This window comes from Stenotrophomonas maltophilia, assembly GCF_047782825.1.
Taxonomy (GTDB): Bacteria; Pseudomonadota; Gammaproteobacteria; order Xanthomonadales; family Xanthomonadaceae; genus Stenotrophomonas.
Genome location: NZ_CP180589.1, coordinates 3,716,006 through 3,830,586 on the forward strand (window position 1 = coordinate 3,716,006; position 114,581 = coordinate 3,830,586).

The 114,581-nt window shown below is 67.4% G+C and carries 98 protein-coding genes and 2 pseudogenes (2 of these 100 running past the window's edge); 51 read left to right on the forward strand and 49 right to left on the reverse strand.

Going from position 1 to position 114,581, the window contains the following annotated elements; all coding sequences use genetic code 11:
- A protein-coding gene (gene bfr / locus ACM2ZB_RS17220; protein ID WP_005414691.1) for a bacterioferritin crosses the window boundary here: on the forward strand, positions 1–110 show its end. The gene continues 361 nt to the left of window position 1, outside the view; the window shows 110 of its 471 coding nt (coding positions 362–471); its start codon lies off the left edge, out of view; its stop codon occupies positions 108–110.
- A gap of 53 nt (positions 111–163) precedes the next feature.
- On the opposite strand, the gene ACM2ZB_RS17225 is transcribed toward bfr, so the two are convergent.
- Genes ACM2ZB_RS17225 through ACM2ZB_RS17235 form a run of 3 tightly spaced genes read right to left on the reverse strand, consistent with a single transcriptional unit; the run spans position 164 to position 4,905 of the window.
- A complete protein-coding gene (locus tag ACM2ZB_RS17225) occupies positions 164–2,362 on the reverse strand; it encodes an ATP-binding protein (protein ID WP_416056346.1) in 2,199 nt (732 codons plus the stop codon).
- Entirely contained in the window at positions 2,363–4,243 is a 1,881-nt protein-coding gene (locus tag ACM2ZB_RS17230; protein WP_416056347.1) for an EAL domain-containing protein, read from the reverse strand.
- Positions 4,244–4,287: 44 nt separating this feature from the next.
- A complete protein-coding gene (locus tag ACM2ZB_RS17235) occupies positions 4,288–4,905 on the reverse strand; it encodes a DUF4126 domain-containing protein (RefSeq protein ID WP_313440894.1) in 618 nt (205 codons plus the stop codon).
- Between the two features lie 178 nt (positions 4,906–5,083).
- On the opposite strand from ACM2ZB_RS17235, the gene ACM2ZB_RS17240 reads away from it, so the two are divergent.
- The 5 genes from ACM2ZB_RS17240 (at position 5,084) to ampE (ending at position 9,117) form a co-directional block, all read left to right on the forward strand.
- Positions 5,084–5,827 carry a DUF6776 family protein gene (locus ACM2ZB_RS17240; RefSeq protein WP_313440892.1) on the forward strand — a complete coding sequence of 248 codons (744 nt, stop codon included), beginning with the start codon at positions 5,084–5,086 and terminating at the stop codon, positions 5,825–5,827.
- 4 nt (positions 5,828–5,831) lie between these two features.
- The gene (locus ACM2ZB_RS17245; protein WP_313440890.1) at positions 5,832–6,302 is read left to right on the forward strand and encodes a polymer-forming cytoskeletal protein; all 471 of its coding nucleotides are present in this window, start codon (positions 5,832–5,834) and stop codon (positions 6,300–6,302) included.
- A 31-nt stretch (positions 6,303–6,333) separates the two neighbouring features.
- Positions 6,334–6,726, forward strand: coding sequence for an iron-sulfur cluster insertion protein ErpA (erpA, locus tag ACM2ZB_RS17250; RefSeq protein WP_079223859.1), 393 nt, complete (start codon positions 6,334–6,336; stop codon positions 6,724–6,726).
- 452 nt (positions 6,727–7,178) lie between these two features.
- Positions 7,179–8,084, forward strand: coding sequence for an NAD(+) diphosphatase (gene nudC, locus ACM2ZB_RS17255; RefSeq protein ID WP_416056348.1), 906 nt, complete (start codon positions 7,179–7,181; stop codon positions 8,082–8,084).
- Between the two features lie 145 nt (positions 8,085–8,229).
- Positions 8,230–9,117 carry a regulatory signaling modulator protein AmpE gene (ampE, locus tag ACM2ZB_RS17260; protein ID WP_416056349.1) on the forward strand — a complete coding sequence of 296 codons (888 nt, stop codon included), beginning with the start codon at positions 8,230–8,232 and terminating at the stop codon, positions 9,115–9,117.
- Between the two features lie 334 nt (positions 9,118–9,451).
- Here ampE and ACM2ZB_RS17265 read toward each other — a convergent pair whose 3' ends face one another.
- From ACM2ZB_RS17265 to ACM2ZB_RS17315, 11 genes are all read right to left on the reverse strand, one after another.
- Positions 9,452–9,847 (reverse strand): hypothetical protein, encoded by a 396-nt coding sequence (locus ACM2ZB_RS17265; RefSeq protein WP_416056350.1) that lies wholly within the window; start codon positions 9,845–9,847, stop codon positions 9,452–9,454.
- Between the two features lie 394 nt (positions 9,848–10,241).
- Positions 10,242–10,667, reverse strand: coding sequence for a DUF2752 domain-containing protein (locus ACM2ZB_RS17270; protein WP_416056351.1), 426 nt, complete (start codon positions 10,665–10,667; stop codon positions 10,242–10,244).
- Between the two features lie 46 nt (positions 10,668–10,713).
- The gene (locus ACM2ZB_RS17275) at positions 10,714–10,998 is read right to left on the reverse strand and encodes a CD225/dispanin family protein (protein WP_313440880.1); all 285 of its coding nucleotides are present in this window, start codon (positions 10,996–10,998) and stop codon (positions 10,714–10,716) included.
- A gap of 33 nt (positions 10,999–11,031) precedes the next feature.
- A complete protein-coding gene (locus ACM2ZB_RS17280) occupies positions 11,032–11,319 on the reverse strand; it encodes a CD225/dispanin family protein (protein ID WP_313440878.1) in 288 nt (95 codons plus the stop codon).
- Positions 11,320–11,501: 182 nt separating this feature from the next.
- A complete protein-coding gene (locus ACM2ZB_RS17285; protein WP_416056352.1) occupies positions 11,502–13,391 on the reverse strand; it encodes an MFS transporter in 1,890 nt (629 codons plus the stop codon).
- A gap of 110 nt (positions 13,392–13,501) precedes the next feature.
- A complete protein-coding gene (locus ACM2ZB_RS17290; protein WP_416056353.1) occupies positions 13,502–14,296 on the reverse strand; it encodes an SDR family NAD(P)-dependent oxidoreductase in 795 nt (264 codons plus the stop codon).
- Positions 14,297–14,419: 123 nt separating this feature from the next.
- Positions 14,420–16,600: a YccS family putative transporter gene (gene yccS / locus ACM2ZB_RS17295; protein WP_416056354.1), complete on the reverse strand. Its 2,181-nt coding sequence runs from the start codon at positions 16,598–16,600 to the stop codon at positions 14,420–14,422.
- 153 nt (positions 16,601–16,753) lie between these two features.
- Complete coding sequence (locus tag ACM2ZB_RS17300) at positions 16,754–18,811, reverse strand: TonB-dependent siderophore receptor (RefSeq protein WP_416056355.1); 2,058 nt, start codon at positions 18,809–18,811, stop codon at positions 16,754–16,756.
- A 271-nt stretch (positions 18,812–19,082) separates the two neighbouring features.
- Positions 19,083–22,205: an efflux RND transporter permease subunit gene (locus ACM2ZB_RS17305; protein ID WP_416056356.1), complete on the reverse strand. Its 3,123-nt coding sequence runs from the start codon at positions 22,203–22,205 to the stop codon at positions 19,083–19,085.
- A 31-nt stretch (positions 22,206–22,236) separates the two neighbouring features.
- A complete protein-coding gene (locus tag ACM2ZB_RS17310) occupies positions 22,237–25,470 on the reverse strand; it encodes an efflux RND transporter permease subunit (RefSeq protein WP_416056357.1) in 3,234 nt (1,077 codons plus the stop codon).
- Positions 25,471–25,544: 74 nt separating this feature from the next.
- The gene (locus tag ACM2ZB_RS17315; protein ID WP_313440864.1) at positions 25,545–26,789 is read right to left on the reverse strand and encodes an efflux RND transporter periplasmic adaptor subunit; all 1,245 of its coding nucleotides are present in this window, start codon (positions 26,787–26,789) and stop codon (positions 25,545–25,547) included.
- 187 nt (positions 26,790–26,976) lie between these two features.
- Between ACM2ZB_RS17315 and ACM2ZB_RS17320 the strand changes: the two genes are divergently transcribed.
- From ACM2ZB_RS17320 to ACM2ZB_RS17370, 11 genes are all read left to right on the forward strand, one after another.
- Entirely contained in the window at positions 26,977–28,284 is a 1,308-nt protein-coding gene (locus ACM2ZB_RS17320) for a M20 family metallopeptidase (RefSeq protein WP_416056358.1), read from the forward strand.
- Positions 28,285–28,869: 585 nt separating this feature from the next.
- Positions 28,870–29,688: an NADPH-dependent 7-cyano-7-deazaguanine reductase QueF gene (queF, locus tag ACM2ZB_RS17325; protein WP_416056359.1), complete on the forward strand. Its 819-nt coding sequence runs from the start codon at positions 28,870–28,872 to the stop codon at positions 29,686–29,688.
- A 208-nt stretch (positions 29,689–29,896) separates the two neighbouring features.
- Entirely contained in the window at positions 29,897–30,190 is a 294-nt protein-coding gene (locus ACM2ZB_RS17330) for a LysM peptidoglycan-binding domain-containing protein (protein ID WP_108757357.1), read from the forward strand.
- 57 nt (positions 30,191–30,247) lie between these two features.
- Positions 30,248–30,757 (forward strand): hypothetical protein, encoded by a 510-nt coding sequence (locus ACM2ZB_RS17335; protein WP_416056360.1) that lies wholly within the window; start codon positions 30,248–30,250, stop codon positions 30,755–30,757.
- Between the two features lie 385 nt (positions 30,758–31,142).
- Entirely contained in the window at positions 31,143–33,365 is a 2,223-nt protein-coding gene (locus ACM2ZB_RS17340) for an NADP-dependent isocitrate dehydrogenase (RefSeq protein ID WP_416056361.1), read from the forward strand.
- Between the two features lie 298 nt (positions 33,366–33,663).
- On the forward strand, positions 33,664–34,608 hold the full coding sequence (locus tag ACM2ZB_RS17345; RefSeq protein WP_416056362.1) for a hypothetical protein: 945 nt from the start codon (positions 33,664–33,666) through the stop codon (positions 34,606–34,608).
- Entirely contained in the window at positions 34,601–35,149 is a 549-nt protein-coding gene (locus ACM2ZB_RS17350) for a GTP-binding protein (RefSeq protein ID WP_313440851.1), read from the forward strand. The genes ACM2ZB_RS17345 and ACM2ZB_RS17350 overlap by 8 nt, the downstream gene beginning before the upstream one ends.
- Entirely contained in the window at positions 35,142–35,558 is a 417-nt protein-coding gene (locus ACM2ZB_RS17355; protein WP_313440849.1) for a roadblock/LC7 domain-containing protein, read from the forward strand. Before ACM2ZB_RS17350 ends, ACM2ZB_RS17355 begins: the two co-directional genes overlap by 8 nt.
- A 53-nt stretch (positions 35,559–35,611) precedes the next feature.
- Positions 35,612–35,971 carry a hypothetical protein gene (locus tag ACM2ZB_RS17360; RefSeq protein ID WP_416056363.1) on the forward strand — a complete coding sequence of 120 codons (360 nt, stop codon included), beginning with the start codon at positions 35,612–35,614 and terminating at the stop codon, positions 35,969–35,971.
- A 132-nt stretch (positions 35,972–36,103) separates the two neighbouring features.
- A complete protein-coding gene (gene aceK, locus ACM2ZB_RS17365; RefSeq protein WP_416056364.1) occupies positions 36,104–37,834 on the forward strand; it encodes a bifunctional isocitrate dehydrogenase kinase/phosphatase in 1,731 nt (576 codons plus the stop codon).
- 89 nt (positions 37,835–37,923) lie between these two features.
- On the forward strand, positions 37,924–38,796 hold the full coding sequence (locus ACM2ZB_RS17370; RefSeq protein WP_416056365.1) for an energy transducer TonB: 873 nt from the start codon (positions 37,924–37,926) through the stop codon (positions 38,794–38,796).
- Between the two features lie 51 nt (positions 38,797–38,847).
- Here the strand turns inward: ACM2ZB_RS17370 and ACM2ZB_RS17375 are convergent, their stop codons facing one another.
- From ACM2ZB_RS17375 to ACM2ZB_RS17385, 3 genes are all read right to left on the reverse strand, one after another.
- Positions 38,848–40,422, reverse strand: a complete 1,575-nt coding sequence (locus ACM2ZB_RS17375) for a diguanylate cyclase (RefSeq protein WP_416056366.1) — start codon at positions 40,420–40,422, stop codon at positions 38,848–38,850.
- A 99-nt stretch (positions 40,423–40,521) separates the two neighbouring features.
- On the reverse strand, positions 40,522–41,538 hold the full coding sequence (locus ACM2ZB_RS17380) for a cupin-like domain-containing protein (protein WP_416056367.1): 1,017 nt from the start codon (positions 41,536–41,538) through the stop codon (positions 40,522–40,524).
- 86 nt (positions 41,539–41,624) lie between these two features.
- Positions 41,625–44,618, reverse strand: coding sequence for a TonB-dependent receptor (locus ACM2ZB_RS17385; protein WP_416056368.1), 2,994 nt, complete (start codon positions 44,616–44,618; stop codon positions 41,625–41,627).
- A 492-nt stretch (positions 44,619–45,110) separates the two neighbouring features.
- Here ACM2ZB_RS17385 and ACM2ZB_RS17390 point away from each other — a divergent pair, with 492 nt between their 5' ends.
- Positions 45,111–46,304, forward strand: a complete 1,194-nt coding sequence (locus tag ACM2ZB_RS17390; protein ID WP_416058573.1) for a sugar MFS transporter — start codon at positions 45,111–45,113, stop codon at positions 46,302–46,304.
- A 17-nt stretch (positions 46,305–46,321) separates the two neighbouring features.
- Here the strand turns inward: ACM2ZB_RS17390 and ACM2ZB_RS17395 are convergent, their stop codons facing one another.
- A complete protein-coding gene (locus ACM2ZB_RS17395) occupies positions 46,322–47,329 on the reverse strand; it encodes a LacI family DNA-binding transcriptional regulator (protein WP_416056369.1) in 1,008 nt (335 codons plus the stop codon).
- 341 nt (positions 47,330–47,670) lie between these two features.
- Here ACM2ZB_RS17395 and ACM2ZB_RS17400 point away from each other — a divergent pair, with 341 nt between their 5' ends.
- Complete coding sequence (locus ACM2ZB_RS17400) at positions 47,671–50,202, forward strand: glycoside hydrolase family 3 N-terminal domain-containing protein (RefSeq protein ID WP_416056370.1); 2,532 nt, start codon at positions 47,671–47,673, stop codon at positions 50,200–50,202.
- Between the two features lie 162 nt (positions 50,203–50,364).
- On the opposite strand, the gene rho is transcribed toward ACM2ZB_RS17400, so the two are convergent.
- Both rho and trxA read right to left on the reverse strand, forming a co-directional pair.
- Positions 50,365–52,116: a transcription termination factor Rho gene (rho, locus tag ACM2ZB_RS17405; protein WP_416056371.1), complete on the reverse strand. Its 1,752-nt coding sequence runs from the start codon at positions 52,114–52,116 to the stop codon at positions 50,365–50,367.
- Positions 52,117–52,343: 227 nt separating this feature from the next.
- Positions 52,344–52,673, reverse strand: a complete 330-nt coding sequence (trxA, locus tag ACM2ZB_RS17410; protein ID WP_025878607.1) for a thioredoxin — start codon at positions 52,671–52,673, stop codon at positions 52,344–52,346.
- Positions 52,674–53,197: 524 nt separating this feature from the next.
- Here trxA and rhlB point away from each other — a divergent pair.
- The 8 genes from rhlB (at position 53,198) to ACM2ZB_RS17450 (ending at position 61,211) form a co-directional block, all read left to right on the forward strand.
- Positions 53,198–54,910 (forward strand): ATP-dependent RNA helicase RhlB, encoded by a 1,713-nt coding sequence (rhlB, locus tag ACM2ZB_RS17415; RefSeq protein WP_416056372.1) that lies wholly within the window; start codon positions 53,198–53,200, stop codon positions 54,908–54,910.
- Positions 54,911–55,035: 125 nt separating this feature from the next.
- Complete coding sequence (gene ftsE / locus ACM2ZB_RS17420; RefSeq protein ID WP_079223801.1) at positions 55,036–55,722, forward strand: cell division ATP-binding protein FtsE; 687 nt, start codon at positions 55,036–55,038, stop codon at positions 55,720–55,722.
- 3 nt (positions 55,723–55,725) lie between these two features.
- Positions 55,726–56,673: a permease-like cell division protein FtsX gene (ftsX, locus tag ACM2ZB_RS17425; RefSeq protein ID WP_416056373.1), complete on the forward strand. Its 948-nt coding sequence runs from the start codon at positions 55,726–55,728 to the stop codon at positions 56,671–56,673.
- A 7-nt stretch (positions 56,674–56,680) separates the two neighbouring features.
- Complete coding sequence (locus tag ACM2ZB_RS17430) at positions 56,681–57,523, forward strand: response regulator (RefSeq protein WP_313440826.1); 843 nt, start codon at positions 56,681–56,683, stop codon at positions 57,521–57,523.
- Between the two features lie 9 nt (positions 57,524–57,532).
- Positions 57,533–58,246, forward strand: a complete 714-nt coding sequence (gene ung / locus ACM2ZB_RS17435; RefSeq protein ID WP_416056374.1) for a uracil-DNA glycosylase — start codon at positions 57,533–57,535, stop codon at positions 58,244–58,246.
- A 279-nt stretch (positions 58,247–58,525) separates the two neighbouring features.
- On the forward strand, positions 58,526–59,401 hold the full coding sequence (rpoH, locus tag ACM2ZB_RS17440) for an RNA polymerase sigma factor RpoH (RefSeq protein ID WP_416056375.1): 876 nt from the start codon (positions 58,526–58,528) through the stop codon (positions 59,399–59,401).
- A 347-nt stretch (positions 59,402–59,748) separates the two neighbouring features.
- Positions 59,749–60,720: an RHS repeat domain-containing protein gene (locus tag ACM2ZB_RS17445; protein WP_239519187.1), complete on the forward strand. Its 972-nt coding sequence runs from the start codon at positions 59,749–59,751 to the stop codon at positions 60,718–60,720.
- A 59-nt stretch (positions 60,721–60,779) separates the two neighbouring features.
- Positions 60,780–61,211, forward strand: coding sequence for a DUF2247 family protein (locus ACM2ZB_RS17450; protein WP_158003716.1), 432 nt, complete (start codon positions 60,780–60,782; stop codon positions 61,209–61,211).
- A 149-nt stretch (positions 61,212–61,360) separates the two neighbouring features.
- Here the strand turns inward: ACM2ZB_RS17450 and purD are convergent, their stop codons facing one another.
- The 4 genes from purD to purH are packed head-to-tail and all read right to left on the reverse strand — an operon-like array spanning position 61,361 to position 65,894.
- The gene (purD, locus tag ACM2ZB_RS17455; RefSeq protein ID WP_416056376.1) at positions 61,361–62,647 is read right to left on the reverse strand and encodes a phosphoribosylamine--glycine ligase; all 1,287 of its coding nucleotides are present in this window, start codon (positions 62,645–62,647) and stop codon (positions 61,361–61,363) included.
- A 53-nt stretch (positions 62,648–62,700) separates the two neighbouring features.
- A complete protein-coding gene (gene rhuM / locus ACM2ZB_RS17460; protein WP_416056377.1) occupies positions 62,701–63,411 on the reverse strand; it encodes a RhuM family protein in 711 nt (236 codons plus the stop codon).
- Positions 63,412–63,427: 16 nt separating this feature from the next.
- Positions 63,428–64,294, reverse strand: a complete 867-nt coding sequence (locus ACM2ZB_RS17465; protein ID WP_416056378.1) for a hypothetical protein — start codon at positions 64,292–64,294, stop codon at positions 63,428–63,430.
- 16 nt (positions 64,295–64,310) lie between these two features.
- On the reverse strand, positions 64,311–65,894 hold the full coding sequence (gene purH, locus ACM2ZB_RS17470) for a bifunctional phosphoribosylaminoimidazolecarboxamide formyltransferase/IMP cyclohydrolase (protein ID WP_416056379.1): 1,584 nt from the start codon (positions 65,892–65,894) through the stop codon (positions 64,311–64,313).
- 181 nt (positions 65,895–66,075) lie between these two features.
- On the opposite strand from purH, the gene ACM2ZB_RS17475 reads away from it, so the two are divergent.
- Genes ACM2ZB_RS17475 through ACM2ZB_RS17500 form a run of 6 tightly spaced genes read left to right on the forward strand, consistent with a single transcriptional unit; the run spans position 66,076 to position 71,881 of the window.
- On the forward strand, positions 66,076–66,693 hold the full coding sequence (locus tag ACM2ZB_RS17475; RefSeq protein ID WP_416056380.1) for a CDP-alcohol phosphatidyltransferase family protein: 618 nt from the start codon (positions 66,076–66,078) through the stop codon (positions 66,691–66,693).
- A gap of 34 nt (positions 66,694–66,727) precedes the next feature.
- Positions 66,728–68,479 (forward strand): bifunctional alpha/beta hydrolase/class I SAM-dependent methyltransferase, encoded by a 1,752-nt coding sequence (locus ACM2ZB_RS17480; RefSeq protein ID WP_416056381.1) that lies wholly within the window; start codon positions 66,728–66,730, stop codon positions 68,477–68,479.
- Positions 68,479–69,813 carry a phosphatase PAP2/dual specificity phosphatase family protein gene (locus ACM2ZB_RS17485; RefSeq protein ID WP_416056382.1) on the forward strand — a complete coding sequence of 445 codons (1,335 nt, stop codon included), beginning with the start codon at positions 68,479–68,481 and terminating at the stop codon, positions 69,811–69,813. Before ACM2ZB_RS17480 ends, ACM2ZB_RS17485 begins: the two co-directional genes overlap by 1 nt.
- Positions 69,810–70,247 carry a hypothetical protein gene (locus ACM2ZB_RS17490; protein ID WP_416056383.1) on the forward strand — a complete coding sequence of 146 codons (438 nt, stop codon included), beginning with the start codon at positions 69,810–69,812 and terminating at the stop codon, positions 70,245–70,247. The genes ACM2ZB_RS17485 and ACM2ZB_RS17490 overlap by 4 nt, the downstream gene beginning before the upstream one ends.
- Positions 70,248–70,259: 12 nt before the next feature.
- Positions 70,260–70,889, forward strand: a complete 630-nt coding sequence (locus ACM2ZB_RS17495; RefSeq protein ID WP_416056384.1) for a lysophospholipid acyltransferase family protein — start codon at positions 70,260–70,262, stop codon at positions 70,887–70,889.
- A complete protein-coding gene (locus ACM2ZB_RS17500; RefSeq protein WP_313440802.1) occupies positions 70,886–71,881 on the forward strand; it encodes a phosphatidate cytidylyltransferase in 996 nt (331 codons plus the stop codon). The genes ACM2ZB_RS17495 and ACM2ZB_RS17500 overlap by 4 nt, the downstream gene beginning before the upstream one ends.
- 135 nt (positions 71,882–72,016) lie before the next feature.
- Here the strand turns inward: ACM2ZB_RS17500 and fis are convergent, their stop codons facing one another.
- The 3 genes from fis to prmA all read right to left on the reverse strand — a co-directional run bounded on the left by fis (position 72,017) and on the right by prmA (position 74,174).
- Complete coding sequence (fis, locus tag ACM2ZB_RS17505) at positions 72,017–72,292, reverse strand: DNA-binding transcriptional regulator Fis (RefSeq protein ID WP_006397198.1); 276 nt, start codon at positions 72,290–72,292, stop codon at positions 72,017–72,019.
- 115 nt (positions 72,293–72,407) lie between these two features.
- Positions 72,408–73,211 (reverse strand): DUF3426 domain-containing protein, encoded by an 804-nt coding sequence (locus ACM2ZB_RS17510; RefSeq protein ID WP_416056385.1) that lies wholly within the window; start codon positions 73,209–73,211, stop codon positions 72,408–72,410.
- Between the two features lie 42 nt (positions 73,212–73,253).
- Complete coding sequence (gene prmA / locus ACM2ZB_RS17515) at positions 73,254–74,174, reverse strand: 50S ribosomal protein L11 methyltransferase (protein WP_313440963.1); 921 nt, start codon at positions 74,172–74,174, stop codon at positions 73,254–73,256.
- A 164-nt stretch (positions 74,175–74,338) separates the two neighbouring features.
- Between prmA and ACM2ZB_RS17520 the strand changes: the two genes are divergently transcribed.
- Positions 74,339–75,304 (forward strand): hypothetical protein, encoded by a 966-nt coding sequence (locus ACM2ZB_RS17520; RefSeq protein ID WP_416056386.1) that lies wholly within the window; start codon positions 74,339–74,341, stop codon positions 75,302–75,304.
- A complete protein-coding gene (locus ACM2ZB_RS17525) occupies positions 75,301–75,675 on the forward strand; it encodes a hypothetical protein (RefSeq protein ID WP_313440796.1) in 375 nt (124 codons plus the stop codon). Before ACM2ZB_RS17520 ends, ACM2ZB_RS17525 begins: the two co-directional genes overlap by 4 nt.
- Before the next feature lie 325 nt (positions 75,676–76,000).
- Here the strand turns inward: ACM2ZB_RS17525 and accC are convergent, their stop codons facing one another.
- From accC to ACM2ZB_RS17550, 5 genes are all read right to left on the reverse strand, one after another.
- A complete protein-coding gene (gene accC / locus ACM2ZB_RS17530) occupies positions 76,001–77,368 on the reverse strand; it encodes an acetyl-CoA carboxylase biotin carboxylase subunit (protein ID WP_126930471.1) in 1,368 nt (455 codons plus the stop codon).
- A gap of 10 nt (positions 77,369–77,378) precedes the next feature.
- Positions 77,379–77,858 carry an acetyl-CoA carboxylase biotin carboxyl carrier protein gene (gene accB / locus ACM2ZB_RS17535; protein ID WP_416056387.1) on the reverse strand — a complete coding sequence of 160 codons (480 nt, stop codon included), beginning with the start codon at positions 77,856–77,858 and terminating at the stop codon, positions 77,379–77,381.
- 54 nt (positions 77,859–77,912) lie between these two features.
- Positions 77,913–78,332: a lysozyme inhibitor LprI family protein gene (locus ACM2ZB_RS17540; protein WP_416056388.1), complete on the reverse strand. Its 420-nt coding sequence runs from the start codon at positions 78,330–78,332 to the stop codon at positions 77,913–77,915.
- A gap of 2 nt (positions 78,333–78,334) precedes the next feature.
- Positions 78,335–78,784 carry a type II 3-dehydroquinate dehydratase gene (gene aroQ, locus ACM2ZB_RS17545; RefSeq protein WP_416056389.1) on the reverse strand — a complete coding sequence of 150 codons (450 nt, stop codon included), beginning with the start codon at positions 78,782–78,784 and terminating at the stop codon, positions 78,335–78,337.
- Positions 78,785–79,099: 315 nt separating this feature from the next.
- The gene (locus ACM2ZB_RS17550; RefSeq protein ID WP_416056390.1) at positions 79,100–79,810 is read right to left on the reverse strand and encodes a DOPA 4,5-dioxygenase family protein; all 711 of its coding nucleotides are present in this window, start codon (positions 79,808–79,810) and stop codon (positions 79,100–79,102) included.
- Between ACM2ZB_RS17550 and ACM2ZB_RS17555 the strand changes: the two genes are divergently transcribed.
- Both ACM2ZB_RS17555 and ACM2ZB_RS17560 read left to right on the forward strand, forming a co-directional pair.
- Positions 79,809–80,435 carry a hypothetical protein gene (locus ACM2ZB_RS17555; protein WP_416056391.1) on the forward strand — a complete coding sequence of 209 codons (627 nt, stop codon included), beginning with the start codon at positions 79,809–79,811 and terminating at the stop codon, positions 80,433–80,435. The genes ACM2ZB_RS17550 and ACM2ZB_RS17555 overlap by 2 nt on opposite strands.
- A 52-nt stretch (positions 80,436–80,487) precedes the next feature.
- Positions 80,488–81,315, forward strand: a complete 828-nt coding sequence (locus ACM2ZB_RS17560) for an isocitrate lyase/PEP mutase family protein (RefSeq protein ID WP_416056392.1) — start codon at positions 80,488–80,490, stop codon at positions 81,313–81,315.
- Between the two features lie 112 nt (positions 81,316–81,427).
- Here ACM2ZB_RS17560 and ACM2ZB_RS17565 read toward each other — a convergent pair whose 3' ends face one another.
- Complete coding sequence (locus tag ACM2ZB_RS17565; protein ID WP_416056393.1) at positions 81,428–83,479, reverse strand: TonB-dependent receptor domain-containing protein; 2,052 nt, start codon at positions 83,477–83,479, stop codon at positions 81,428–81,430.
- Between the two features lie 229 nt (positions 83,480–83,708).
- On the opposite strand from ACM2ZB_RS17565, the gene ACM2ZB_RS17570 reads away from it, so the two are divergent.
- Positions 83,709–84,308, forward strand: a complete 600-nt coding sequence (locus tag ACM2ZB_RS17570; protein WP_416056394.1) for an NAD(P)H-dependent oxidoreductase — start codon at positions 83,709–83,711, stop codon at positions 84,306–84,308.
- 17 nt (positions 84,309–84,325) lie between these two features.
- Entirely contained in the window at positions 84,326–84,922 is a 597-nt protein-coding gene (locus ACM2ZB_RS17575; RefSeq protein WP_416056395.1) for a TetR/AcrR family transcriptional regulator, read from the forward strand.
- Here ACM2ZB_RS17575 and ACM2ZB_RS17580 read toward each other — a convergent pair.
- A complete protein-coding gene (locus ACM2ZB_RS17580) occupies positions 84,906–85,703 on the reverse strand; it encodes a D-alanyl-D-alanine carboxypeptidase family protein (protein WP_416056396.1) in 798 nt (265 codons plus the stop codon). The two genes, ACM2ZB_RS17575 and ACM2ZB_RS17580, sit on opposite strands and share 17 nt — an antisense overlap.
- 117 nt (positions 85,704–85,820) lie before the next feature.
- Here ACM2ZB_RS17580 and ACM2ZB_RS17585 point away from each other — a divergent pair, with 117 nt between their 5' ends.
- The gene (locus ACM2ZB_RS17585) at positions 85,821–87,380 is read left to right on the forward strand and encodes an alkaline phosphatase (protein ID WP_416056397.1); all 1,560 of its coding nucleotides are present in this window, start codon (positions 85,821–85,823) and stop codon (positions 87,378–87,380) included.
- A gap of 99 nt (positions 87,381–87,479) precedes the next feature.
- Here ACM2ZB_RS17585 and ACM2ZB_RS17590 read toward each other — a convergent pair whose 3' ends face one another.
- From ACM2ZB_RS17590 to ACM2ZB_RS17600, 3 genes are all read right to left on the reverse strand, one after another.
- Complete coding sequence (locus tag ACM2ZB_RS17590) at positions 87,480–88,196, reverse strand: transporter substrate-binding domain-containing protein (protein ID WP_416056398.1); 717 nt, start codon at positions 88,194–88,196, stop codon at positions 87,480–87,482.
- A 63-nt stretch (positions 88,197–88,259) separates the two neighbouring features.
- Entirely contained in the window at positions 88,260–89,783 is a 1,524-nt protein-coding gene (locus tag ACM2ZB_RS17595) for a carotenoid oxygenase family protein (protein ID WP_416056399.1), read from the reverse strand.
- A gap of 26 nt (positions 89,784–89,809) precedes the next feature.
- A complete protein-coding gene (locus ACM2ZB_RS17600; RefSeq protein WP_416056400.1) occupies positions 89,810–90,232 on the reverse strand; it encodes a DUF2141 domain-containing protein in 423 nt (140 codons plus the stop codon).
- Positions 90,233–90,380: 148 nt separating this feature from the next.
- Between ACM2ZB_RS17600 and ACM2ZB_RS17605 the strand changes: the two genes are divergently transcribed.
- Genes ACM2ZB_RS17605 through ACM2ZB_RS17615 form a run of 3 tightly spaced genes read left to right on the forward strand, consistent with a single transcriptional unit; the run spans position 90,381 to position 92,502 of the window.
- Positions 90,381–91,478, forward strand: coding sequence for a sensor histidine kinase (locus ACM2ZB_RS17605; RefSeq protein ID WP_313440770.1), 1,098 nt, complete (start codon positions 90,381–90,383; stop codon positions 91,476–91,478).
- Positions 91,475–92,113: a response regulator gene (locus tag ACM2ZB_RS17610; protein WP_416056401.1), complete on the forward strand. Its 639-nt coding sequence runs from the start codon at positions 91,475–91,477 to the stop codon at positions 92,111–92,113. Before ACM2ZB_RS17605 ends, ACM2ZB_RS17610 begins: the two co-directional genes overlap by 4 nt.
- 17 nt (positions 92,114–92,130) lie before the next feature.
- On the forward strand, positions 92,131–92,502 hold the full coding sequence (locus ACM2ZB_RS17615) for a VOC family protein (protein WP_416056402.1): 372 nt from the start codon (positions 92,131–92,133) through the stop codon (positions 92,500–92,502).
- Between the two features lie 78 nt (positions 92,503–92,580).
- Here the strand turns inward: ACM2ZB_RS17615 and ACM2ZB_RS17620 are convergent, their stop codons facing one another.
- Entirely contained in the window at positions 92,581–93,417 is an 837-nt protein-coding gene (locus ACM2ZB_RS17620) for an arylamine N-acetyltransferase family protein (protein WP_416056403.1), read from the reverse strand.
- A gap of 205 nt (positions 93,418–93,622) precedes the next feature.
- On the opposite strand from ACM2ZB_RS17620, the gene ACM2ZB_RS17625 reads away from it, so the two are divergent.
- Positions 93,623–96,160: a methyl-accepting chemotaxis protein gene (locus ACM2ZB_RS17625; RefSeq protein ID WP_416056404.1), complete on the forward strand. Its 2,538-nt coding sequence runs from the start codon at positions 93,623–93,625 to the stop codon at positions 96,158–96,160.
- Positions 96,161–96,246: 86 nt separating this feature from the next.
- On the opposite strand, the gene ACM2ZB_RS17630 is transcribed toward ACM2ZB_RS17625, so the two are convergent.
- From ACM2ZB_RS17630 to ACM2ZB_RS17650, 5 genes are all read right to left on the reverse strand, one after another.
- Entirely contained in the window at positions 96,247–98,772 is a 2,526-nt protein-coding gene (locus tag ACM2ZB_RS17630; protein ID WP_416056405.1) for a PepSY domain-containing protein, read from the reverse strand.
- A 737-nt stretch (positions 98,773–99,509) separates the two neighbouring features.
- Complete coding sequence (locus ACM2ZB_RS17635; protein WP_416056406.1) at positions 99,510–100,079, reverse strand: TlpA family protein disulfide reductase; 570 nt, start codon at positions 100,077–100,079, stop codon at positions 99,510–99,512.
- Positions 100,076–102,448 carry a protein-disulfide reductase DsbD domain-containing protein gene (locus ACM2ZB_RS17640; RefSeq protein ID WP_416056407.1) on the reverse strand — a complete coding sequence of 791 codons (2,373 nt, stop codon included), beginning with the start codon at positions 102,446–102,448 and terminating at the stop codon, positions 100,076–100,078. The genes ACM2ZB_RS17635 and ACM2ZB_RS17640 overlap by 4 nt, the downstream gene beginning before the upstream one ends.
- A complete protein-coding gene (gene cutA / locus ACM2ZB_RS17645; protein WP_065198988.1) occupies positions 102,445–102,783 on the reverse strand; it encodes a divalent-cation tolerance protein CutA in 339 nt (112 codons plus the stop codon). The genes ACM2ZB_RS17640 and cutA overlap by 4 nt, the downstream gene beginning before the upstream one ends.
- A gap of 67 nt (positions 102,784–102,850) precedes the next feature.
- Positions 102,851–104,653 carry an endonuclease gene (locus ACM2ZB_RS17650; RefSeq protein WP_416056408.1) on the reverse strand — a complete coding sequence of 601 codons (1,803 nt, stop codon included), beginning with the start codon at positions 104,651–104,653 and terminating at the stop codon, positions 102,851–102,853.
- A 322-nt stretch (positions 104,654–104,975) separates the two neighbouring features.
- On the opposite strand from ACM2ZB_RS17650, the gene ACM2ZB_RS17655 reads away from it, so the two are divergent.
- Positions 104,976–105,263, forward strand: coding sequence for a co-chaperone GroES (locus tag ACM2ZB_RS17655; protein ID WP_303636929.1), 288 nt, complete (start codon positions 104,976–104,978; stop codon positions 105,261–105,263).
- Between the two features lie 81 nt (positions 105,264–105,344).
- Entirely contained in the window at positions 105,345–106,994 is a 1,650-nt protein-coding gene (gene groL / locus ACM2ZB_RS17660) for a chaperonin GroEL (protein ID WP_006473018.1), read from the forward strand.
- A 117-nt stretch (positions 106,995–107,111) separates the two neighbouring features.
- On the opposite strand, the gene ACM2ZB_RS17665 is transcribed toward groL, so the two are convergent.
- Positions 107,112–107,378, reverse strand: coding sequence for a hypothetical protein (locus ACM2ZB_RS17665; RefSeq protein WP_416056409.1), 267 nt, complete (start codon positions 107,376–107,378; stop codon positions 107,112–107,114).
- A 194-nt stretch (positions 107,379–107,572) separates the two neighbouring features.
- On the opposite strand from ACM2ZB_RS17665, the gene ACM2ZB_RS17670 reads away from it, so the two are divergent.
- The 3 genes from ACM2ZB_RS17670 to ACM2ZB_RS17680 all read left to right on the forward strand — a co-directional run bounded on the left by ACM2ZB_RS17670 (position 107,573) and on the right by ACM2ZB_RS17680 (position 109,231).
- Positions 107,573–108,073: a MarR family winged helix-turn-helix transcriptional regulator gene (locus tag ACM2ZB_RS17670; protein ID WP_416056410.1), complete on the forward strand. Its 501-nt coding sequence runs from the start codon at positions 107,573–107,575 to the stop codon at positions 108,071–108,073.
- Positions 108,070–108,807 (forward strand): DNA alkylation repair protein, encoded by a 738-nt coding sequence (locus ACM2ZB_RS17675; protein ID WP_416056411.1) that lies wholly within the window; start codon positions 108,070–108,072, stop codon positions 108,805–108,807. The genes ACM2ZB_RS17670 and ACM2ZB_RS17675 overlap by 4 nt, the downstream gene beginning before the upstream one ends.
- 82 nt (positions 108,808–108,889) lie before the next feature.
- Complete coding sequence (locus ACM2ZB_RS17680; RefSeq protein WP_416056412.1) at positions 108,890–109,231, forward strand: DUF6616 family protein; 342 nt, start codon at positions 108,890–108,892, stop codon at positions 109,229–109,231.
- Positions 109,232–109,352: 121 nt separating this feature from the next.
- Here ACM2ZB_RS17680 and ACM2ZB_RS17685 read toward each other — a convergent pair.
- The 5 genes and pseudogenes from ACM2ZB_RS17685 to ACM2ZB_RS17705 all read right to left on the reverse strand — a co-directional run.
- Positions 109,353–109,676 (reverse strand): annotated as a pseudogene (locus ACM2ZB_RS17685) (hypothetical protein); the annotation flags it as partial.
- A gap of 456 nt (positions 109,677–110,132) precedes the next feature.
- On the reverse strand, positions 110,133–110,534 hold the full coding sequence (locus ACM2ZB_RS17690; RefSeq protein ID WP_416056413.1) for a hypothetical protein: 402 nt from the start codon (positions 110,532–110,534) through the stop codon (positions 110,133–110,135).
- A 112-nt stretch (positions 110,535–110,646) separates the two neighbouring features.
- Positions 110,647–111,881: pseudogene (locus tag ACM2ZB_RS17695) on the reverse strand (IS3 family transposase).
- Positions 111,882–112,002: 121 nt separating this feature from the next.
- A complete protein-coding gene (locus tag ACM2ZB_RS17700) occupies positions 112,003–112,746 on the reverse strand; it encodes a hypothetical protein (protein WP_416056414.1) in 744 nt (247 codons plus the stop codon).
- Between the two features lie 321 nt (positions 112,747–113,067).
- A complete protein-coding gene (locus ACM2ZB_RS17705; RefSeq protein WP_416056415.1) occupies positions 113,068–113,427 on the reverse strand; it encodes a hypothetical protein in 360 nt (119 codons plus the stop codon).
- Positions 113,428–113,965: 538 nt separating this feature from the next.
- On the opposite strand from ACM2ZB_RS17705, the gene ACM2ZB_RS17710 reads away from it, so the two are divergent.
- A complete protein-coding gene (locus ACM2ZB_RS17710; RefSeq protein WP_416056416.1) occupies positions 113,966–114,226 on the forward strand; it encodes a hypothetical protein in 261 nt (86 codons plus the stop codon).
- 258 nt (positions 114,227–114,484) lie between these two features.
- A protein-coding gene (locus tag ACM2ZB_RS17715) for a 3-deoxy-7-phosphoheptulonate synthase (RefSeq protein ID WP_416056417.1) crosses the window boundary here: on the forward strand, positions 114,485–114,581 show its start. 977 nt of this gene lie beyond the right edge of the window; the window shows 97 of its 1,074 coding nt (coding positions 1–97); it begins with the start codon at positions 114,485–114,487; the stop codon falls past the right edge of the window.

A 114,581-nucleotide genomic window follows, 5' to 3' on the forward strand; every position in this document is an offset into this window, starting at 1 on the left:
TGAAGATCCTGGATTCGGAAGAAGAGCACATCGATTGGCTGGAAACCCAGCTGGACCTGATCGAGCGCATCGGCGAACCGAAGTACCTGCTGAGCAAGCTGGAAGAGTGATCCAGCGGCGCTGCGCCAGGCGCGTTCGCATGTAGAGTCGAGCAAGCTCGACGCTACCGTTCCTGGCCCAGGTAGCCGGTCAGCGCCACGCGCGCGCGGGCGAATTCGGCCACCAGCAGCGCCACCGCCACGGCGGGGCGCTGCAGGGTGCCGGCGCGGGCTTCGTGCTCGATCCGCCGCGCCACCGCCGACAGCGACAGCGCGCCGACATTGGCGCTGGAAGATTTCAGGCTGTGCGACAGCGCCTGCAGGCGCTCGATCTCGTCGCTCTGCGCGGCCTGCTGCAACTGCTGCACCATGCCCGGTGCGTCTTCCAGAAACACCGCGACGATCTGCAGCGCAGCGTCGCCGATCACCCCCCGCAGTTCCTCCAGCACGCTGCGGTCCAGCACCGGCTGCGGCGTAGGGACGGGCTCGGGCTCGGGCGCGGGAGGTGGAGTCGAGCCTGCTCGACTGTTTTCGGCAGGGTGGCAGTCGAGCAAGCTCGACGCTACAACCGTGGGGGCTTCGCCCCAGCGCTGCAACAACGCATGCAGCACTTCGCGGTTGATCGGCTTGGACAGGTAGCCGTCCATGCCGGCCTGCAGGCAGCGCTCGCGATCGCCGGCCATGGCATTGGCGGTCATCGCGATGACCGGCAGGCGCGCCCGGCCCTCCGCCATTTCCTCGCTGCGCCAGCGCCGCGTGGCCGCGTAGCCGTCCAGCACCGGCATCTGGCAGTCCATCAAGACCACATCGATGCCGCCTTCGCGCAGGGCTGCCAGTGCCTGTTCGCCATCGCCGGCATTGCGCACCTCGCACTGGAAGACCCGCAGCAACTGCTCGGCGACCATGCGGTTGACCGTGTTGTCTTCCACCAGCAGCACGCGCAGGCCCAGTGCGGGCAGCGCCTGCGGTGCCTGCCCATCCTCGGCCGCGGCCAGCAGCGCCGCAGGGCGTGCGCTGGCCGTCGGCACGGCCAGCAGGGCGTGCAGCATCGCGTCGCTGAAGTCTGCGGGCAGGCGCTGCTGGCGGTCGCGCTCGGGCAAGGGCTCGTGCTCGTGCTGCAGCCAGAGCACCTGCAGGGCGTCCTCGGCGCCGCGTTCGATCAGCGCACGCTGCAGCCCGGCATCTGCCGAACGGCGTTGCCGTGCATCCACCAGCAGCCACGCCGGTGCCGGCTGGCCCGGGCGCGGCGCCGAACGCAGGCGTTCGACCAGGGCATCGCGCTCGGCCACGGCCTGCACCTGCAGCCCATGGTGGGCGGCGATGCGTTGCACCCGTGCCTGCAGCGCCACGTCGGCGCTGTGCAGCAGCAGCGACGACGGCTCGCGCGCCAGCGCCGGCAGGTCGCCGGGAATCTTCAGCAGCGGAATCTCGAACCAGAACGTTGCGCCCTGGCCCGGCATGGACTGCACGCCGATCTGCCCATGCATCAGGTCGATGATGCGCTTGCAGATGGCCAGGCCCAGGCCCGTGCCGCCATACAGGCGGGTGGTCGAGGCATCGGCCTGGCTGAAGGACTGGAACAATCGCGCCTGCAGGCTCTGGTCGATGCCGATGCCGGTGTCGACCACTTCGAAACGCAGCTGGTGCTGCGCCGCGGCTTCGCCCAGGCGTTGCACGCGCAGCTGCACCTGGCCGCGGGCCGTGAACTTGATGGCATTGGCCAGCAGGTTGGTCAGCACCTGGCGCAGGCGTACCGGGTCGCCGCGCACCGGCAGGCGTACCGCCGGGTCCAGGTGCAGGCCCAGCAGCAGGCCCTTGGATTCCGCGGCGCGCTGCAGCAGCTGTACCACGCCGTCCAGCAGTTCGCGCAGGTTGAAGCTGGTGATCTCCAGTTCCAGCGCCTGCGCTTCCAGCCGCGAGTAATCCAGGATGTCATCGACGATGCGCAGCAGCTGCTGCGAACTGGCCGAGGCGGTGGCCAGCATCTGCCGCTGGTCATCGCCCAACGGGCCGCGTGCGATCAGGTCCAGCATCGGCAGGATGCCGTTGAGCGGGGTACGGATCTCGTGGCTCATGGTGGCCAGGAATTCACCCTTGGCCAGCGCGGCCGCCTCGGCGGCCTGCTTGGCCAGCAGCAGCTGCTGCTCCAGCTGGCCCTGGCGCTCGGTGGTGCGGCGCAGCTGGTCACGCTCGCTGGCCAGCACCGTGCGCTCGCGCTGCAGGGTGGCCAGTTCCTGGCCGCGCCTGCGCAGCCGCAGGCCCAGCGCCAGCGCCACGCCGGCCGCCAGCACCAGAGCCGCCAGCAGCGCGAGCGTCAGCGGCACTCAGAGCACCGCGTTGTGGAAGTCGAAGTTCAGGTCGCTGCCGGCCGACTGCACCATGTTGCCCTGGATGTAGTCCACGCCGCCCACCCACATGGCGGCGGCCGCCTGCGGGTCTTCGATCTGCTGGCCGATGATCTGCAGCCCGGCCGCATGGGCCTGCTCGATTGCCCGGCGCAGTTCCTCGCGCGTTTCCGGGTTGGTATGGCTGCTGGAAAAACGCGCGGCCATGCGCACGAACGACAGCGGCAGCTGGGTCAGCAGGGCATCGGCTTCACCGCCGGGCTCGAACTGGCTCAGGCAGAAGCGCACGCCCACGCTGGCCATGCGCTGGCAGAACTGCTGCAGCGGCACGGTGTGGATGAGCGCATCGGGCAGGCGCACGTCGATCACCAGTGCGCTGCCGGGCAGGTCGCGCTGCTGCAGCGATTCCAGCAGCCAATCGGCGAAGGCATCGCGCTGCAGGGTACGCAGTGACTGCGAGACGAACAGGTTCAGCGGCTGGGTGGCGTGGCGGTACAGGTCCAGCAGGCCCATCGCATGTTCCAGCACCTGCTGGTCCAGATCGGCGATGCGTCCAGCCGCTTCGGCCGCCGGAATCACCTGGCCGGCAGTCAGCACCGTGCCATCGGCCTGGCGCAGGCGCAGCAGCAGCTGGTACTGCGCGCTGCCGCCGCCGGCCACCGCCACGATGGGCTGGTAGGCCAGTTCCAGTTGGCCTTCCAGCAGAGCCAGATGTTCCTGCCCGGTCACCGCCTGGCGATGCACGTGGCCGGCCACACCGGCACTGAGCAGTCGCGCCTGCAGGGTGGTGCGTTCAATGGCTTCCAGCGCGCTGGAGGCATCGTCGAAGCCTGGCGACAGCGGCGCATAGCCGACCACGCCACGCAGGTGCACCGATTCATCGTCGCGGATCACGAACGCACGCGCGGACAGCTGCTCGCGCAGTGCAGCGGCGATCGCGTCCAGGCTGTCCTCGTCGGCATCGCGGGCCAGCAGCAGGAAGCTGTTGTCGTTCAGGCGCGCGAGCAGGTGCGGATGGCCGGCCTCGGCCAGACGCTGCCCGGCCTGCACCATCAGCCGTTCGAAGGCGGCGTAGCCGTAGCGCTCGCGCAGGCCGAGCGCGCTGGAGATTTCCACGAAGAAGACGCCGCCGCGGTCGCGGTGGGCCAGCGCCGTGTTGAGCTGCTGCAGGACGTGGTGGCGCGTGGGCAGGCCGGTTTCCGGGTTGCTGGTGGCGGGCGCGCCGCTGGCGCCGGGCAGGGTGGCGGCCTGCGCGCGCGCGCGGCGGATGCGGTTGGCCACGGCCGCGATCAGGTGGCGCGGGCGGATCGGCTTGCTCAGGTAATCGTCGGCGCCACTGTCGAGCACTTCGAACTGGCGTTCCGGGTCGGGGTCGCCGCTGAGGAATACGATCGGCAGCAGCTGCATGCCCGGCTGCTGGCGGATCATCGCGGTCAGCCGCATGCCGTCCAGGCCCGGCAGGTGCAGGTCCATCAGGATCAGGTCGGGATGCTGGTCGCGGATCGCCTGCTGCACGCCATCGGCGTCGGACAGCACCACCGCCTGCATGCCGGCGCCATGCAGCACGCTCTGCGCGAACAGGGCCTGGGCGCGGTCGTCTTCGACAATCAGCACGCGGTAGGGCGAATCGGCGGCCGGCGGCGGCTCGCTGCTGTTGCCCGCTTCCACCGGGGCCGGCGTGGCGCTGGAGGTGGGCGGCAACGGCGGCGGTGCCTGCAGGCCTGCGGCGGGGTCAGCCGGCGCCGCGGCGGCGCTCATGACAGCCGCGGTCGGCACGCTGGCCCAGCGCTGCCAATGGTCGGCCGGAGGGGTTTCTGCGCGTCCCGGGCGGGCGCCCGCGGGGGATTCGTTAGCGGCCATCGATGCTCCTGGTGTTCGCGGCCATTATGCGACAAGCCCGGCGTTCAGCCGGTACGCGGTTGTCCTGCATCGCCCTGTGTGGCGCCACGCGCCAGCCAGCGCACCCCCTTCCACAGGGCGCGCCAGACCAGCCACACCAGCAGCGCGCCGGCCAGGCTGCAGGCCAGCACCACCACCAGTGCGATCCACGGGTGGGCCAGGGCCAGCGCCAGGCCACCCACCACCACGGTGTCTTCGGCCGCCGAGGCGACCCAGTTGCTGGCCGGTTCCGGCGATGTGTTGAGCAGGGCGCGGGTACCGGCCTTCAGGCCATGGCTGGCCAGGGCCACGCCGGCGCCGGCCAGCAGGGTGCCGGTGCCCAGCTGGCCATCGGGCGAGAGTGTGGCGGCGGCCAGGAAGGCGCCGGCCGGTACCCGGGCCAGGGTCTGGACCAGATCCCAGATGGAGTCCACGCCGGGAATCTTGTCGGCGAAGAATTCGGCTACGGCCAGTGCCGCCGAGGTGCCCAGCACCCACCACGATTCGGTGGCCTGCAGGGCCGGCGGCAGGTCGACCCAGCCCAGCAGGCCGGCCAGGCCCACGCCGAACACGGTGAGGTAGACGCGGATGCCGGCCAGCCAGGCCAGCAGGATGCCGATCACGAACAGGTGGGCTTCGGTCATGGCGGGCTCCGGCGGCGGAACTGTGCGGGGTGCCACACTATCGGCGATGACGTGGCTGAACACCACTGGCCGGCGTCGGCCGGCACAGGGGAAAGCCGCCGTTCCTGTCATACACTAGCCCGTCGTTTGCTACAGGGGCCGTGCTGGTGTCGCCATTGCGAGTCCACGGAGACTACCCATGAACAACCGCCCACCCATGCGCGTACAGGTCCGCCTGCCCGGTGCCAAGCCGCCGCCGGTCGATCGGCGCCGCCTGCTGGTGATCGCCGGCATCTGGCTGCTCAGCCTGGTGCTGGCGGTGCTGGGCGGCTGCTGGCTGGGGGCGCCGCGCGATGCCCAGGGGCAGCGCCTGCAGGCCGCCGAAAAGCGCGCCGACACGGTGCAGGCGCAGCTGACCGAGCTGCGCCAGAAGCAGGCTACGCTGGAAGCGTCCGACCGCATCAGCCGCGCGGCCAACACCGAGGTGCAGTCCTCGCTGGCCGAGCGCGATGAAGAGATCGCCGGCCTGCGCGCCGACGTGGCCTTCTACGAGCGCCTGGTCGGGTCCACCAGCCAGCGCAAGGGCCTGAACACCCATTCGATCGAGTTCAGCCCCGAATCGGCCGGTACCTGGCAGTACGCCGTGGTGCTGACCCAGAACCTCAACCGCGGGGCGATCAGCCAGGGGCAGATGCGTTTCACCGTTGAAGGCGTCAAGAACGGCAAGCTGGCCACCATCAGCTGGGATGAGTTGCACCAGCGCAGCAAGGTACCGGGGCAGGACTACTCGTTCCGGTACTTCCAGCAACTCACCGGCAGCGTGATGCTGCCGGCTGACTTCACCCCGCAACGGGTGCGGGTGACATTGGGTAGTGGTGCGGGGGGCACCACGCAGGTATTCGACTGGAAACAGGCCGGCGCACCGGCCAGCAAAGGGGAGTAGGCAGATGTTTGGAAGCAGCAAATCCAGCCGTGATGGCCAACTGGTGGTGGATGCCCTGATCGGCAACCAGGTGGTGATCCGCGGTGATGTGGAATTCAGTGGCGGCCTGTACGTGGAAGGCCGCATCCATGGCAAGGTGATCGCCCAGGAAGGCGCCAGCGCGGCGACCCTGACGCTCGCCGAGCACGGCGTGATCGAAGGGGAGATCCGCGCCCACGTGGTGGTCATCAGCGGACGCCTGGACGGCGACGTGCATGCCACCGAAAAGGTCGAACTGACCCCGAGCGCCCGGGTGAACGGCAACGTCCACTACCAGGTGGTGGAAATGAACGCCGGTGCCCAGCTGAATGGCCGCCTGATCCACGCCAGCAGCCCGGTTGCGGCCCTGCCGGCACCGGAAGGCGAGGCCGAGGCCGAGGGTGAAGGCAAGGGTGGCAATGCCGCACGCCGCAAGCTGGCCGAGGCGATGGCTTGAAAGCCATCCCCGGCGCCCCCATGCTGACGGCATGAGCACGCTAGTTTCCCTGCCCGGCGCCACGCCGGCCGCCGCTCCCGACTACCAGTCGCTGGAGCGGCCGCTGAACTTCACCGAATCGGCCGCGGCCAAGGTGAAGGAACTGATCCAGGACGAGGGCAACCCCGACCTGTCCCTGCGCGTGTACATCGAAGGCGGTGGCTGTTCGGGCTTCCAGTACGGTTTCGAGTTCGACGAGAACCGCGCCGAGGATGACCTGGCGGTGCAGACCAGCGGCGTTACCCTGCTGGTCGACCCGCTCAGCCTGCAGTACCTGATGGGCGCCGAGGTGGATTACACCGAAAGCCTGACCGGTGCGCAGTTCGTGATCCGCAACCCGAATGCGAAGACCACCTGCGGCTGCGGCAGCAGCTTCAGCATGTAACTGCCGGGCGCGGGCATCCGCTGCCTGCATCCAGTAGATCCACGCCATGCGTGGATACGCGGTGCCTGCCCGCATCCGGTAGATCCACGCCATGCGTGGATACGCGGTGCCTGCCCGCATCCAGTAGATCCACGCCATGCGTGGATACGCGGTGCCTGCCCGCATCCGGTAGATCCACGCCATGCGTGGATACGCGGTGCCTGCCCGCATCCAGTAGATCCACGCCATGCGTGGATACGCGGTGTCTGCCCGCATCAGTAGATCCACGCCATGCGTGGATACGCGGTGCCTGCCCGCATTCAGTAGATCCACGCCATGCGTGGATACGCGGTGCCTGCCCACATCCAGTAGATCCACGCCATGCGTGGATACGCGGTGCCTGCGCGCGACACCGGCAGACTACGCACATCGCCGACCTTGCCACCTGCAGCGATTGGCGGCAGGCTTGTCGGATGCTCAATACTCCTTCGCCGCTTTCCGGTTTCGCCTTCGTGGCCGAGCCGCTGGAGCGCGCCGATGCCCTGCGCGACGATGCCGATGCACTGGCGCGCCTGTGGCCGGATGCGCGCATTCTTGTCCTGGACCAGGACGGCACCGCCTTCACCGGTGACGACGACCAGCCACTGGCGCTGACCGGCGCCGATATCGGCGGTGGGCCCGGCGCGGCCATTTTCCTGGGCCTGCGTGCCGGCCAGGCCTGGTTCTCGGTCGAAGCCGCCAACGTCACCCAGACCGCACCGCGCCGGCTCGACCTGCGCCAGGCCGCACTGCTGTGGACCGTGGCCGATGCCACCGCCTTCAGCTACGCCCGCGGCATGTCCTACTGGCACTCGCGCACCCGCTTCTGCGGTGTCTGCGGTGGCGCGGTGGCCTTCGCCCGCGGCGGTTTCGTCGGCCGCTGCCCGCAGTGTTCCACCGAGCATTACCCGCGGGTCGACCCGGCGGTGATCGTAGCCGTGGAAAACCAGGGCAGGCTGCTGCTGGGACGCCAGTCCAACTGGGCGCCGCGCCGCTACTCGGTGCTGGCCGGCTTCGTCGAACCCGGCGAGACCTTCGAACAGACCGTGGTGCGCGAGGTTCACGAGGAAAGCAAGGTGCGGGTGACCTCCTGTCAGTACCTGGGCTCGCAGCCGTGGCCCTTCCCCGGCGCGTTGATGGTGGGGTTCCGTGCGCAGGCGCAGGACGACGTGCCCACCGTGGATGGCGAACTGGAAGATGCGCGCTGGTTCACTGCCGATGAAGTGGGTGCGGCACTGGCGCGTGATGTCGAGGACGATGGCGAAGGCATCCGCCTGTCGCCGCCGATCTCGATCTCGCGGGGCCTGATCGAGCACTGGTACCGCCAGCAGCAGGGCTGAGGGCAGCGGCTGCACGCACGCGTGGTGCAGCCAGCATTGCCGCCACCTGAACACGCAGCGGGTTACAGTCAGGTTCACCGCTGAGGGTGCCGCTGCGACAGGTAAGGTAGCGGCGCCGAACGCTTGTTCGTAGGGAGACCTGCCGATGTTCACCACCCTGGTCGCCGTGTTGGTCGCACTGGCCCTGGGCCATGTCGCCCCGGCTGCTGCTGCCTCGCTGCGCCGTTTCGACGGCTTCCGGCGCTGGCTGGGCTGGCTGGACGCGCACGGTGGGCGGGCATGGCAGGGGCCGGCCGGCGTGGCGCTGGCGATCATTCCGTCGCTGCTGCTGATGGGCCTGCTGGCCTGGCTGCTGCACGGGGTGCTGTTCGGCCTGCCGGCGCTGCTGCTGGGCGTGCTGGTGCTGGCCTGGTGCTGGGGGCCGCGCGACCTGGACCGCGATATCGAAGCGATCATCGATGCGGACGACGCCGCAACGCGGCAGGCAGCCGTGCGCCACCTGCAGGCCGCCGGCGGCAGCCTGCGCGAGGATGTGCCGTCGCTGGTCGAGGCGACCGTGCTCAATGCGCTGCGGCGCTGGTTCGCGGTGCTGTTCTGGTTCCTGCTGCTGGGCCCGGTGGGTGCGCTGGCCTATCGCCTGTTGGCGTTGATGGCCGAAAGCCCGATGCGTGCACGCGTGCCGGTGGAGCCGCTGGCGCTGGCGCAGCGCCTGCTGGGCTGGATTGAATGGCCGGTCGCGCAGTTGATGGCGTTTTCGATGGCGCTGGTCGGCAATTTCGACACCGCGTGGAAAGCGTGGCGGCAGGCCCATGGCGAGCGCCTGGCTGGCGGCATTGGTTTCCTGGGTGTGGTGGCGCGGGCCAGCGTGAATGCCGAGCTGCGCGAGGAAGCGCATGACTACACCGAAGCCGGGTTGCTGCCGGTGTGGCAGCGGTTGCCGGACCTGCGTGATGCGATGAGCCTGGTGTGGCGGATGCTGCTGCTGTGGCTGGCGGTGTTGGCGGCGCTGGTGATTGCGGGGTGGGTGACGTAGGGGTTGCCTGCAGGGCTTGCAGCCCTGCACCTGCTGGAGCCAAAGCCAAAGCCAAAGCCAGAGCCAGAGCCGGATTGCTGGGGATGGCGGGGCGGTGTGGGACTGCAGGACACGCCGTGAACCCCCAGGCCGGCCCAGCCGCTGGCGGCTGGGCGTTCGGTCGCTTGCGAAGCAGTGCTTCGCAAGAAAAGCGCCCTCACCCATGGCGCCTGCGGTCCTGCACTCCCACACCGCCCCACCTCTGACAGTTGGCCGGTGGCCTGGGCCTGGGGTCGGATCCCTTCTGCAAAGCAGAAGGGCTCTGACCCCGGAATTGCGGGGCGTGGTGGTGAGGCTACGGGGTGAAGTCCAGGTAGTCTTCGTGCAGGCCTTGCACCAGGCGGCCGGTGGGTTCGTCGTTGGCGTCGGTTTCCATCAGCAGCCAGCCGGGCATGCCGTCTTCGCGCATGGCGGGGCCTTCGTCCACGGCCATCACAACGCTGTTGCCCAGTGCCTTGCCATAGGCATGCAGCAGCGCGTGCAGGGCCTGCGAATGCACCGCGCCGCGCAGTGTCGCCAGTGTCTGTTCCAGATCCGGGCGGTCGAACAACGCTTCGGACAGCGTGCCGTCCACATCGTCGGCCAGTGCGTGCACATCGCGCAGCATCAGGAAGCGTGCGAACTGCGGCAGGTTCTCGCCCAGTTCGCTGTTCACCCAGTCGCGGGGATCACTGCAGCCAGCAGCCTTCATGGCCGCGCTCAATTCATCACGTCGCTCACTCATCGCACCAGCATAGCCGAGCGAAGCGACCCGCTCCGCTTTTGCTCTTGCTCTTGCTCTTGCTCGCGCTTTTGATCTTCTTCTTCTTTCTTCCGTGGTGGACGCACACGGAAACTGTCAGAGGCCGGGCGGGTGGGTTGCGCAGGGGCGTGAGCCGCATGGATGCGGCGACCGAGCTTACATGGGTGAGGGCGCTTTGCTTGCGAAGCACGGCTTCGCAAGCGCCCGAACGCACAGCCGCCAGCGGCTGGGCCGGGCCCCGGAGGGGGACTTGCAGCGTCCCCTGCGCAGCCCACACCGCCCGGCCTGCGCCAGCATCAACCAGCGCCGCCCACCACGAGGGCCTCTGCCGTTGGCGGGAAAACTACACCGGCGCCAGTGCAGTAAACGGCGCCCACGGCAGATTGCGCAGCACCGCATACCCCGGCAACACCCACAACCAGAACATCGGGCTGGCCAGCACCCGCATCAACGGGTCCAGCACCTTCGGGCGCACGCCCGCCATGTTCAACAGCATCAGGAACAGGAACGGCAGGCTGATGACCAGCAGCGGGTTCATCGCCATCGCCCCGGGCAGGTCGAAATGGACCAGCGAATACAGGCAGCGCGTGCTGCCACAGCCCGGGCAGTAGAAGCCGGTCAGCGCATAGAGCGGGCAGCCCGGCAGCGGATTGCCGGACGCATACGGACTGACGTGGCGCAGCACCACGGCGGCGCCGGCGGCCAGCCCGGATGCGGCCAGCAGCGGCGCCCAGCGGGCCAGTCGGGAACGGACAGGTCGTGCGGACATGCAGGGAGTACGGGACCCGGCGCGTGGCCGGATCCCGTCGCAGGCATCAGTAGCTGCCGTTGCCGCCGCTCAGGGCGCCCAGGCCGCCGATGGCCATGATCAGGATGACGTACAGCACGCCGACGACCACAGCGGCGATGGCCGACCACATGGCCCACTTCTTGGCCTTCTCGGACGATTCCTGGGCACCGGCGATGTCACCGGCAGCCAGCTTGCCGTTCACCTGCGCCGCGTAGACGATCGACACGATGCCGGCCGGCAGGCAGCAGAACAGGGTGGACAGGATGGCCCAGACCAGATTGTTCGGGACCTGCGGGGTGGTGGTGTTCATGGTTCTAGCTCCTCGATGGGTGGTGGTGGTGAATCAATGGTCGGAAAGAGCGCCCAGAGCGGCCAGGCCGCCGAACAGCCCGAACCACAACAGCAACAGGATCGGCAGGGCCGCGGCCGAAGCCACCGCCCACCAACCCGCCTTGCGCGACGCAGCATAGGCCCCGGCCAGATCACCGGCCGCGCGGCGGCCGTCAACCTGCGAGGCATATACGATCGACACCACGCCCAGCGGCAGGCAGCAGAACAGCGTCGTCAGGATCGCCCAGACCAGATGGTTGGGGATATAGACCGGACGGCTGAGCGGTGGTGGTTGATTCAAAGCAAGACTCCATTCCTTGGCGGTCGATCTGTCGCAGACAGACCGAACCTCCCCCCTGTGGGTGCGTAATCTACCGCAACCGGCGCCGCATGTATGCGTTTACAGCCCCGCCACGCCTGGCCTGGCCGCGGACGGGGGTGTATCGGAACGGGCTCTGGGCCGCCGCGTTCGTGCGGAAATCCTCAGGCGTGATCGCCGCGCAGGGCACGCACCTGGGCTTCCAGCGTGGGCGCATCGGTGCTGTGGCCGTCCACGGCCGGGGCGGCCACCACCTGCACCGTGGCGCGGAACCGGCGCGGCACGCGCATGCGGCCCAGGCGCGTGTCGCGCCGGCTCCACATGCTCGACCACATGCCGCGCAGGGCCATCGGCACCACCGGCACCGGGCGCCGCTCGAGGATCTTTTCCACGCCGGATTTGAACGGCGCCATCGTGCCGTCCCTGGTCAGCGCGCCCTCGGGGAAGATGCAGACCAGTTCACCTTCGGCCAGCGCCGCATCAATTTCATCGAACGCGCGCTGCATCAGTGCCGGGTCTTCGCGGGCACCGGCGATGGGAATGGCCTTGGCCGTGCGGAAGATCCAGCGCATCACCGGAATATTGAAGATCTTGTAGTACATGACGAAGCGCACCGGGCGCGGAATCGTCGCCGACAGGATCAGCGCGTCCATGTAGCTGACGTGGTTGCAGACCAGCAACGCCGCCCCTTCGTCGGGCACGTTGGCTTCAATGCCATGCGGCCGCAGCCGGTACAGCGTGCGCACCATCACCCAGCTGAGGAAACGCATCAGGAATTCGGGGACGATGGTGAAGATGTAGATCGCCACGATGGCATTGGCGATGGCCAGGGCCAGGAACTGCTGCGGAATGGACCAGTGCAGCAGCTTGTGCGCGGCCAGCGACAGCAGGGCGGCGCCGACGATGAAACCGGAGTTCTGGATGTTCAGCGCGGCGAACACGCGCGACATCTGTGCTTTCGGCGTGCGGCTCTGGATCAGCGCGAACAGCGGCACCACGAACACGCCGGTGAACAGGCCGATGCCGACCAGGTCGATGACGATGCGGATGCTGCCCGGCTGCTGCAGGAAGGCCAGCACGCCCAGGTTCTGCACGGTGGCCTCGCCGGTACGCGCGAAGTACAGGTCCAGCAGGAAGGCGGTCATGCCGAACGCGCCCAGCGGCACCAGGCCGATTTCCACCGTGCGCGCCGACAGCTTCTCGCACAGCAGCGAGCCGACGCCGGTACCGACCGAGAACAGTGCCAGCGCGAACAGGTACAGCTTGGGTTCGCCGCCCAGGTTGGCCAGCGCGTAGTTGGGCAGCTGCGAGGTCAGCACGGTGCCGACGAACCAGAACCAGGACACACCCAGGATGGCGTTGCGCACGGCCTTCTGCTCGCGTGCCATGCGCAGCACGACCAGCGATTCGGGCAGCGGATTCCAGTTGATCTTCAGGCCGGGATCACCTGCGTCGACCTTGGGAATCATGCGCGCGGCGATGTTGCCGCAGATCGCCAGCGCGATGACCGCGGTGGCCGCCACGATCGGGCCATGGGCACCGGCCAGCAGGAACACCGAGCCGCCGATGATCATGCCCGACAGGATGGATATGGAGGTGCCCATCTCGACCAGGCCGTTGCCGCCGGTCAGTTCCTCCGGCTTCAGCACCGAAGGCAGCACCGAATACTTCACCGGGCCGAACAGGGTCGACTGCATGCCGGTACAGAACAGGGCCACCAGCAGGAAGGGCAGGTTCTCGGTGATGAAGCCGATGGCTGCCAGCGACATGATCACGATCTCCATGGTGGTGGTGATCACGATGAGCCGCGATTTTTCCAGCTTGTCGGCGATCTGTCCGGCCAGCGCCGAGAACAGGAAGTAGGGCAGGATGAAGATGGCCGGTGCCAGCGTGGTGTACAGCGAACGCTGCTCTTCGGAAACGCCCAGGTAGAACAGCAGGCCGATGATTGCCTGCCGGTACACGTTGTCATTGAAGGCGCCCAGGGCCTGGACGATGAAGAACGGCAGGAAGCGGCGCTGGCGCAGCAGGGCGAACTGGTTGTGACCGGACATGGAACCTCCTATGACCGGCGCAGACTAGCATTCCCGCCCCTCAGGCAGGGCAGTGGAGCACGCTCGACGCTGCGGCAGGTGCGGACGGTTGGCCCGCACCACCCGCGGCCTCAGACGATATCGTCGACCACGCCGCCGTCCACGCGCAGGGCGGCACCGGACGTCGCCGAGGCCTGCGCAGAGGCCAGGTAGACCACCATGTTGGCCACTTCCTCGACGGTGGCCGCGCGCTGGATCACCGACGCCGGGCGGTGGGCCATGACGAACTCACGGCCGATCTGCTCCAGCGGTTTGCCGCTGCGTGCGCGCTCTTCCTCGAACATCGCCGCGAAGCCGTCGGACAGGGTCGGGCCGGGCAGCACCGCGTTGACGGTGACGCCGCTGCCGGCCACGCGCTTGGCCAGACCGCGCGACAGCGACAGCTGCGCGGTTTTGCTGACCCCGTAATGGATCATGTCGGCCGGGATGTTGCGCGCCGATTCAGAGGAAATGAACAGCACCCGGCCCCAGCCGGCATCGACCATGGCCGGCAGCAGGGCGCGGGCCAGGCGCACGCCGGACATCACGTTGGTCTGCCAGTAGCGTTCCCAGGTGGCGTCGTCGGTGTCGAAGAAATCCTGCGGGCCGAAGATGCCGGCGTTGTTGACCAGGATGTCGATCTTCGGCAGGCCGGCCAGCAGGGTCTCCACGCCGGCGGCATCGGAGAGGTCGGCCGCCACGCCGATCACCTCGGCGCCGGGCACCGCGGCCAGCAGGCGCTGGCGCCCGCGCTCGGTGCTGTCGGCGCTGCGGCCGTTGATGACCACCGTGGCGCCGGCCGCGGCCAGCCCCTCGGCGATGGCCAGGCCGATGCCGGCGGTGGAGGCAGTGACCAGCGCAGTGCGGCCGCCAAGTTCGATCTTCATGGGGAGCATCCAGCAACGGGGGGATGGCCCAGTATCAACCCGGCGGCGTGATCGCGATGCAGCGCCAACTGCAACACGATGTTGCGCCGTCGGCAGCGCCGGGCCATGCCCGGCGGCACGGTGTCAGGTCAGGGTCGCCACCGCCTGGTTGGCCGCTGCGCGCACCTTCGGCAGCAGCCGCAGCACCAGCGCCATCTGCGTGCGGATCAGCTGCAGTTTCGGCGGCATGGCATCTTCGATCTGTTCCAGCTCGGCGGCCACCGCGCGATCGGCATCGTTGTCCTCCTCGCTGACCGGCTGCCGCGCGGTCAGCGCCGTGGCCAGCTGCTGCAGCGCCTTGCGTACGCGCTCACCGGCGGCCAGCGCCAGCGGATCGCCGGCGTAGCTGTCCACCTGGTCGCGGTGCGCGCCCAAGGCCGAAAGATGCCCAAGCAGGGTGTTGGACAGGGCCAGGAAGTGGAAGCCGGCGTCCAGGTTGCGGCGCACGTGGCCGGGCTCGCGCAGCATGTTCGACAGCGCGGTGGACAGCGCCGCGTCCGCGTTGTGCATGTCGCGGCGGGCGATGCGGTAGGCCAGGTCGTCGCGCATGCCGCTGCGGTACTGGCCCAGCACTGAATCCAGGTAGCGCGCGGCGGTATCCAGCACGCGTGCCAGCACCAGGTGCAGCTGCCGGCCCTGCCAGTCGGGCAGGATCAGGAACGCGGCTGCGGCGGCAATCGCACAGCCCAGCACCGTATCGACCATGCGCGGCACGATCAGCACGAAGCCATCGCCGATCAGGTTGAAGCAGGTCAGTGCCATCACCGTGATCGCCGCCGAGGCCACCAGGTAGCGGTCAGTGCGGGTGAAGAAGAACAGCAGCGCCGACAGCAGGGCGATCAGCAGCTGCACGTGCAGCTGCGGGAACAGCTGCAGCAGCGCCCAGGTCAGCACCAGGCCGGCCAGCGTGCCGACGATGCGCTGGGCCAGGCGCTGGCGGGTGGCACCGAAGTTGGGCCGGCACACGAACACGATGGTCAGCAGCACCCACGAGCCGTTCTGTGCATTGAACAGGCGGATGGCCACGAAGCCGGCGATCAGCGCCAGCGCCATGCGCAGGCCGTGGCGGAACAGCACCGACCCGGGGGTGAGCTGCTGGCGGATGCGCACGCCCATTTCGCGCAGGGTGTGCGGGTTGCTGTCGCGCAGGCGGGTATCGACGTTGTCCAGGCTGGCCTCGGAACGCTCGGCGTCCAGCAGGCGGCGTTCGATGCTGCGCAGGTTGTGCACCAGCAGATCCAGCGAACCGAGCAGGCGCTGCCACTGCGGGCGCTGCTGGTCGCGCAGGTAGGCCAGCGCATCGGCCAGGTCACGCCCGGCCTGCTGGTTGCTTTCGCCGTACACGAACGGGCGGCGCAGGCGGATCGCTTCACCCAGCCGCGCGCAGGCCTGGCCCTGCAGGTCGAGCAGGCGCTGGCAGCGGTACAGCACATCGCTGTGGAAGAACGCATCGACCAGATCGCCATACGGGTAGTGCGAAGAACTGGCGCGCTCGTGGAAATCCTGCGCCATGTAGTACAGGCGCAGGTACAGGCCGGAATTCACGCCGGGCCGGCCGGAGCGGCCGAAGCGGGCGAGGATCGCCGTCTTGGCCTCGTTCAGCGCACCGACCACGCGCCGGTTCTGTTCGGCCAGATCCAGCTGGCGGCGCTGCAGGTCAGCTTCGCGCACCGGTTCGAACAGGGTGGCCTTCAGCTGCAGGTAGCGGCCCAGTTCCACATACAGGCGCGCGACCCGTTCGCGCACCGGGCGGTTGGCGAACAGCGCCGTCCACAGGATCGACAGCAGGCCGTACCAGACGGCACCGGCCAGCAGGTGGCTGACCGCATCCAGGGCGCGCGCCAGATCGCCGGCACCGCCATGCTGTTCCAGCCCGATCATGGTGTAGATGGCCAGGGTGACCGTGGCCTGGGCGATGGAGGCATAGCGTTCGCCCAGCGCGCCCAGCAGGGTCAGGCTGAAGGTGGACAGTGCCAGTGCGCCGATGAACACCCACGGCAACGGGAACAGCCAGATGACCGAGGCGGCGGCGATGCAGAAGCACAGCAGCGACAGCAGTACCGCCTTGGTCCGGCCCCACCAGTTGTCATCGGTTTCGGCGATGGCGCTGGCGATAATGCCCAGAAACACGCCGGGCAGCGCCGGCAGCGCGTCCAGATGCCAGCACAGGCCCAGTGCCGCGGTGAGGGCGATGAACACACGCAGGCCATAGCTGGCCTTCTCATGGGCCCACAGGCGGCTGAAACGGGAATCGCGGGCGGACATGCAGGCTCGGGTGGCGGGATGCCCCCCATTATTGCGGTGCGCGCGTGAAATGGGGCGTTCGATGTGCGGACCAACCATCGAATACGGTAGCGCCGCGCCATGCGCGGCGGACAGGCAGAACCGCCGGGCATGGCCCGGCGCTACCGAAGCCGGTTACATCTCCCAGCGCACGCTCACCGCGAAGGTGCGCGGCAGGCCGACGCCCGCGTTCGACCAGTACCTGCGGTTGGCCAGGTTTTCCACGCTGGCACGCAGGGTGACCGGGTGCCCGGACGCCAGCAGGCGGTAGCCCACCCCGGCATTGACCAGAGTGTAGTCGGGCAGTTTCAGGGTGTTGTCCGCGTCGTACCAGACATCGCCGTAGTAGCGCACGGCGGCGTAGGTTTCCAGCCCATCCACCCACGGCAGCTGGTAGCTGGCATGCAGCACGCCACTCCAGCGGGCGGCGCCCACGGTGCGGTTGCCCTCCTGCGATGCGCTGGACGGCGACAGCTTGTCGTAGGTCGGGTCCAGCCAGGTCACGCCGCCGCCCAGGGTCAGCGCATCGGTCAGGTGCAGGTCGGCGCTGGCCTCCACGCCTTCGTAAAGGGTGATGCCATCCTGCACCAGGCGCAGCCCGGCATCGGTCTGCTGGTCGATGTTGGCACCGCGCTCCAGGAGGAACGCCGCCACGTTGGCGTTCCAGCGTGCGGCTTCCACCTTGGCGCCCACTTCGAACTGCTTGCTGATGGTCGGGTCCAGCACATCGCCGGCATTGATGTAGGAATTGCCCACGCGGCTGCCGGCTTCCAGCGATTCGATGTAGCTGGCGTACAGGGTGACGGCCTCGCTGGGCTTGAACATCACCGCGTAGGTCGGGGTGACCGGGTAGGTGTGGTAGCGGCCCTTGGTTTCAAAGTCGTTGTAGCGCCAGCCGGCCAGCAGCGACCAGCCGCCGCCGAAATCGACGGTGTCGCTGGCGAACACCGCCTGCTGCACGGTTTCATCGCCGCGGCTCAGCACCCGCGAACCCACCGCATCGTGGCGGATGCTGGAACGCTGGTAGAGGTTGGCGCGGCCGATGGTGGTCCACTCATAGGGGCGGTCCCAGCCCAGCCCGGTCTGGTGGCTGATACCGGCTACCAGCTGGTGCTGCAGCGGGCCGGTGCGGAAGCTGCCCTGCACCAGCGCCTGGGCCAGCTTCCATTCGCTCTTGCCGCCCAGCTCGTAGACGTTCACGTCGTAGTCGCCGTTCACATCGTCGATGTAGGCGAAGATCTTGTTCACGTCGTTCCACGAGGTGGTCACGCCGTAGCTCAGGCTGGCCTTCCAGTCGCTGTTGATCTGCCAGTCCAGCGCGGTGGACAGCAGGCTGGAACGGGTGTCGTAGTAGGTGCCCGGTACGCTGTTGTCGACATCACCGGCGATCGTGCGCGGCAGCGAGGTCAGGCCGCGGAAGTAGTACTGCGGCGATTCCTCGCTCAGGTCGCGTGACTGGAACACGCCATCAAAGGTCCAGGTGAGCGCATCGCTCAGGCGCGCATCCAGCGACAGCGCGCCGACCTTGCGGTCCACGTGGCCGCCGTTGAAGGTCTCGCCGTTCTCCCGGTAGGCATTGAAGCGGTAGCCGAACATCTGCTCGTTGCCGAAGCGGCCGCCGGTGTCGACGCCACCGCTGACGATGCCCTGTTCGCGCCAGCCGAGTTGGGCGGAGAAGGTCGGCGTTTCGGTCGGCTTCTTGGTGATGTAGTTGACGATGCCGCCCGGCGCGCCGAAGCCATACAGGAAACCACCCGGGCCCTTCAGCAGGTCGACCTGCTCCATCACTTCCAGCGGCCATTCGGTGCCCCACGAGGACACCTGCAGGCCGTTGACCCGGTAGCTGTCGAAGTTCAGGTCGATGCCGCGGTTGCGGATCGGCGAACTCCAGCCGCTGGCATAGGCGCTGACCTGGGTGCTGACCGAAGGGTCGAACAGGAAGGCTTCGCCCAGCGACACGACCTGGCGCTGTTCAAGCTGCTCGCGGCCGACGGCGGTGATGGCGAACGGGGTATCGCGCAGGGCGCGATCGCCCAGTGCACCGGCATCGGTGTGGGTGCGTTCGGCGGTGACCTTGATCGCATCCAGGTCGGTGGCACTGCGGGTGTCGGCCGGCGCTTCGGCGTGGGCAGCGCAGGCGACGGACAGGGCGATGGCCAGGGTGGCCAGGCGGGGGGAACGGGTGGGCAGCATCGATGGAGGTCCTCGGCGGACGGCCACGAGCCATCCGCCCATGCAGGGGGAAAGGTCAATGGCTGGGATCACGCAGGCGTGCCGGGAACCGGCAGCGGGGCGCCGCAACGGGGCGCAGGACCATGGCTGGATGCGAATTGTTCTCTTTTCGTTACGGTGCGTCAAACCCGGGGGGACCAGGCAGCCGGCCAGCGGCCGGCTCTACCCGTAGATCCACGCCATGCGTGGATGGCCTTCCGCGGTAGTGCCGGCCGCTGGCCGGCACCTCCCGTCACGCGCGCTGCGCGCGCTTGAGCAGCTTTGCTTCGCGCTTCCGCGCGCGGCGGGCGCGCCAGCGTTCGGCCAGGCACGAGAAGATCACGTACAGCGCCGGGGTGCTCAGCAGGGTCAGGCTCTGCGAGAACAGCAGGCCGCCGATCATCGCGATGCCCAGCGGCCGGCGCAGCTCGGAGCCCTCACCGAGGCCGATCGCCAGCGGCACCGCCGCCAGGATCGCCACCATGGTGGTCATCATGATCGGGCGGAAGCGCACGATGCTGGCCTCACGCGCGGCCTCACGCGGCGCCAGGCCATGCTCGCGCTGCGCCACCAGGGCGAAGTCGATCATCATGATCGCGTTCTTCTTGACGATGCCGATCAGCAGCACCAGCGCGATCATCGAGATGACCGACAGTTCGGTGTTGGTGCCGAACAGCGCCAGCAGCGCGCCCACGCCGGCCGCCGGCAGGGTGGACAGGATCGTCACCGGGTGGATCAGGCTTTCGTACAGCATGCCCAGCACCAGGTACACGGTCAGGATCGCCGCCATCACCAGGATCAGCATGTCGCTGGGGTCGGAATTGAAGCCGAAGCCCGCATCGTCGGCCAGGCGGATGTCGCCCGGCATGCGCATGCCTGCCACCGTCGAATCGATGATCGCCTTGGCCTCGCCGGCACTGACGCCGGGCGCGAGGTTGTAGCTCAGGTCCATCGTCGTGTACTGGTTTTCATGGGTGATCTGCGACGGCGCCAGCCCCGGCGCCTGGCGGGCCACCGCGGTGATCGGCACCATTTCGCCGCTGCGTGCCTTCACGTAGACCTCGTCCAGCGCCGCCGGCGTGGCGGTCTGCGACGGCAGCGCGTTGACCACCACGCTGTACTGGTTGATGTCCGAGTAGATCGTGGAGATCTGGCGTTGGCCGAAGGCGCCATACAGCGCGCCATCGATCGCACCGACCGAGATGCCCAGCCGCGCCGCCTTGGCGCGGTCGATCTCGATGTTCTGGCGCAGGCCGGCGTTGTCCACGTCGGTGCCCACGTCACGCAGCTTGGGGTTCTTCTTCAATGCCGCCTGCAGCTTGGGCAGCCATTCCTGCAGTGCGGCCAGGTCGTTGCCCTGCAGTGAAATGCGGTACTGCGCGCCCTGGCTGTTGCCACCGCCATCGTTGCTGGGCAGATCCTGGATCGCGCGCAGGCGCAGCTGCAGGTCGGGGTAACGGTCGGCCTTGGCGCTCAGGCGCGCCAGTGCATGGGCGGTGGTTTCGCGGCGGCCTTCCTTGCGCGACTTCAGTTCCACGTTGAACTGCGCGCTGGAACCCTGGCGGCCGCTGCCCAGGCGCACGCCCACGGTCTTCACCGCCGGGTCGGCCATCAGCATGTCGGTGATGCGGCGCTGGCGGGCCACCATGTCCTCGAAGGACACCGTGGCGCTGGAGTTGGCGCGGCCCCAGATCAGGCCGGTGTCCTGCGGCGGGAACGCACCCTTCTTCACCGCACCGAACAGGAAGATGGTGACGCCGATCAGGATCAGCGGGGTGAGCGAAAGCAGCAGCGCATGGCGCAGCGAGAAGTCCAGGAACACCGTGTAGATGCGCAGCATGCGGTCATGCCCGGCATCGAGCCAGCGGCCGAAGCGCGACGGTGCGGCGGTGTGGTCATGCGCGCTGAGGAAGCGGCTGCACAGCGCCGGGGTCAGGGTCAGCGAGACGATCATCGAGACCACGATGGCCGCCACCAGGGTGACGGTGAACTCGCGGAAGAACGCGCCCATCATGCCGCTGGCGAACAACAGCGGAATGAACACCGCCACCAGCGAGGCGGTGATGGAGACGATGGTGAAGCCGATCTCGCGCGCACCGGTGAAGGCCGCCTGCATGCGCGGCATGCCTTCATCCAGGTGGCGCATGATGTTCTCGATCACCACGATCGCATCGTCCACCACGAAGCCAATCGCGATCACCAGCGCCAGCAGGCTCAGGTTGTTCAGTGTGAAGCCCAGCGCGTACATCACCAGCGCCGCGCCGGCCAGCGACAGCGGCACGGTGACCGCGGCGATCAGGGTCGGCGCCAGCCGGCGCAGGAACAGCGCCATGGTCAGCACCACCATCGCCAGGCTGATCAGCAGGGTGATCTGCACCTCATGCAGTGACGAGCGGATGGTCGGCGTACGGTCGAAGTACGGCGTCATCGTGGTGCCGGGCTGCAGGTAGTCGCGCAGCGCGGGAATCTGCGCCTTCACCCGGTCCACGGTTTCCACGATGTTGGCGCCGGCGCGGGTGAACACGTACATCACCACGGCCGGTTTGTGGTCGAACCAGGCGGCCTGGTAGGCATCCTGCTGGCCGTCGTAGACGTTGGCGATGTCCTTCAGGCGGATCACCCGGCCATCGCCCTGGGTCTTCACCACCAGATCGGCGAAATCGGCGGCGCGGGCGACCGAATCGTTGGCGATGATGGCCGTGGTGGTGTTGCCATCGCTGAGGAAGCCGGTGGGCGAGGTGACGTTGGCCGCGCGCACGGCATTGCGCAGGTCATCGGCGGTCAGGCCCAGGGCGTTCATCAGGCGCAGGTTGACGTCCACGCGCACGGCCGGCGTCGAGGCGCCGGCGATATCCACTGATGCCACGCCGCTGATCTGGCGGATGCGCTGGGCCAGCAGCGAATCGGCCACGTTGTACAACTCGTCGGCCGACTGCGTCTGCGAGGTCAGCGCGATGGCGATGACCGGATCATCATTCGGGTTCGCCTTCTGGTACATCGGCGAACCCAGCCCCGAGGGCAGGTCGGCCTGCGCCGAATTGATCGCGGTCTGTACGTCCAGCGCCGCAGAATCGATATCGCGGTCGGTCTGGAAGATCATGAACACCAGCGAGCTGCCTTCCGAGCTCGACGAGCGCATGCGGTCGATGCCCGGCAGCTGGCCCAGGTGGCGTTCCAGCGGTGCGGTCACCGTGGAGGCCATGGTCGCCGCGTCGGCGCCAGACTGGCTGGCGTGCACGAAGATCACCGGGATCTCGATGTTCGGCAGCGCAGACACGCCCAGCCGCAGGTAGCAGATCACGCCGATCATGAACAGGCCGATGGCCAGCAGGGCGGTGCCGATCGGGCGGCGGATGAAGGGGCCGGACAGGTTCATCGTGCGGCCCCCCGCAGCAGCGGGGCGTGGATCATGCCTGCGGCTCCTGCAGCGTGCCGTCGCGCAGTGCGCGCTGCTCTCGGCGGCGGGCCAGCCACTCGGAGAAGCGTTCCATGTACAGGTAGATCACCGGCGTGGTGTACAGCGTGACCAGCTGCGACAGCAGCAGGCCGCCCACAATGGCGATGCCCAGCGGGCGGCGCAGTTCCGAACCGATGCCGGTGCCCAGCGCCAGCGGCAGCGCGCCCAGCATGGCCGCGGCGGTGGTCATCATGATCGGGCGGAAGCGCAGCAGGCAGGCGCGGCGGATCGCTTCGTGCGCGTTGGCACCGGCACGGCGCGCCTCGATGGCGAAGTCCACCATCATGATGCCGTTCTTCTTCACGATGCCGATCAGCAGCACGATGCCGACGATGCCGTCCACCGACAGGCTCAGCCCGCACACCATCAGTGCCAGCAGTGCGCCGACACCGGCCGGGGGCAGGGTGGAAATGATCGTGATCGGGTGGATGTAGCTTTCGTACAGCACGCCCAGCACGATGTAGATCACCACCAGCGAGGCCAGCAGCAGCCACACCACATCGGTCTGGCTGCCGGTGAATTCGGCGGCCTTGCCGATGAACTCGGCATGCAGGTGGGCCGGCATGTCCAGGCTGTCCTTGGTTTCCTGGATGGCCTTGACCGCATCGGACAGCGAGTAGCCCGGGGCGATGTTGAAGGACACCGTCACCGCCGGCAGCTGCTGCTGGTGGCTGACCACCAGCGGCGCACTGGTCACCTTGCTGTCGGCCAGGGCCGAGAGCGGGATGATATTGCCCGCACCGACGGTGATGCCCGTGTTCTGCGCGCCGATGCCGGTGGCGGTGGACGAGTTGGACGAGGTGACCTGGCCGAAACTGGTGGCGTTGGTGCCGGTCAGCGCGCCGGCACCGTTGGAGGCCACGGCCAGCTGTTCCATCAGCGCGGTGCTTGTGCGGAATTCCGGGGCCACTTCCAGCACCACGCGGTACTGGTTGAGCTCGGTGAAGATGGTGGAGATCTGGCGCTGGCCGAACGCATCGTAGAGCGTGTCATCGATGGTCTGCATCGGCACGCCCAGCACGCTGGCCTTGTCGCGGTCGATGTTCAGTTCCAGCGCACGGCCCTGGTTGGACAGGTTGTTGTCCACGTCGGCCAGTTCCGGGCGCTGGCGCAGCGCCTCGGTCAGGCGCGTGGCCTGGGTGGCCACGGTGGCCGGATCCACGTCCGACAGCGAGTACTGGTACTCGGTGGCCGCCACGCGGGTATCCAGGGTCACGTCCTGCACCGGCTTCAGGTACAGCGCCACGCCCGGAATGCCGGCCACTGCCTTCTGCAGGCGCGGCAGGATCTCATCCAGGCCATCACGCTCGCCGCGCTCCTTCAGCACGATCGACAGCTGGCCCTGGTTGAGCGTGGGGTTCATGCTGCCGGCGCCGATGAAGGCCGACACGCCGGTCACGTCCGGGTCCTTGCGCAGGGCTTCGGCCACCTGCTTGGTGCGCTGTTCCATCTGCGGGAAGGCGATGTTCTGGTCGGCCTGGACCACGCCGGTGATCAGGCCGGTGTCCTGTTCGGGCAGCAGGCCCTTGGGAATCAGCACGTACAACAGCACGGTCAGCACCAGGGCGGCGCCGGCCACGGCCAGGGTCAGGCGCTGGTGGCCCAGCACCCAGTCCAGGCTGTGTTCGTACAGGCCGACGGTGCGCGTCCACAGGTTCTGCTTGCCGGCCGCCGCCGCGCGCTCATGTGCGTCTTCGCCTTCGGGCAGGGCGTCGGGCTTGAGCAGATAGGCGCACATCATCGGCGTGAGCGTCAGCGAGATCAGCATCGACAGCACGACCGCGATGCTCAGCACCCAGGCGAACTCATGGAACAGGCGGCCGGTGACGCCGGGCATCAGCAGCAGCGGCAGGAACACCGCCACCAGCGACACGGTCAGCGACAGCACGGTGAAGCCGATCTGGCGCGCACCGATCTCGGCCGCTTCCTTGCCACTCTTGCCCTGCTCGATGTAGCGGACGATGTTCTCGATCATCACGATCGCATCGTCCACCACGAAGCCGGTGGCCACCACCAGGGCCATCAGCGAAAGGTTGTCCAGCGACATGCCGGCAAAGGCCATCACCGCGAAGGTGCCGGCCAGCGACAGCGGCACCGCCACCGAGGGAATGATGGTGGCCCAGAACCGGCGCAGGAACACGAAGATGACCGCCACCACCAGGCCGATGGTGAGGATCAGGGTGAACTGCACTTCATGCACCGAGGCACGGATGGTCTCGGTGCGGTCGTTGAAGATGTCCAGGTGCACGTCGGCCGGCAGCACGCCCTGCAGCTGCGGCAGGATCGCGCGGATGCGCTCGACGGTCTGCACGATGTTGGCGCCCGGCTGGCGGCGCACTTCCAGCAGCACCGCCGGCTTGCCATCGGCCCAGGCGGCCAGCTGATCGTTCTCCACGCCATCGACCACGTCGGCCACGTCGGACAGCCGCACCGGGCGGCCGTTCCTGTAGCTGATGATGGTGTCGCGGTATTCGGCGGCGCTGGCCAGCTGGTCGTTGGTGCCGATGCTGTAGGACTGGGTCTTGCCATTCAACGAACCCTTGGGCGCATTGACGTTGGCCTGGGTGAGCGCGCTGCGCAGCTCCTCCATGGTCAGGCCCATGTTCGACAGCTGCGCGGGATTGACCTGGATGCGCACGGCCGGGCGCACGTTACCGGCGATCGATACCAGGCCCACACCCTGCACCTGCGACAGGCGCTGGGCCAGGATCGAGTCGGCGTAGTTGTTGACGTCACGCAGCGGGCGCGTGTCCGAGGTCAGCTTCAGGGTGACGATGGCCGCGTCGGCCGGATTCACCCGGTTGTAGACCGGCTGGTACGGCAGCGAGGAGGGCAGGGTGGCTTGGCGGATCGCCGCCTGCACGTCCTGCGCGGCGATGTCGATGTCCCGGTCCATCGAGAACTGCAGGATGATGGTCGACAGGCCTGCCGAGGAATCGGAGGTCATCAGCTCCAGCCCGGAGATCTGCCCGAACTGGCGCTCCAGCGGCGTGGTCACCAGCGAGGCCATGGTGGTCGCGTTGGCACCCGGGTACTGGGTGGTGACCACCAGGCTGGGCGCATCGATTTCCGGCAGCGCCGACACCGGCAGCTTGCGGTAACCCAGGATGCCCAGCAGCAACAGACCCGCCATCAACAGCGAGGTAGCGATGGGACGGCGGATGAAGATCGTCGAAAAGCCCACGGACGGATCCTTGCTGGTGCTTCAATGGCAGCGCCGGCATCGAGGCCGGCGCGGAAGGAAAGGGAGGCCTGCGCTCAGCGCGGGCCGCCACCACGACGGCCACCGCCGCCACCACTCTTCTGTTCGGCGGCCTTCAGCTCGGCCTCGGTGGGCGCGGCCGGGGTCTCGCCCGGCTTCAGCGCGGTCACCTTGCTGCCCGGCTTCAGGCGGAACTGGCCTTCGCTGACCACCCGCTCGCCGCCCTTCAGGCCTTCGGCGATCTGCACCTGGCTGTCGCCCACTTCCACGCCGCTGCGCACGGTCTGCATCTTCACCGTATTGTCGCCCTGCACCACATAGACGTACTCGCCGTCCGGGCCACGCAGCACCGCCTGGGTGGGAATGACCACGCCGCCGGCAATGGTGCGCAGCTGCATGCGCACGTTGACGAACTGGCCCGGCCACAGGCCGTTGTCGGTGTTGTCGAAGATCGCGCGGGCCTTGAACGTGCCGCTGTCGGCGCTGATCAGGTTGTCGACCACGTCCAGCTTGCCGTCACCGGACAGCACGTGCGAATCGGCGCGGTCCAGTGCGGCCACCGGCACTGCACCGGCGTTCTGCGCCTGGCGCACGTCGCCCAGTTGGCGCTCGGGCAGGTTGAACAGCACGTGGATCGGGTGGATCTGGGTGAGGGTGACCAGCGCGGTACCGGCGTTGACCACGTTGCCGGCGTCGACCGCACGGATGCCGGCAATGCCCGAGATCGGCGCGGTGATGCGGGTGTACTGCAGCTGCACCTGCGCGGCGCGCGCGCTGGCTTCGTTGGCGGCCACGGCGCTTTCGTACTGTGCCACTTGGTTTCGCTGTGTATCCAGATCGGTCTTGGCGACGAACTGGCGGTACTCCGGCGCGTTGGAGCGCTGGTAGTTGGAACGGGCGGTGGCCAGCAGCGCTTCGTTCTGGCGCTTGGCGGCCACGGCCTGGTCATAGCTGGCCTGGGCGCTGCGCGGGTCGATCTGCGCCAGCAGGTCACCCTGCTTCACTTCCTGGCCTTCGCGGAAATTGAGGCTCATCAGCTGGCCGCCCACCTGTGGGCTGACCGTCACGGTGTTCATCGCGGTCACCGTACCCAGCGCGCTGGCGTACACCGGCACGTCCTGGCGGGCGGCATCGACCACGGTCACCGGCACCGGACCGGCATCGGGATCCTCACCGCCCTGGCGTGCGCCAGCCGCCTGCCCGGCGGCCTTGTCCTTGCCGCCCCCCAGTACACGCAGGCCCACCACGGCCAGCACCAGCACTGCCACGACCAGCAGCACGATCTTCCAAACACGTGACATTCAAGGACTCCAAGAGGGCTGGACGGGGCGGGACCCCGGGTGGCAATGCGCAAAGCATACCTGTGCCACATCACGTTTCCTGCATGACGGATGGGACGGGCGCTAAGACCGGGCGCGGCGCTGGAGGTTCCCGTGGCGGCGGGGTTGCCCTACATTCAGGTGAAGCCCCCTGCCGTGGAGACATGAGATGCGCCGTTCGTTGCTGCTGTCCGCCCTGCTGCTGGCCCTGCCGGCCCTTGCCCACGCCGAACAGGCCGAGCGCCCGGAAGTGACTGCTGCCGCGCAGCGCCTGCAGGCCCGGGTGGTGGAGTGGCGGCGAGACTTCCACCAGCACCCCGAGCTGTCCAACCGCGAGGAGCGCACCTCGGCCGAGGTCGCCAAGCGCCTGCGCGCGATGGGCCTCAAGCCGCGCACCGGCATCGCCCACCACGGCGTGGTGGCGATCATCGAAGGCGGCAAGCCGGGCCCGAAGATCGCCCTGCGCGCGGACATGGACGCGCTGCCGGTGACCGAGCAGACCGGCCTGCCGTTCGCTTCCAAGGCCACCGCGCAGTACCGCGGGCAGACCGTGGGGGTGATGCATGCCTGCGGCCACGACGCGCATACCGCCACCCTGCTGGGCGTGGCCGAGGCGCTGGTGGCGATGAGGAAGGACCTGCCGGGGCAGGTGATGCTGATCTTCCAGCCGTCCGAGGAAGGCGCGCCGCCGCCGGAGGAAGGTGGTGCCGCGCTGATGCTGAAGGAAGGCCTGTTCGCCGACTTCAAGCCGGAAGCGGTGTTCGGCCTGCATGTGTTTTCCAGCGTGCAGGCCGGGCAGATCGCCGTGCGCGGTGGCCCGCTGATGGCCGCGTCCGACCGGTTCGGCATCAGGGTGATCGGCCGCCAGACGCATGGCTCGGCGCCGTGGAATGGGGTGGACCCGATCGTGGCCACGGCCGACCTGGTGGGCACCGCGCAGACCATCGTCAGCCGCCGCGCCAACCTGTCCAAGCAACCGGCGGTACTGACCTTCGGCGCGATCAACGGCGGCATCCGCTACAACATCATTCCGGATGAAGTGGAGATGGTCGGCACCATCCGCACCTTCGACGAAGGCATGCGCCAGCAGATCTTCGCCGACCTGCGCAACGTGGCCGAACACACCGCGGCCGCGCACGGCGCCAAGGCGGTGACGGACATCTACGAATCGGAAGGCAACCCGGCCACGGTGAACGACCCGGCGCTGACCGCGAAGATGCTGCCGAGCCTGCAGGCGGTGGTGGGCAAGGACAACGTGTACGAGCCGCCGCTGCAGATGGGGGCGGAGGATTTCTCGCTGTACGCGAAGGAGGTGCCGGGCATGTTCTTCTTCGTGGGTTCGACCAGCGTGGGGATCGATCCGGCGACGGCGCCAGCGAACCATTCGCCGAAGTTCCTGCTGGATGAGAAGGCGCTGGATGTGGGCCTGCGCGCGCTGCTGCAGGTCAGCCTGGATTACCTGCACGGCGCCGGCTGAGGGGTAACGGCAGGGCTTGCAGCCCTGCACCCGCTAACGGCAACGTCAAAAGCGGGGCTGGTTTTCTGTGGGTTGGGCGGGGCGGTGTGGGCTTGCAGGACACGCCGTAAATCCATCCATGGAGGCTCGTAGGCGCCATCCATGGCGCCTGCGGTCCTGCAAGCCCACACCACCCCGCCCCCGACAGTTTCCTGCGATCCGTCGGAACGGCACGGGGTTGGATCCCGTTGTTTCGCAACGGGCTCCGACCCCGGAATCGTTTCGATATCTGATGGATCCATCCACGCCATGCGTGGATGGCGGACGTCATGAACGTCTGAACGGCCGGCTTCTGCTTTTGAATTTGATTTTCCTGATCTTTCCCGTGGTGGCGCGGGAAACTGTCCGTGGCCGGGAGGGTGGGTTGGCTGGGGGCGTGAGCCGCATGGATGCGGCGACCGAGCTTACATGGACGTACTTGCAGCGTCCCCCAGCCAACCCACCCTCCCGGCCAACCCCGAGATCCTGCTCTTAACCACCACGGAGGGGCTCCGCCGTTGGCCGATCCGGCCGAAGGCCCGCCCTGCGCGCGATACAATGACGCCCATGAACACCCCCCAGGACTCCAGCCTCGGTCGCGAGGTCAGTTACCCGTCGCAGTACGATCCCGGCCTGCTGTTTCCCATCCCGCGCATCGGCGCCCGTTCGGAAATCGGCCTCGATGATGCCGCGCTGCCGTTCGTCGGCCATGACCGCTGGCACGCCTTCGAACTGAGCTGGCTCGACCCGCGTGGCAAGCCGCAGGTGGCCGTGGCCACCGTGCAGGTGCCGTGCACTTCGCCGCGGTTGATCGAATCGAAGTCGTTCAAGCTGTATCTGAACTCTCTCAACAGCACCCGTATCGACAGTGCCGAAGCACTGCGCGAGCGCCTGGTCGCCGATCTGTCGGCCTGTGCCGGTGCCCCGGTGCAGGTGGAATTCGGCCTGCCGGAACTGCGCGAAGCGCCGCTGGGTGAGTCCATCGACGGGCTGGAGGTGGGGATCGACTGCTATGGCCCGCCGCAGGCCGATTATCTGGCCGCCGATGCGGCCAACGTGGTGGAAGAGACTCTGGTGTCGGCCTTGCTGAAATCCAACTGCCCGGTGACCGGCCAGCCGGATTGGGCCACGGTCAGCCTGCGCTACCGGGGCCCGAAGATCGATCGTGCCGGCCTGCTGCGCTATCTGGTCAGCTACCGCGAGCACGCCGAGTTCCACGAGCAGTGCGTCGAGCGCATCTTCAGCGAGGTGTCCGCACGCTGCCAGCCGCAGTGGCTGGAAGTGGAAGCGCGCTACACCCGCCGCGGTGGCCTGGACATCAATCCCTGGCGTGCCAGTCCCGGCATCGCAGCCCCCGCTGCGACCTACCGCGAGCTGCGCCAATAAGCGCCGCCGGGCATGGCCCGGCGCTACCACCGCAGGGGATGGCCGGCGCCTACGGGTAGCGACGGGCCACGCCCGGCGAGCGCAGGGGCCATCGGCCACCCCGATTGTTCAGCCGCCCCGGGGGGCGGCTTCACATCTGCACCATCCCCATTTAACAACCGCCATGGCACCGTGCATACCACGTAGTCATGCAGACGGGAGTGTGTGGATGAGTACCGAGAAGAAGGCCGATTTCTCCGGCGTAAGCGCCAGCGTCGACAGTACCGCGCAACAGGTTCCCAAGGCGGACTTTTCCGGCGTGAGCGCATCGGTGGACAGCACCGCTGATGTTGTCAGTGGCGGCACTTACACCGTGCAGAAGGGAGATTCGCTGTCGAAGATCGCCAAGCAGCACCTGGGCGATGCCAACGCCTGGAAGAAGATCTTCGAGGCCAACCGCGATGTGCTTGACGACCCGGACAAGATCTTCCCGGGCCAGACCCTGAAGCTGCCGCCGAAGTAAGCCGGACCCGCAACCGGCCCACGATCGCTATCCGAACATGCCTGGGAGAAACCACGAATGATCAAGACCACGCCGCTTCAGAACGCCCTGCTGGCCGCCCTGCTGGGCAGTGTTGCCTTGGTGGGCTGCAAGAAGAAGGAAGAATCCACCGATACCAATGCCGCCCCGGCCGCCACTGCCCCGGCCGAGCCGGCACCGGCGCCAATGACCGGCGCGCCGCCGCCGATGGCCGCCGCAAGCGCCGTGGCCGTGTCCTCGGTCACCGTGGGCAAGAGCGCGGCTGCGGACAAGTCCGTTGCCACGGCCGCCCTGTTCGCGCCGAAGGACGATGTGGTCGTTTCGGTGAAGACCGATGGCGCCGCCAGCAACGTCAACATGGGCGCCAAGCTGACCTTCCAGGACGGCCAAGTGGCCGGTGAACAGAGCGCCACGCTGAACACCAGCGGCGCCGAGACCACCAACATCACGTTCAAGAATGCCAATGGCTGGCCGGCCGGCAAGTACCGCGCCGAAGTCATGGTTGATGGTAAGGCGGCCGGAACGCCGCAGGAGTTCGAGGTCAAGTAAGTCCCGCCGACTCTCTCCCGGTTGGACTCACGATGGACGCAGCCGCGAGGCTGCGTCTTTTTTGTTGGGCGGTTGCACGCTGGGCCGCATCCACGCATGGCGTGGATCTACCCGAACGGCCGCCGCGCCGGGTGTAGACCACGCCACGCGTGGGCGCGCGGCGATGGTTGCAACCGATACCACGGCAATGGATCACTGCGTTGCCGCAGCGCAGTACCTCAGCGTATGGCATGGCTTTGCCCCGCGCGGCTGAAAACGCGACAATGCAGGGGTTTCCCCGCCGCGCGCCCACCCTGACGGCGACGAGGGAAAGTGACACGGTTGCACGTGGCCCGGCGCTGGCGCCGGCCTTCCCCTGAGAACTGCTACAGAGTCCAAGTCCCCCATGTCCAAGATCCTCTATACGCTGACCGACGAAGCACCGTTCCTGGCGACCCAGTCGCTGCTGCCGATCATCGACGCCTATACCGCCACCGCTGGCATCGTGGTGGAAACCCGTGACATCTCGCTGTCCGGCCGCATCCTGTCGCAGTTCCCCGAACTGCTGAGCGATGCGCAGAAGGTCAGCGACGACCTGGCCGAGCTGGGCCAGCTGGCGACCACCCCGGACGCCAACATCATCAAGCTGCCGAACATCTCCGCCTCGGTGCCGCAGCTGAAGGCGGCCATCAAGGAACTGCAGGACCAGGGCTATCCGCTGCCGGATTACCCGGAAACCCCGGCCGACGACCAGCAGCGCGACTACAAGGCGCGCTATGACAAGGTCAAGGGCAGCGCGGTGAACCCGGTGCTGCGCGAAGGCAACTCCGACCGCCGCGCGCCGCTGTCGGTGAAGAACTACGCCCGCAAGCACCCGCACCGCATGGGCGCCTGGGCGTCGGATTCGAAGTCGCACGTTTCGCACATGGCCGCCGGTGATTTCTACGGCAGCGAAAAGTCGGCCACGCTGGCCAACGCCGGTGCACTGAAGATCACCTTCCACGGCAAGGACGGCAGCGCCGTCGTGCTGAAGGAAAAGACCGCGGTCAAGGCCGGCGAGATCGTCGATGCCGCCGTCATGAGCCGCAAGGCGCTGGCCACCTTCATCGGCGAGCAGATTGCCGATGCCAAGGCCCAGGGCGTGCTGTTCTCGCTGCACCTGAAGGCGACCATGATGAAGGTCTCCGACCCGATCATGTTCGGCGTTGCGGTCAACGAGTTCTACAAGGACGTGCTGGCCAAGCACGCCGACGTGCTGAAGCAGGCCGGTTTCGATGCCAACAACGGCATCGGTGACCTGGCCGCGCGCCTGCCGTCGCTGCCCGAAGCCACCCGCGCCGCCATCGAAGCCGACCTGGCCGCCGAGTACGCGCAGCGCCCGGGCGTGGCCATGGTCAACTCGGACAAGGGCATCACCAACCTGCACGTGCCGAGCGACGTGATCGTCGACGCCTCGATGCCGGCGATGATCCGCGACTCCGGCAAGATGTGGAATGCCGAAGGCAAGCTGCAGGACACCAAGGCCGTCATCCCCGACCGCTGCTATGCCGGCGTGTACCAGGCCGTCATCGACGACTGCAAGGCCAACGGTGCCTTCAACCCGGCCACCATGGGCTCGGTGCCGAACGTCGGCCTGATGGCGCAGAAGGCCGAAGAGTACGGCTCGCACGACAAGACCTTCCAGATCGCGGCCGATGGCGTGGTCAAGGTCACCGACGACGCGGGCACTGTGGTGTTCGAGCACGCCGTGGAAGCCGGTGACATCTGGCGCATGTGCCAGACCAAGGACGCACCGATCCAGGACTGGGTGAAGCTGGCCGTCGAACGCGCCCGCCTGAGCAGCACCCCGGCCGTGTTCTGGCTGGATGCCGCCCGCGCCCACGACGCGCAGGTCATCGCCAAGGTCGAGCAGTACCTGAAGGACCACGACACCAACGGCCTGGACATCCGCATCCTGCCGCCGGTGGAAGCGACCGCCTTCTCGCTGGACCGCATCCGCCAGGGCGAGGACACCATCTCGGTGACCGGCAACGTGCTGCGCGACTACCTGACCGACCTGTTCCCGATCATGGAACTGGGCACCAGCGCCAAGATGCTGTCGATCGTGCCGCTGATGGCCGGTGGCGGCCTGTTCGAGACCGGCGCCGGTGGTTCGGCCCCGAAGCACGTGCAGCAGTTCGTCGAAGAGGATTACCTGCGCTGGGATTCGCTGGGTGAATTCCTGGCCCTGGCCGCGTCGCTGGAACACCTGGGCAACCGCTACGACAATGCCGCAGCCCGCGTGCTGGCCAAGGCGCTGGACGAAGCCAACGGCCAGTTCCTGGACAACGACAAGTCGCCGTCGCGCAAGCTGGGTGGCATCGACAACCGTGGCAGCCATTTCTACATCGCGCTGTACTGGGCCCAGGCCCTGGCCGCGCAGGATGAAGACGCCGCACTGAAGGCCCGCTTCGCCCCGCTGGCCAAGGCACTGACCGACAGCGAGCAGACCATCGTCGACGAGCTGGCCGCGGTGCAGGGCAAGGCCGTGGACATCGGTGGCTACTACCGCCCGGACGTGGCCAAGGCCGGCAAGGCCATGCGCCCGAGCGCGACCTTCAACGCCGCGCTGGAGCAGCTGCGCGGCTGATCCATCGCCCGCGGCATGTGTCACCTGGAAACCCGCGCTCCGGCGCGGGTTTCTTTTTGCCTGTGGTGAGGGGGGCAGGGCCGTTGTTACTCACCCCGGAAAAAAACGTGAAATCCATCCGGCGTCGTAACCCCGTCAATACGGCATGAAACTTGCCCACGATGGCCGTCGCAGAACCGCTCGGCACGTGTTCGCGGTCGCCATCAATCTGAGCAGTCGATCACGACGGACGCGGCTGGCGATGGCCTAGCCTTGGCGACGCGAGACCGCCGGGGAGGCGGTCGCCCGGGGAACACGGATGGCACGCGTGCTGGTGGTGGGAACCGATATCCAGGGCGAACGCGCCCTGCTGCAACGCCTGCGCCTGGCCTCGGCCCTGCCGGAGGGACAAGTGCGCCGCAGCCAGGATCTGGACGACTGCGATCTGCTGGTGATCCGCGATACGCCGGCGCTGCGCAATGCCGCCCTGCGCATGCGCCAGCAGCGCCCGCGCCTGCAGTGCTGGATAGAAGGCAGTGGCGGCCAGCTGCGCGAGGGCCACGGCCGCCAGGACGTGCTGGACGACAGCGCCATCGGCCGCGCACTGCGCGGCATGCAGGGCAGTGCCGAACCGGCGCCGATCCGTCTGGCCGACGGCGCACACGCCATCACCCGCCTGCTGCGCGAGCGCCTGCCATTGCGCCAGGGCCACGCGCTGCTGGGCGAAAGCGGGCAGCCACTGCTGCTGCTGGATCTGGAGCAGGACCAGGCGGTGCTGCTGCAGGAGCCGGCCAGCGCGCTGGTGGAGCGCCTGGCCCAGGGCTTCGAACACCTGCACCTGGATGCGCTGTCTGCTGCGCAGTTCCAGGCCCTGGCCGGGACGCGCGCACGCCAGCCACTGCGGCCGCTGCTGTGGCAATGGGCGCAGCGCAGCCGCCACTGGCAGGCGCTGGACGAACGCCTGCGCGGCGCATCGGTGAAGCTGCTGCGCTGGCCCGATTTCCGCGTGCTGGGCCATGACCACGATGGCTTCCGCCTGTGCTCGCTGCTGCTCAAGCGCGCCTGCACGGTGGACGAGTGCGCGATGCTGCTGGACCTGCCGGCCGCCGCCGTGCGCGATTTCATCCATGCCGCCTACCTGTGTGGCTACGCGCAGCTGCAGGCAGGCGCGGCCGCGCCCATCGCTGCGCGCGGCAACGGCCCGGACAGCGGCCTGCTGGCGCGCCTGTGGCGCAGCCTGCGCGGGAGCGAGCGCAATGCGTGAGCACAAGGTGGTCGTGCTCGGTGGCATGGGCAGCGGCAAATCGACCCTGGTGCGCAGCATCGCCGCCGGTGCGGTGATCGACACCGACGTGGCCAACAGTGACCGCAGTGGCGCGGACAAGGCGTCCACCACCGTGGCCCTGGACTACGCCGATATCGACCTGCCCAACGGCGAGCGCCTGCGCCTGTACGGCACCCCGGGGCAGCAGCGCTTCGATTTCCTGTGGCCGATCCTGCTGCAGGGCGCACGCGGTGCGGTGCTGCTGCTGGACGCGCGCCGCGCCGGCGTGGCCGCCGAACTGGAGGCCTACCTGCAGGCGCTGCGCCCGTTTGCGGGCGCGCTGGCCTTGGTGGTGGCGGTCACCCACCTGGACCAGGTTCCCGATGCGGCGCTGGATGACTGGGCGGCGCGTGCCTGCCTGGATGACCAGCCGCTGCCACTGCTGCCGGTGGATGCGCGTGATCGCGAACAGGGCCTGCTGCTGATGGATGTGTTGATGAGCGAAATGGAAGCGCACGCCCTGGTGGCCGCGCATGGCTGATGGCCAGGTGGCGGTACTGCCCGATGCGCGGCAGCGCGAGCGCCTGCAGCCGTTGCTGCAGGACCTGCAGCAACGCGTGGAAGGCGTGCGTACGGTGGTGCTGGCCAGTGTTGATGGCTTCGCCCTGGTCAGTGCAGGTGCCGACGGGCGCGGCGAACGGCTGGCGGCGATGACCAGCGCGATGCTGGCCTTGGCGGCTGCGGTGGGCCGCGAACTGGCACTGGGTGATCTGCAGACGCTGATGCTGGAGGCGCTGGGCGGCAAGGTACTGATGCTGGCCATCCAGGCCGAGGGCCGCGCGCCGCTGCTGCTGATGGCGGCCTGTGACCAGCGCAGCGTGATCGGCCAGGTGCTGTGGCAGAGCAGGGAATGTGGCCAGGCGATCCTGGCCGAACTCGGCGGATCGTGAGCCCGTCCGCAGGGGAACGAGGGGCTCGAACCAACATCGACAAGGGGTGCGACGTGGCTGGATTGACTGAATCGCTGAATGCATTGATGGGGATCGACGGCGCGCAGGCGGTGGCACTGGTCGATTACGAGAGCGGCATGCTGCTGGGCGAAGCGGGCGCCGGCATGGACATGGAAGTAGCCGCCGCAGGCAACACCGAAGTGATCCGGGCCAAGATGAAGACCGCCGCCTCGTTGAACCTCAACGACAGCATCGAGGACATCCTGATCTCGTTGGGCAAGGCGTACCACATCATGCGCCCGGTCGCGAAGAAGAAGGGCCTGTTCTTCTACATCGTGCTGGACCGCGCCAAGAGCAACCTGGCCCTGGCCCGGCGCAAGGTGCAGGACGTGGAAGCCGAACTGGCGATCTGAGCCACCGGCGTCTGTAGAGCCGAGCCCATGCTCGGCTGTTTCTGCTCGAAAGCAGCCGAGCATGGGCTCGGCTCTACACAAGGCACCCCACGCCGGCGTATGGTGGATATCCATCCCCCTGCCGAGCCGTGCATGTCCCAGCCCGACATCGCCGCTGACCTGGCGCCGCGCATCGCTGCGGCCATCCGCGATGGCTTCGAGGACTACCACGCCCGTTTCGCGGCGATCACCGCGCGGGCGCGGCAGCGCTTTGAACAACGCGACTGGGCCGGCGCGCGGCAGGACGCGGTCGAGCGCATCGCCCTCTACGACCTGTGCATCGCCGAACGCATGGATGCGCTGCGCCGCGTGGCCGGCGAAGCCATCGGCGAACGCGCGCTGTGGCTGCAGGTGCACGCCCGCTACAGCGCCCTGCTGCAGGGGCTGATCGATGCCGAGCTGTACAAGACCTTCTACAACACCCTGGCACGGCGCCTGTTCGCCACCCGCGGCGTGGATCCGGCCCTGGAATTCATCGCCTTCGACGTCGAGCCGTCCGATGCGATCACCCATCCGGTCGCCCGCCACACCTATGCGGTATCGCCCACCCGCCCGGTGGAGGCGCTGCAGCGGGTGCTGGCCGATTACCGCTTCGACGTGCCGTATGCGCACCAGCTGCGCTGCGCAGCCGCCATCGCCGTGCGCCTGCAGGATGATCTGGCCCATTGGGGCGATACTCCGGTGCGCAGCATCGAACTGCTGGACACCGTGTTCTACCGCGAACGCCGCGCCTACCTGGTCGGGCGCGTGTTCGGTGAACACCGCTTTTCGCCATGCGTCATCGCCCTGGTCAATGACGAGCAGGGCCTGCGCGCCGATGCCGTGCTGACCCGGCGCCGCGATGTCGCCCATCTGTTCGGTGTGTCGCGCAGCTATTTCCAGGCCGACCTGGCCACCGTGGGCGACGCGGTGGTGTTCCTGCGCAGCCTGCTGCCGGGCAAGCCCATCGACGAGATCTACACCGTGCTCGGCCGCGCCAAGCAGGGCAAGACCGAGCGCTACCGCACCTTCTTCCGCCACTTCAGCGAACACCCGCACGAGCAGCTGGTGCACGCCGAAGGCACCCCGGGCATGGTCATGGCGGTGTTCACCCTGCCCAGCTATCCGCTGGTGTTCAAGCTGATCCGCGACCGCTTCGCCTGGCCCAAGGCGATGTCGCGGCAGCAGGTGGAAGAGAAGTACGCGCTGGTGTTCAACCTGGACCGCGTCGGCCGCCTGCTCGATGCGCAACCCTATCGCTACCTGCGATTCCCGCGCGCGCGTTTCGCGCCGGCATTGCTGGACGAGCTGCTGCAGCAGTGCGGGCAGAGCGTGCGCGTGCAGGGCGACCAGATCGAGATCGCCCTGTGCTACGTGCAGCGCCGCTTCCGCCCATTGAATCTGTACCTGCGCGAGCAGGCCGCAGCGTCCATCCGCGCGGCGGTGCTGGACTATGCGCAGGCCATCACCGACATGGCCCGCAACAACATCTTCCCCGGCGACATGCTGCCGAAGAACTTCGGTGTGTCGCGCCATGGCCGCGCCGTGTTCTACGACTACGACGAACTGTGCCTGGTCAGCGACTGCGTGTTCCGCGCCTGGCCGCAGCCCTCCACGCCGGAAGAAGCACTGGCTGACGAGCCCTGGTTCCATGTCGGCCCGCGTGACGTGTTTCCCGAGCGCTTCGGCCCGTTCATGGGCCTGCCGGCACTGGAGCTGGCGGCAGTGCGTGAACACTACCGGCATCTGTTCGACCCGGCCTGGTGGCAGGGCCTGCAGGCCCACTTCGCCGCCGGCGACTACCCGGATACGCCGCCCTACGCGGCCAGCCATCGCCTTGCCTGAATGCCTGCGCAGCGGGTGAGGCCAGAGACTGGGGCAGCACCGCCGCACCTGCGGTAGGCTTGCGGTTCCAAGCACAAGGAGTGAGTGTGATGCGATCTTCCCTTTTCCTGGCCCTGGCATTGGCCCTGGGGGGCGGCGCGGCCTGCATCGACGCGGCCGACGCGCAGTCCGCACGTGAAGTACGCAAGCAGACCGAAGCCAGCATGACCCTCAGCGGCGTCATCGACATCGGCCGCGAGGGCCAGGTTGAAGGCTTCCAGCTGGACCACCGTGAAAAGGTGGCCGCGGACGTGGCATCCCTGGTCGACAGGACGGTAAAGGCCTGGCGCTTCCAGCCCGTGCTGGTCGATGGCGCTCCGGTGCAGGCACGCACGGCGGTCCGCCTGCGCCTGCTGGCCGACAACCTGACCGACAGCACCATGCAGATCCGCGTGGCCGATGCGAACTTCGGCAAGCTGCACGATGAGAAGAACCCGAGCAGCGACGATGTCACCGCAGTGAAGCTGCGCCCGCCCATGTACCCGGAAAAGGCGGCCGCGATCCGCGGCCAGGGCGTGGTTCTGCTGCTGGTGAAGGTGGGGCGCGATGGCAAGGTGGCCGACGTGGTGGCCGAACGGACCAACCTGACCTCGGTCGGTTCCGAACGCACCATGCAGATGCTGCGCGACGTGCTGGCCAAGGCCAGCATCCGCAATGCACGCGACTGGACCTTCAGGCCGCCCACTACCGGCGAGGACAAGGACCGCGAGTTCTGGACCGTGCGGGTGCCGGTCAGCTACGCCTTCGACCCGAAGGAAACACGCTATGGCCGTTGGTCGGCCTACATTCCGGGCCCGCGCCAGCAGGCACCGTGGAAGACCGGCGAGGAAGCGCAGGCCGCCGGTACCGATCTGCTGCCCGAAGGCGGCGTCTACATGGTCGGCCGCAACGAGGGTCCGCGCCTGCTGACCCCGCTGGGCTGACGCGCCGCCGGGCATTGCCCGGCGCTGCCGCGCTGTGGTCAGCCCGTGGCCTCAGTCTGCGTGCGGGTAGACCACCACGCGGTTGCGGCCCTGTTCCTTGGCCAGGTACAGCGCCTTGTCGGCCAGCCGCAGCGCCTGTTCCACGTCGGCATGGAAGGTGGGGAAGTGGGCCACGCCCAGTGACACGGTGATCGTGCCCACCGGTGCGAACGGCTGCTCGGCAATGGCCTGGCGCAGCCGCTCGGCGGCCTGCTGTGCCGCGGCCACGCCCACGCCAGGCAGCAGCACCAGGAACTCCTCGCCACCGGCGCGGCACAGCACGTCGGTTTCGCGCGAATGGCGGCGCATCTGCTCGGCGATGTGGACGATGGCGCCATCGCCCACGTCGTGGCCATGGCCATCGTTGATGGCCTTGAAGCGGTCGATGTCCAGCGCCACGATCGAGAAGGGCAGCCCCTGCGCCTGCAGCATTTCCAGCGCGTTCTGCAGGCCGCGGCGGTTCAGCAGCCCGGTCATCGGATCGGTGCGGCTGGCCCGGTTGAGGGTGCCGATGCGGTCCTGCAGCGCGTTGAAGCTGTACAGCACCGCCTGCTTCAGCTGCGCCACCTCGAAGTACCACGCGCGGATGCCGTTGACGTGGCTGATCGCGTTGCCGGTGTCTTCGCCGTCCTGCACGTTGCGCGCCAACTGCCACAGCGGCAGCGAAATGCGCCGCGCGAACCACCAGGTGATCAGCAGCGACAGCACGCCCAGCGGAATCGCGTTCCAGATGACCGAGGTCATCAGCCGCGACAGTGGCTGCAGGGTGGCTTCGGTGGGGCGTTGGGCGATGATGCCCCAGCCGGTGGCCGGCACCGGCGCGTAGCCGGACAGCTGCGCCACGCCATGGTTGTTCACCAGCTGCTGGCTGCCCGAATGGCCGCGCATCACCGCCTTCACCGCCGGGTTGTCCAGCGCGTAGGTGCCCACTTCCTTCGGGTTGTTGTGGTAGATGATGCGGCCGTTGTGGTCCACCACGTACAGGTAGGACCCGTCGCGGTAGTAGTGCTTGCCCAGCAGCGTGTGCAGCGCGCTGCGCTGGCGCAGGTACAGGGTGCCGCTCACATAGCCCAGGTAGGTGCCTTCGCGGTCGAAGACAGGGTGTGACAGCGAGATCAGCAGCTTGCCCGTGGCCGACTGGTAGGGATCGCTGATCATCGGCTGGCGCCGTGCCAGCGCCTGGTTGTTGCCGAAGCTCTTGAGTACTTCGCCCTGCAGCTGCAGGGTCTGCGGCGAGGTGGCGATCACCCGCCCATCCACATTCACCACCAGCGAGGAATTGAAGCTGCTGGACTGCAGCTGAAGCCGGCTGGCCTCGTCCTGCGCGTGGTCCCTGTCCAGGCCGCTTTCGCCCAGCCGGGTCGCGGCGTACGCCAGCTGCTGCTGCGCCGACTGCAGGAAGATCTGCGTCGTCTCGGCCAGCTTGCTGGTGTAGACGCGGTTGGCTTCCAGGGTGTTGCTCACCAGCTGGTCGCGCTGCACGCGGTAGCTGGCCAGCAGGGTGTTGGCCAGCGCCACCAGCGTGGTCAGCAGGGCCAGCGCGAGAATCAGCTTGCCCAGGTTCAGGCGTTTGGAGATGGGTGGCATGCGGCAGCAGTGCGCGGCGCAGCGGGAGCGCAGCCGTGCACGGTCGGTGGGGGAACCGCCATTATGGGCACATTCGCCCGCGGCGGGGCAGCTGCAGTGTCAGCGCTGCAGTCGCCGCCGCAGCGTATCGCGCACGCGTTCGGCGCCTGCAGCGTCCAACGGTGCCAGCAGGCCGCGGGCGGATTGCGGTACATGCGCGGCCGTATGTTCATCGGCATCGAACACATAGTGGTCAAGCATGGAACGCCAGTGCGCGCGCTGTTCCGGCGGCAGCTCGCGCAGGGCCAGGATGGCCAGCATCAGCGCGTTCATCGGCGAATCCATCCACGCCGGTACCGGCCGCCACCAGCTGTTGACCAGCACGTTGAACGCTTCCAGCCCTTCCATGTGGTGCCACCACAGCGAGGGAATGAACACCGCATCGCCGGGCTCCAGTTCGGCCACCTGCGCGTGCGCCAGCGCCTGCGCGAAGCGCGGGAAGCGCTGCAGGTCCGGTGCATGGAAGTCGACCAGGCTGATCGCCTGCCCGGCGGGAGTGAAGTCCAGCGGCCCGACATACAGGTTGTCGATCTGCGCCGGTGGGAACAGGGTGACCCGGCGCCGGCCCGCGGCCACGCAGGCCAGGTTGTCCGGCACGTCCTGGTGGGCGGCAATGCGCGAGCGGTTGCCGATCCAGATGCTGGCCAGCGGGTCGGGCACGCCCAGCTGCAGCGGATTGGCCTGGGCAAAGCCGGGCAGGAAGCTGTCCAGCGTGGTGGAGGCCACGTAGATCGAGGGCGGCGCGGGGTCGCTGGCGTACTTCAGCAGGGTGGCCAGCACCACCTTCAAGGGCACCTGTTCGCGGCGGAAATTGAAGCCGCTCATGTCCTCGTTGTAGAACAGCCGGCCGCGCGCTTCGGGCGCGGCGGTGGTCGCGGTCACCGGCATCTGCCCGTGGTCGAACGCGGCCAGCTGGGCGACCGCTTCGGCGGCGGAACGGCGCGCGGCCGCCACCAGCGGCCAGTGCGCCACCAGCCCGCGGATCACCTTCGGCGTGGTCCAGGTGGGCAGCTGCTCCTGCAGCTGCGCCGGGTCCAGGCCGTGGATCTCTTCGATGGGGCGGGGCGAAGGCAACATGTGCGGGCATCCGGAGCGGAGCGGTGCGGAGCTGGCCGGATCCTGTAGAGCCGAGCCCACGCTCGGCTCTACGGTACTGCAGCCGGTCAGAACTTGTAACGCACGCCGAACATGTAGCGCGGGCCGGTCTGGGTGGCGTAGCGCAGCATGTTGGTGTGGCGCGAGTAGGTCCGCATGGTCTCGTCGGTCAGGTTGATCGCTTCCAGGCTCAGCGTCAGCTGCTCGCTCACCGCGTAGCTGATGTTCAGATCCAGCTGGCCGTAGGCCGCGGTGTAGTTCGGGTTCGGGCCCTGGCCACCGATGCCGTTGAGGAACTTGTCGCGCCAGTTGTAGGCCGCGCGGATCTGCCAGGCGTTCTTGTCATAGAAGGCAACCAGGTTGGCCGAATCGCTCAGGCCGATCATCGGGTACTGGTCACCCAGGCTCAGGTTGTTGAAGGTCAGCCCCGACTTCACCTTGGTGTAGTTGGCGGCCACGCCAAAGCCGGACTGGCCGAACAGGTGCTGCACCGCCACTTCCCAGCCATCCAGGTGGTCCGAATGCTGGTTGGCCGGCACCGTCACGTCGAAGCCGGCGATCGGGTCAGTGGGCAGGCCTTCGATGGTACCGGTCAGCTGGCCGGCCGAATTGACGCCAGTGAAGTTCACGCCCGGGTCGCCGGCATGGTTGGTGAAGATGTAATCGCGGATGCACGGCATGTCGGTGCCGCCGCAGGAGGCCAGTGCTTCGTTCCAGTACGCGCCACCCACCGGCGTGTGCAGGTTGCCGGAATTCTCGCGCACCACGGTATCGCTGATGAAGTTCTTGATGTTCTTGCGGAAGAAGCCGACCGAGGCGTAGCTGGCTTCGCCGTAGTACCACTCCAGCGACATGTCGAAGTTGTCCGAGATCAGCGGCTCCAGCCCCGGGTTGCCGCGGCTGCCGCTGCCGCCCTGGGTGCGCACGATGTCAGCCAGTGACTGCCCGCTCTGGATCTGCGTCCAGCTGGGGCGGCCCAGGGTGCGGCTGTAGCTGCCACGCAGGGCCAGCGAATCGCTCAGGTCCAGCTTCAGGTCCACGTTGGGCAGCACGTAGTCGTACTTGCCGCGGCCGCCGACGAAACTGCTGTCTGCGGCATACACGATGTTCAGTTCGTTGGCCGACCCCCAGCTGATGCCGGTGGGCACGCGCACCATCGCGTTGGATTCCACTTCGGTCTGCTCATAGCGCACGCCGGCGCCGATGTGCAGCGGCATCGACCAGTCGAAGGTGGTGCGGTACTGCAGGTAGGCGCTGCGGGTCTTCTCGGTGGTGCGGATGTCTTCGGAATATTCGCTGGGCGCGTAGTAACAGGTGGGGCAGGCCGGGTCGGACGCGGTGCCGACCTGCGCGGCGCGGTCGATCAGGCGGTCGAAGTCGAACACCAGGAACTGGCCGGTCAGGCGCGGGTCGCTGTGCCCGGAGAACGACTTGAAGTAGCGGGCCATGTTGTCCGAATACCAGATGTCATCGGCATAGTCGGACGGCGAACCCAGGCCACCCCAGGAATTGCGCTGCATGATGGCCGACGCCGAGCGGTTCTCCACCTGCGTGTGGCCGATGCCGAAGTCCAGCGCCGAGTAGTCGGCGAAGCGGAACGTACCGCGGCCCTGGTACTGCTGCACCTTGGATTTGTTGTAGCTGTTCTGGAACACCGAGCCGGTCACCAGCGCATCGGACGCCTGCACGCCACCCGGCGGCAGGGCGATGTTGATGATCGGCAGGTCGCCGCTGTAATCGACCGTGGTCTTGCCACGCACGAAGGCGGCCACGCCCAGCACGCCGGCCGAGCCATAGGGGCTGTCCGGCTGCGATTCGGCGGTGGAATTGTGCGCATCGAACGACAGGTCCAGCGCGTCGTTCACTTCCCAATCCACGTTGAAGCCCAGCGACTGCATGTCGGTCTTGGTGGCCAGCCGGGCGCCACCCATCGACACGTCCGAGTTGGTCATGTCTTCGCTGTAGATGATCGGTGCGGACACCGGGCCGTTGGTCCAGATGCTGTCACCCGGGCCGTAGTTGAACCACACCGACAGTTCGCTGCGCTGCTGCTGCACCTTGTTCTCGACATAGGTGTAGTCCAGCGTGGTGGTCACATTGTCGGCCGGCTTCCACTGGAAGGTGGCCTGCGCATTGGTGCGCTGGCGCTGCACGCCGTTGACGCTGTAGGCGGTGTTCTGTGGCCGCGCGTATACGTCGTTCGGGCCCGGACGGTTGCTGATGCGGTCCGAATAGCCCTGGCCTGGCTGCGGCAGAGCGCGCCAGTCGGTGGTGTTGTTGCCGTAGAACGTGGCCCAGCCTTCGGCCACCGTGGCCTGGTTGAAGCCGGAGTCGCGTTCCTGGTGGCTGGCACTGAGGGCCACGCCAAAGCGGTCGTCGGCATAGCGCTGGCTGAAGATGCCCGACAGCTCGCCGGTGATGTTCGAGCCCTGCAGGGTGCGCGGCAGGTTGTCGTTGGACGAATCGTTGACCGCCTTCAGGCCCAGGCTGATGACCGGTGCCGATTCCAGCGGGCGCAGGGTCTTGATGTTGATGGTAGCGCCGATACCACCGGCCGGGTTGTCGGCGCGGCTGGTCTTGTAGATCTCCACCGCCGAGATCGATTCGGAAGCGAGATTGGCGAAGTCGAACGAGCGCGAGCCGTTCAGGCCGCCACCGCCGTTGCCGAGGTTGGACGCCGGCATCTGCCGCCCGTTCAACAGCACCAGGTTGTAGTCGGGGCCGATGCCGCGCACGGTCACCTTCGAACCTTCGCCGCTGGAGGTGCGGTCGATCGACACGCCGCTGATGCGCTGCAGTGATTCGGCCAGGTTGGTATCGGGGAACTTGCCGATGTCCTCGGCGACGATGCCATCGACCACGCCCTGGCTGTCGCGCTTGAGGTTCATCGACGACTGCAGGCTGCCGCGGATACCGGTGACCTGCACCGTATCGAGCGTGGCCGGGTCGACCGGATCGCTGCCAGCAGCGGGCGCGTCCTGCGCCCAGGCGGGCGCAGCCAGGGCCGCGAGCAGCGCGGAAGTGAGCAACGTCTTGCGAGGTACAGCCTTGTACGTCTTCATGGAAGCTCCCTCCCCAGGGAATGCGTTGGTGGCGATCGTGCGTCGTCTCAATCACGGGTCACTGCATGTGGCCGGATTGGGCCCACGGTTGACAGCGTTGTCAACAAACTGCCATCAAGGGCGCCACGCAGGCGGTCGCGCAGGTCCGCATGTAACCGTTGCCACGAAGCCGCGCGCATCGGTGAATTGCCTTGTACGGCGGCATCCGCAGCGGTTTTTCAGGGATGACAGCGCTGCCAATCCGGATGCGGAAAAGTGTTGTGCGGTGCAAAACGAAACTGCGCGGATGCGTGGGTGGGAGCGGTCGGGCAGGGTCTTCCAGTGAATTGACAGCGCTGGACAACCCGGATGACCGCCGCCTGTCCTGCATGACCGCACCATGGCTTCAATGACTGACCAGGAGGACAGACTTTGGACACAACAACGACCGTTCGCGGACATCACGTGCAGGGCAATACCCGCGCACTGGCGGTGGTCACCGCGATCTTCTTCATGTGGGGCTTCCTCACCTGCCTCAACGACATCCTCATTCCGCACCTGAAAGCCGCCTTCGCACTGACGTGGGTGCAGGCGATGCTGATCCAGTTCACCTTCTTCGGCGCCTATTTCCTGATGTCGCTGCCTGCCGGGCGGCTGGTCGCGGCGGTGGGCTACAAGCGTGGCATCGTGGCCGGCCTGGCCATCGCCGGCGTCGGCGCACTGCTGTTCTGGCCGGCGGCGGCCGCGCATGTCTACGGCCTGTTCCTGGCCGCACTGTTCGTGCTGGCCACCGGCATCACCGTGCTGCAGGTGGCGGCCAACCCCTACGTCGCCCTGCTGGGCGATGAGCGCACCAGTTCCAGCCGGTTGACCCTGGCACAGTCGATGAACTCGCTGGGCACCACCCTGGCACCGCTGTTCGGCGGCCTGCTGATCCTGTCGGCACAGCCGCGCAGTGAAGCGCAGCTGGCACTGTTGCCGCAGCCCGAGGCGCTGGCGTATCGCGCCGCCGAAGCGCAGTCGGTGCAGCTGCCGTACTTCGGGCTGGCCGTGGTGCTGTTCCTGCTGGCGGCGGCAATCTGGATGTTCCGCCTGCCCACCATCACCGGCGTGGAAGGCAGCAGCACGCAGGGCCGCGTGTGGGATGCGCTGCGCCACCGCCACGTGCGGCTGGGCGTGCTGGCGATCTTCTTCTACGTGGGTGCGGAGGTGTCCATCGGCAGCGTGCTGGTCAACTTCCTGTCCTCGCCGGGCATCGGCCACGGCATGACCGAGCAGGAAGCCACCGGCTACGTGTCGCTGTACTGGGGCGGCGCGCTGGTTGGGCGCCTGCTGGGCGCGGCCCTGCTGGCGCGGCTGGATGCCCGCCACCTGCTGGGCGTGTTCGCGTTGGCCGTGGTGGTGCTGCTGGGCATCACCGTCACCGCCAGCGGGGGGCTGGCCAAGTGGGCGGTGGTCAGCATCGGCCTGTTCAACTCCATCATGTTCCCGACCATCTTCGCCCTGGCCATCACCCGCCTGGGCGCGCTCACCGGTCCGGCGTCCAGCCTGCTGGTGATGGCCATCGTCGGCGGCGCGGTCATTCCGCTGGCAATGGGCTGGCTGGCCGACCACCATGGCCTGCAGCTGTCCTTCCTGCTGCCCGTGCTGTGCTACCTGTACATCGCCTTCTACGCGTGGAAGGGCTCACGGCTGCCGGTGCCGTGAGCCGTCTTCGGCAAGCGTCAGCGCCTGCGCGGCGCGGCGGTGGATTCGCGTTCCAGCACCGCGTGGTCGACGGTGATCATGCGCCCCGCGCTGTCGGCACGGATGTGCTCGATCAGCTGTTCGGTCGCCAACCGCCCCATGTGCGCGGTCGGCTGCCGCACCGTGGTCAGTGCCGGGTAGATGTGGCCGGCAATGGGCGTGTCGTCGAAGCCGCACACCGACAGGTCGCGTGGCACGCGCAGGCCGCGTTCGCCGGCCACGCGGTAGACCGCGGCGGCCATGTCGTCGTTGGCGGCGAAGATCGCCGTCGGTGGCTCGTCCAGGTCGAGCAGGACATTGGCCGCGTCCACGCCCGATTCGAACGAGAACTGGCCATTGACCACCAGTTCCGGGTCATAGGCGATACCGGCGTCACGCAGCGCCTGGCGGTAACCAGCGTGTCGCCACTGGCAGGCACCGTGCGCGCGCGGGCCCTTGATGTGGGCGATGCGGCGGTGGCCCTGCGCGACCAGGTGGCCGATCAGTTCGACCACGGCGGTGGTCTCGTCCATGCGCACGCCGATGCGGCCTTCCGGATGGCGCGGCGCGATGCAGGCGAACGGAATGTCGTGCTCTTCCAGGTAGGACAGCACCACCTCGTCATCGGTCAGCGGCGGGATCAGCACCACACCGTCCGGGCGCGAGTTCTCGAACAGCGCGGCCAGGTCGGGCAGGGTGCGGCGGCCGGTGCCGACCGGGCCCAGGATCAGGTTGTAGTGCTGCGCATGACAGGCTTCCAGCATGCCGCTCTGGATTTCCATCAGGTAGTTGCGCGAGGGATTGTTGTAGACCAGTGCCAGTGCATACGAGCGCTGGCCGGCCAGGCTGCGCGCCGACAGGTTGGGCTTGTAGCCCAGCCGCGCCACGGCCGCCAGCACCCGTTCGCGGGTCTGCTCGCGCACGTTCGGCTCGTGGTTGAGCACGCGGGACACGGTCTTGATCGAAACCCCGGCAACGGCGGCGACATCCTCGATTCGACTGCGCATGGTGCGATGGTTCCTCCTGGAAGGCGGCGGGCACGCGGCGATGGTAGAGCGTGGTGGCCCGGTCGGTATTGCCGAAGCAGGCGGATGTTGCCACGACATGTGGTGCGCTGGCACGTCCCGATTCCTTGTCGCGATGCAGCACCCGGGCACCACTGTAGCGCGCCGGTGATGCGCCGGGGCCCGTGGTTGCGGGATGGCCACCACGAAGCGCACGGACAACGATTGACAGTACACAGGCGGGCTTATATGACAGCGCTGTCAGGAACGGTACGCAAGTGCCCGCACTGTCGTGCTGCCGCAGGCCCGCATGACAGGAACTTCATCCACGGAGGTAGAGCCCAGTGAATCGCCCCACCCAGACCCTTCTTGCCAGCTGCCTGCTGGCTGCCCTTGCCGCCCCCGTCGGCGCCGCACCGGCCGGCGGCGAACGCCTGCAGGACTGGCCGCACGTGCAGAGCGCGATCAGTGCCGATGCCGGAATCGAAAGCCGCGTGCAGAAGATCCTTTCGCAGATGACGCTGGCGCAGAAGATCGGGCAGATGATCCAGGCCGAGATCAAGACGATCACGCCCGAGCAGGTGCGTCGCTACTACATCGGCTCAGTGCTCAATGGCGGCGGCTCCTGGCCGGGCATGGACAAGCACGCCAGCGTGCAGGACTGGCTGAAGCTGGCCGATGCCTACCACGCTGCATCGCTGGCCACCGATGCGAAGACGCCGGTGCCGGTCATCTGGGGGACCGATGCGGTGCATGGCCACAACAATGTGCTGGGCGCGACCCTGTTCCCGCACAACATCGGCCTGGGCGCGGCCGGCGATGCCGAACTGATCGAGCGCATCGGCGAAGCCACCGCGCGCTCGGTGCGCGCCACCGGCATCGGCTGGGTGTTCGCACCTACTCTGGCCGTGGCCCATGACCCGCGCTGGGGCCGTACCTATGAAAGCTATTCGTCCGACCCGGCAGTGATCCGCAGCTACGCCCACGCCTACGTGAAGGGCGCGCAAGGCAGCTTCAAGGACGATGGCAACGTGGTCACCACGGCCAAGCATTACCTGGGCGATGGTGCCACCGACAACGGCCGTGACCAGGGCGAGGCGCTGGTCGACAAGGCCACCATGATCAACGTCCACGCGCAGGGCTATTACGGCGCGCTGGCCGAGGGCGCGCAGACGGTGATGGCCTCGTTCAACAGCTGGAACGACCGCGCCGCCGGTGTGGACTACGGCAAGATGCACGGCAGCAAGGCACTGCTGACCGATGCGCTGAAGGACAAGATGGGTTTTGACGGCTTCGTCGTTTCCGATTGGAACGGCATCGCCCAGGTGCCGGGCTGTCGCAATGACAGCTGCGCGCAGGCCATCAATGCCGGCGTGGACATGGTGATGGTGCCCGACGACTGGAAGGCCTTCATCGACAACACCACCGCGCAGGTGCAGAAGGGCGAGATCCCGATGGCGCGCATCGATGACGCAGTGACGCGCATCCTGCGGGTGAAGCTGCGCGCCGGCCTGTTCGAGCACAAGCCGTCGGACAGCCGCTACGCGGGCGATGCCGGCGCCGTGCAGCACCGCGAGCTGGCGCGGCGCGCCGTGCGCGAATCGCTGGTGCTGCTGAAGAATGAAGGCAAGGCGCTGCCGCTTCGCCGCGATGCGCGGGTGCTGGTGGTCGGCAAGGGCGCCGACAACATCGGCGACCAGTCCGGTGGCTGGTCGCTCACCTGGCAGGGTACCGAGAACAGGAATGTCGATTTCCCCAACGCCGATTCCGTGCTGGGCGCCTTGCGTGCCGAACTGGGCGCGGACAAGGTCAGCTTCAGTGCCGATGGCCAGGGCGTCGATCCGAAGGCGTTCGACGTGGTGCTGGCGGTGATCGGTGAGACCCCGTATGCGGAAACCAATGGCGACATCCTCGCTTCGGATACCGTCAGCCACAGCCGCGCGTACCCACAGGATCTGGCTGCGCTGAAGGCCGCGGCTGCCACTGGCAAGCCGGTGGTGACGGTCTACATGTCCGGTCGGCCGATGTACACCAACGACCTGCTCAACCTGTCCAGCGCCTTCGTGGCCGCCTGGCTGCCGGGCACCGAAGGCAAGGGGGTGACCGACGTGCTGGTGGCCGGCAAGGGGGGCAAGCCCGTGCATGATTTCCACGGCCGCCTCAGCTTCCCCTGGCCCGGCGTGCCATGCCCGGCGCCGATCGATCAGCCGGATGCGAAGAAGCCCTCGCTGTTCGCGCTGGGCTATGGCCTCAGCTACGCCAAGGGCGGCAAGGTCGCGCGGCTTGACGAAGCCAACCCGGACAGCTGCGGTGAAGTGACCGTGCTGCCGATCTTCAACCGTGCCGACACGCCACCGTTCGCCCTGCACGTGGCGGCCGCGGGTGCGACCCAGCCGCTGGGCAGCGATCTGAACGCCACGCTGCGCTGGCCCACCGCCAAGCCGGTGGTGCAGGTGCGTACCGTGCAGGTGAACACCCAGCAGGACGCCAAGGAAGTGACCTGGCTGGCCCCGGCGCAGCTGATCGCACGCAGCACCTCACGCCGCAACCTGGGCGCACTGGCGCGCAGCAATGGCGCACTGCAGTTCGATGTGCAGCTGGTGAAGCGCCCGGCCTCGCCGGTGAAGGTGACGATGCAATGCGGCAGCAGCTGCGAGGGTGGGGTGGACATCGCCCCGCTGCTGGGCAAGCTTTCGCCGGGGCAGAAGCAGACGGTGACCGTGCCGCTGGCGTGCTTTGCCAAGCAGGGCGTTGCCTTGGGCGCGGTGGAGGCCCCGTTCGTGGTGACCGCCGACAAGCCGTTCGTGGCGGCATTCACCCAGGTCAAGCTGACCGCCAACACGGCAAATGCAGAGGGCGCGGTGGCCTGCCCGTAAGCCGAAGGTAGCGCCGGGCCATGCCCGGCGTGTCCGTGATCGCGCCCGGGGATGTATTTCGCCGGGCATGGCCCCATGGCCCGGCGCTACCGGTAGATCCACGCCATGCGTGGATGCGGCGTCCCCAAGGCAAAAAAAGCCCCGCAATGCGGGGCTTCTTTCTTATCGCTTCATGGAACCGAAGAACTCGTCGTTGGACTTGGTGTTCTTCATCTTGTCCAGCAGGAATTCCATCGCGGCCATTTCATCCATCGGATGCAGCAGCTTGCGCAGGATCCAGATCTTCTGCAGCAGTTCCGGTTCGATCAGCAGGTCTTCGCGGCGGGTGCCCGAACGGTTGATGTCGATGGCCGGGAACACGCGCTTTTCAGCGATGCGACGGCTCAGGTGCACTTCGCTGTTGCCGGTGCCCTTGAACTCTTCGTAGATCACCTCGTCCATCTTCGAGCCGGTGTCGACCAGCGCGGTGGCGATGATGGTCAGGCTGCCGCCTTCTTCCACGTTGCGCGCGGCACCGAAGAAGCGCTTCGGGCGGTGCAGGGCGTTGGCGTCCACACCACCGGTCAGCACCTTGCCCGAGCTCGGCACTACGTTGTTGTAGGCGCGGGCCAGGCGGGTGATGGAGTCCAGCAGGATCACCACGTCCTTCTTGTGCTCGACCAGGCGCTTGGCGCGCTCGATGACCATTTCGGCCACCTGCACGTGGCGCGCGGCCGGCTCGTCGAAGGTCGAGCTGATGACCTCGCCGCGCACGGTGCGCTGCATTTCGGTCACTTCTTCCGGGCGCTCGTCGATCAGCAGCACGATCAGGTGCACGTCCGGGTGGTTGGTGGTGATGGCCGTGGCCACCTGCTGCATCATCATCGTCTTACCGGCCTTCGGCTGGGAAACGATGAGCGAGCGCTGGCCCTTGCCCTGCGGCGCCATCAGGTCGAGGATGCGGCCGGTGATGTCTTCGGACGAACCGTTGCCGCGCTCCAGAGTGAAGCGGCGACGCGGGAACAGCGGGGTCAGGTTCTCGAACAGCACCTTGTTCTTCGACGCTTCGATCGGTTCACCGTTGATGGTGTCGACGATGTTCAGTGCGAAGTAGCGCTCGCCGTCCTTCGGGAAGCGGATGCGGCCGGAGATGTGGTCGCCGGTGCGCAGGTTGAAGCGGCGGATCTGGCTGGGTGAGATGTAGGTGTCGTCCGGGCCGGCCAGGTAGCTGGCCTCGGCCGCGCGCAGGAAGCCGAAACCGTCGGGCAGGATTTCCAGCACGCCGTCGGCGGCGACGCCGTCACCGTGGCGGGTCAGCACCTTCAGCAGGGCGAAGATCACGTCCTGCTTGCGGGCGCGGGCGACGCCTTCGGAGATCTGCAGCTGCTCAGCGATTTCCAGCAGCTTCTGTGCCGGCATGCGCTTGAGGTCGCTCAGCGAGTAGACCGGGAAGCCTTCCGGCACGTTGGCGTGCGGGCGCGGCACGAACGGCTGCTGCTCGCCACCGTCCTGCGGCATGCCGTCATCGCGGCCACGGCCGCCACGGTCGCGGTCGCGACGGTTGCGGAAGCGGTCGCGGCGGTTGCCCTGGCCCTGCTGGCCGTTCTGGCCACCCTGGTTGTAGGGATTGTTGTTCTGGCCCTGGTTCTGGCCACCGCCCTGGTGGTTCTGCTGGCGCGGCTGGCCGGATTCGCGGCCTTCGCCGCCATCACCGCCGCCGGAGGCGGGGGCTTCAGCAGCGGGCGCGCTCGGCGCGGGAGCGGCTGCGGCCGGTGCCGGCGCTTCGGGCGCGGCTGCCAGCGGCAGGGTCGGCTGCGCGGGGGCAGCACTGGTTTCGGCGGCTGCCGGAGCGGCGGCCTTGCTCACGCGGGGCTTGCGCACGCGCTTTTCGGCGGGCGCATCGGCGCTGCCGGTTTCAGGAGTGTTATCGGACAAGAGCGTTATTCCTCGCTTGAAGGTGCGAGCGCCCGGCTGCGGGCGGCGAACGTTGGGAATGGGTCTGGAAGAAACTGCGTCCAGAGGGTGCGGCACGCGAACGCGGCCGGATATGCCGACACTATCATCGGCCAGCGGCGCCATGCAAGGGTCGCCGGGAACAACATTCATATGGGCGCAGGACGCCCGCGGCAGCCGCGGTCAGCGGCTGCCGTGGAACAGCAGGGTCAGGCCAGGGCCTTGTCCAGCAGGCCGGCCAGCTGGGCCTTGCCCACCGCACCGATCTGCTCGCCGACCTTTTCGCCGTCCTTGAAGACGACCAGGTACGGAATCGAGCGCACGTGGTACTTGGCAGCCAGCGCACGGTTGTTGTCGACGTTGACCTTGGCAATCTTGGCGCGGCCCTGGTAGGCGTCGGCCAGTTCGTCCAGCGCCGGGGCGATCATCTTGCACGGGCCACACCATTCGGCCCAGAAATCGACCAGCACCGGTTCCTTGGAATTCAGTACGGCGCTATCAAAGTCGGCATCGCCGACGTGTACAACCTTGTCGCTCATCTTGGTTTCTCGTCTTGGATTGCACCCGGCCAGGCCGGAGGTGGGTGAACTGGGCCATGCCCGGTGGCGCGACCCTCGTCGTTGCCTCGCGGCGGTCTGCCGCGGTGCGTTCGGCGGGATGCCTGGACGCTCACGGCCGGCAGTGTACCCCTATCGCGGGGCGGGGACAGATGCTGGCTGGAACCCAGCGTATCGTGATCGTGTCGCTGCCCGGTATGTGTCGGATTTCACTGTCTTCCCGAAGATGGGGGTGGCATTGGCGGGGGTCCAGAGGGCGGGGCGGGGCCGTTCAAGTGCCGTCTGGCTGGGTGAAGGCGTCAGGCCCTGGGAATCGTCTCCAAGCCCTGTGAGACGCCCCGTTCCGGTTTGCCGGCCGGAGTGCGTTAAACTGGAACATTGTGCGGCGTGCGGACCGGGTGGTCCCAGCCGGCCAACCCGCCGCAGGGGCCGCAGTTTGCGACGGTGCCCCTAGACGATGAAGTGCCAGCCGCCCTACGGGCCGGCGGCCATACCAAGACGGACACATGAGCGACAAACCGCTGACCGATTTGACCTTTTCCTCCTTTGATCTGCATCCGGCCCTGCAGGCCGGTCTTGAAGGAGCCGGATTCACCCGCTGCACGCCCATCCAGGCGCTGACCCTGCCGGTCGCGCTGCCCGGCGGCGATGTCGCCGGCCAGGCACAGACCGGTACCGGCAAGACGCTGGCCTTCCTGGTCGCTGTCGTGAACCGCCTGCTGACCCGCCCGGCCCTGGCCGACCGCAAGCCGGAAGACCCGCGCGCGCTGATCCTGGCCCCGACCCGCGAACTGGCCATCCAGATCCACAAGGATGCGGTGAAGTTCGGTTCCGACCTGGGCCTGCGTTTCGCCCTGGTCTACGGCGGCGTTGATTACGACAAGCAGCGCGAGCTGCTGCAGCAGGGCGTGGACGTCATCATCGCCACCCCGGGCCGCCTGATCGACTACGTGAAGCAGCACAAGGTGGTCTCGCTGCACGCCTGCGAGATCTGCGTGCTGGACGAAGCCGACCGCATGTTCGACCTGGGCTTCATCAAGGACATCCGCTTCCTGCTGCGTCGCATGCCGGAGCGCACCACCCGCCAGACCCTGCTGTTCAGCGCCACCCTCAGCCACCGCGTGCTGGAGCTGGCCTACGAGCACATGAACGAGCCGCAGAAGCTGGTGGTCGAAGCCGAGACCATCACCGCCGCGCGCGTTCGCCAGCGCATCTATTTCCCGGCCGATGACGAGAAGATCCCGCTGCTGCTGGGCCTGCTGTCGCGCAGCGAAGGCGCGCGCACCATGGTCTTCGTCAACACCAAGGTGTTCGTCGAACGCGTGGCCCGTTCGCTGGAAAAGGCCGGCTACCGCGTCGGCGTGCTCTCCGGCGATGTGCCGCAGAAGAAGCGTGAGAGCCTGCTCAACCGCTTCCAGAAGGGCCAGCTGGAAATCCTGGTGGCCACCGACGTGGCCGCCCGCGGCCTGCACATCGACGGCATCAAGTACGTCTACAACTACGACCTGCCGTTCGACGCCGAAGACTACGTGCACCGTATCGGCCGTACCGCACGCCTGGGCGAAGAAGGTGATGCGATCAGCTTCGCCTGCGAGCGCTACGCGATGGGCCTGCCGGATATCGAGGCCTACATCGAGCAGAAGATTCCGTCCGAGCCGGTCACCAAGGAACTGATGACCCCGCTGCCGCGCCCGGAACGCCCGGCCCCGGCCGCTGGCGAGGAAGGCGAAGAGAACGAGAGCGTCGGCCAGATCTTCCGTGAAGCGCGCGAAGCCCGCGCCGCCGAGGAAGAGCGTCGTGGCGGTGGCCGCAGTGGCGGCCGCTCCGGCAGCGGTGGTGGTGGCCGTGGTGGTCGCGACGGTGAGCGCAGCGGCGAACGCCGTCCGCGTGGCCCGCGCAAGCCGCGCGTGGAAGGCGAGCAGGCTGCTGCCGCGCCGGGCGCCGCTGCCCAGGCCCCGCGTCCGCCGCGCCCGCCGCGTGCAGAAGGCGCACCGGAAGGTGCCGCCGAAGGCGAGCACAAGACGCGCAAGCGTCGTCGTCGTCGCCACGGCCGTCCGGTCGAGGGTGCCGAGGGCGCGCAGAACACCGCCGGCAATGGCGCCAGCCCGGTCACCCCGGTGCAGGTGGTGGCCAAGCCGGTGCGTACCGCCGCTGACACCGGCGATTCGTTCCTGACCCGCATCGGCCGCAAGATCCGCCGCATGCTGTCGGGCAACTAAGCCGGTAGCGCCGGGCCCTGCCCGGCGAGCGCAGCGGCCCCGTCCGGGGCCGCGATGCCGGAAGGTTTTCGCCGGGCATGGCCCGGCGCTACCGATCCGTCGCGCTGCTCCTGCATAATCGGGGCATGAGTGTCCTGCGCTTCGACAATGTCAGCAAACAGTACGCCGGTGGCCACGAAGCCCTGACCGATGTCAGCTTCGAGGTCGCCCCCGGCGAAATGCTGTTCGTCACCGGCCATTCCGGGGCGGGCAAGAGCACCCTGCTCAAGTTGATCCACCTGGACGAGCGGCCCAGCCGCGGCGCAGTGGTCTTCGACGAGCGCAACCTGCTGAAGGTGCGTGGCGGCGACATCCCCCGCCACCGTCGTGCGGTCGGCGCGGTCTACCAGGACCACCGGCTGCTGATGGACCGTTCCATCGCCGAAAACGTGGCCCTGCCGCTGATCCTGCGCGGCACCCGCCGCGGCGACATCGCCAAGCGCGTGCGCTCGGTGCTGGAGCGCATGGGCCTGGGCCACCGCGAAAAGGCGCTGCCGTCGCAGCTGTCGGCCGGCGAACAGCAGCGCGTGGGCATCGCCCGCGCGATCGTGGGCGAACCCAAGCTGCTGGTGGCCGACGAGCCCACCGGCAACCTCGACCCGACCCTGGCGGCGGAGATCATGGCCCTGTTCGCCGAACTGCCTTCGCGCGGCACCAGCGTGCTGGTGGTCAGCCACGACCTGCCGCTGCTGCGCCGCATGCGCAAGCGCGTGCTGATCCTCGACCACGGCCGGCTGGCGGATGACATCTCGCCGCAGGATCTGGCGGAGTAACCCATGGGCAAGAACGAAAACAGCGAAGCCGCCGCGCCGTCGCGCCTGGGTGTGTGGTTCCACCACCACGCCCACAGCGTGGTGTTCAGCCTGGGCCGCGCCTGCCGCAAGCCCTGGGCCACCCTGCTGACGGTGATGGTCATGGCGCTGGCGCTGGCCCTGCCACTGGGCCTGTCCATCGCCCTGGACAACCTCAAGCAGTTCGCCGGCAGCGTGCAGCAGTCGCGCGACATCAATGTATTCCTGAAGGCCAGTGTCGATGGCCCCGGCGCGCTGCGCCTGGCCGGCGAACTGCGCGACCGCCAGGATGTGGCCAACGTGGCCGTGCGTACCCCCGAACAGGGCCTGCAGGAGCTGCGTGATGCCGGCCTGGGCGAAGCGATCGATGCGCTGAACGACAATCCGCTGCCATCGCTGCTGGTGATCACCCCCGGCCAGGGCCAGGACGACGCGCGCCTGGCGCGCGCGCTGGAAAGCCTGCCCGATGCCGACCTGGTGCAGCACGATGCCCTGTGGCGCCAGCGCCTGGATGCCTGGCTGGCCTTCGGTGCACGCCTGGTGCAGGTGCTGTCGGCCCTGCTCGGCGCCGGTGCAGCGCTGGTGGTGGGCAATACGGTGCGCCTGGACATCCAGGCCCGCCGCGAGGAAATCGGCGTGCTGCAGCTGCTGGGCGCCAGCGACGGCTTCATCCGCCGCCCGTTCCTGTACCTGGGGGCCTGGTATGGCCTGGGTGCTGGTGCGGTGGCCCTGGCCCTGATCGGTGTGGCCGGTGCCGCCCTGCGCGCACCGCTGGCCGAACTGTCGCGCAGCTACGGGAGCCCCTTCGTCCTGCACGGCCTGGACCTGCTGCACGGCAGCCTGGTCCTGCTCGGCACCCTGCTGCTGGGCTGGCTGGGTGCCTGGCTGGTGACCGGCCACTTCCTCCGCCAGACCCGCCCCACCGACACCTGAGACCAGCATGCGACCGCAAGCGTTGAAGCACCTTGAAGGGCCCGCGACTCGAGTGATGGTGGTCGATGGTTCCAAGCTGGTCCGCAAGCTGATTGCCGACGTCCTGCAGCGCGACCTGCCGGGCGTGGAGGTGATCGGCTGCGACAGCATCGAGGAAGCGCAGCGGGTGCTGGCGCAGGGCCCGGTGGACCTGGTCACCACCTCGCTCACCCTGCGTGATGGCGACGGCCTGGCGCTGGCCAAGAGCGTGCGCGAAGCCGCCGGCCAGGCCTACGTGCCGGTCATCGTGGTCTCCGGTGATGCGCAGCAGCACCTGGAGCAGCGCCGCTTCACCGAATTCGTCACCGACTACTTCGACAAGGCGCTGGGCCACGAAGCCCTGGCGACCTTCATCCGCGGCTACGTGCAGCCGCAGACCATTCCCGGTGCCACCATCCTGTATGTCGAGGACAGCCGCGTCGTGGCCGAGGCCACCAAGCGCATGCTCGAACGGCAGCAGTTGAACGTGCTGCACGTGGTCAGCGCCGAGGAAGCCTTCACCCTGCTCACCGCCGAATCGCTGGGCCGCAGCCGCCACCGCATCGACCTGGTGCTGACCGACGTCACCCTGAAGGGCGAACTGAGCGGCCGCGACGTGGTGCAGCGCGTGCGCGTGGATTTCGGTTACGGCAAGCGCCGCCTGCCGGTGCTGGTGATGACCGGCGACGGCAACCCGCACAACCAGACCGGGCTGCTGCAGGCCGGTGCCAACGATCTGGTGCTCAAGCCGATCGAGGAGCGCCTGCTGGTGACCAAGGTGCTGTTCCAGCTGCGGCTGGCCCGCTTGAACGATGGACCCCTGTTGCGATGAAGTGCTGCGATGATCGATGAAGTAGTGGACACCCCGGCGATCCAGCTGGAACCGAGCTGGAAGCAGCACGTTGGCGATTACCTGCTGCAGCCGCAGATGCGCGAGCTGTCCGCATTCCTGCGCCAGCGCAAGGCCGCCGGTGCGGCAGTGTTCCCGCCGGGCCCGCAGATCTTTGCCGCCTTCGATGCCACCCCGTTCGAGCAGGTGAAGGTGGTGATCCTCGGCCAGGACCCGTACCACGGCCGCGGCCAGGCCCACGGCCTGAGCTTCTCGGTGGCGCCGGGCGTGCCGGTGCCGCCGTCGCTGCTGAACATCTACAAGGAGATCGAGGGCGACCTCGGCCTGCCGCGACCGGACCACGGCTGCCTCGTGCCCTGGGCCCAGCGCGGCGTACTGCTGCTCAACGCCGTGCTGACGGTGGAGGAGGGCCAGGCGGGTGCCCACCAGGGGCGGGGCTGGGAAGGTTTCACCGACCACGTGGTGGACGTGCTCAACCGTGAGCGCGACGGCCTGGTGTTCATGCTTTGGGGCGCTTACGCGCAGAAGAAGGGCAAGGTGATCGATACCCGCCGCCACCGCGTGCTGAAGGCGCCGCACCCCTCGCCGCTGTCGGCCCATCGCGGCTTCCTGGGCTGCCATCACTTTTCGATGGCCAACGAGTACCTGCAGCGCCAGGGCCAGGCCGCGATCGACTGGTCGCTGCCGCCGCGTTCGGCCCTCTAGCGCCGCCCCTTGGGGCCTGGGCTGAACGCCGGGCAACCTCCCCGGCCTGTCGGGCCGCCTGAATCCGCCCTGTTCAGCCGCGCTTGCCCCGCCACCGCAGGGTTTCAGGGCTTAATGAGTTGATTTGCAAGGGATTGTGAATCCCGAAACAGGCGCTCGCCACTGTCATCAAATCGCGCTAGGGTAGGGTTCTGTTTGGGGCCAGTGTTGCATGTACGGAACGCTGGAACTTTTTCCTCCTTTAGCAGTCCAATATCCGGACTGCTAAGATGGGTGCCTATGAGCCAGAACACCTCTACTGCCCTTGTGGCAAACAATCTCCCGATTCCCAGTGCGCTCGGTTCGCTGGACGCCTACATCGGTGCCGTGCACCAGATTCCGGTGCTGTCGGTCGATGACGAACAGGACCTGGCCCGTCGTTTCCGCGACGGTGACGATCTGGACGCCGCACGCGAGCTGGTGCATTCGCACCTGCGCTTCGTGGTGCACGTGGCCCGCGGCTACAACGGCTACGGCCTTGCGCTGGGCGACCTGATCCAGGAAGGCAACATCGGCCTGATGAAGGCGGTCAAGCGCTTCGACCCGGACATGGGTGTGCGCCTGGTGTCCTTCGCCGTGCATTGGATCCGTGCCGAGATGCACGAGTTCATCCTGAAGAACTGGCGCATCGTCAAGGTCGCCACGACCAAAGCGCAGCGCAAGCTGTTCTTCAACCTGCGCAAGTCGAAGACGCGCCTGGGCTGGATGAACGCGGCTGAAGTCAGTGCCGTTGCCAAGGACCTGAACGTGTCCGAGCGTGAGGTCATGGAAATGGAATCGCGTCTTTCCGGCCGCGATATCGGTTTCGATGCGCCGACCGATGAGGACAACGAGCACGCCCCGCCGTCGCCGGCTGCGTTCCTGGTCGCCAACGATGAAGATCCGTCGATGGCCTACGAGCGCGCCGACAGCGAAGACAGCCAGATGCAGCTGCTGCGCGAAGGGCTGGCCGAGCTGGATGCCCGCTCGCGCGACATCATCCGCCGCCGCTGGCTGGATGCCGACAGCAAGGTGACGCTGCAGGAGCTGGCCGACGAGTACGGCGTGTCGGCCGAGCGTATCCGCCAGGTGGAAGCGAACGCGCTGAAGAAGATGAAGGCGCTGTTCACCGCGTAAGGCATAGATCTTTGGTTCGGTTCCTGTTTCCGGCCCCGTTCTGATGAAAAGCCCCGGCGTTGGTCGGGGCTTTTCGTTTGACCGGCATGGCTGTTGGTAATGCGGGCCGCTGATCGGCTGCTTCAGTAGTACCAGCCCATGGCGGGCAGTCATGCGCTTCCGGTAGCCGTTCAATCCCTCGAGAGGTTTATAGCCAAGGGTCTGGTCCAATTCAGAATGGTCCCTCTGGCCTCAGTCCTGGAGTTGGACTCCGATGACTGCCTTCCTGTGCTATGAATGCCAAGCCTTGCTTCAAGGCTCTTTCATGGATTGGAATGATGCGCAGGTTCGGGGGAACTGCAGGCGGTGTGTCGACCCGCCTCGGGGGATTTGAAGATCGAACTCGCAAGCTGGGTGCCATAGGCGTCTGGCTGTGCTGCGTGCTGCTGATGGGCCTTGGCCTGTCACCATCCGCAATCGCCCAGACAACGATCACATACATTCACACTGATGCCCTAGGCTCGGTTGTGGCGGAAAGCGATGCCAACGGCAACGTCATCAAGCGATATGACTACGAACCCTACGGGGCCGTGGTAGGCGGTCAGGTCACGGATGGACCTGGATACGCCGGACATGTGAGCGACTCGGCTACAGGGCTGAGCTACATGCAACAGCGCTACATGGATCCACAATTGGGCGTGTTTCTGTCGGTAGACCCAGTCACCGCTCACCAAATGCCAGTTGAGCAGTTCAATCGGTATCGGTACGCGAACGGGAATCCGTACAGGTTCGTCGATGCGGATGGAAGGCAGGCCGCAGAGCGATTCGTTGAGCAGCATCGGAGAGATATTGCTGCCGGAAATGGCGCCGTATACGAGCCGATGAGACCGGCCGCAATCGCCGTTACAGCGGCAATGGCTGCCCCAGTGCTGATCGAAGCTGGCATGGTTGCGATGGCCAATCCGAGTGTCGTATCGGCAGCTACCAGTATCGCTGCTGATATCGCAGGAGTTACAGGTGCCGGTGGAGCAGGTGTTGCGGCATCCAAAGCTCTGAGTGCAGAAGGTCGGGCACTTTTGAATTCCCGGCCTGTTGGAAGTGCACTCAAAGCGGACGCTGGGCACAATTCAGCGACCTTTATGCGAGAGACCGCTGCAGAAGCAGGTGTTCATACTCCATTGACAGGAGGCGACGGCGTGGTTCGCACTCTGACTCAGCTACCCGGTGAACTCAATGGAAAGGCTGGTCGGTTTGAATACATAGTCGACAAGGCTGGCGACTTGACCCATCAAAGATTTGTGGAAGGTGGCAGCATGAACGGAATACCAAACAAGAAGTGAGTGTCTACATGAGAACGTATGACTGTATTCAACCCTATGGGCCCTGGAGTCAGACCGAGGTGGCGTGGGCACTGGGGCGCCATCTGATTGACTTTGAGGTTGCGAAGCACTGCGCGTCGGAGCAGAAGGGACTGGAAGAGAAGTTCAATCTGAACTCCTTGATTGAAAGACTTGAAGGGGCTTTTCCCGATGAGCGTAATAGTGTAGCTGCGCAGTTGGCGGCATTCGACAAGAACTCAAACGAGGATGAGATTTTCAGAAGATGGCTGGTTGCATTTCTCGCGGACGCTTACGCTAAGCGCGATGAGATTGCTGATCCGCTCGGAGAGGTTGAGAGGATCTACGCTGATTTTGATTACCCGGAGTCTCTGGAGAGCTTTGTCAGGTACATGCCAGCTTCTGATGGGTATGATCCGGCTGCGCACTCACATGAGCAGAATGTTGCGCGGCTCTTCGAGAACTGGAAGCGTTATCTTGACTCGGCGAAGTAGCAGATTCACTCAGCGTAATTTCCTTCGCTTGACGTGCGTCGCTTCTTCCCGAAGCGCACCGTCCCGGCTTCCATGCCGAGGACGGTGAAGACTCCCAGAATCCGTGATCTGGTTCCATGCAGGAAGCTGTGTAGTGGATCTACCAGGTCTCACCCCTCGCGTGCGATCGCGCGCCAGCCGATGTCGGTGCGGTGGAACTCGTTGGCCCAGGTCACCTTGGCCACGCCGGCATAGGCATTGGCCTGCGCGTCGCGCACGCTGTCGCCCAGCGCGGCCACGCACAGCACGCGGCCGCCGGCGCTGAGCACCTGGCCCTGCGCATCCAGCGTGGTGCCGGCATGGAACACCTTGGCATTGGCGGGCACGTCGTCCAGGCCGGAAATCACGTCGCCGGTGATCGGCGCTTCCGGGTAGGGCTTGGCGGCCAGCACCACGCCCAGCGACGGGCGCGGATCCCACTGCGCATCCACCTGGTCCAGGCGGCCATCGATGGCCGCTTCCACCAGGTCCACCAGGTCCGACTGCAGGCGCAGCATCACCGGCTGGGTCTCCGGATCGCCGAAGCGCACGTTGAACTCGATCACCTTCGGCGCGCCGCTGGCATCGATCATCAGGCCGGCATAGAGGAAGCCAGTGAACGGGATGCCGTCGGCGATCATGCCCTGCACGGTCGGGTTCACCACCTCGCGCATCACCCGGGCATGCACCTCCGGCGTCACCACCGGCGCGGGCGAGTAGGCGCCCATGCCACCGGTGTTCGGGCCGGTGTCGCCGTCGCCGACGCGCTTGTGGTCCTGCGAGGTGGCCATCGGCAGCGCGTGCACGCCGTCGACCATCGAAATGAAGCTGGCTTCCTCGCCATCAAGGAATTCCTCGATGACCACGCGCGCGCCGGCATCGCCGAAGGCGTTGCCCGAGAGCATGTCACGCACCGCATCCTCGGCCTCGGCCTGGGTCATCGCCACGATCACGCCCTTGCCGGCCGCCAGGCCATCGGCCTTGACCACGATCGGCGCGCCCTTGTCGCGGATGTAGGCCAGCGCCGCGTCCACCTCGGTGTGCACGGCATAGAACGCGGTGGGGATGTTGTGGCGGGCCAGGAAATCCTTGGCGTAGGCCTTGCTGCCTTCCAGCTGCGCGGCGGCGGCGGTCGGCCCGAAGATGCGCAGGCCGGCTGCGCGGAAGCGGTCGACCACGCCGGCCACCAGCGGCACTTCCGGGCCGACCACGGTCAGCGCCACGCCTTCGGCCTGAGCCAGCGCCAGCAGGCCATCAATGTCGGTCACCTTCACCGCCACGTTGCGGCACTTGTCTTCGTTGGCGGTGCCGGCGTTGCCGGGCGCCACGATCACTTCGGTGACACGGGAGGACTGGGCCAGCTTCCATGCCAGGGCGTGTTCGCGGCCGCCAGAGCCGATGACAAGAATCTTCTTCATGTGGGAAGTATCCGAACGGAGAAATCAGGAGGGAGGACGGTGGAGGGGGATGCTCAATCCTCGCGCTTCAGCGCAGGGTTGGTCAGTGCTTTTGCTTCTGCTTCGAGTTGGCGCAGGTCTTCGATCGCCTCCTGCTCGGCCTCGCCCAGCTCCTTGTTGCGGCGATGTCGATCGAACACCCCGTAGCGCTCGGCAATGATCGCTTCCATCTGCTGGTGCGAGACGTGGCCCGCACCTTCCAGGATTGCGCGCTCATTGAAATCGAGGAATCGATCAGTCTGGGTCAGCCAGTCGGCCATGCGCATCTCGATGCGGCGCTCGGCGCGGTCCTCCGCGAAATCCAGGAACATGGTAACCAGGCGATTAAGCTGCTCCAGCTCCTGCTGACCGAGGTAATTCTTGGAAACCACGGCATCGGATTTCCTGATGCGCTCGCCTTGCCAATGGGTCAGACTGCGTGGGGACCTCACCCGGAATCCGACCGCCAGGATCAATTCAAGTCGATAGGTTTTGACGTTGCGTCGGACGTCGCGGCCGCCCTCCCGACGAACCTGTAAGTAATCCTTACAGGTTGTGGACTCATCAATCTCACCCTCGTCATAGACGGCGCGAACGTGCTGGGTGATGTTCTGCGGTGTCGTATCAAACAGCTCGGCCATCTCGCCCTGGGTCATCCACACCGTTCCCTCCGCCGCGCGCAGGTGGACTTCCGTCCGGCCGTCGTCGGTGCGGTAGAGGATCAGTTCGCCGAGGGGACTGTTCATGGCCGGTCGATATGCCTCACTCGCAGCCCTCGCGTTGCAGCGCGTCGGGGAAGGCATAGGTCCAGGTCTTCGGGTCCAGCGTGAAGCGGTGCGTGCGCCGCACATTGCTGCCGCCGCAGCTGCTGCCGGTTTCCTCGATCAGCAGCGGCCAGATGCGCGCGCTGCGGTTGCTGTCGTCCATGCGCAGTTCGAATTCGATGTCGAACACGCGCGTGCGGCAGTCTTCGGCCTGCTCGGCGTCGTCGCAGTCGTAGGCGGCGGTGTTGTCGATGTGGCTGCGCACGTTGCCGGCATCCACCAGCCCGTTCGGGCCGGGCAGGATGAAACTCTGCGTCTGCAGCGAATAGCCCTGGCCATACCAGCCGCTGACGTTGCGGAAGCCGTAGAAGTCGCTGCCGAAGCGCATGATCTCGACGCTGCCCGGGCGGCCGCTGCTGCCAGAGGTGCCGCCGGTCAGCTCGGCTGCCACCTCGAAGCCGTCGCCGGCCGGGCGCAGCACGTAGTAGTCGATGGGGCCCGCGTCGGCGTGGCCGGCGTCGGCCAGTTCGCCGCACACCGCCAGCAGCTGCTGCCAGCTGTCACCGCTGACCACCGGCTGTTCGGCGCAGACCGCCCAGTCGACCGGGCGCGTGTTTCCATCCTGGGTCAGGTTGCTGCGCCAGCTGTCGGACAGCTGTGCGTCCTTGCCATAACGCGCGGTCAGGAAGGCCTGCAGGCGCGCGGTGCGGCTGACATGCCCGGCCGCTGCGGTGCTGGCCGCGGCGGGCGCCTCTGCCGGCGGGGCAGAGGCGGGTGCCGGCTCGGCGGCCGGCTTGCAGCCGGCCAGCAGGACCACGCCCAGCAGGGCGGGCAGAACCAGGGGTTTGATCGAAACTGCGGACATCCGTGTCGCTCCAGGATCAGTGGCGGAAGTGGCGAACGCCGGTGAACACCATGGCCAGGCCATGTTCGTCGGCGGCGGCGATCACTTCAGCATCGCGCATCGAACCGCCCGGCTGGATGACCGCCTTGATGCCGGCGGCAGCAGCGGCATCGATGCCGTCGCGGAACGGGAAGAACGCATCGGAAGCCATCACCGAACCCTCGACCACCAGGTTTGCATCGGCGGCCTTGATGCCGGCGATGCGCGCCGAGTACACGCGGCTCATCTGGCCGGCGCCGACACCGATGGTGCGGTTGTCCTTCGCATAGACGATCGCGTTGGACTTCACGAACTTGGCCACCTTCCAGGCAAACAGCAGGTCGGTGAACTGCTTGTCGGTCGGCGCCAGCTTGCTGACCACCTTCAGTTCGTCGCGGGTCATGCCACGGTTGTCCGACGACTGCAGCAGCAGGCCCGAGCCGACGCGCTTGCTGTCGAAGTTGTTCAGGCCATCACCGTGCGGGATGCGCAGCACGCGCACGTTGGCCTTCTTCTGCGCGTATTCCAGCGCGGCCGCCTCGTAATCCGGGGCGATCAGCACTTCAACGAACTGGCGGTCGAGGATGACCTTCGCAGTGGCAGCATCCAGCGGCTTGTTGAAGGCGATGATGCCGCCGAAGGCGCTGGTCGGGTCGGTGGCGTAGGCCAGCTCGTAGGCATCGCCGTTGCCGGCACCGACGGCCACGCCGCACGGGTTGGCGTGCTTGACGATGACGCAGGCGGGCGCATCGAACTGGCGCACGCATTCCCACGCCGCATCGGCATCGGCCAGGTTGTTGTAGCTCAGTTCCTTGCCCTGCAGCTGCTGGAACGTGGCCAGGGTGCCCGGCACCGGGTACAGGTCGCGGTAGAACGCGCCGCTCTGGTGCGGGTTCTCGCCGTAGCGCAGGTCCATCACCTTCACGAAGGTGGAATTCATCTGCGCCGGGTACTCGGCACGCGCCGGCACGGCGGCGTCGGTGGCGGTGACCGCCGACAGGTAGTTGCTGATGGCCGCGTCGTACTGGGCGACGCGGTTGAAGGCGGCGACCGAGAAGGCGAAACGGGTGGCGGCCGACAGCTGGCCATCGTTGGCGTCCAGCGAGGCCAGCAGTTCGGCGTACTGCGACGGGTCGGTGGCCACTGCCACGCGGGCGAAGTTCTTGGCTGCCGAGCGCAGCATGGCGGGGCCGCCGATGTCGATGTTCTCCACCGCGTCGGCCAGGCTGCAGTCGGCCTTGGCGGTGACCGCTTCGAACGGGTACAGGTTCAGCACCAGCAGGTCGATGGCACCGATGCCGTGCTCGGCCATGACCGCGTCATCCAGGCCCGAACGGCCCAGCAGTCCGCCGTGCACCATCGGGTGCAGGGTCTTGACCCGGCCGTCCATCATTTCCGGGAACCCGGTGACGTCGGCCACGTCCTTCACGGCCAGGCCCGCCTCGCGGATCGCCTTGGCGGTGCCGCCGGTGGACAACAGCTCGACGCCGTGGGCAGCCAGCGCGGTGGCCAGCTCGACCAGGCCGGTCTTGTCGGAAACGGAGAGGAGGGCCCGACGGACGGGCAACAGATCAGCAGTCATGGGGACAGGGCAATCGGCAGCGGAGCGGGGCCGATATTGTAGTTCGTGGGGGGCGGTGGCGGGCGCTGCCGGCGCGCTTTGCTGGCCCCAGAAGGGGAAAACGACCTGCATCGGCATGCCGGGCTGAACACGCCATGGGGTAGGCTATGCCGGAACTGCCAAGGATCAGCGGGTTCAGATCGTGTCGATCTATGCTTTGAAAGGACGTTTCCAGGACCTCTTGCGTCCGGCCGTGCGCGGGCTCTACCGCCTCGGCATCACCGCCAATACGGTGACCGTGGCTGCGGCCGTGGTCTCGCTGCTGGTGGCTGCCGCCGTGTGGTGCTGTGGCCCGGCGCAGCCGCTGCTGTACCTGCTGCTGCCGCTGTGGATGCTGCTGCGCATGGCGCTCAACGCCGTGGACGGCATGCTGGCCCGCGAGTTCGGCCAGCAGTCACGGCTGGGTGCCTATCTGAACGAATTGTGCGATGTGATTGCCGACGCCGCGCTGTACCTGAGCCTGCTCAGCGTGCCGGGCGTTCGCCCCGAGGCGTTGTGGCTGCTGGCCTGGACCGCCGCCCTGAGCGAGTACGCTGGCGTACTGGGGCTGATGGTCGGCGCCAGCCGCCGCTATGACGGTCCGATGGGCAAGAGCGACCGTGCCTTCGTCATCGGCGCGCTGGGCCTGCTGCTGGCCTTTGAGTGGGTGGGCGCGATGACGGTGAGCGGCGTGGCTGCCGCCATGGCCGTGCTGTGCGTGCTGACGATGATCAACCGCGTACGCCGCGGGCTGCAGGAAGCGGCGCTTCCGCCGCAGTAATCAAGTACATACCAAAAGACAATCTGGAGATTGCATGCGTCAGGCGCAGGAACGGGAATTCCACAGCTTCGACCAGGTACCGCTGTTCTACCGGTACTGGGCGAGCACCACCACCACCACGCCGGCCAAGGCCATCGTGCTGCTGCATCGCGGCCACGAACATTCCGGCCGGGTCACCCACCTGGTCGATGAGCTGGACCTGCCCGACACCGCCTTCTTCGCCTGGGATGCGCGCGGCAATGGCCGTTCGCCCGGTGCGCGCGGTGATGCCCCCGGCTTCCCGGCGCTGGTGCGCGACCTGGACAGCTTCATCACCCATATCGGTGCCGAGCACGGCATCGCGGTGGAAGACATCGTGGTGATCGCGCAGAGCGTGGGCGCCGTGGTGGCCGCCACCTGGGTGCACGACTACGCGCCGCGCCTGCGCGCGCTGGTCATGGCTTCGCCGGCGTTCAAGGTGAAGCTGTACGTGCCGTTCGCGCGCGCTGGCCTGACCCTGATGCAGAAGCTGCGCGGCAACTTCTTCGTCAACAGCTACGTCAAGCCGCAGTGGCTGACCCACGACCCGGCGCGGGTGGAAAGCTACCGCACCGATCCACTGATCACCCGGCCGATTTCGGTGCGCGTGCTGCTGGGGCTGTACGAGGCCGCCGACCGCATCGTGGCCGATGCGCAGGCGATCAGCGTACCGGTGCAGCTGCTGGTGTCCGGTTCGGATTTCGTCGTGCACCGGGGCCCGCAGGACCGTTTCTACGAACGCCTGTCCAGCCCGATCAAGGAGCGCGTGCACCTGCCCGGCTTCTTCCACGACACCCTGGGCGAACGTGATCGCGCGCCGGCGCTGGCGCGCATCCGCAGCTTCATCCAGGCCCGTTTCGCCGAACCACTGCGCGAGCTGTCGCGCCGCGATGCGCACCGCCATGGGCCGACCTTCGAAGAGTCCGAGATCCTGGCATGGCCGCCGGAGCGCAACAGCCTGGCCGACCTGCGCTGGCGGGTGGTGCGTGGGGGCCTGCGCTTTGGCGGCACGCTCTCCGAAGGCATCGCACTGGGCCTGCAGACCGGCTTCGATTCGGGCAGCACGCTGGATTACATCTACCGCGACGAAGCGCGTGGCAAGGGCCCGCTGGGGCGCATGGTCGACCGCAACTATCTCGATGCGATCGGCTGGCGCGGCATCCGCATCCGCGGCCAGCACCTGCAGGAACTGCTGTGTGACGCCGCCCAGCGCCTGCGCGGGCAGGGCGCGCCGGTGCGCGTGCTGGACGTGGCGGCCGGCCATGGCCGCTATGTGCTGGAAGCGCTGGGCCAGGGCGAGCAGCGTGCCGAACGCATCGTGCTGCGTGATTTCAGCGATCTGAACGTGACCCAGGGCCAGGCGTTGATCGAGCGTCTGGGCGCGGCCGACATCGCCCGCTTCGAGCAGGGCGATGCCTTCGACCCGGTGCAGCTGGCCAAGGTTGATCCGGCACCGACGCTGGCGGTGGTGTCGGGCCTGTACGAACTGTTCCCCGACAACGATGCGGTGCTGCGCTCGCTGCAGGGCATCGCCGCGACCGTGCCGGCGGGCGGCTACCTGGCCTATACCGGCCAGCCCTGGCACCCGCAGCTGGAATTCATCGCCCGTGCGCTGACCAGCCACCGCGGTGGCGCGGCCTGGGTGATGCGGCGCCGGACCCAGCAGGAAATGGATGAGCTGGTGCGCCTGGCCGGGTTCGAGAAGGTGGCCCAGCGCATCGACGAATTCGGCATCTTCACCGTGTCGCTGGCGCGCCGGACCGCCTGATGGCGACGCTGGCCGCACCCCCGCTGGCCGTGGCAGGGCGCCCCTGGCGGCGCGCTCTGCTGTGGCTGGCCCTGCTGGGACCGTTCTTCTTCGCCAGCTATGGCTTCGCCAACTGGATGGCCGGCCGCCACGCCGGGCTGCCGGTGATGGCCTTCGCCTGGGAAACCCGCATTCCGTTCGTGCCGTGGACGATCGTGCCGTACTGGTCGATCGATCTGTTCTATGCCGTCTCGTTCTTCCTGTGCCGGCAGCGCCTCGAACTGGACCGGCATGCATTGCGGCTGTTCAGTGCGCAGCTGATCGCGGTCACCTGCTTCCTGCTGTGGCCGCTGCGCTTCAGCTTCCAGCGGCCGGAGATCGGCGGCGTGTTCGGCTGGCTGTTCGATGTGCTGCTGGGCTTCGACCAGCCGTTCAACCAGGCCCCATCGCTGCACATCGTGCTGCTGATCGTGCTGTGGGTGAAGTTCGCGCAGTATCTGCAGGGGCCCTGGCGCTGGGTGCTGCATGGGTGGGCGCTGCTGATCGGCGTCTCGGTGCTGACCACTTTCCAGCATCATTTCATCGATGTGCCCACCGGCCTGCTGGCCGGCTGGCTGTGCGTGTGGTTGTGGCCGGAGCAGGGCACGCCGCCGCTGCGGGCGTGGCGCACCGCGCGCGATCCGCGGCGCTGGCGCCTGGCGCTGTTCTACCTGCTGGGGGCCGCTGCCCTGCTGGTGCCGGTGCTGCTGCTGCGTGGTGCGGCGCTGTGGCTGCTGTGGCCGGTGGTGTCACTGCTGCTGGTGGCGCTGGCCTATGCCGGGCTGGGCACGGCGGTATTCCAGAAGCGCGCCGATGGGCGGCTGACGATGGCCGCGCGCTGGCTGCTGGCCCCCTATCTGGCGGCGGCGTGGATCAATTCGCGGCTGTGGACACGGCGCGCGCCGCAGCCGGTGGACGTCGCCGGTGGGGTGTGGCTGGGGCGCATTCCCTGCGCCGCGCTGCCGGCGCCGCTGCGTGGCGTGGTCGATGCTTGCGCCGAGCTGTCCTGCAGCGCGCCGGGCGCGGCCTACGCCAACGTGCCGATGCTGGATCTGGTGGTGCCCGCCGCCGCGCAGCTGCGCGAGGCCGCCGATGCCATCGAAGACCTGCGCGCGCACGGGCCGGTGCTGGTCTGCTGTGCACTGGGCTATTCGCGCAGTGCGGCCAGCGTGGCCACCTGGCTGCTGCGTACCGGCCGCGTCTGCAGCGCGGCCGAGGCCGTGGCGCGGGTGCGCGCGGCGCGGCCATCCATCGTCCTGCATGACGTTCACCTACAGGCCATCGCGGCCGCCGCCGCCGGGGAGAGCACTGCATGAGCACCGCTGCCGATCTGCCGATGATGCATCTGCTGCTGCGCCAGGGCCGGCTGCCCGCCGCGCTGTCACTGGGCCTGCTGCTGGTGGCGCTGCTGCTGCTGGGCATCGAGCCGGGCCTGGCGATGTTTGCCGCCGGCCTGCTGCTGCTGAGCGTGGCGCTAGGCATGGTGCAGGCGTACTACGCGGTGCGCGTGCACCTGGATGCCAGCCTGCTGCAGCTGCTGCTGCGTGAGCGCCTGCAGGATGATGCTGCGGCCGAGCGGGTGGACCAGGCCCTGCATGCCGCCGGCCTGCGTCGCCACGATGCGCAGGCGCCGGTGCGTGGCTGGGATGGGCGCTGGGCGGGCATGCGCCGCCTTCTGATGCGCCAGTACGCGGCCACGCTGCTGCAGTTCGCGGTGCTGCTGGTGGCCGTGCTGTGGCCGCAGACCTGAGCGGGGGTGCCGATGTTCGCTGAACTGGTCGCGCGCGCCTGCAGTGGCGCGATCCATGTAGTGACCGGTGCACGCGCGCTGTGGATCGGCTGTGCGCCGTCCAGCGAGCATCGGGTCTACTACGGCAACCACGCCAGCCATGGTGATTTCGTCCTGATCTGGTCATCGATGCCGCCCGCGCTGCGGCGCCAGGTGCGGCCGGTGGCCGCCGCCGAGTACTGGCAGGGTGACGGCCTGCGCCGCTACCTGATCGATGCGGTGTTCAACGGTGTGCTGGTGGAGCGCGAAGCCGGCCGGCGCCAGCAGGATCCGTTGCAGGTGCTGCGTGATGCAGTGGATGAGGGGTGTTCGTTGATTCTGTTTCCCGAAGGCACGCGCAACGTCGGTGATGAGCCGCTGCTGCCGTTCAAGAGTGGCATCTACCATCTGGCGCGGCAGCGCCCGGAACTGGAATTCGTGCCGGTGTGGATCGACAACCTGAAGCGGGTGATGCCCAAGGGCCGCTTCCTGCCGCTGCCGCTGCTGTGCACGGCCACGTTCGGCACGCCGCTGCGGCTGCAGGCCGATGAGGACAAGGCCGCCTTCCTGGCGCGCAGCCGGCAGGCGCTGCTGGATCTGGCACCGAACGGGGGCAAGGCATGAGTTTCCTGATCGATGTGTCCGGTGACCTGGCCACGCAGAGCGTGGGCCAGCAGACCGGCCTGCTGTTTGCCGGCGTTGGCGCGGTGCTGGTGCTGGCAACCCTGGTATCGGAAACCCTGCGCTGGCGCCAGCGCGGCAACCCCAGCGCGGTCATCGCCAATCTGGTCTCGCGTATCCGCGCGTGGTGGGTGATGGCGGTCGTGGTGGGCGGTGCGCTGCTGTTCGGCCGCGCCGGCGTGATCGTGCTGTTCGCGATCATTTCGCTGTTCGCCCTGCGCGAGTTCATCACCCTGGCGCCGACACGTTCAGGCGATTACTACGCGTTGCTGGCGGCGTTCTACATCGTGCTGCCGTGGCAGTACTACCTGGTGTGGATCGACTGGTACGGCATGTACACGCTGCTGATTCCGGTCTATGCGTTCCTGTTCCTGCCGATCCTGTCGACCATTGGTGGCGACACCACGCACTACCTGGAACGCACGGCCAAGGTGCAGTGGGGGCTGATGATCTGCGTGTTCTGCATTTCGCACGTGCCGCTGCTGCTCAACCTGCACGTGCCCGGCCACGATCCGTCGCGCAACGTGCTGCTGTTCGCCTTCCTGGTGATCGTGGTGCAGTCCTCGGACGTGCTGCAGTACATCTGGGGCAAGCTGCTGGGCAAGCACCTGATCGCGCCGAAGCTGTCGCCGTCGAAGACGGTGGAGGGTTTCGTGGGCGGCGTGCTGAGTGCCAGCGCGCTGGGTGCGGCGCTGTGGTGGATCACCCCGTTCACGCCGCTGCAGGCCTTTGGCCTGTCGCTGCTGATCAACCTGATGGGGTTCTGGGGTGGCCTGGTGATGTCGGCCATCAAGCGCGACCGCGGCATCAAGGATTGGGGCCACATGATCGAAGGCCATGGCGGCATGCTCGACCGGCTGGATTCAGTGTGCTTCGCCGCGCCGGTGTTCTTCCATGTGGTGCGGTATTACTGGAAGGCCGGTGGGGTTGGCTGATCAGCCCGGGGTCGGATCCCTTCGCACGGCGAAGGGCTCTGACCCTGATTGCGATTCCGTCGGGCTTTCATCCACGCATGGCGTGGATCTACGGGGATACATCGGTAGCGCTGGGCCATGCCCGGCGGGCCGCGCTTACGCGCTGATGCCGTATTCCTTCAGCTTCTTGCGCAGGGTGGCGCGGTGGATGCCCAGCATCGCCGCGGCGCGGCTCTGGTTGCCTTCGCAGTGGTTGAGCACTTCCACGAACAGCGGGATTTCCATCTCGCGCAGCACGATCTCGTAGACATCGTCCGCGTCGCAGCCATCGAGGTCGCGCAGGTAGCGGCGCACGGACTGGGCGACATGTTCACGCAGCGGTGGCCGGGCAGCGCCACGACTGTTGTCAGGACGAGAAAGGACAGCGTTCAAGGGGGTTCCCGATTCGGTTGGCCCGTGCGCGCGGAGCGCGCGGCCGGACGAGGTGGTGGCGGTCAGTCTAGCGCGAGCGTGCCCGACCTGCCACGGCCGGACGCCTTCGTCCCGATCAAAGGAACTCGAAGGTGAATGCGACGGTGGAGGCGGCCGGTTCCTGCACGCGGAAGGCGATGCGCGCGCTCTGCCCCGGTTCCAGCAGGGCCGCACCCGGGTTCTCGCCCAGGTACTGCGCGGGTGGGAACACGCCGGTGCCGATCACCCGGCCATCGGCATCGGACAGTGACAGACGCAGGTCCGGCCACGCCTGTGCCCAGCGCGCATCGTTGCGGATGCTGGCCTGTACCTGCAGCACGCCGGCCTGGCCGGGCAGCGGCCGGATCTCGCGGCTGGTCATGGTCAATGCCGTGGGTTCGCGCCAGGCGGGCAGGCCGCAGCGCAGCACACCGCACAGCGCACTGACCCACGGGCGGTGGCCGGCATCGGCTGCCAATCGCGTTCTGTCGGCCAGCACGCTCTGCAGCACCAGCAACAGGGCCAGGCCTGCAACCAGTGCCCAATGCCAGCGCGGCGTCGGCAGCGCACGCGGGCGCACGCCCAGGAAGCTGGGCGCATCGCTGGCGCTACGAGGTGTGCTGCCCGACGAATCAGACGCTTCGATGACGGTGTCATCGGCCTGTCGCATGTCCGGTTGCGGTGCGGGCTGCAGATCCAGATCCCGTTCCGGCTCCGGTTCGAAGCGCGCATGCGCATCGGGCGCGGCCTGCGCGGGTACCGCTTCCTCGTGCAGTGGCGCAGCGTCGCCGGCCGGGGCCTGCGCGATGGCGTCGCCATCGGTCGCAGGCGGGGCTTCGGCTCCCGGCGCAGTACGCAGGAAGGTGGCCAGGGGACGACGCGGCGGGTTCGGCTCGGACATGCTCAGGGCGCGGGCTCGGATCCAGCGGTCATTCAACCACGATCAGGCGCGGCGTACGCCGGTGATGCGCATCCAGTCGCCATCCTGGGTGGCCTGCAGTTCGTCGAACCACACGGCGTAGCGCTGCAGCAGTTCGCCTTCCTGGCCATGCAGGATGCCCGACAGGGCGATGCGGCCACCGGCGGCCACGCGCGCGGCCAGCAGTTCGGCCAGCGCATCCAGCGCCGAGGCCAGGATGTTGGCGACCACGATGGGATAGGTCGCCACCGGTTCGTCCTGCGGCAGGTAGACGTGCATGCGCGCCTGCTCGCCATTGCGCTCGGCGTTGTCGGCGGTGGCGATCAGCGCCTGTGGATCGTTGTCCACGCCGATGGCCTGGCCGGCACCGAGCTTCAGCGCGGCCAGCGCCAGGATGCCCGAGCCGCAACCGAAGTCGAGCACGCGCTGGCCCTGCAGAACGCCATCGACGGCCAGCTGGTCCAGCCAGCGCAGGCACAGCGCGGTGGTCGGGTGGGTGCCCGAGCCGAATGCCAGGCCCGGGTCCAGGCGCACCACGGCGGCGTCGGCGGCCTGTGCGGCCTCGGGCAGTTCATGGTTCCACGGCACGATCCAGGTGCGGCTGCCGAAATCCATCGGCTGGAACTGGTCCAGCCAGGCGCGTTCCCAGTCCTCGTCCTCCACCGCGCGGAAGCTGCCGGTGCTCCAGTCCAGTTCCGGGTCGAAGGATTCCAGCGCGGCCAGCAGCAGCAGGGCATTGCTGTCGGCCGGGAACAGGGCGCTCAATACCAGGGTGTCCCACAGCGGGGTCTCGCCCACGCCCGGCTCCAGGATGGCCTGCTCGTTGCTGGTATCGGCTTCGGCATCCAACAGGGTGACCGCGAGCGCGCCCACGTCCTCCAGCGCGTTCTCATAGCGGGGCTGGGTGGCTTCGGTGCAGCGCAGGGTCAGTTCCAGAAACGGCATGGCGGTGGGGGCGATCGCGGGAAAGGGGGCCATGCTAGACCATCCGGCCGTCTCCGTATCCCTTGAGATGACCGATCCAGATGAACGAGGCCGATTCAGACAGGCCAGACGGGCCTTGCTAAACTGCGCTCTTTCATGCCCGCCCTGCCGCACCCCGCCCGCCGATGGCTTTCGCCCCGACCCTGAAAACCTGGTTGCTTGTCCTGCCGGCCGTGGCCGTGCTGGGTGTGGCCGGCTATCGGGTCAACGGCCATGGCCGAGCGATGACCGACACCGGGGCATCGGCGATGACGGCCGCAGCCGCCGACCCGGGCGTGGCGCTGGAACCGGTGGTGCCGCAGGCGCTGGCCCGGCGTCTGGCCGGTTTCGAGCGCAGCGCGGCGTTGCCGTCCGGGCTGCCGCTGGATATCCGCGCCGACATCGAAGGCGATACCGATCTGTTCGCCTATGCGCAGCGCTTGAAGGTGCAGGCCGAACAGGGCAACCACGAAGCGCGCTGGATGCTGAGCCGGGTCTACGACTACTGCGCGCAGTATGCGGTCGACCCGGGCGGCTACCGCCTGGACAACAACGTGCTGGCCGGTCTGGGCCTGAGCGCGGCACCGGCCATGGTGCAGGCGCGCGAGCGGGTGGCGCAGCGCTGCGGCGGCTTCGTGCCGGCTGACAAGTTGGGTCCGGCGCTGGTGTTCAACGAGCGCCGCCGTGCTGCCCTGCAGGGCAACCTGGCCGCCGAGGCCGCGCTGTTTGCCGACGGCGAGCCGCTGCACGACAACGAACAGTACCGCCGCGACCTGGTCGAGCGCGTGCGCGTGTCGCGTGATCCGGAGGCCTACATGGCGATCGCACCGGGCATGGGCCTGCGTGCGGCCGGTGACAAGGCGCTGACCGGCATGGTGTCCGGCGAGCAGTTGAGTGAACTGGCATGGCGGGTTGCCGCCTGCGAACTCGGTCTACCGTGTGGGCCGGACAGCGTGCTGGTGAACAGTTTTTGCGCGAATGGAGGGATCTGTTCGCCGGATGGGACACAGGATTTCCGGGATTTCGTGTATGACGCTGCGGTATCGCGGCAAGGTGCGGGGAAGATGAACGAATGGATCAGGCAATTGATTGGAAAGAGGAACGGGCGATGAACTACCGTCGATTCCTGCATGGGGCCAAGTTCTGGTTCTGGGTGGTGCTGTTCGTGGCGTACTCGGCGGGCGCGGTTGGCCTGCTGATGATCGACACCTATGAGGACCGCTACCGGCACCTGTCCAAGGTCGAGCTGACCACGGTGAAGGCGCAGGAAGACGTGCGCCGCGCCGGTGCCAGCCAGGTCGCTGCGGTGTACCGCTCGCAGAGCGGCATGCCGTTTGCTTCGCTGCCGGCCGGCAGCACCTTTCAGGTGGTCTGGCCCGATGGTTCGACCGAGACCATGGTCATCGTCGACCCGACCTCGCCGAACGGTGTCCGCCCGCTGGCCAATTCGCAGATTCCCGCCGAAGTCGCCGACAAGCGCTGAGCCGATGTTGTAGAGCCGAGCCGACGCTCGGCTGCTCTTGCGGCCAGCCGAACATGGGCTCGGCTCTACAGGAAGCAGAAAACGGAAATGGCCGCTGAGCCGATGTTGTAGAGCCGAGCCGACGCTCGGCTGCTCTTGCGGCCAGCCGAGCGTGGGCTCGGCTCTACAAGAAAGCAGAAAAAGGAAATGGCCGCTGAGCCGATGTTGTAGAGCCGAGCCGACGCTCGGCTGCTCTTGCGGCCAGCCGAGCATGGGCTCGGCTCTACAGGAAACAAAAAAGGGCGGGGAAATCCCCGCCCTTTTCGTGTCCAGCGTCTGCCGCCGATCAGGTCAACGCGATCGGCTTGTTCTTGCGTTCGGCCAGGCGCTTTTCCAGATAGTGGATGTTCTGCCCACCGGCCTGGAAGCCCTTGTCGCGCATGATGCGCTGCTGCAGGGCGACGTTGGTCTTGATGCCGTCCACCACCATCTCGCTCAGCGCCACCCGCATGCGGGCGATGGCGGTTTCGCGGTCCGGGCCGTGCACGATCAGCTTGCCGATCATCGAGTCGTAGTTCGACGGCACGCGGTAGCCACTGTAGATGTGGGTGTCCACGCGCACGCCGGGGCCGCCCGGCGGATGGAAGCCGGTGATGGTGCCCGGGCTCGGCACGAAGGTTTCAGCGTCTTCGGCGTTGATGCGGCACTCGATGGCATGGCCGGTCAGCACCACGTCGCTCTGCTTGATCGACAGCTTCTGGCCGGCGGCGATCTTCAACTGCTCGGCCACCAGGTCGATGCCGGTGACCATTTCGGTAACCGGATGCTCCACCTGGATGCGGGTGTTCATTTCGATGAAGTAGAAGCGGCCGTCTTCGTACAGGAACTCGAAGGTGCCGGCGCCGCGGTAGCCGATGCGCACGCAGGCCTCGGTGCAGACCTTGCCGATCTGCTCGCGCTGTTCGGCGCTGATGCCCGGTGCCGGTGCTTCTTCCACCACCTTCTGGTGGCGGCGCTGCATCGAGCAGTCGCGCTCACCCAGGTGGATGGCGTTGCCCTGGCCGTCGGCCAGCACCTGGATTTCCACGTGGCGCGGATTCTCCAGGAACTTCTCCATGTAGACCTCGCCATTGCCGAACGCGGCCTTGGCCTCGCTCTTGGTGGTTTCAATCGAGGTCTTCAGCGAGGCTTCGGCATGCACCACGCGCATGCCGCGGCCACCGCCGCCGCCAGCCGCCTTGATGATGACCGGGTAGCCGATCTCACGGGCGATCTTGGTGTTGGCGACGATGTCCTCGCCCAGCGGGCCGCCCGAACCGGGCACGCACGGCACGCCGGCGGACTTCATCGCGCGGATGGCTTCCACCTTGTCACCCATCATGCGGATGGTGTCGGCCTTGGGGCCGATGAAGATGAAGCCCGACTCTTCCACGCGCTCGGCGAAATCGGCGTTTTCCGACAGGAAGCCGTAGCCCGGGTGGATGGCCTGGGCGTCGGTGACTTCAGCGGCGGCGATCAGTGCCGGAATGTTGAGGTAGCTCTGCGGCGACGGCGCCGGGCCGATGCAGACCGACTCGTCGGCCATGGCCACGTGCTTGAGGTTGCGGTCGACCGTGGAATGCACGGCCACCGTGCGGATGCCGAGGGTGTGGCACGCGCGCAGGATGCGCAGCGCGATTTCCCCTCGGTTGGCGATGACGACTTTGTCGAGCATGGCGTGCCCCTCAGCCGATCACGAACAGCGGCTGGTCGAATTCCACCGGCTGGCCGTTCTCGCCGAGGATGGCGACGATGGTGCCGGACTTGTCGGCTTCGATCGGGTTGAACATCTTCATCGCTTCGATGATGGCCAGGGTCTCGCCTTCCTTGACCTGCTGGCCCACGGTGACGAAGGCCGGCTTGTCCGGAGCGGACGAGGCGTAGAAGGTGCCGACCATCGGCGAGCGCAGCACGTGGCCTTCCGGCAGCGCGGGGCCCGGCTTGGCGGTGCCGCCGGTGGAGGCTTCGGTCGGCGACTGCATCGGCATGGCCTGCGCAGCCGGAGCGGCCGGCGCGGCGTACACCGGGGCCGGCATCGGCGCGGCATAGCCGGCCACCGGGGCGCGCGACAGGCGCACGGACTCTTCGCCTTCCTTGATTTCGATTTCAGCCAGGTTCGACTCTTCCAGCAGGTCGATCAGCTTCTTGATTTTGCGGAGATCCATGGTGGCCTCTTTGCTCTTGATGTCAGTGTGGTGGGGAGCGCGGTTGCGCTCGGGTCAAATCAGTTCGTAGAACGCGCGCAGTTGCCGTGTACGGTCGCGCGTCTGGGTAATCAGGCATTGCATCTTCGCGGGGTTGCGCGAGGTGCCGTCTGCATTGAAGGCGTATACGGCCTCGCAGTCTGCATCGCGCAGGGTGATCCAGATGCGCTGGGCCTTCACCAGCTGCTGTTCGGCCGAAACGCAGCGGCTGCAGCTGCCATCGGCGGCCTGCGCCTTCAGTTCGCTGCGCGCCTGCGCGTAGACGGCATTCAATTCGTTGTCGGCGTCGTCCAGGCGATCGGAATCGCACATGTCGCGCTCGTAGCCGCCGCTGGCCTGGGCGCAGTCGATGCCCTGTGACGCACGTTCGGCGGCGGTGCCGGCACCGCACAGGCCCCCGCACAGCATGATGCCGGCAAGAATCCGCATCAGCATGCTCACGCTCCCGCCGCCTGCACGCGAGCCAGCGCCGCGTCCATCGCGTAACGGTAGCTGTCGGCGCCGAAGCCACACACCACGCCCACCGCCTTGTCACTGAAATAGCTGTGCTGGCGGAACGGTTCGCGGGTGTGCGGGTTGGACAGGTGGATCTCGATGAACGGCACGGCCACCGCCGCCAGCGCATCGCGCAGGGCGACCGAGGTGTGGGTGAAGGCGGCCGGGTTGATCAGGATGAACGTGGTACCGTCGCTGCGTGCGGCCTGCACACGGTCCACGAGCACGTGTTCGGCGTTGGACTGCAGGCTTTCCACGGCGTGGCCGGCGGTGCCCGCCTGGGCGGCCAAGGCCTGGTCGATGTCGGCCAGCGTGGTGTGCCCATAGACCTCCGGCTCGCGGGTGCCGAGCAGGTTGAGGTTGGGGCCATGCAGGACCAGCAGCTTCGCCATGGAGTCCGATCAACGGGAAAGGGCGGCAGTCTGGCGGAACCTGCGGATGCTGTCCAGTTCGGCGAAATTGCAGGTGTTTAAAGCGATCGTTTGAAAGTCGTGAAAGCGCTTGCGGCCGTATGGGTGGCGCCGGATCAAGGCGCGCTGAACGCCTTGGCGGCGGGGATGCCCGCACGTAGGCCGACGATGGCGTAGATCGACGCCATGCGTGGATGGCCGCTGCCGCGCCCGGTAGATCCACGCCATGCGTGGATGGCTGCCCCCGCCCCCACGTCCGGTAGATCCACGCCATGCGTGGATGACCGCGCTCCGCGCTCACGTCTCCAGCGGCACCGTCGGCACCACGTTCGGGAACACCTCTTCCAAGGGCTCGCTCTCGCCCGGCCTGGGCGCCGGCCAGTTGTAGGCGTTCACCGGCTGCGCGCGGTTCACCCACAGGGCGTAGTGCAGATGGTCGGCGCGGCCATCGCCCGTGTTCGGGTGGATGAGGATGGTCAGGCCCAGGCTGTTGAGCTGCAGCCACGGCACCAGCACCGGCAGCAGATCGTTGTTGAAACCAAAGTAGAAAGAGGGCGTGACGTGCGGGCCGCGCGGTTCCAGGTTCCAGTTGCCCAGCTCCACCGGGAAGCGCTCGGCCACCCAGCGTCGCAGCAGGGCGGCCTTCTGGTAACTGTCTTCGTCGAAATAGATATGTGCGTGGTAGCTCTTGATGGCGGTATAGGCGCGTGGCCGGCCGGGCAGCGGCGACTCGCCCGGGCGCACGCTGGCCGGGCGCGGCGTCGCTTCGGCGGCCGTGTCCTGGCCCCAGGGGCTGTGGCCCTGGGCCGGCGGCGGCACGATGGGGCGGAAGCCGGGTCGGCCGGGTTCGGTGGTGTTGGGCGCGGCGCTGGCCGTACTGGCAGCGGCCAGCCCGCCTGCGACCGCCCCAGCCGAGGCGATCAGGCGCCGGCGCGCGGGGGAGAGCAGGTCGGCCCAATGCGCGTCTTCAGCCGTGTCGAAAGGTGGGGCGGGGGTGTGCGGCGGCATGGCCTGCGTCCTGGTGGCAGAGCCGCCACGCTCGGCGATGGTGGCTGCACCGTCCAATAAGCAGCAGGCATCAGGTGATGCCGCGCATCTTCCGGGCGTCGCCGCGGTGCGCTACAACGTGCGACTGCACAACGGACGTGGCCTATCGATGAAGTGGCGTGAACCCTGGCTGCTGGGACTGCGGCACCAGTCGCGATTCAACCCTTTCCAGTGGGGGGTACTGAAAACCGCGCTGGGGGTGAGCGGATCTTTCGCTGTCCTCGGGGCGGTGACGCTGCTCACCCGGGAACGCAGTGCGAGTGATATCGCCCTGTCGCTGGCGATCTGCGTCGGCATGGGGCCCGCAATCGCATTGCTGGCCTACACCTTGAACTGGCTCACTCCGCGCAAGGTCGATCACGAACCGAATGGCATCGTCATCAACAAGGGCGAGAGCATTCTGCTCCTGCCCTGGCAGGCCATTGCAAGCTACGGTTTCGTCACGGTGGAGGGTGAAGGCGCACTGAGCCTGCGCGATCATGCCGGCGTCGATCATCGGGTGTTCCTGTCCGACCGGATGAGCCGCACGGTGATCGAGCGGACGCTGCGCGAGCACACTGGCCTGGTCCCGGGGCTGCCACGTTGAGTCGCGCTCGCGGCCGGGCTAGGGTGGCTGGGCCCCACACCGGACCCTCGCCATGACCGCTGTTGATGCCGATACCGCCCGCAAGCGCGCCGCCTTCCGCCAGCTGCACGCCCAGGGCTGCTTCGTGCTGCCCAACCCATGGGACGTGGGCAGTGCGCGCTATCTGCAGCGGCAGGGCTTCCAGGCGCTGGCCACCACCAGTGCCGGCTGCGCGTGGAGCGAGGGCCGGCCCGATGGCGCCGTTTCGCTGGAAGCCACGCTGGAACACCTTCGCCTGATGGCGGGCGCGACGTCCCTGCCGTTGAACGCGGACTTCGGCGATGGTTTCGGTGCGACGCCGGATGCGGTGGGCGAGGCGGTGACGGCCGCGCTGGGCACCTGCATCGCCGCGTTGTCCATTGAAGATGCCAGTGGTGTGGCAGGGGCGCCGCTGCGGCCGTTGCAGGAAGCCGTGCAGCGCCTGGCGGCCGCGCGGGCGGCGATTGATCGCGCCGGTGCCGATGTACTGCTGGTGGGGCGCGCAGAGAACTTCTTCGTGGGCGTGCACGACCTTGAAGACACCCTGCAAAGGCTGCGCGCCTACGCCGCGGCCGGTGCCGACGTGCTGTACGCGCCGGGCATCACCACCCGCGAGCAGATCCGTGCCGTGGTGAGTGCCGCCGGGTCCACGCCGGTGAATCTGCTGGTGGGTGGGCCGACGCCGCTGACACTGCAGGAGATTGCCGAACTGGGCGTGCGCCGGGTCAGCCTGGGCGGCGCACTGGCGCGTGCCGCCTGGGGCGGCCTGATGCAGGCCACCGATCCGATCCTGCGCGGCGGCCGCTTCGATGGGCTGGAGCAGGCCGCGTCCGGTGCGGCATTGAACGACCTGTTCCGCTGACGCAAGAAGGGGGGGCAGCGCGCTTTGCTCAGTAGATCCACGCCAAGCGTGGATGGATGCGCGCCTCTGGGGTCAGAGCCCTTCTTCGAAGGGATCCGACCCCGATGCTTCCTCAGAACCGCGCGGTCGCGCCGATGAAGAACGTACGTGCACCGCCGTCGTAGTTGTTGCCTTCTTCCAGGGTGGACACATCGCCCAGGTTCAGCACTCCCGCGCGCAGGGTCAGGTTCTCGTTCACGTCATAACCGGTCACCAGGTCAACCGTGGTGTAGGCCTTGGCGAAGGTCGCACTGGACGAAGACACCAGCTGTTCGCCGATATGCTGCGCGCTCAGATTCAGCGACCACGCATCGGTGACATCCCAGTTCAACGACGTGTTGGCGGTGATCTTCGGCACCACCAGCAGGCTGGCACCGGTGGTGCGGTTCTTCGACTCCAGCATGCGCGTGGCGTTGGTGGTCCAGCTCAGGCGTTCGTGCAGCGGCACGGTCACGCTGGCTTCCACGCCGCGGGTGCGCGCCTTCTGGATGTTCTGCGCCACCGTCCACCAGAAGCCGTTGACGAAGCTGGTGGTCTGGCCGGGAATGTCGCGCAGCGGCACCTGCTCGATCTTGTCGTCGAAGTTGGTCAGGAAGTAGGTGGCCGACGCCGACCAGCCGTTCTGGTCGAAGCCCACGCCCAGCTCGTAGTTGGTGCTGGTTTCCGGTTCCAGGTTGGGGTTGCCGGCCATGTAGCAGCCGGTGGTGCCGTCGGCGCTGACCAGGCGGCTGTTCCAGCCTTCCGGCGTCAGGCTGCCGCAGCCGCGACCACCGGACTGGGTCGCGGCACCGGCCGTGCCCTGCTTCAGGTTGGGCGCGCGGAAGCCCTTGGACACGCCGCCGCGCACGGTCCATGCATCCGCCGGGTGCCACACGCCGTAGATGCGCGGACTGACGTTGTCGTCGTAGTTGTCGGTGTTGTCCCAGCGCACGCCCAGGGTCAGCACGAAGCGCTCGTGCAGGGTGATGTGGTCTTCGGCGAACAGCGCCCACGAGTCCGCTTCGCTGGTCGGGCTGATGCGGCTGCTGCCGGTCCAGGTCACCGGCACCGTGCCGATGGTGTCGCTGTTCTGCAGCTGCTCGCGCTTCCACTGGCCGCCCACGTTCAGGCTGTGCTCGAAGCCCCAATGGAAGCCGGTGGTGAAGGCGGTATCGAACACCGTTTCCTTCGAGTGGTTGCCCACCGCGCTGCCCTTGTCCTTGTAGTCGTTCTGCACCAGCGTGGTCTTGGACGTGGTGGTATCGCCGTAGCGACCGTCGTGGCCCACCACGTACCCGGTCTGCACCAGCTTGGACAGGCCCCAGGCATAGACATCGCCGGTGCCGGTGTTGCGCTGCACGCCGCGCGAGCCTTCCACGGTCAGCGCGTGGTCGTCGTTGAGGCGCCAGTGGAACTGCAGGTTGGCATTCTCCGCCTTGCTGCCGGGGGTCTGGCCTTCCAGGCGATCGGATTTGCGGTCGGTCACGTTGGCGCCGATGCGCACGCCCAGGTTCTCGGTCAGCGGGCCGCTGAACAGCGCGCCCATCTGCGTGGTGTCACCGCGCGTGGACGCGTCGGGCATGCTGTGGTTGAGGGTGACCGAGCCGCCCCAGTGGTCGGCGATCTTGCGGGTGATGATGTTGATCACGCCACCCATCGCATCCGAACCGTACAGCGAGGACATCGGACCGCGCACCACTTCGATGCGTTCGATCATGTCCGGCGACAGCCAGTTCAGATCCTGCGGACCCAGGTCGTCGCGGTAGTTCACGCCGGACGAATTGCCCTGGCGGCGGCCGTCGATCAGGATCAGCGTGTACTGCTCGGGCAGGCCGCGCAGGCGGATCTTCGACTGCGCGCCGCTCAGGGCATAGCCACCGGTCACGCCCGGCACGGTGCTCAACAGCTGGCCTATGCTGGTGACCGGCTTGCGCTCGATCTCCTCGCGGCTGATCACGCTGATGCTGGCCGGTGCATCCTTGATCCACTGCTGGGCGCCGGTGGCGGTGACCACCACGGTGTCCATCTGCTTGGCCGACGACGCATCAGCCGAAGCATCGGCGTGGGCGGTGGTGGCAAGGGCGAGGCCGATGGCGGCGGCAAGGGCGGCAACGGAACGGCGGGAACTGAAAACGGTGTGCGACATCGCGCAGTACTCCTGGTGAGGGTCCACTGGCGATGGCTGGGACGTCCGTGTGGGGGTTTCAACAATCCTTAACAATCGTATCACGAATCATTCGCATTTGATGCGAAGTGACACATGGCGTAATGGGCGAGCACGCCCCGCGCAGGCGAAAACAGCGTCCTGCGCGCTGCACTGGTAGATCGGGATTCACTAGTTACTATTGGTAGCTAATGAAATCGGAGACTCTTCCATGCGTAGTCTGATCGTCACCGCCCATCCTGATCCCGCCGCGCTCACCCATGCGGTGGCCGCGCGCATCGGCCATGCCATCGCCGCTGCAGCGGCCAGCAACACGGTGGTCCTGGCCGATCTGGCCGCCGAGGGCTTCGATCCGCGCTTCAACGCCGATGACATCGGCCTGTTCCGGCAGACCGGCGCGGTGCCGGCCGATGTCGCTGCCGAGCACGCCCGTCTGGATGCAGCCGACACCCTGGTGCTGGTCTACCCGCTGTACTGGTGGTCGTTCCCGGCGCTGCTGAAGGGCTGGATCGACCGCGTGTTCACCCAGGGCTGGGCCTATGCAGATGGCACCGACGGCAAGGTGGAGAAGAAACTGCAGCGGTTGCAGGTGCACCTGGTCGGCATCGGCGGTGCCGGTGCGGACATGATCCAACGCCGCGGCTACGGCGCGGCGATGAAGACGCAGATCGACATGGGCATCTTCGATTACTGCGGCGCCCGCGTGCGTTCGTCCACCCTGCTGCTGGATGCAGACAGCGGGCAGGCACAGGCGCAGGCGCATCTGCAGACCGCCACTGACATCGGCCGTACCATAGGCACACCTGCCTGATGATGTAGAGCCACTGCATGTCCACCGCCGCCACGCCCACCCGCCGCCGGATGTCGCGCGAACAGCGTGGCCGCCAGCTGCTGGACGTGGCCTGGACCCTGGTGGGCGAGGAGGGCACCGATGCGCTCACCCTGGGGCGGCTGGCCGAAGCGGCCGGGGTGACCAAGCCGGTGGCCTACGATCACTTCATCACCCGCAATGGCCTGCTGGCCGCGCTCTACGCGGATTACGACCAGCGACAGACCGCCGTGTTCGATGCGCGCATCGGCGCGGCGCCTGCCCAGCTGCGTGAGCGCGCACAGGCCATTGCTTCGGGCTACATCGACTGTGTGCTGTCGCAGGGCAGCGATATCCAGGCGATCCTCGCTGCGTTGGCTGGCTCACCCGAGCTGCGTGATGTGCGCCACCGCTACCAGCAGGACTTCGTCGACCAGTGCGCGCAGTGGCTGGGCCCGTTCGCCGATGGCGGCGATGTGCCGGTGGCCGGGCGCTGGGCGATCCTGGGTGCGGCCGAGGCCTTGTCCGAAGCGGTGGCTGCCGGCGCGCTGCTGCAGCCGGCGGCGGAAGCGGAACTGCAGCAGATGATTGTCGACATCGTCAGCCGCGCGCGCTGACGCCCGCCTCTGCCTGCAGGCGCCTGAAACCTTCCTGCAGGCACTGCTGCACCCAGGCATTGCGCAGCTCACGGCTGGGCGCGCCCAGGGTGATGTTGATCAGCCGCTGCACCGCGTCTTCGCTCCCGCGCCGTGCGGTCGCCGCCAGGCAGAAGCCGGCCGCACGCGTGTAACCGGTCTTCAGCCCATCGACGCCGTCGCTGCCCAGCAGGGTGTTCTGGTTGTCCCTGCAGAACGTGCCGTGGCTGAAATGGCGCTGTGCAGTGATGGCCAGCACCTGTGGATGATCGGCCAGCAGGCGTGCGGCCAGCATCGCCATGTCGTGCGCGGTCGATACATGGCCCGGCGTGGTGATGCCCGAGACCGAGACGAAGTGGGTATCGCGCAGCCCCAAGGTTGCGGCCGCATCGTTCATCCGCTGCACATAGGTGGCCTGCGAACCGGCGAGATGGCGGGCCAGCGCCAACGCCGCATCGTTGCCGGACACGACCATCAGGCCTTCCAGCAGATGGCCCAGGGTGACACGCTCGCCGGGCACGAGTCCCATCCGCGTTTCATCGTCGGCTACTTCATGCACGTCACGCACATCGATGGCTGTATTGTCCGTCCACGCATGGTCACCGCGTGCGACGGCTTCATAAGCCACGAACGCGGTCATCAGCTTGGTCAGCGAAGCGGGCGCACGCGGCGCAACGGCGTCGTGCTGCTGCAGGATCTGCAGCGTGGCGGCATCGAGGGTGATCGAGGAAAGTGCCGGTATCGGCGAAGCAGGCGAGGACATCATCAACACGATAGCGCGCAGCACGCGGGCGGAAAAGCCGCACGAATCTGCAACATTGCAATGATATAACGTGCCGCTGTTGGCGGTGTCGCCGCCTCTCGCATTGCAGGAATGCCCATGACCCGACCCCTCGCGCGACGCTGGCTGTGCCCGTCGATCCTGGCTGCGCTGGCCGCACTCACCGGCTGCCAGCCCAATGCGCGCCCCGATGCGCAGGCGACCACCGCTGCGACCACCGAAGCGCGCCCGCACAATGTCATCGTGATGATCAACGATGGCGCCGGCTGGGGTACCTGGGACGCTGCCGCGTACTGGCAGTACGGTAGCCGCGAAGGCGCGCCCTATGCCGGTTTCCCGCAGCGCCTGGCCGTGACCACCTTCCCGTTGAACGCCAGTGGCCAACCCACCCGCGATGACTCGCAGCGCATCGGCTACGACGCCGCCAAGGCCTGGGACACCACTGCCGTGCCGGCTCAGGATCTGCCGTTCGTCGCTTACCAGTACCTGGCCGCCGTTGCGACCGACAGTGCCGCGGCCGGCACCGCGCTGTCGTCCGGGGTAAAGACCTACAACAACGCCATCAACTACAACAACGATGGCCAGCCGGTCGAGTTCAACACCCTGCGCGCCAAGGCGCTGGGCATGGCCACCGGCGTGGTCACCTCGGTGCCGTTCCCGCACGCCACGCCTGCGGCCTTCGCCGCGCAGAGCGAATCGCGCAACAGCTACCACCAGATCGCACACCAGATGCTGGCCCAGGGCCACATGGATCTGGTGATGGGCACCGGTGGCCCGGGCTACAGCGTCGATGGCAAGCCCTGCGTGGACGGCATGGACAAGACCGCTGCCGAAGGCTGCCAGAACCCGTGGGAATGGGTGTCGCAGCAGGATTGGCAGCATCTGGAAGCGGGCATCCCGGTGGGCAACAATCCGGCCGGCGCCTGGCGCCTGATCCGCAGCAAGGAAGATTTCGCCGCGCTGGCCGACGGCCGCCTGCCGGCCGACCGCCCGCTGATCGGCGTGCCGCGCGTGGCCAACACCCTGCAGCAGGCGCGCCAGCTGCCCGTAGTCGGGCGCGATGCCGCCACGCCTTCGGGGGTCAAGAAGATCGACAGCGTGCCGGATCTGGCGACCATGACCCGCGGCGCGCTGCGCTTCCTGCAGCAGCGCTCGCCGCAGGGCCTTTTCCTGATGGTGGAAGGCGGTGCCACCGACTGGGCCGCCCACACCAGCGCCTGCGGTACCGAGTGGCACTACGGCGCCTGCACCGACCAGCCGCAGTACGGCCGGCTGATCGAGGAGACGGTCGAGTTCAACGACGCGGTGTCGGCAGTGGTGGCGTGGATCGAGCAGAACGGTGGCTGGGAACGCAATCTGCTGATCGTCACCACCGACCACGACAACAGCATGCCGATGGGCCCGAACGCGCAGCAGGTGGCCTTCGAGCCGGTGCGCAACAACGGTCGTGGGCAGATGCCCGGCATGAGCTTCCGCCCCACCGGCAACCATTCCAACGGCCTGGTGCCGCTGTGGGCCAAGGGTAACGGCGCTGAACTGCTGGGCCAGCGCGTGCGCGGCGTGGATGCCGGTTACCGCCAGCACGTGCGCTGGAACGACGGCAGCTACATCGACAACACCGATGTGGCCAAGGCCGTGCAGGACGCCCTGCAGCGCTGATCCAACCACGGTAGAGCCGGGCCTATGCTCGGCTGTCTTTCGCGGGAACCTTGCACACGGCAGCCGAGCACAGGCTCGGCTCTACAGAAGGCAGCGCCCTTACCGCACGAGCGTCACCGCCTGCCCGGCGCGCGCGAACGCCTCGGCCAGCAGCGGCCCCTGCTTGATCGTTTCCACTTCCGCAAACAGCGCCTGCAGCGCCTCCGCCGGGCGCGAGGCCGGCGCGGCCACGGCCTGCTGGATGGCGGTGAAGCGGTCCGCCAGCACGCGATGGCCTGCATGCGCCCCGGCCCACGCCTGCAACGGCTGGCGCACCCCGGCCGCCGCATCCAGCCGCTGCTGGTCGAACAGTTCGATGGCCGCCGCCGAGGTGTCGGCACGTTCAATCCGCGCGTGCTTCATTTCACGGCTCAGGAACAGGTCGTAGGCCGCACCGCGGCCCACGGCGATGCGAACGCCTTCGCGGTCCAGGTCGACCACCGTGCGTGCCGCGCTGTCTGCACGCACCAGGTAGGTGCCTTCAATCTCCACATAGGGCGCACTGAAAGCGATGCGGTCGGCGCGCGCCGGATCCACCGCCAGAAAGGCCAGATCCCATCCATCTTCGGCAGCGGCGGCCACCACCGATGCGGCGGCGTCGTGGCAGGTGAAGCGCGCCTGCACGCCCAGCCGCTGCGCCAGCGTCGTGGCCAGTTCCACCGAAGGGCCACGCGGCGAACGCGCATCGCCCTGGGCCAGTACCGGGTTGCCCAGGTTGATCGCCACGCGCAGGTGACCGTGGGGTGCGAGCGCAGCGCGATGATCGGACAGCGGCATGGGGCACTCCGGAGAACACGGGGAGCTCCAGCATGCCACCGGCGGCGTGCGTGCCGCGTGCGCTCAGCCCTGCGCAGCGAACGTGCCGTGGAAGCCCAGCGGTACCGCATACGGCAGCCAGCCCTGCGCCAGCGGGCCGTCCTGCACGTGGCGCGCGTCCAGCACTGCGATGCCACTGCGCTTGTTCACCGGATCCAGCAGGGTGCCGACCAGCCAGCCATCATCCGGGTTGCGGCTGCCGGGGCGGGGCACGAATACGTGTTCCTCGGCCATGATGTCGCTGCCATAGCGCCACACCTGGCGATGCCCGCGCTCCACGTCGAAGGCGGCGACCGCATTGAAGTACGGCGTGCTGGCCGCACCCTCCACCGTGGGCGCATACAGGCGGGCAGCGCGGCGGTCGGGCGTGCGCGGGTCGAACAGCGGGAACTCCACCGTGCTGATGCCGGTGTCCTGCCACCGTGCCTTGCCACGGCGCAGGTCCAGCTGCAGCTCGACCAGGCTGCTGTGGCCGTTGGTCGCATGGGCGCCGTCACCGGCCATCGCTTCCTTCATCGGCGAACGGGCCTCGTCCATGTTGTCGCGGCGCACCGCGCGCAGCGCGATGCCATCCCGGGTCCGGTAGGCATCGCCGAAGTGGTAGATCGCCGCGAACGGGGCCTCCAGCCACTGCGCCTTGTCCGGCGCATCCTTGGACACCACTGCGATGTTGGCCGCGCGCTGCGGTGCGAACTGCATGCGTTCGAAGAAGCTGCCGCCGCTCTCGTTGAAGTCGAACGGCGCCAGGACGAACACCAGATGCTGGTCGGTCATGCTGAAGGCATGCAGGTAGCCGCGGCCGGGCGTGGCGATCACATCGGCGCTGATCAGCTGGCCGTCCTTGCCGATGTGCCAGACCAGCAAGCCGGCCCCGCCCATCAGGCTGATCGAGCCGAAGTTCCAGATGCTGCCGTCGCGGTCCACCAGCGGGTGCGCCGAGAACGGCAGGGCCGCCAGGTCCGGGCGCCAGGTCACCGGGCCGATGGTTTCCAGAGAATCGGGATGCACCTCGAACGCCGAGCCGGATTCGCACAGCGCGAACAGGCGCCCATTGAGTGACATCACCGAGGTGTTGGCCACGTTGGCGTCGTCGTTGTTGCGCACGGCCTGCGCATTGGGGACGCTGGTGCCGGCGGCGGGGTAGAGGAAGCGCCCGGCTTTCTGTTCGCGTGTGAACTTGGGCGTGGCCACCATGCGTGCGCGATGGGTCAGGCTGCCATCGCCGTTGAAGTGCCAGCCGTGGACCATGCCGTCGCCGTCGAACCAGTGGTCGTAGCGCAGGTTGCCGCGCTCGCTCCAGGCCGGGCCGTTGCGGTACAGGGTGCCGGCCAGGCCAGCGGGCAGCCGGCCCTGCAACTGCACCGTGGCCGGGCCCAGTGTCTCGCTGCTCACCCCGCGCCAGCCCATCAGCCACGGATGCGCCTGCAGGCCCTGGGCGAACTGCGCCGGGTCGTTGGCGAAGGCCGGGGCGCTGCGCAGGGCGGTGGCGCCCAGCGCCAGGCCGGCGGTGCTGGTGATCAGGGTACGGAGGAAGCGGCGGCGATCCATGGCGGGCCTCGGTGCAGGAAGGAAAATCAGCGCAGGGTGATGTCGATGGCGGTACCGGCCGCCGGCACCGTGAAGCGCGCCTCCTCGAACGTCGGCTTGCGCATCACCTGCGGATTGTTGCTGAAGCCATAGCCTTCCACCGGCATGCCGACCAGGTTGGTGTCGAGCTTGCCGTTGTCGTTCTCGTCGTGGGTCAGCAGCACGGCGTAGTTGCCGGCCGGCAGATCCTTGAAAGTGAAGTGCAGGCTGTCGCCCTGCGGGCGGGTCTGCTGCGCCTGCACTGGCGCAGCCTTGCCGTTCCACGCCTCCTCGGAGGACACCAGCGCGGCGCGCAGGGTACCGCTCTGGGCGCGGATGTCGTGCACGTTCACGGTCAGGTCGGCGGCGTGGGCGGTACCGGCCAGCAGCAGGCCGGCGAGCAGGGAGCAGGTCAGGGCAGTGCGTGTCATGGCGGCGGTTCCGGTCGAGGAGTGGGGCCAGTCTGCGGCGAGCCGCGGGTGGGGTTCAGGGCCAGTGGTCATCGATTCGACGTGCCAGAAGTCACTTTCTGCGCCGGACCCATTGCCGGCCGGGCACGGCGACCGGCAGCATGCGCCCATGCCCAGCCTGCTCCGCCATCTGTTGCGTCCGCTCAGCCTTGCCGGCGTGGTCACCGTGCTGGTGGTCGGCCTGTCGTTCGGTGGTCGGCCGGGCGTGGGCCTGCGCTGGACCGTGCTCGGCGCCTTCCTGCTGCTGTTCGTGGTGCATGCGCGGTTGCCCACCCGGCATGGCCTGCGCGCCATCGCCGCGGTGCTGCAGGCGCTGTTGGCCCTGGCCGTGGCGGCGCTGGAACCGCGTACCGGAACCGCGCCGGTGCTGCTGGTGGTGCTGATCGCGCAGCTGGCCGAGCACTGGCCGCCGCGGTTCGTGGTGGCCCTGGCCCTGCTGGCCAACGTGGGCCTGTATGCCGTGCTGCGGCACAGTGGCTTCAGCCAGCCGCTGCTGGTGGTGCTGCTGTATGGCGGCTTCCAGGCCTTCGCCGCGCTCACCGCGCACTATGCGCGCAGTACGGCGCTGGCCCGCGACGAGCTGGCCCGGGTCAATGCCGATCTGCTGGCCACCCGTGCCCTGCTGGCCGACAGCGCCCGCGATGCCGAGCGCTTGCGCCTGGCGCGCGAGCTGCACGACGTGGCCGGGCACAAGCTCACCGCCATGCGCCTCAATCTGCGTGCACTGGCCGCCGATCCCACCCTGGCCGGGCGCGAGGGCCTGCATACCGCCGAACAGCTGTCCGGCGAACTGCTGGCCGACATCCGCCAGGTCGTGCAGTCCATGCGCGATGACCGCGGCCTGGACCTGGACACCGCCCTGCACGCGCTGGCCGCGCCGTTCCCGCGCCCGCGCCTGCAGCTGCAGATCGGCGAAGGCGTGCGGGTGACCGACCCGCGCATGGCCGAGACCGTGCTGCGGCTGGTGCAGGAAGCCCTGACCAATGCCGCCCGGCACGGCGATGCCGATACCGTGTGGTTGACCATGAGCGAAGAGGATTCCCAGTTGCGTATCGATATCCGCGACGACGGCCAGCGTGCCGAGCGCATCCGCGAGGGCAACGGCATCGCCGGCATGCGCGAGCGCCTGGCCGATGTGCACGGGCGGCTGGAACTGGCCCGTACCGAACACGGTGGCATGCACCTGATCGCGCGGTTGCCGGCATGAGCGGCACACCGATCCGGGTGGCGCTGGCCGATGACCAGGCCCTGGTCCGCGCCGGTCTGCGTGCGCTGCTGCACGGGCTGGGCGTGCAGGTGGTGCTTGAGGCTGAAGACGGCCAGGCGCTGCTGGACGCGTTGGCCACGCAGACGGTGGACGTGGTGCTCAGCGATATCCGCATGCCGGGGCTGGATGGCATCGAGGCTCTGCGTCAGCTGCGTGCGCGCGGCGATGCCACACCCTGCCTGCTGCTGACCACCTTCGATGAAAGCGACCTGTTGTTGCGTGCCAGCGAGGCCGGTGCGCAGGGTTTCCTGCTGAAGGATGCCGCGCCGGCCGACCTGCGCGAAGCGATCGAACGGGTAGCGGCGGGCGAAACCCTGCTGCTGCCGGTCAGCACCGACGCGGTGCGCTCGCGCTACCGCTTCCACGATGACGCGCCGCCCAGCGATACCTTCGGCGAACGTGAAGTGGCGATCCTGCGCCTGCTGGCCGGTGGCTACAGCAACAAGGAAATCGCGCGCAGCCTGTTCCTGGCCGAAGGCACGGTGAAGAACTACGTGTCCACCATCCTCGACAAGCTCGGTACCCGCGACCGCACCCGCGCGGTGCTCAAAGCCATTACCCTGCGCATCATCTGAGGTGGTGTGGTGTGTCGATGAACCCTGTCATGCATGTCGAGATTCCGGTGGCCGATCTGGCCCGTGCCATCGCGTTCTACCAGCAGTGGCTGCAGCTCCGGATTGAAGCCCCGGTGGCCGTGCATGACTGCCTGATGGCCTATCTGCCGTTCGAGGACGACGCGGCCGGCGCCAGCATCGCCCTGGTCCACGGCGCGGATTACCGCCCTTCCGAGCAGGGCGCGCGCATCTACATTGGCGTGGAGGATCTCGATACCAGCCTGGCCTGCGCGCTGCAGGCCGGCGCCGCATTGCGGTTCGGTCCCGCCCAGGCTGGCCAATGGCATGTGGCGGAAATTGCCGACAGCGAAGGCAACCGCATTGCCGTGCAGGCCCCGATAGTGGCCTGACCCCCTCTGTAGGGCCGAGCCCATGCTCGGCTGGCTTTGATCGCGCTTTTCGAAAAGCAGCCGAGCATGGGCTCGGCTCTACACCGCCGTGGTCTGCCACCGCTGCAACCAATCGGCAATGGCCGGATCCAGCCGCCGATCGTCCGGCAACCGTATGCCAAAGCCCTCCTGCAGCACCTGCCGTACATCGGCCACATCGCGCAGCGCCCGCTTGTCCGGCGCCTGGCCCGCCCGGTACTGGGTGTAGTTGCCGCTGCCGAGGGTGCGGCGCCAGTCCGGCCCGGTCAGGGATGCGCGCAGCTGGCCCGGGAAACTGGAATGCGGGTGCGTGCACACATACCAGTTGCCCACCTCGTTATCGACCGGCGCCGGGGCGTGCAGGTCGAAGCGGTACAGAGCCCGCCAGTCGTCGCCGCTGCTGGCCGCCAGCAGGAAATCACCGTCCTCCAGCCGCTGCAGCCGATAGCACTCTTGCGGCGTGTCCTGCGCAGCCGTTTCCCGCAGTCGCAGGGGCACGGTCGGGGTCAGGCTGCCGAAGCCGGTATCCACCAGCCAGTCCTCACCCTCCAGCGTGACCCGGATCAACAGATGCGTGCGCGGGGTCAGTTCACCTGCGCCGGCCGACAGCAGCACCCGCGCACTGAGCGCCTGCGCCTCGAAGCCCAGCGCCTGCAGCAAGGCCAGGAAGGCGCCATTCAGTTCGAAGCAGTAGCCGCCGCGCTGCGCCTGCAGAAGCTTGTGCTGCACGCTGTCCAGATCGATCTGCACCGCATCGCGCAGCAGGCTGGTGATCGTTTCGAACGGCAGCAGGGCGTTGTGCCGCTGCTGCAGCAGGGTCAGCCCTTCCAGGGTGGTGGGTGGCGCGGCGTCCAGCTGCAGGCGCTGCAGGTAGCGGGGGATATCCAAGGGGGCCATGGCGGTGCGGGGGCAGGGGCGGACGCCCACTGTGCAACCGCAACCGGGGTTGAGGTCAAGGCCGGCGCGCCGGTGTCATCCCCCGGTCGCCTGCGGCCGGTACAAAGGCCGCGACCGCCGGGGGCCACCCGGCAGGGTCGAAAATAATCCTAAAGTCCCGCTCAGCCAGGCCGATACCGATGCGTCATTCTGCCTGGAGTCTGTCATGTCGACCGTGGTCCCTCGCCTCCGGTCCCTGCGCACCCACCTGGAGGGCGTGCGCTCGGTGTTCCCTGGCCTGCTGCTGTGGCTGCAGCCACACCGGCTCAGCGTAGCCAACAAGCTGAAGGCCACCCTGTGGGTCTGCGGCCTGGGCCTGGTGGCCATTGCCGGCGTGTATGCCTGGACCGGGCATACCAGCGCGCAGGCGGCGCGCAGTCAGGCCAGCTACCAGCGCGGCAGTGATCTGGCAGCGGCGCTGGCCACCCGCGTGGCCGAAGCACGGCGGCTGCAGACACAGTATGCGCGCAGTTTCGATGATGCCGACCGCAGCCAGCTGCTGGCGACCCAGCAGGAGCTGAAGCGCGACCTGCAGGCGCTGCGCGCGATGCCGATGGATGCCAGCCGGCGCAAGGCGCTGCAATCGTTGGCCGAATCGGTCGATGCGTTCTCCCAGGGCATCGCCGCGCTGTTCGAGCGCGTGGATGAAATGGGCCGTGGTGACGCCGGGCTGGGCGCACAGCTGCAGCAGGCGGCCGACACGCTGCAGGCGCAGGTGGAGGCGCTGCAGCGGCCGGCGCTGGAGCTGCACGTACAGAAGATGCGCCGGCAGGAGGCCCTGTTGCTGCTGGATGGCGATTCCACCCATGCCGATCGTGCCAGCGAGGAGAAGCTGCCCTTCGATCTGGCCCTTGCCGGCCTGCCGGCCGAGGCGCAGGAAAGCGTGCGGGCCGCGATGGATGCCTATCAAGCCGCGTTGCTGGGGTATACCGCTGCACGCGTAGGCCTGGACGTGGAAGCACAGTCGTTGCTGGATACGGCAGCCGGCGTCGCCCCGGCGCTCGCCGCCTTCCAGCAGGCGCAGGTGGCTGCGCTGTCGCAGGCCCAGGCACGCCAGCAGGCCGGTGCGCGCACCATGAGCGTGCTGTTCGCCACCACCCTGGCGCTGGTGGCCGGGGTGCTGATCACCAGCCTGGTACTGGTGCTGCGTGCGGTACGCCGGCCGATCCAGGACACCCTGCGTTTCGCCAGCGACATCGCCGATGATCGGCTGGACACCACGCTGCGCGTGCACAACGCCAACGACGAGATCGGGCAGCTGGCACAGCGCCTGGTCGACATGCAGCAGCGGCTGCGTGCGCGCATCGAGCAGGAGCGCGCGGTGGCCCGTGGCAACACCCGCGTGCGCCAGGCGCTGGACAGCGCGCAGACCGGGTTGATGGTGATCGATGCCGACGGCCTGGTGGCCTATGCCAATCCCGCCCTGCTGCAGCAGCTGGCCGTGCCGGCCGATGCACTGCTGGGCAGTGACGCGCTGCGCCTGCACCCGGCCATGTCCAGCCTGGCGGGTGCGCGCCGCCGCGAAGAACGCGAGATCAGTCATCTCGGCGTACGCTACCAGCTCATCGCCAATGCCATCGTCGATGACGGGCAGTTCCTTGGCGTGGCGGTGGAGTGGCGTAGTCGTGCGCTGGAAACCCTGCTGGAAACCGAAGTGGCCGCGCTGGTCGATGCCGCCGCACACGGCGATCTGCACGGCCGCATCGCGCTGGAGGGCAAACAGGGCTTCGTGCGCACGCTCTCCACCAGCATCAACCATCTGCTGGCCACCTTCGAAACCAACCTGGGCGACCTTCAGACCTTGCTGGCCGCACTGGCGCGGGGCGACCTGAGCGTGCGCATGGAAGGCGAGCTGCAGGGCGTGTTCGCGCGCATGCGCGACGACGCCAACGCCACCGTCGGCCAGCTCGGCCGCATCGTCACCCGCATCCAGCAGGCCACCGCGCGGCTGGATGTGGGCGTGGGCGAGATCGTTGCCGGCCACCACGACCTGTCCCAGCGCACCGAGCAGCAGGCGGCCAACCTGGAAGAAACGGCGGCGTCCATGCACGAACTGACCGACACCGTTGGCCGCAATGCCGATGCCGCCGGCCGCGCCGATGCCCTGGTACAGGGCGCGGCCGCCGTGGCCGCGCGTGGTGGCCAGGCGGTTGGCCAGGTGGTCGCGACCATGCACGGCATCAGTGCGGCCTCACGTCGCATCGGCGACATCACCCAGTTGATCGATGGCATCGCCTTTCAGACCAACATCCTGGCGCTGAATGCCGCAGTGGAAGCTGCGCGCGCCGGCGAACAGGGTCGCAGCTTCGCGGTGGTGGCCTCGGAAGTACGGCTGCTGGCCCAGCGCAGCGCGGATGCGGCCAAGCAGATCAAGGGGCTGATCGAGGATTCGGTAGCGCGCGTCGGCCAGGGCAACGTGCAGGCCGAGCAGGCCGGCACCACCATGGGCGAGATCGTCGGCAGCGTGCAGCAGCTGGCTGAGCTGCTGACCGGCATCCGCAGCGCCTCGCAGGACCAGCATGCCGGCATCGCGCAGGTGAACCAGACCATCGTGCAGATGGAATCGAGCACCCAGCGCAATGCCAGCCTGGTGGAAGAGGCCGGGGCATCGACGGCACAGATGCAGGCGCAGGTGCAGGCCCTGACCGAAGCCGTATCGGCGTTCCGTCTACAGCCCGAGCGGCGCCCGCGCGTGGCGGCGTGATGGCCTGATCGCCTTCGCCGGGCATGGCCCGGCGCTACCTTTGAACCCAATGACGGGTAGCGCCGGGCCATGCCCGGCGAGCGAACTCAATACACGTCGCGCCGGTAGCGCCCGTTCTCCAGCAGCGCTTCCACCGCTTCATCACCCAGTGCCGCGCGCAGTACCTGGTCCACGCCTTCGGCCATGCCCTGCAGTGAACCACACACGTGGATCACCGCGCCGCGTGCCAGCCACGCCTGCAGTTCTCCGGTCGCGGCCTGCAGGCGGTGCTGCACGTAGCCGCCGCCGTCGGCATCGCGCGAGAACGCCAGGTCCACGCGGGCCAGGTGGCCATCGGCCTGCCACTGCTCGATCTCATCGGCAAACAGCTGGTCGTGCGCGCGCTGGCGCTCGCCGAACAGCAGCCAATGGCCGTGTTCGCCGTGCTGGGCTGCTTCGCGCAGCAGGCTGCGCAGGCCGGCGATGCCGGTACCGTTGCCGACCAGCACCATGGGCGTGCCGGCCTGCCGATGGAAACCCGGGTTGCGGTGCACGCGAGCGGCAATGCTGCTGCCCAGCGGCGCATGCAGGGCCAGCCAGCCCGACCCCAGGCCGGGCCGCCCGGCGGCGTCATGCACCAGCCGCACCACCAGTTCCACGGCGCCATCGGCCGCGCACGAGGCGATGGAATACTCGCGGCCTGGCAGCGTAGGCAGGCCGGCCAGCCACAGCGCGGCGTCCTGCACCGGCAACGCTGCGCCCTCGTTGGGCAGCAGGCGTTCGCTGGCCAGTTGCAGAAGGGTGCGGGTGCCCGCGTCGACCCGCAGCGGCTGCAGCGGATCCACGCCGTGGGCTTCCAGCACGGCGGCGCTGCGTTGCACGTCGTTGCGGGGTGCGATGTGCAGGATGTCACCGGCCTGCCAGGCGGTGTCGGCCGGCGGCGCCAGGCGGATCTTCCAGATCGCTCCGCCCAGGCTGCCGGGGTTGAGCTGCTCGCGTGCCAGCAGCTGCCAGTCGTGCATCTGCGTGGCCGGTGGCAGCACGCTGTCATCGGTGGCGATGCCGGTCAGTGCACCCAGTTCGCGTTGCCACTGGCGCAGTGCCACCACCGAGGCGGCATCCACATCGATGCGCGCGAACAGCGCCTGCGCACCGTTGCGTGCCAGCCACGCGTCCACCTGCGCACCAAACGCGCAGAAGTGCGGGTACTGGCGATCTCCCAGGGCGAGCACGCCATGGCGCAGGCCGGACAGGTCCGCGTCCTGCGCCAACAGCTGGCGCGCCAGGCGGCGCGCGCTGTCCGGCGGTTCGCCATCACCGAAGGTGCTCAGCACGAACAGCGCCTGCGGCGTGTCCTGCAGCAGCGCTGCCGTCACCCTGGACAGCGGCAATACCTGCACCGGATGGCCGGCCGCCTGCAGCTGTGCAGCCGCACGCCAGGCCAGCTGCTCGGCCAGCCCGCTCTGGCTGGCGTGGATCACCCGCCACGGCGTGCCTTCCCCGCTGGCCACCGTGCCGGGCAGGGTCTGCCGCAGCGCACGCGCGGCCCGCTGGCTGCGCCTGCGGTCCAGGTACAGCATCCAGCCGGTGATGAAGAACAGGCACATGGCCAGGCTGCTGAGCATCACCACCACGCGCCCGGGCATGCCGAAGTAGCTGCCCGAATGCAGCGCGAACATGCTGGTGGCCAGCTGCCCGCCGACCCCCTGGCGTTCATAGGGGCGTGCATCGAGGATGGCACCACTGGCCGGGTCCAGCTGCAGCAGATCGTGCGCGCGGTCGTGATGCCCGCCACGCTGTGCCGGATCCCCGGACATCACCCGCACGTTCAAGGCCTGGCCGGGCTTTTCCGGCAGGCGCAGATCGATGAAGCCGGTGCGCACGCCCGGCTGCGCGTACAGGCGGGTTTCGACACGGCGCAGGTCCAGTGCGGCGTCGGCGGCCACCTTGTGCTTGGCTGCCGGCACCACGCCCAGCGCCGCATTGGCCGCGCTGCGGTACCAGTCGAACGACCACCACAGGCCGGTCAGCGCGCTCATCAGGTAGATCAGCAGCACCCAGGTGCCGATGACCGAATGCAGGCTCCACAGGAAGCTGCGGCCGCTGCGCTTCCATTCCACCACCCACCAGCTGCGCCAGTGCCACCAGCGGCGGGGCCAGCGCAGGTAAAGGCCGGACAGGGTGAAGAACAGCAATGCGATCGCGCAGCTGCCGGTGATCAGCTTGCCGCGCTCGCCGGCCACCATGTGCCGGTGCAGGTCTTCGACGAAATCGAAGAACGCCTGGCCGCGCAGGCGGCTGAAGCGCTCGCCGCTGTAGGGATCGAAATAGACCCAGTGGTCCTTGCCGCCGGCGAAGCGCGCGACCGATGGCCGCTGGCCGGTGGCATCCACGCGCAGGCGTTGCAGCGGCCGGTCGGTGCCGGCCTTCAGCAGCGGCACCAGCTCGCTCAGGGGCAGCGGCTGCTGGCCTTCGGCGTGGTGTTCGGCGATGGCGGCGAAGCCGGGATTGGCCGCGCGCAGCAGCTCATCCTCGAAGGACAGCGTGGCGCCGCTGAGGCCCATCAGGGCCAGGACGGTGCCGGCCGTGATGCCCAGCAGCCAGTGCAGTTGGAACAGGACGTTCTTGAACATCGGGGAGGGGGCCGTCGAGGCTGCCGCCGGCATCCTGCGCAACAGCAAATGAGAATTAATCCGTAATTCTCCGGGGGCTGATGGGCTACGGTCAAGGAGGGGTTTGTTGCAGGGCTTGCAGCCCTGAACCCGCTCAATGCAACGGCAACGGCCAGAGCCGGAGCAACGGCAGAAGCGGGTTTCCTGTGGGTTGGCGGGGTGGGTCCGGTTGAGGGGGACGCTGCAAGTACGTCCCTGTAAGCTCGGTCGCCGCATCCATGCGGCTCACGCCCCCTCAACCGGACCCACCCCGCCTTCGACAGTTTTCCGCAATCTGTCACAACGGCGAGGGGGCGGATCCCGTTGCTGCGCAACAGGCTCCGAGCCTGGATTCAATATTCAATTCGATATCTGACAGAAAAATCGTGTCGACCAAGGTCGACACCTACCAACAACCGCGCGTACCAACAGCCGCCGTTACCAACCGCCGCAGGAATCTGTCAGGGGTGGGGTGGTGTGGGCTTGCAGGACCGCAGGCGCCATGGATGGCGCCTACGAGCCCCCATGGGTGAGGGCGCTTTGCTTGCGAAGCACTGCTTCGCAAGCGCCCGAACGCACAGCCGCCAGCGGCTGGGCCGGACCCCGGAGGGGGGTTTACGGCGTGTCCTGCAAGCCCACACCGCCCCGCCATCCCACGGAATGCCAGCTGTTGCTGTTGCTTCTGCAGGTGCAGGGCTGCAAGCCCTGCAAACACACCCTCACTTCACCCAGCCTGCAATCTCACCCGGCTCGAACGGCCCGAGCTTGGCCTTCACCATCCGCCCCTGCGCATCGAACAGCACGCTGTACGGCAGCAGCCCCTGCGCATTGCCCAGCGCTACGCTGGCATCACGCGGGCCCGGGGTGTCCAGCACGATCGGGTAATCCACCGGCACCTGCCGCAGGAAATCAGCCACCGCTTGCGAAGTGTCCAGGGCCAGGCCCAGCACCTGTACGCCGCCTTCGCCCTGTTGATCGGCGAAACGGGCCAGCTCGGGCATTTCCTCGATGCAGGGTCCGCACCAGCTGGCCCAGACATTCACCAGCAGGGGGCGGCCGCTGAAGCGTTCGCGCAGATCCAGGGGTTGCCCGTGCAGGTCGGGCAGCACCAGCGCGGGCAGGGCATCGCCCGCGTTCAAGGCGGGCAGGGCGGCCGGTGTCGCCACTGCGGCCGGTGCCGGGGCCGCGACCGGCGCGGGCGGGGCCGGCGCCAGGCGGTGGCCGGCCCAAAGGCCCAGGCCGGCGGCCAGCACCGCTGTCCACAGCAGTGCGGGCCGTTGCCACTTCATCGGGCGGTGCGCAGCAGCGCTTCTTCCACCAGCGCCTGGGTCAGCAGGGTCGGCAGCACGGTGGGCGGTGCGCCCGGGCCGTAGACCACGTACAGGGGCACGCCCACGGCCTTGTGTTCATCCAGGAAGGCGGTGATCTGCGGGTCCACGTTGGTGTAGTCGCCACGCATGTAGACCGCGTTGGTGCGCTTGAGCAGTTCCTTGAACTCCGGGCGCGACAGCACCGCGCGTTCATTGGCCTTGCAGCTCACGCACCAGTCGGCGGTCATGTTCACGAACACCACGCGGTTGTCCGCGCGCAGGCGGTCCAGCATCTGCGGCGAGTAGTCCACCACGTTGTCGCTGGCCGCCTGGGCGGCACGCGCCGGCGGGGCCAGCTGGGTCACGCCCCATACCGGAACCAGCGCCGCCAGGGCCAGCAGCACGCCCAGCAGGCTGGCGCCGCGCTTGCTGCGCCAGCGGCTGGTCTCGAACAGCCACAGGCCACCGGTCAGCAGCAGCAGGCCGCCCAGCGCCAGTGCCATGCCATCCACGCCACGCTGCTTGCCCAGCACCCACAGCAGCCACAGTGCGGCGGCATACATCGGGAAGGCCAGCACGTGCTTCAGCGTTTCCATCCACGGGCCCGGCTTGGGCAGGCGGCGGGCCAGCGCCGGCACGAAGCCGATCAGCAGGAACGGCAGCGCCAGGCCCAGGCCCAGGAACAGGAACACCAGCATCGCGGCAATGGGCGGTGCGACGAAGGCATAGGCCACCGCCGGGCCGAAGAACGGGCCCACGCAGGCGCTGCCGACCACGCAGGCCAGCACGCCGGTGAAGAAATCGCCGGCCGGGCCGCTGCGGCGGGCCAGCGACTGGCCGAAGTTGCCGATGCCGCCGCCCATGGTGAACACGCCCGACAGGCTCAGGCCGACAGCGAACATGATGTAGGCCAGCGCGGCGACCACCCCCGGGTGCTGCAGCTGGAAACCGATGCCGACGGCATTGCCCAGCATGCGCAGGCCGACCATCAGCGCGCCGATCACCGCGAAGGCCACCAGCACGCCCAGCGTGTACCACAGGGCATGGCTGCGGGCGCGTTCGGCGCTTTCACCGCTCTGCGCCAGGCTCAGCACCTTCAGCGACAGGATCGGCAGCACGCACGGCATCAGGTTCAGGACCAGGCCGCCGCCCAGCGCCAGCAGCAGCACCCACAGCAGCGAGCTGTCGGTTTTGGGCACGCTGCCCGGGGGCTTGGTACGCAGTGCGTTGTCCTGCTGCGCGTCGGCGGCGAAGGCATCGGCGCCCACTGCCGCTTCGGCGGTGGCCGCAGGTGCATCGTTGGGCACGGTCGGCAGCAGGCGCAGCGGCGCGCCGTTGGCACCTTCGCGGGTGCTGGCGGCGGTACCGGCTTGCGTTGCCGGTGCATCGGCGGCAGCGGCCTGGCCACCGGTGGTGAGCGTGCCGGCCGGAATCGACAGCTTCACCCGGCGGGTCATCGGCGGGTAGCAGATGCCATCGGTCTGGCAGCCCTGGAACGTCACCACCAGCGTGCTGTCGACGGCCTCGGTGCGGGTGCGGCGCAGCGGCAGCGGCACTTCCACCTGGTTGAAGTACACCGACACATCGCCGAAGTGTTCATCGCGGTGCGACTGCGCGGCCGGCCAGCGTGGCTTGTCGGCCAGCACGCCGGCACTGCCTTCCAGCTTCAGCGACGTGCGGTCGCGGTAGAGGTAGTAGCCCGGTGCGGGGCTGAAGCGCAGCAGCAGGGTGTTGCCGTCGCTGGCGATGGCATCGAAGCCGAAGGCCTGTTCCGACGGCAGGGGCAGGGCCTGGCTGTTGCTGGCGGCACCCGGCAGGCGCAGGCCGCCGCCGCTGCTGGTGCCGGCCAGCGGGTTGTTGAACGGGCTGGCACCGGCGGCGCGGGCAGCCGGTGCCGCTGCGGCCGTACCGGCGCCGGGCAGGGTCACCTGCACCACGCGCTTCTGCGGCGGGTAGCAGACGCCGGCATCGGCGCAGCCCTGGTAACGCACTTCCAGGCTGATGGTGCCGGCCGCATCGGTGGGCGCACCCGGCAGGGTGGCCTGCAGCCGCTCGCGGTAGGTTTCCACCTCGCCGAAGAAATCGTCGTGGTGCTTGTTGCCGTTGGGCATCTGCAGCGCGCCGGCGTTGAAGGCCGGATCGGCCTTGACGCTGGTGCGGTGGCGATACAGGTAATAGCCAGGGGCGATCTTGAACTGCAGCTGGATCTGGCCCCGTTCGGGCGCCGTGGCGGTCAGCGCGAACGCCTGGTCCACCGGCAGCAGGTCTTTCTCATCCAGGGCGAAGGCGGGCAGGGCCAGCCACAGCAGGGCACACAGCGCGGCGCCACGGGCAAACAATTTCATCAATCGGTGTCCTCCCGGGTCTGCGCCCGGATCCAGTCCAGATACGCCGGCAGGCCGGCCCGGCTTTCGACCGCGATGCACTCCGGGAGTTCATACGGATGCAGTTCGACGATCCGGGCGATGGCGTCGTCGACGCGGCTCGCGGTGGTCTTCACCAGCAACTGCAGTTCGGCGTCGGTGGTGACTTCGCCCTGCCAGCGGTAGGTCGACTGTGCACCGTCCAGGCGGGTCACGCACGCCGCCAGCCGCTCGCCGACCAGCGCGTGCGCGATGCGCTCGGCACTGGCCCGGTCCGGGCAGGTGGTCAGCAACAGCAGGACGGGATCGACGGTCGACATGACCGCCGAGTATAGGGCCGCCGCCGGGTCAAGGCCCGGCGGCGGCATGGACCGCTGCGTTGCGCGGTCAGTTGGCCAGCTGGCAGGTGGCCGGCTTGGCGGAGGTGAACAGGCCCGGGGTCGCCCACTCGGGGTGGTCGATGAACGGGTTGCGGTTGCCCTGGAACGAGTAGATCACGTCATTGCGCGCACGCTCGGCATCATCCGGCGGGTCGGACAGGTGCCAGTCGATCAGGGTCGACAGCAGGCCCATGTAGGCCGGCGAGCTGCTGGTCTTGACGATCTTGCTGCGGTCGTCGGTCAGTTCCAGGTCCGGTTCGGACTGGCCGGTGGCCGCATCCTTGCCGCCCTCATAGCGGATGGCCATGTACATCACCGCACGCGCCATGTCGCCCTTGCGCTTGCCCCAGACCTCGAAGGTGCCGGTGTTGCCGTCGGGGGTGCGCACCCAGTTGGAATTGCCCGGGTAGCCGCCGCTGCCGCCGCCCTGGCCGTTGTTGGCCTCGGTGGCGCGCTCGCCGCAGTTGGCATCGCACTTGCCGAACGGCTTGTTGCCGCGGTCGGCATTCCACTGCGCATCGGTCAGGTACAGCATGTGGGTATCGGTGTAGGGCGCGTACGGCAGGCCCTTGTCGCCGGTGGTGCTGGCAAAGCCCAGCGAGTTCGGCCAGGTGTGCTCGCGGTTGTAGGTCAGGCCGCTGCCCGTGCCCGCACGGCTGCTTACCTTGGTGTAGCTGTGGTTGCGGTAGGCGTCCAGGATCTTGCCGCTGTTGTTCGGATCTTCGTCGGCAATTTCCAGGATGGTCCAGGTGCTGGTGCCCGAACCGCTGTACGGGTAGGCGGTGTGGCCCTTGATGGTTTCGTGCAGCGAGCAGCGCAGCTGGCTGGGGCTGGTGGTGTTCACCTTGGAGTAGTAGCCCTCCGGGGTGCCGGGGTTGCCGGGGTTGCCCGGGTCCGGGTTGCCGGTGGTGGTGGCCACGGTGAAGGCGATGCGGCTGTCGGCGGCCGGGTGTGCACCCTGGCTGTCGGTGATGCGCGCAGCGCGGATATCGAAGCGGCAGGCCTCACCGGCCACCAGGGCGGTGTTGGTCGACAGCTTCACGCTGCGGCCGCTGGCCGGGTGGGTCAGCGGCACGCTGCCGGACTTGCCGCAGCTCAGGGCGAACGCGCCGGTGGCCAGGTTGACCGTTTCGCTGAACACCACTTCCAGATCAGCCGCGGCCGGGAAGGTGCTGCTGCCCTGGGCCGGGGTGGTGGTGGTCACCGACGGCGGGGTGTTCGGGCCCGGGGTGCCGCCACCGCCGGTGAAGGTCTGGCTGTTGTTGCAGCGACCGAAGGTCTGGCCGGCCGATTCGGCCCAGGTGAAGTGCGCGTACTGGCTGCCGCTGCCGGTCAGCTGCAGCGAGGTGCCCGGCGCGGTGCTGTTGGTCTCGGCCACCGGGATGTTCTGGCTGGTCATGCCGGCGGCGGGACCGCCGGAGGCGGTGATGGCGCCCTCGTAGCTGAGGAACTGGACCACCTTGCCGCTGGCATCGACCAGGGCGATGCCGTCGTTGGGACCGTTCTGCAGGCCGTTGGTCGGGTAGGTCACCACGGCGATCGTGGCGCTGCCGCAACCAGCGGCGGTGCCGGCCGGCACCGGCTTGTTGTCGTAGACCACCGCGGCCGAAGCGTTGGCGCCGTTGTAGAGGTACAGGCGGTAGCCGGACAGGTCCTCGCCGGCGGTGGCGACCACTTCGATGGCTTCGCCGACGTCACCGGCCGGGGTGCTGTCGTCGTAGTGCAGTTCGTTGATGAAGACCTCGGCCTGGGCCGGCGCGGCGACCAGCGCCAGCAGGCAGGCGGCGGCGAGCGGGGACAGCAATCGCATCGACAACTCCTTGTGATTGGGAATGCCGGGCGAGCCTAAGGCCGAACGCGTGACACTTTGTCGTAACTGAACGTCAGATATCTGACACTGCGACGCAGTTCACCAAAATTGCGGGAACCTGGCGGTCCGCCCGTCTGTCCGCCACCGCAGCGCACCTTGGAAAAATTTTTCGGGGCGGGGCTTGAAAGGCCACCGGGCAGCTCCATCTCTGTCCTGCTCCCGACCTGTCGGGCTTTTTCAGGCGCGGTTTTGGCAGTCACCCTGTGTGAGTGCTAACATCGCCAGACTTTTTCAGACCAATCAATAACTTAAGAGGTCTCTCATGAGCATCAAGCCGCTGCACGACCGCGTTGTGGTCAAGCCGATCGAAGCCGACGAAATCTCCGCCGGTGGCATCGTCATTCCGGATTCGGCCAAGGAAAAGTCCACCAAGGGTGAAGTCGTGGCCGTCGGCCCGGGCAAGCCGCTGGACAACGGTACCGTGCGCGCTCCGTCGCTGAAGGTTGGCGACAAGGTCATCTACGGCCAGTACGCCGGCAGCTCGTACAAGAGCGAAGGCGTCGAGTACAAGGTCCTGCGCGAAGACGACGTGCTCGCCGTCATCGGCTGAGCCGCGGCGCGACCTGTTTCAACCTGATCCCAAAATCCCAGCCGCCGGGCACGGCCCGGCGCTACCAATGAGGTAATTACAATGGCTGCCAAGGATATTCGTTTCGGTGAAGACGCCCGTTCGCGCATGGTGCGCGGCGTCAACGTTCTCGCCAATGCCGTCAAGGCCACCCTGGGCCCGAAGGGCCGCAACGTCGTGCTGGAAAAGAGCTTCGGCGCTCCGACCATCACCAAGGACGGCGTGTCCGTCGCCAAGGAAATCGAACTGGCTGACAAGTTCGAGAACATGGGCGCGCAGATGGTGAAGGAAGTTGCTTCCCGCACCAACGACGACGCTGGCGACGGCACCACCACCGCCACCGTGCTGGCCCAGGCCCTGATCCGCGAAGGCGCCAAGGCTGTGGCCGCCGGCATGAACCCGATGGACCTCAAGCGTGGTATCGACAAGGCCGTCGTGGCCGCCGTTGCCGAGCTGAAGAACATCTCCAAGCCGACCGCCGACGACAAGGCCATTGCCCAGGTCGGTACCATCTCGGCCAACTCGGACGAGTCGATCGGCCAGATCATCGCTGACGCGATGAAGGAAGTCGGCAAGGAAGGCGTGATCACCGTTGAAGAAGGCTCGGGCCTGGACAACGAGCTGGACGTGGTCAAGGGCATGCAGTTCGACCGCGGCTACCTGTCCCCGTACTTCATCAACAACCAGCAGTCGCAGACCGCTGACCTGGATGATCCGTTCATCCTGCTGCACGACAAGAAGATCTCCAACGTCCGTGACCTGCTGCCGGTGCTGGAAGGCGTCGCCAAGGCCGGCAAGCCGCTGCTGATCGTTGCCGAAGAAGTCGAAGGCGAAGCGCTGGCCACCCTGGTGGTCAACACCATCCGTGGCATCGTCAAGGTCGTGGCCGTCAAGGCTCCGGGCTTCGGCGACCGTCGCAAGGCAATGCTGGAAGACATGGCCGTGCTGACCGGCGGCACCGTGATCTCCGAAGAAGTGGGCCTGTCGCTGGAAAAGGCCACCATCAAGGACCTCGGCCGCGCCAAGAAGGTGCAGGTTTCCAAGGAAAACACCACCATCATCGATGGCGTGGGTGACAAGGCTGCCGTCGACGCACGCGTCGGCCAGATCAAGACCCAGATCCAGGACACCTCCTCCGACTACGATCGCGAGAAGCTGCAGGAACGCGTTGCCAAGCTGGCCGGCGGCGTTGCCGTGATCAAGGTCGGTGCTTCGACCGAAATCGAAATGAAGGAAAAGAAGGATCGCGTCGACGACGCCCTGCACGCGACCCGTGCAGCCGTTGAAGAAGGCGTGGTCCCGGGCGGCGGCGTTGCCCTGGTCCGTGCGGTCACCTCGCTGGCTGGCCTGAAGGGCGCCAACGAAGACCAGAACCACGGCATCCAGATCGCCCTGCGTGCGATGGAAGCCCCGCTGCGCGAAATCGTGGCCAACGCCGGCGAAGAGCCGTCGGTCATCATCAACAAGGTCAAGGAAGGCACCGGCAGCTTCGGCTACAACGCCGCCACCGGCGAGTTCGGCGACATGCTGCAGTTCGGCATCCTGGACCCGACCAAGGTGACCCGTTCGGCGCTGCAGAACGCTGCTTCGATCGCTGGCCTGATGATCACCACCGAAGCCATGGTTGCCGAAGCTCCGAAGAAGGACGAACCGGCCATGGGCGGCGCCGGTGGCATGGGCGGCATGGGTGGCATGGGCGGCATGGACTTCTAAGTCCACGCGTTCCCGACGTAATGAAAAACCCCGCCGAAAGGCGGGGTTTTTTTGTGGGCGCGGATCGCGATGCCCTCGGGTAGATCCACGCCATGCGTGGATGAACCGCGCGCGGCCTCAACCGCGCAACGCGCGCCGATCCAACCAGACCTTGGCGATGAAAAACGTAGGAACACCGCCATACAGCACGCCCTTCACCCAGGGCAGCCCCGACTGGTAGGCAATCAATCCGCCTGCGGCCATGCCGACCAGGCCGATGGCGGCTGCCCTGCGCTGGCGCTGCAGCTGCTGCATCTCCTCCTGCTGGCGCACGGCGATCTCGTCACGCCGGTGGTCGGGCTGCATCACGGCACTGGCAATGGCATCGGCTTGCGAAGGGGGCATGCGGGGTCCAGAGAGACGGGTGTCTGGTTCTTATACTGCGCCGCCCGCCAAGGTCGCGTAAATCCCGCGCGCCTGGGTCCGGCGTCCAGTAGATCCACGCCATGCGTGGATGAGATGTCACCCCACGTCATCAGACCTTGGAAATTCCCGTTTTTGAAATTATGCTTAGCCGCCTAATCACATCGGTGGCCGCAATGCTGGAAGCGAAACACAGCGCCCTCATCGAAGAAGCCGCCCGTCGCGGCCACGCCAACCTGGCGCAGTTGCGCCTGTGCTTCCAGCTGCTTTCCCTGTCCAATGCCATCGACCGCGACTGCGCCACCCGCCTCGCACCGCATGGCCTCAGCGAAGGCCGCTTCATGGTGCTGTTCCTGCTGCAAGGCGCCGGCGGCACGCTGCCCCCGCACGAGCTGGCCGAGCGCGCAGGCGTCACCCGCGCCACCATCAGTGGCCTGCTGGACGGGCTGCAGCGTGAGGGCCTGCTGCAGCGGAAGCACGATGCCGAAGACGGCCGCCGCCTGCAGATCGTGCTGACCGCGCGCGGCAGGCGCCTGGCCGAGGAACTGTTCAACCAGCACACGCAGTGGATCGGTGGACTGTTCAACGGCCTGGACGCAACCGAGCAAGCGCAGCTGGCGCAGTTGTTGATGAAGGTCTGGCAGCACACTGACCGTGGTCGGGAGGCGACGCCGTGAGTGCTGCGATCAGCGCCGAGCGACAGCGCGATCTCGACACCGGTGCGGCCGCCAGCACGCATCTGGCCGAATGCCTCGCCGTGGATTTCGCCGTGCTGCTGCAGACCGTTGCGGTGCTGCCCGAGGCTGCCGTGCAGCGCATGCGTGATGCGGCCAGCAAGGGCATCACCCAGCGCATGGCCTTGGCTGCCGCGCTGCTGCGCGAAGCGGGGCAGGGCGATGTCCTGCATTGGCAGTCGCACCCATCGGACACCGTGCGCGGCTGGGCGTGTTACCTGATCGGCAGCGATACCACGTTGGGCCTTGCCGAGAAGCTGCAGGCGATGCAGCCACTGGCCGATGACGCGCACTTCGGCGTACGCGAATGGGCCTGGCTGGCGGTACGAGGCGATCTCGTAGCCGCGCCGCTGCAGGCGCTGACGCTGCTGCTGCCGTGGACAAGCGCAGTCTCGCCCCACCTCCGTCGCTTCGCCTGCGAAGCACTGCGTCCACGCGGCGTCTGGGCCACCCATATCGCGCTCTTCAAACAACAACCGCAGCACGCACTGCCGCTGGTGGACGCCCTGGCCAACGCCCCCGAGCGCTACGTGCAGGACTCGGTGGGCAACTGGCTCAACGATGCCAGCAAGACACAACCCGAGTGGGTGCGCGACCTCTGCGCGCGCTGGCAACACGAACACAGCAGCGCAGCAAACGCGTACATCCGCAAGCGCGCCCAACGCTCCCTCCGGTAGTGCCGGCCGCCAACCGGAGAACCCCGCATCCCGGTAGTGCCGGCCGCTGGCCGGCAAACCCACCAACCCAAGGAAGGCCCCAATGCCCCACATCCTCATCGAGCACTACACCGCCACTCCCGCCTGGGTCGCACTCCCGCCCGAACAACGCAGCACCTTCTTCGCACGCATTGGCGCCGGCATGCAGCAGTTCGACGTGGCGCGCATCACGCCGTTGGCAATGGGCCGCGTCGCGCGTGATGTGCCGCATGGCAGTACCGAACAGTTCTACGCGGTCTGGCAGTGCGCCAGCCGCACCGATGCCGATGCACTGCTGGCTGCCATCAGCGCGACGGGCTGGCATGACTACTTCACCACCACCAACACGGTAGGCGCCGTGGATGCCATGCCGCAGCACCTGCACGATCTGGCGTCCCACGAGTAGATCCACGCCATGCGTGGATGAACCCCCACGCCACCCGATAGCGCCGGGCCATGCCCGGCGGCTCCCAGTCTTCCGCCAATGCCTGACTACCGCGGTCGCACCCGCTCTGCCGCGTGCGTCCCAGTTCCAGGCAGGCCATCATCAGCCCTTCCATCACGCGCGTGCCGAAATCATGCTCCGGGCCGCCATGCTGGCGGCTGCGCTGTGCGGCCAGCATCACCTCATGCACGATGCGCAGCCCGGCAAGGGCGCAATCGGCATCGGCCAACTGGATGCGTCGGCCAATCGGCAGTTTTGGTTCGGGCCAGGGGTGGCCATCGCTGCCGGCACCCGCGCCGATGCGGTGCAGGTTGGCGATGAAACCGTGGGGATCAGGGGCAGCTTCCTCGGTATTGGCCGGGTCGTTGTGGCCGCTACCGGGAAAGGGGACGTGTTTTGCGTTCATGGCGTGTGCTCCGTCCAGCGAAGACGACAGCGCCACCGGAACAGGTGGCGGACGGTACGTGTCTGGAAGCCGGGAAACAGAAGTAAACCGGTGGACCCTTGGGTCCCCACGCGCGGCCCGCCATGGAACGCGGACGATATGGAAGCCGGCGCCGCAACACGCGGCGCCGGCTGGCAAACGTTTCTTCTGTCGCAGGGGCTTCCAGACCCGGCCGCCCTTTTTCGGTGGCAATCTATCTAGAGTAGATGCCTGCGAAGAACGTCGAGTGCGTCCGCGGCATTCATAACGCACGGCGCTATATCGCACACGCGTTGAGAGGGAAACGCCGGGCGTTTGCGCCTAGCTTCCTGCAATTGAACTTTGCTTGCGATAAATGGCGGGCGCGTCAGTCGCTAAGCTTCGCTGTAATCCAGAATTCGCGGCAAGCTCCGTTCATTGGTTTCGCTCATTGGGCTGTCAAGCCTGCTCGACCGGTCCAACTTCTCCATAAGGGGGTTGGCAATTGCCGTAACAACCTCCTCCTCCGGGCAGCCAGCCTCCAATGCCGCCGCCACCACCGCCACCGCCACCGCCACCGCCACCGCCACCGGCTCCAGGTTGCCCAGCAGTGCTGCCGTCATTCGATGAGTCCTGTGCGCGCTGGCCGCAGGGCTTTTCAACGTAAATCATGGCGCGCCCGGTCATCATCATGATCCTTGTGGTGTAACTCACATTTCCTTTGAAGTAGTTGTTGCGCCAAACAGCGGCGCCAACAACCTTCTCCGCAGCTTCATCCAGCTTCTTGTTGAAGGCCGAGGCAAAAGGATCGCTGGCGCCTGCGGCGCGCTCCTTTGAGATGTCCTTGATATCAACTTTCAAGGGAGGAAGAGGTGGGATGGGTAGCTCTGAACAGGCGATTGCAATCCCGGCGCAACATCCTGACTCGTCCTGCCATAGGTTGACACCTATGGGGTGGATGATCCGGCCGCCGTCAGGCGGCCAAAGACGCCCGATGCATCGCATCGGGCGTCTGCATTTTAAGTGACAGGTGGGGTCGCTCGGCGTTGTAGATCTGCACTGCCTCAGCCACCATCTGCCGTGCCTGACCCAGGTCCCGTGGGCGATGAAGCAAAAACTCGCATTTGAGGATCCCGTTGATCCGCTCCGCCAGCGCGTTCTGATAGCAGTCGTAGCCGTCAGTCATGGAGCAGGTCAGGCCATGCTTGGCGTGGATGTTCTGGTAGTTGTCCGAGCAGTACTGGATGCCTCGATCCGAATGATGGATCAGACGCTGTCTGGTTTTCCGCGCTTTCAGAGCCATTTCCAATGCTTGTGCGGTGTGTTCGGTCTGCAGCGTCTCATTCACGCTTCAGCCCACGATCTTGCGTGACCAGGCGTCTGTAACCAGGCTCAGGTAAACGAAATTCCCATCTGTGGGCAGATAGGTGATATCCGCGACCCATACCTGTTCACTGCCGGTCGGCATCACGCATCCCTCGCCCGGTTTAAGCAGGTTCGGGTGCCTCCGGAAGCGGTGATGACTGTTGGTGGTCTTGTGATACGCACGACGGTGCGGCACCAGCAGCCGTGCTTCTCGAAGCACGTCAAATAGACGGTCCCGACCCAGAGCGATTCCCGCCTCCTGCAGCTTCGGTTCAATCAGGTGATGCAGCTTGCGTGTACCGACCCGAGGCTGGCGCGCGCGGCAATCGCTCACCAGCGCCAAGGCTGTGGCATCAGCAGCGTTTCGCCGCTGATGGCGGTGCCCCGCCTGATAGAACGCCTGCCGACTGATGCCGAAATGGCGGCAAGCCCTTGCCACGCTTATGCCTTTGAGGCGCCTTTGCGTGAGGACTTGCCGGAAGGCTTTTTTACGATTTTCACACCGTAATCCTCTTTGAGGACGTCCACGATCGCCTCGAAGAGCTGCGCCTTCTCGTTTGCCTCCCGCAACTGGACCTGCAGGGCCTTGATCTGTTGTTCCGGCGTAAGCGGCTTGGCCGCTCCGGCTTTGGGGACAGTGCTCATGGGAGGGAATGATGCCCCAGCCGACCAATCTTGCCGACCATGCCGACGAAGCCAGGAAAGCACCGTGGTGCGCCCTTGGATCCCATAGCGCTCCTGGGCCTTTTTGTAGGTCAGTTCCCCGCGCTCGACCTGGTCGACCACCGACAACTTGAAGGCCAGCGAGTAATCCCGCTGGGTGCGCCTGACTGTTGATTTCATTGAACATTCCTTCTCCAGAGGGAAAAGGTGTCAACCCAATTCAGGACGGGTCATCCAGCAGAAATCAGGCACAGCTTTACGGACGTTTTCAGCTTTTGCTCCTTGCGTGTGAAACGAACAACTACTCAGACGGTAGCGGTCGAGGATCGGGGATGAACTCGCTTCCGGTTTTTTCCCGATATATGGCATCCAGCGTTCTGCTGAGCTTCAGCGCTTCCGCTTCACCACGCATTCGTTGTTCAACTGTCAATGGAGTTCTGAACATCATTTCCCTGGCCAGTGCCAGTGACGTATCTCCTCTCATCTCGGCGACTCGCGCGATTGCGTAGCCGGTGACCACATCACCTTGTGTGCTTCCAGCAAAGAACGATGCAGCAGACTGCAGCGCATAGAGATTGCCCTCAGCGCCTTTGATCAACAGTCGATCCAAGGCTTCGCGCTCCGGCAGCGCCCGCGTGTCCAACATGACTTGGGCAACGATGTCCCCAGCATTGGCCGCACTCCAAAGGATGCCGTCGGAGGCGCCGGTGAACGTCTCATGCTGTTCCTTGTTCGGGTATCCATGCCGATCCAACCAGTGCTGCTCCTGCACGTTCGTGGCTCCCCATGGGTCATCGTCGAAGCCCATGTCTTGCCGTGTTGCGCGTGGCAAGGAAACACTTACAGCTGCGGCAGGCTGATTCTTTTCGCCCTTCTGCCTACGTACTTCGTCAACCGGAATCATGGGGGTGCTTTTGTTGTCTTGGACGGCCCCCACGCTTGATCCATCTACTGCGCAGCCCGCCAAAAAGGCCATAAGCACGCAGGTCAGCACCAGCAGGTGGCCACCGCTGCTTGAACGCGTGAAACGATGGGTTTTATTCACTACCTGTTCCCGAAGTCCTATTAACCGGTCGTGGCGACGGAAACTGATGCATGATCCGGCCATCGTCAAGCTCGTTGTGTAGTAAGGAATATCTGACGCAGGCTGACCCGCATTCCACCTAAGCTGAACTGCGATTCTGTGCGTCGATCAGTTGGGGCTACAGGTTTCTGGACGTTTGGACTTTGGTGGAATGCGTCAACGGCAAACGTTGGCATGTCTGGAGGCCAGCGCCAGGGAGAACTCGAGCCATGGCGTAGTCACCAGCCGTGCAGGATGCTGCACGGCTGGCAGGCAGTTATCGAGTCGACTCACGCAGTAGCGCTACCGAGGTCGCACCCGCTCTGCTACGTGCGTACCCAGTTCCAGGCAGGCCATCATCAGACCTTCCATCACGCGCGGTCCAACATCATGTTCCGGGCCGCCGTTCTGACGGCTGCGCTCGGCGGCCAGCATCACCTCATGCACGATGCGCAGCCCAGCCAAGGCGCAGTCGCCATCGGCCAACTGGATGCGTCGGCCAATCGGCAGTTTTGGTTCAGGCCAGGGAAGGCCATCGCTGCCGCAGCCCGCGCCGATGCGCTGCAGGTTGGCGATGAAACCGTGGGGATCAGGGGCAGCGTCTTCGGTGTTGGCCGGGTCGTTGTGGCCGCTACCGGGAAAGGGGACGTGCTTTGCGTTCATGGCGTGTGCTCCGTACAGAGAGGACGGCAGCGCCACCGGAATAGGTGGCGGACGGTACGTGGCGGCAAAGACCGGGAGATGCTGATACCGGCGGGCGCAAGCGCCCCCACGCACCGCCCGCCATGGAACGCGGACGGATTGCCAGCCGGCGCCGCACGAAGCGACGCCGGCCGGCAAGCGTAAACAGCATCTCCACGGGCTTTGCCGACCCGGCCACCCTTTTTCGGTGGCAATCCATCTAGTGCACATGCCTGCGCGCAGCACCAAGGGCATCCGCGACAGCCATGAAAGCGCGTCGCAGTATTGCACAGGCTCCACGCCATGAAACCTGCTGTTTCATCCGGATTCTTCTTCGGTTGAGCTTCGCTTCCGCGAAGTTACTTGCGTATCACGTACCGTGTCGCGAGCCGGTTCAATCGCGACAGTTCGGGCAATGAAGAAGTCGGCCTGAAGCACCAGCGCGCGTAGGCACATGCGCGTGTCATCGATTCCGGGTAAACATGACGGTTGCCCATGTCCATCCGCAGGGAAGTCGATCATGCAGAGCAAGCTCCAGGTGACGCTGTACGGAACCCTTGGCGACAGCCCGGCACTGCAGTTGCCGGGGCTGGAAGGGCCGTCGGTCGCCATCCTGGAAACGACCCTGCGTCAGCTGGTGTCCGACCTCTACACCGCCCGCTCCCTGCTCAACCCCGAGCAGCTGGACGAGGCCCGGAAGGAACTGGACCGCGTGGTGGAGCGCTGGGTGGACATCCACGAGGGCCTGCTGCTGGATGTGGAAGTGCACGGCAAACGTTGACGCGGGCACTGCCTGAACAGCTCCCGCAGTTGCCGATGAAACATTTTGCACTGCGCCAAAGCTGTGCTATCAATACACCCCATGAACGCAGCCCACGCCAACTTTTATTGGTATTACTTTCCGAAGCCCCCGGCGGAGGAAGGACTGCGCTCACCCTGAAGAAACCTTCAGACGCATTCCCGAAAGCCGCCAGCGAACCTGGCGGCTTTTTTCATGTCGCCACGCTGGGGACCCCCAACGTTCCGGAGAACCCCCGCAATGCCCCCGCACACCGACGACCTGCGTATCCGTACCATCGAACCGCTCACACCGCCCGCCCAGCTGCTGGCGATGCTGCCCTGCGACGATGAAGCTT

Coding starts and splice junctions, on each gene's coding strand:
- ACM2ZB_RS17340 (WP_416056361.1), top strand. CDS start 31,143: ATGTCCAAGATCCTCTATACGCTGACCGACGAAGCACCGTTCCTGGCG.
- ung (WP_416056374.1), top strand. CDS start 57,533: ATGATCGATGAAGTAGTGGACACCCCGGCGATCCAGCTGGAACCGAGC.
- ACM2ZB_RS17560 (WP_416056392.1), top strand. CDS start 80,488: ATGACCGCTGTTGATGCCGATACCGCCCGCAAGCGCGCCGCCTTCCGC.
- ACM2ZB_RS17540 (WP_416056388.1), bottom strand. CDS start 78,332: ATGCTGATGCGGATTCTTGCCGGCATCATGCTGTGCGGGGGCCTGTGC.
- ACM2ZB_RS17375 (WP_416056366.1), bottom strand. CDS start 40,422: ATGCCACCCATCTCCAAACGCCTGAACCTGGGCAAGCTGATTCTCGCG.
- ACM2ZB_RS17635 (WP_416056406.1), bottom strand. CDS start 100,079: ATGAAGTGGCAACGGCCCGCACTGCTGTGGACAGCGGTGCTGGCCGCC.
- ACM2ZB_RS17565 (WP_416056393.1), bottom strand. CDS start 83,479: ATGTCGCACACCGTTTTCAGTTCCCGCCGTTCCGTTGCCGCCCTTGCC.
- ACM2ZB_RS17275 (WP_313440880.1), bottom strand. CDS start 10,998: ATGAACACCACCACCCCGCAGGTCCCGAACAATCTGGTCTGGGCCATC.
- ACM2ZB_RS17355 (WP_313440849.1), top strand. CDS start 35,142: ATGGCTGATGGCCAGGTGGCGGTACTGCCCGATGCGCGGCAGCGCGAG.
- ACM2ZB_RS17595 (WP_416056399.1), bottom strand. CDS start 89,783: ATGGATCGCCGCCGCTTCCTCCGTACCCTGATCACCAGCACCGCCGGC.
- ACM2ZB_RS17615 (WP_416056402.1), top strand. CDS start 92,131: ATGAACCCTGTCATGCATGTCGAGATTCCGGTGGCCGATCTGGCCCGT.
- ACM2ZB_RS17315 (WP_313440864.1), bottom strand. CDS start 26,789: ATGTCACGTGTTTGGAAGATCGTGCTGCTGGTCGTGGCAGTGCTGGTG.
- purD (WP_416056376.1), bottom strand. CDS start 62,647: ATGAAGAAGATTCTTGTCATCGGCTCTGGCGGCCGCGAACACGCCCTG.
- groL (WP_006473018.1), top strand. CDS start 105,345: ATGGCTGCCAAGGATATTCGTTTCGGTGAAGACGCCCGTTCGCGCATG.
- ACM2ZB_RS17485 (WP_416056382.1), top strand. CDS start 68,479: ATGGCGACGCTGGCCGCACCCCCGCTGGCCGTGGCAGGGCGCCCCTGG.
- ACM2ZB_RS17235 (WP_313440894.1), bottom strand. CDS start 4,905: ATGACCGAAGCCCACCTGTTCGTGATCGGCATCCTGCTGGCCTGGCTG.
- trxA (WP_025878607.1), bottom strand. CDS start 52,673: ATGAGCGACAAGGTTGTACACGTCGGCGATGCCGACTTTGATAGCGCC.
- ACM2ZB_RS17490 (WP_416056383.1), top strand. CDS start 69,810: ATGAGCACCGCTGCCGATCTGCCGATGATGCATCTGCTGCTGCGCCAG.
- ACM2ZB_RS17270 (WP_416056351.1), bottom strand. CDS start 10,667: ATGTCCGCACGACCTGTCCGTTCCCGACTGGCCCGCTGGGCGCCGCTG.
- ACM2ZB_RS17520 (WP_416056386.1), top strand. CDS start 74,339: ATGGCTTTCGCCCCGACCCTGAAAACCTGGTTGCTTGTCCTGCCGGCC.
- accB (WP_416056387.1), bottom strand. CDS start 77,858: ATGGATCTCCGCAAAATCAAGAAGCTGATCGACCTGCTGGAAGAGTCG.
- ACM2ZB_RS17710 (WP_416056416.1), top strand. CDS start 113,966: ATGCAGAGCAAGCTCCAGGTGACGCTGTACGGAACCCTTGGCGACAGC.
- ACM2ZB_RS17585 (WP_416056397.1), top strand. CDS start 85,821: ATGACCCGACCCCTCGCGCGACGCTGGCTGTGCCCGTCGATCCTGGCT.
- accC (WP_126930471.1), bottom strand. CDS start 77,368: ATGCTCGACAAAGTCGTCATCGCCAACCGAGGGGAAATCGCGCTGCGC.
- ACM2ZB_RS17625 (WP_416056404.1), top strand. CDS start 93,623: ATGTCGACCGTGGTCCCTCGCCTCCGGTCCCTGCGCACCCACCTGGAG.
- ACM2ZB_RS17290 (WP_416056353.1), bottom strand. CDS start 14,296: ATGAAGATCGAACTTGGCGGCCGCACTGCGCTGGTCACTGCCTCCACC.
- ACM2ZB_RS17245 (WP_313440890.1), top strand. CDS start 5,832: ATGTTTGGAAGCAGCAAATCCAGCCGTGATGGCCAACTGGTGGTGGAT.
- ACM2ZB_RS17570 (WP_416056394.1), top strand. CDS start 83,709: ATGCGTAGTCTGATCGTCACCGCCCATCCTGATCCCGCCGCGCTCACC.
- ftsX (WP_416056373.1), top strand. CDS start 55,726: ATGGGCAAGAACGAAAACAGCGAAGCCGCCGCGCCGTCGCGCCTGGGT.
- ACM2ZB_RS17525 (WP_313440796.1), top strand. CDS start 75,301: ATGAACTACCGTCGATTCCTGCATGGGGCCAAGTTCTGGTTCTGGGTG.
- ACM2ZB_RS17395 (WP_416056369.1), bottom strand. CDS start 47,329: ATGCGCAGTCGAATCGAGGATGTCGCCGCCGTTGCCGGGGTTTCGATC.
- ACM2ZB_RS17620 (WP_416056403.1), bottom strand. CDS start 93,417: ATGGCCCCCTTGGATATCCCCCGCTACCTGCAGCGCCTGCAGCTGGAC.
- ACM2ZB_RS17510 (WP_416056385.1), bottom strand. CDS start 73,211: ATGTCCGAGCCGAACCCGCCGCGTCGTCCCCTGGCCACCTTCCTGCGT.
- ACM2ZB_RS17655 (WP_303636929.1), top strand. CDS start 104,976: ATGAGCATCAAGCCGCTGCACGACCGCGTTGTGGTCAAGCCGATCGAA.
- yccS (WP_416056354.1), bottom strand. CDS start 16,600: ATGTCCGCCCGCGATTCCCGTTTCAGCCGCCTGTGGGCCCATGAGAAG.
- ACM2ZB_RS17680 (WP_416056412.1), top strand. CDS start 108,890: ATGCCCCACATCCTCATCGAGCACTACACCGCCACTCCCGCCTGGGTC.
- ACM2ZB_RS17370 (WP_416056365.1), top strand. CDS start 37,924: ATGCGATCTTCCCTTTTCCTGGCCCTGGCATTGGCCCTGGGGGGCGGC.
- ampE (WP_416056349.1), top strand. CDS start 8,230: ATGTTCACCACCCTGGTCGCCGTGTTGGTCGCACTGGCCCTGGGCCAT.
- ACM2ZB_RS17670 (WP_416056410.1), top strand. CDS start 107,573: ATGCTGGAAGCGAAACACAGCGCCCTCATCGAAGAAGCCGCCCGTCGC.
- ACM2ZB_RS17500 (WP_313440802.1), top strand. CDS start 70,886: ATGAGTTTCCTGATCGATGTGTCCGGTGACCTGGCCACGCAGAGCGTG.
- ACM2ZB_RS17575 (WP_416056395.1), top strand. CDS start 84,326: ATGTCCACCGCCGCCACGCCCACCCGCCGCCGGATGTCGCGCGAACAG.
- ACM2ZB_RS17335 (WP_416056360.1), top strand. CDS start 30,248: ATGATCAAGACCACGCCGCTTCAGAACGCCCTGCTGGCCGCCCTGCTG.
- ACM2ZB_RS17580 (WP_416056396.1), bottom strand. CDS start 85,703: ATGTCCTCGCCTGCTTCGCCGATACCGGCACTTTCCTCGATCACCCTC.
- ACM2ZB_RS17600 (WP_416056400.1), bottom strand. CDS start 90,232: ATGACACGCACTGCCCTGACCTGCTCCCTGCTCGCCGGCCTGCTGCTG.
- aroQ (WP_416056389.1), bottom strand. CDS start 78,784: ATGGCGAAGCTGCTGGTCCTGCATGGCCCCAACCTCAACCTGCTCGGC.
- ACM2ZB_RS17345 (WP_416056362.1), top strand. CDS start 33,664: ATGGCACGCGTGCTGGTGGTGGGAACCGATATCCAGGGCGAACGCGCC.
- ACM2ZB_RS17380 (WP_416056367.1), bottom strand. CDS start 41,538: ATGTTGCCTTCGCCCCGCCCCATCGAAGAGATCCACGGCCTGGACCCG.
- ACM2ZB_RS17390 (WP_416058573.1), top strand. CDS start 45,111: ATGTGGGGCTTCCTCACCTGCCTCAACGACATCCTCATTCCGCACCTG.
- ACM2ZB_RS17285 (WP_416056352.1), bottom strand. CDS start 13,391: ATGTCCGGTCACAACCAGTTCGCCCTGCTGCGCCAGCGCCGCTTCCTG.
- erpA (WP_079223859.1), top strand. CDS start 6,334: ATGAGCACGCTAGTTTCCCTGCCCGGCGCCACGCCGGCCGCCGCTCCC.
- ACM2ZB_RS17590 (WP_416056398.1), bottom strand. CDS start 88,196: ATGCCGCTGTCCGATCATCGCGCTGCGCTCGCACCCCACGGTCACCTG.
- ftsE (WP_079223801.1), top strand. CDS start 55,036: ATGAGTGTCCTGCGCTTCGACAATGTCAGCAAACAGTACGCCGGTGGC.
- ACM2ZB_RS17230 (WP_416056347.1), bottom strand. CDS start 4,243: ATGGCCGCTAACGAATCCCCCGCGGGCGCCCGCCCGGGACGCGCAGAA.
- ACM2ZB_RS17305 (WP_416056356.1), bottom strand. CDS start 22,205: ATGAACCTGTCCGGCCCCTTCATCCGCCGCCCGATCGGCACCGCCCTG.
- ACM2ZB_RS17240 (WP_313440892.1), top strand. CDS start 5,084: ATGAACAACCGCCCACCCATGCGCGTACAGGTCCGCCTGCCCGGTGCC.
- prmA (WP_313440963.1), bottom strand. CDS start 74,174: ATGCCGTTTCTGGAACTGACCCTGCGCTGCACCGAAGCCACCCAGCCC.
- rpoH (WP_416056375.1), top strand. CDS start 58,526: ATGAGCCAGAACACCTCTACTGCCCTTGTGGCAAACAATCTCCCGATT.
- ACM2ZB_RS17610 (WP_416056401.1), top strand. CDS start 91,475: ATGAGCGGCACACCGATCCGGGTGGCGCTGGCCGATGACCAGGCCCTG.
- ACM2ZB_RS17605 (WP_313440770.1), top strand. CDS start 90,381: ATGCCCAGCCTGCTCCGCCATCTGTTGCGTCCGCTCAGCCTTGCCGGC.
- ACM2ZB_RS17350 (WP_313440851.1), top strand. CDS start 34,601: ATGCGTGAGCACAAGGTGGTCGTGCTCGGTGGCATGGGCAGCGGCAAA.
- ACM2ZB_RS17705 (WP_416056415.1), bottom strand. CDS start 113,427: ATGAACGCAAAGCACGTCCCCTTTCCCGGTAGCGGCCACAACGACCCG.
- cutA (WP_065198988.1), bottom strand. CDS start 102,783: ATGTCGACCGTCGATCCCGTCCTGCTGTTGCTGACCACCTGCCCGGAC.
- aceK (WP_416056364.1), top strand. CDS start 36,104: ATGTCCCAGCCCGACATCGCCGCTGACCTGGCGCCGCGCATCGCTGCG.
- ACM2ZB_RS17480 (WP_416056381.1), top strand. CDS start 66,728: ATGCGTCAGGCGCAGGAACGGGAATTCCACAGCTTCGACCAGGTACCG.
- ACM2ZB_RS17385 (WP_416056368.1), bottom strand. CDS start 44,618: ATGAAGACGTACAAGGCTGTACCTCGCAAGACGTTGCTCACTTCCGCG.
- ACM2ZB_RS17330 (WP_108757357.1), top strand. CDS start 29,897: ATGAGTACCGAGAAGAAGGCCGATTTCTCCGGCGTAAGCGCCAGCGTC.
- ACM2ZB_RS17665 (WP_416056409.1), bottom strand. CDS start 107,378: ATGCCCCCTTCGCAAGCCGATGCCATTGCCAGTGCCGTGATGCAGCCC.
- ACM2ZB_RS17550 (WP_416056390.1), bottom strand. CDS start 79,810: ATGCCGCCGCACACCCCCGCCCCACCTTTCGACACGGCTGAAGACGCG.
- ACM2ZB_RS17555 (WP_416056391.1), top strand. CDS start 79,809: ATGGCCTGCGTCCTGGTGGCAGAGCCGCCACGCTCGGCGATGGTGGCT.
- queF (WP_416056359.1), top strand. CDS start 28,870: ATGAACACCCCCCAGGACTCCAGCCTCGGTCGCGAGGTCAGTTACCCG.
- ACM2ZB_RS17465 (WP_416056378.1), bottom strand. CDS start 64,294: ATGTCCGCAGTTTCGATCAAACCCCTGGTTCTGCCCGCCCTGCTGGGC.
- ACM2ZB_RS17495 (WP_416056384.1), top strand. CDS start 70,260: ATGTTCGCTGAACTGGTCGCGCGCGCCTGCAGTGGCGCGATCCATGTA.
- nudC (WP_416056348.1), top strand. CDS start 7,179: ATGCTCAATACTCCTTCGCCGCTTTCCGGTTTCGCCTTCGTGGCCGAG.
- ACM2ZB_RS17265 (WP_416056350.1), bottom strand. CDS start 9,847: ATGAAGGCTGCTGGCTGCAGTGATCCCCGCGACTGGGTGAACAGCGAA.
- rhlB (WP_416056372.1), top strand. CDS start 53,198: ATGAGCGACAAACCGCTGACCGATTTGACCTTTTCCTCCTTTGATCTG.
- ACM2ZB_RS17320 (WP_416056358.1), top strand. CDS start 26,977: ATGCGCCGTTCGTTGCTGCTGTCCGCCCTGCTGCTGGCCCTGCCGGCC.
- ACM2ZB_RS17300 (WP_416056355.1), bottom strand. CDS start 18,811: ATGCTGCCCACCCGTTCCCCCCGCCTGGCCACCCTGGCCATCGCCCTG.
- rhuM (WP_416056377.1), bottom strand. CDS start 63,411: ATGAACAGTCCCCTCGGCGAACTGATCCTCTACCGCACCGACGACGGC.
- purH (WP_416056379.1), bottom strand. CDS start 65,894: ATGACTGCTGATCTGTTGCCCGTCCGTCGGGCCCTCCTCTCCGTTTCC.
- ACM2ZB_RS17430 (WP_313440826.1), top strand. CDS start 56,681: ATGCGACCGCAAGCGTTGAAGCACCTTGAAGGGCCCGCGACTCGAGTG.
- ACM2ZB_RS17630 (WP_416056405.1), bottom strand. CDS start 98,772: ATGTTCAAGAACGTCCTGTTCCAACTGCACTGGCTGCTGGGCATCACG.
- ACM2ZB_RS17650 (WP_416056408.1), bottom strand. CDS start 104,653: ATGCGATTGCTGTCCCCGCTCGCCGCCGCCTGCCTGCTGGCGCTGGTC.